The 110,791-nt window shown below is 65.7% G+C and carries 120 protein-coding genes, 4 tRNA genes and 2 pseudogenes (2 of these 126 cut by a window edge); 74 read left to right on the top strand and 52 right to left on the bottom strand.

Features of this window, described 5'->3' with window-relative positions:
* Both G6N42_RS18395 and G6N42_RS18390 read left to right on the top strand, forming a co-directional pair.
* On the top strand, nt 1–723 hold the 3' portion of the coding sequence (locus G6N42_RS18395) for an SDR family NAD(P)-dependent oxidoreductase (protein ID WP_163731076.1). Its footprint begins 243 nt before the window's first position; only the last 723 of its 966 coding nucleotides appear in the window; its start codon lies off the left edge, out of view; its stop codon occupies nt 721–723.
* A gap of 19 nt (nt 724–742) precedes the next feature.
* Nucleotides 743–2,170 (top strand): APC family permease, encoded by a 1,428-nt coding sequence (locus G6N42_RS18390; protein ID WP_163731073.1) that lies wholly within the window; start codon nt 743–745, stop codon nt 2,168–2,170.
* Here the strand turns inward: G6N42_RS18390 and G6N42_RS18385 are convergent.
* Complete coding sequence (locus G6N42_RS18385; RefSeq protein WP_163731070.1) at nt 2,167–3,021, bottom strand: DUF429 domain-containing protein; 855 nt, start codon at nt 3,019–3,021, stop codon at nt 2,167–2,169. The genes G6N42_RS18390 and G6N42_RS18385 overlap by 4 nt on opposite strands.
* Nucleotides 3,022–3,061: 40 nt before the next feature.
* Here G6N42_RS18385 and purB point away from each other — a divergent pair, with 40 nt between their 5' ends.
* From purB to G6N42_RS18370, 3 genes are read left to right on the top strand one after another with little or no spacing between them, the layout of a single operon-like run.
* On the top strand, nt 3,062–4,480 hold the full coding sequence (gene purB, locus G6N42_RS18380) for an adenylosuccinate lyase (RefSeq protein WP_163731068.1): 1,419 nt from the start codon (nt 3,062–3,064) through the stop codon (nt 4,478–4,480).
* 5 nt (nt 4,481–4,485) lie between these two features.
* The gene (locus G6N42_RS18375) at nt 4,486–5,721 is read left to right on the top strand and encodes a cytochrome P450 (protein ID WP_410506652.1); all 1,236 of its coding nucleotides are present in this window, start codon (nt 4,486–4,488) and stop codon (nt 5,719–5,721) included.
* A complete protein-coding gene (locus G6N42_RS18370) occupies nt 5,718–6,644 on the top strand; it encodes a tellurite resistance/C4-dicarboxylate transporter family protein (protein ID WP_163731063.1) in 927 nt (308 codons plus the stop codon). The genes G6N42_RS18375 and G6N42_RS18370 overlap by 4 nt, the downstream gene beginning before the upstream one ends.
* Here G6N42_RS18370 and G6N42_RS18365 read toward each other — a convergent pair.
* Together G6N42_RS18365 and G6N42_RS18360 are read right to left on the bottom strand one after the other, a co-directional pair.
* Nucleotides 6,568–7,431, bottom strand: coding sequence for a DUF559 domain-containing protein (locus G6N42_RS18365; protein WP_163731061.1), 864 nt, complete (start codon nt 7,429–7,431; stop codon nt 6,568–6,570). The two genes, G6N42_RS18370 and G6N42_RS18365, sit on opposite strands and share 77 nt — an antisense overlap.
* A 95-nt stretch (nt 7,432–7,526) precedes the next feature.
* On the bottom strand, nt 7,527–8,147 hold the full coding sequence (locus G6N42_RS18360; protein WP_163731058.1) for a hypothetical protein: 621 nt from the start codon (nt 8,145–8,147) through the stop codon (nt 7,527–7,529).
* A 30-nt stretch (nt 8,148–8,177) separates the two neighbouring features.
* Between G6N42_RS18360 and G6N42_RS18355 the strand changes: the two genes are divergently transcribed.
* The 6 genes from G6N42_RS18355 (at nt 8,178) to G6N42_RS18330 (ending at nt 14,748) form a co-directional block, all read left to right on the top strand.
* A complete protein-coding gene (locus G6N42_RS18355; RefSeq protein WP_163731055.1) occupies nt 8,178–9,065 on the top strand; it encodes a phosphoribosylaminoimidazolesuccinocarboxamide synthase in 888 nt (295 codons plus the stop codon).
* Nucleotides 9,062–11,197 (top strand): S9 family peptidase, encoded by a 2,136-nt coding sequence (locus G6N42_RS18350; protein WP_163731052.1) that lies wholly within the window; start codon nt 9,062–9,064, stop codon nt 11,195–11,197. The genes G6N42_RS18355 and G6N42_RS18350 overlap by 4 nt, the downstream gene beginning before the upstream one ends.
* 37 nt (nt 11,198–11,234) lie before the next feature.
* Nucleotides 11,235–11,801, top strand: a complete 567-nt coding sequence (locus G6N42_RS18345; protein ID WP_163731049.1) for a TetR/AcrR family transcriptional regulator — start codon at nt 11,235–11,237, stop codon at nt 11,799–11,801.
* 10 nt (nt 11,802–11,811) lie between these two features.
* On the top strand, nt 11,812–12,303 hold the full coding sequence (locus G6N42_RS18340) for a glutathione peroxidase (protein ID WP_163731046.1): 492 nt from the start codon (nt 11,812–11,814) through the stop codon (nt 12,301–12,303).
* A gap of 73 nt (nt 12,304–12,376) precedes the next feature.
* A complete protein-coding gene (locus G6N42_RS18335; RefSeq protein WP_163731043.1) occupies nt 12,377–13,081 on the top strand; it encodes a DUF2334 domain-containing protein in 705 nt (234 codons plus the stop codon).
* Nucleotides 13,082–13,104: 23 nt separating this feature from the next.
* Nucleotides 13,105–14,748: an FAD-binding dehydrogenase gene (locus tag G6N42_RS18330; RefSeq protein WP_163731040.1), complete on the top strand. Its 1,644-nt coding sequence runs from the start codon at nt 13,105–13,107 to the stop codon at nt 14,746–14,748.
* On the opposite strand, the gene G6N42_RS18325 is transcribed toward G6N42_RS18330, so the two are convergent.
* Nucleotides 14,745–15,347 (bottom strand): hypothetical protein, encoded by a 603-nt coding sequence (locus tag G6N42_RS18325; RefSeq protein ID WP_174262106.1) that lies wholly within the window; start codon nt 15,345–15,347, stop codon nt 14,745–14,747. The genes G6N42_RS18330 and G6N42_RS18325 overlap by 4 nt on opposite strands.
* Entirely contained in the window at nt 15,344–15,997 is a 654-nt protein-coding gene (locus G6N42_RS18320) for an MBL fold metallo-hydrolase (protein WP_163731037.1), read from the bottom strand. The genes G6N42_RS18325 and G6N42_RS18320 overlap by 4 nt, the downstream gene beginning before the upstream one ends.
* Nucleotides 15,998–16,041: 44 nt before the next feature.
* Here G6N42_RS18320 and G6N42_RS18315 point away from each other — a divergent pair, with 44 nt between their 5' ends.
* Genes G6N42_RS18315 through G6N42_RS18290 form a run of 6 tightly spaced genes read left to right on the top strand, consistent with a single transcriptional unit; the run spans nt 16,042 to nt 20,082 of the window.
* Complete coding sequence (locus tag G6N42_RS18315; RefSeq protein ID WP_163731034.1) at nt 16,042–16,704, top strand: ATPase; 663 nt, start codon at nt 16,042–16,044, stop codon at nt 16,702–16,704.
* Between the two features lie 36 nt (nt 16,705–16,740).
* Entirely contained in the window at nt 16,741–16,992 is a 252-nt protein-coding gene (gene purS, locus G6N42_RS18310; protein WP_163731030.1) for a phosphoribosylformylglycinamidine synthase subunit PurS, read from the top strand.
* Nucleotides 16,989–17,663 carry a phosphoribosylformylglycinamidine synthase subunit PurQ gene (gene purQ / locus G6N42_RS18305; protein WP_083127443.1) on the top strand — a complete coding sequence of 225 codons (675 nt, stop codon included), beginning with the start codon at nt 16,989–16,991 and terminating at the stop codon, nt 17,661–17,663. Before purS ends, purQ begins: the two co-directional genes overlap by 4 nt.
* 56 nt (nt 17,664–17,719) lie before the next feature.
* Nucleotides 17,720–18,004, top strand: a complete 285-nt coding sequence (locus G6N42_RS18300) for a type VII secretion target (RefSeq protein WP_163731027.1) — start codon at nt 17,720–17,722, stop codon at nt 18,002–18,004.
* Between the two features lie 3 nt (nt 18,005–18,007).
* Entirely contained in the window at nt 18,008–19,354 is a 1,347-nt protein-coding gene (locus G6N42_RS18295; RefSeq protein WP_163731025.1) for a hypothetical protein, read from the top strand.
* Nucleotides 19,354–20,082 carry a hypothetical protein gene (locus tag G6N42_RS18290; protein WP_163731022.1) on the top strand — a complete coding sequence of 243 codons (729 nt, stop codon included), beginning with the start codon at nt 19,354–19,356 and terminating at the stop codon, nt 20,080–20,082. Before G6N42_RS18295 ends, G6N42_RS18290 begins: the two co-directional genes overlap by 1 nt.
* Here G6N42_RS18290 and G6N42_RS18285 read toward each other — a convergent pair whose 3' ends face one another.
* Together G6N42_RS18285 and G6N42_RS18280 are read right to left on the bottom strand one after the other, a co-directional pair.
* On the bottom strand, nt 20,083–20,880 hold the full coding sequence (locus tag G6N42_RS18285) for a family 1 encapsulin nanocompartment shell protein (RefSeq protein WP_163731017.1): 798 nt from the start codon (nt 20,878–20,880) through the stop codon (nt 20,083–20,085).
* Nucleotides 20,880–21,902 carry a Dyp-type peroxidase gene (locus tag G6N42_RS18280; RefSeq protein ID WP_163731014.1) on the bottom strand — a complete coding sequence of 341 codons (1,023 nt, stop codon included), beginning with the start codon at nt 21,900–21,902 and terminating at the stop codon, nt 20,880–20,882. The genes G6N42_RS18285 and G6N42_RS18280 overlap by 1 nt, the downstream gene beginning before the upstream one ends.
* A 53-nt stretch (nt 21,903–21,955) precedes the next feature.
* On the opposite strand from G6N42_RS18280, the gene G6N42_RS18275 reads away from it, so the two are divergent.
* Nucleotides 21,956–23,212 (top strand): M18 family aminopeptidase, encoded by a 1,257-nt coding sequence (locus G6N42_RS18275; RefSeq protein WP_163731011.1) that lies wholly within the window; start codon nt 21,956–21,958, stop codon nt 23,210–23,212.
* Nucleotides 23,213–23,324: 112 nt separating this feature from the next.
* Here G6N42_RS18275 and G6N42_RS18270 read toward each other — a convergent pair whose 3' ends face one another.
* Complete coding sequence (locus G6N42_RS18270; protein ID WP_163731008.1) at nt 23,325–23,714, bottom strand: nuclear transport factor 2 family protein; 390 nt, start codon at nt 23,712–23,714, stop codon at nt 23,325–23,327.
* 86 nt (nt 23,715–23,800) lie between these two features.
* Here G6N42_RS18270 and G6N42_RS18265 point away from each other — a divergent pair, with 86 nt between their 5' ends.
* Genes G6N42_RS18265 through G6N42_RS18240 form a run of 6 tightly spaced genes read left to right on the top strand, consistent with a single transcriptional unit; the run spans nt 23,801 to nt 30,195 of the window.
* A complete protein-coding gene (locus tag G6N42_RS18265; protein WP_163731005.1) occupies nt 23,801–24,148 on the top strand; it encodes a VOC family protein in 348 nt (115 codons plus the stop codon).
* Nucleotides 24,149–24,208: 60 nt separating this feature from the next.
* A complete protein-coding gene (purL, locus tag G6N42_RS18260; protein ID WP_174262274.1) occupies nt 24,209–26,515 on the top strand; it encodes a phosphoribosylformylglycinamidine synthase subunit PurL in 2,307 nt (768 codons plus the stop codon).
* Nucleotides 26,512–28,236, top strand: coding sequence for an alpha/beta hydrolase (locus G6N42_RS18255; RefSeq protein WP_174262105.1), 1,725 nt, complete (start codon nt 26,512–26,514; stop codon nt 28,234–28,236). The genes purL and G6N42_RS18255 overlap by 4 nt, the downstream gene beginning before the upstream one ends.
* Nucleotides 28,236–28,874, top strand: a complete 639-nt coding sequence (locus G6N42_RS18250) for an Rv0804 family intramembrane glutamic endopeptidase (RefSeq protein WP_163730999.1) — start codon at nt 28,236–28,238, stop codon at nt 28,872–28,874. The genes G6N42_RS18255 and G6N42_RS18250 overlap by 1 nt, the downstream gene beginning before the upstream one ends.
* A gap of 9 nt (nt 28,875–28,883) precedes the next feature.
* The gene (locus G6N42_RS18245) at nt 28,884–29,381 is read left to right on the top strand and encodes a hypothetical protein (protein WP_163730996.1); all 498 of its coding nucleotides are present in this window, start codon (nt 28,884–28,886) and stop codon (nt 29,379–29,381) included.
* A 28-nt stretch (nt 29,382–29,409) separates the two neighbouring features.
* Entirely contained in the window at nt 29,410–30,195 is a 786-nt protein-coding gene (locus tag G6N42_RS18240; RefSeq protein WP_163730993.1) for an SDR family NAD(P)-dependent oxidoreductase, read from the top strand.
* 4 nt (nt 30,196–30,199) lie between these two features.
* Here G6N42_RS18240 and G6N42_RS18235 read toward each other — a convergent pair whose 3' ends face one another.
* Nucleotides 30,200–30,622 carry a PPOX class F420-dependent oxidoreductase gene (locus G6N42_RS18235; protein ID WP_163730988.1) on the bottom strand — a complete coding sequence of 141 codons (423 nt, stop codon included), beginning with the start codon at nt 30,620–30,622 and terminating at the stop codon, nt 30,200–30,202.
* Nucleotides 30,623–30,663: 41 nt separating this feature from the next.
* A complete protein-coding gene (locus G6N42_RS18230; RefSeq protein WP_163730985.1) occupies nt 30,664–31,869 on the bottom strand; it encodes an MCE family protein in 1,206 nt (401 codons plus the stop codon).
* Nucleotides 31,870–31,885: 16 nt separating this feature from the next.
* Here G6N42_RS18230 and G6N42_RS18225 point away from each other — a divergent pair, with 16 nt between their 5' ends.
* Both G6N42_RS18225 and purF read left to right on the top strand, forming a co-directional pair.
* Nucleotides 31,886–32,278: a sterol carrier family protein gene (locus tag G6N42_RS18225; protein ID WP_163730982.1), complete on the top strand. Its 393-nt coding sequence runs from the start codon at nt 31,886–31,888 to the stop codon at nt 32,276–32,278.
* 218 nt (nt 32,279–32,496) lie between these two features.
* Nucleotides 32,497–34,029 carry an amidophosphoribosyltransferase gene (purF, locus tag G6N42_RS18220; RefSeq protein WP_163730979.1) on the top strand — a complete coding sequence of 511 codons (1,533 nt, stop codon included), beginning with the start codon at nt 32,497–32,499 and terminating at the stop codon, nt 34,027–34,029.
* 102 nt (nt 34,030–34,131) lie between these two features.
* Here the strand turns inward: purF and G6N42_RS18215 are convergent, their stop codons facing one another.
* Both G6N42_RS18215 and G6N42_RS18210 read right to left on the bottom strand, forming a co-directional pair.
* Nucleotides 34,132–35,079 carry an NAD(P)H-binding protein gene (locus G6N42_RS18215; protein ID WP_434059589.1) on the bottom strand — a complete coding sequence of 316 codons (948 nt, stop codon included), beginning with the start codon at nt 35,077–35,079 and terminating at the stop codon, nt 34,132–34,134.
* A gap of 62 nt (nt 35,080–35,141) precedes the next feature.
* Entirely contained in the window at nt 35,142–35,576 is a 435-nt protein-coding gene (locus tag G6N42_RS18210) for a cupin domain-containing protein (RefSeq protein ID WP_163730973.1), read from the bottom strand.
* Nucleotides 35,577–35,685: 109 nt separating this feature from the next.
* Between G6N42_RS18210 and purM the strand changes: the two genes are divergently transcribed.
* Nucleotides 35,686–36,756 carry a phosphoribosylformylglycinamidine cyclo-ligase gene (gene purM, locus G6N42_RS18205; protein ID WP_083129022.1) on the top strand — a complete coding sequence of 357 codons (1,071 nt, stop codon included), beginning with the start codon at nt 35,686–35,688 and terminating at the stop codon, nt 36,754–36,756.
* A gap of 3 nt (nt 36,757–36,759) precedes the next feature.
* Here purM and G6N42_RS18200 read toward each other — a convergent pair whose 3' ends face one another.
* Complete coding sequence (locus G6N42_RS18200; protein WP_083129021.1) at nt 36,760–36,936, bottom strand: DUF3073 domain-containing protein; 177 nt, start codon at nt 36,934–36,936, stop codon at nt 36,760–36,762.
* Nucleotides 36,937–37,098: 162 nt separating this feature from the next.
* Entirely contained in the window at nt 37,099–38,172 is a 1,074-nt protein-coding gene (gene ygfZ / locus G6N42_RS18195) for a CAF17-like 4Fe-4S cluster assembly/insertion protein YgfZ (RefSeq protein ID WP_163730969.1), read from the bottom strand.
* Between the two features lie 32 nt (nt 38,173–38,204).
* On the opposite strand from ygfZ, the gene G6N42_RS18190 reads away from it, so the two are divergent.
* Together G6N42_RS18190 and G6N42_RS18185 are read left to right on the top strand one after the other, a co-directional pair.
* Nucleotides 38,205–39,122, top strand: coding sequence for an aminodeoxychorismate lyase (locus G6N42_RS18190; RefSeq protein ID WP_163730966.1), 918 nt, complete (start codon nt 38,205–38,207; stop codon nt 39,120–39,122).
* 292 nt (nt 39,123–39,414) lie between these two features.
* Nucleotides 39,415–40,266, top strand: coding sequence for an ABC transporter substrate-binding protein (locus G6N42_RS18185; RefSeq protein WP_232076185.1), 852 nt, complete (start codon nt 39,415–39,417; stop codon nt 40,264–40,266).
* On the opposite strand, the gene G6N42_RS18180 is transcribed toward G6N42_RS18185, so the two are convergent.
* From G6N42_RS18180 to lmeA, 8 genes are all read right to left on the bottom strand, one after another.
* Nucleotides 40,263–40,523: a hypothetical protein gene (locus tag G6N42_RS18180; protein WP_163730964.1), complete on the bottom strand. Its 261-nt coding sequence runs from the start codon at nt 40,521–40,523 to the stop codon at nt 40,263–40,265. The two genes, G6N42_RS18185 and G6N42_RS18180, sit on opposite strands and share 4 nt — an antisense overlap.
* Nucleotides 40,523–41,152, bottom strand: coding sequence for a heme-binding beta-barrel domain-containing protein (locus tag G6N42_RS18175; RefSeq protein WP_163730962.1), 630 nt, complete (start codon nt 41,150–41,152; stop codon nt 40,523–40,525). Before G6N42_RS18175 ends, G6N42_RS18180 begins: the two co-directional genes overlap by 1 nt.
* A gap of 173 nt (nt 41,153–41,325) precedes the next feature.
* On the bottom strand, nt 41,326–41,628 hold the full coding sequence (locus G6N42_RS18170; RefSeq protein WP_163730960.1) for a DUF1416 domain-containing protein: 303 nt from the start codon (nt 41,626–41,628) through the stop codon (nt 41,326–41,328).
* 1 nt (nt 41,629) lies between these two features.
* Nucleotides 41,630–42,463 carry a sulfurtransferase gene (locus tag G6N42_RS18165; RefSeq protein ID WP_163730957.1) on the bottom strand — a complete coding sequence of 278 codons (834 nt, stop codon included), beginning with the start codon at nt 42,461–42,463 and terminating at the stop codon, nt 41,630–41,632.
* 36 nt (nt 42,464–42,499) lie between these two features.
* A complete protein-coding gene (locus tag G6N42_RS18160) occupies nt 42,500–42,991 on the bottom strand; it encodes a DUF4395 domain-containing protein (protein ID WP_163730955.1) in 492 nt (163 codons plus the stop codon).
* Nucleotides 42,992–43,086: 95 nt separating this feature from the next.
* Nucleotides 43,087–43,203, bottom strand: coding sequence for an Ms5788A family Cys-rich leader peptide (locus G6N42_RS31600; protein WP_350310128.1), 117 nt, complete (start codon nt 43,201–43,203; stop codon nt 43,087–43,089).
* Between the two features lie 5 nt (nt 43,204–43,208).
* Nucleotides 43,209–43,631, bottom strand: coding sequence for a thioredoxin family protein (locus G6N42_RS18155; protein ID WP_163730952.1), 423 nt, complete (start codon nt 43,629–43,631; stop codon nt 43,209–43,211).
* Nucleotides 43,628–44,443, bottom strand: coding sequence for a mannan chain length control protein LmeA (gene lmeA, locus G6N42_RS18150; protein ID WP_232076184.1), 816 nt, complete (start codon nt 44,441–44,443; stop codon nt 43,628–43,630). The genes G6N42_RS18155 and lmeA overlap by 4 nt, the downstream gene beginning before the upstream one ends.
* A 160-nt stretch (nt 44,444–44,603) precedes the next feature.
* Between lmeA and G6N42_RS18145 the strand changes: the two genes are divergently transcribed.
* Complete coding sequence (locus tag G6N42_RS18145) at nt 44,604–45,371, top strand: winged helix-turn-helix transcriptional regulator (protein WP_163730948.1); 768 nt, start codon at nt 44,604–44,606, stop codon at nt 45,369–45,371.
* Nucleotides 45,368–46,273 carry a mycothiol synthase gene (gene mshD, locus G6N42_RS18140; protein ID WP_174262104.1) on the top strand — a complete coding sequence of 302 codons (906 nt, stop codon included), beginning with the start codon at nt 45,368–45,370 and terminating at the stop codon, nt 46,271–46,273. The genes G6N42_RS18145 and mshD overlap by 4 nt, the downstream gene beginning before the upstream one ends.
* On the opposite strand, the gene G6N42_RS18135 is transcribed toward mshD, so the two are convergent.
* Entirely contained in the window at nt 46,270–47,568 is a 1,299-nt protein-coding gene (locus G6N42_RS18135) for an FAD-dependent oxidoreductase (protein WP_163730945.1), read from the bottom strand. The genes mshD and G6N42_RS18135 overlap by 4 nt on opposite strands.
* Nucleotides 47,569–47,708: 140 nt before the next feature.
* Between G6N42_RS18135 and G6N42_RS18130 the strand changes: the two genes are divergently transcribed.
* Complete coding sequence (locus tag G6N42_RS18130; RefSeq protein ID WP_163730943.1) at nt 47,709–48,170, top strand: ArsI/CadI family heavy metal resistance metalloenzyme; 462 nt, start codon at nt 47,709–47,711, stop codon at nt 48,168–48,170.
* 18 nt (nt 48,171–48,188) lie between these two features.
* Here the strand turns inward: G6N42_RS18130 and G6N42_RS18125 are convergent, their stop codons facing one another.
* Both G6N42_RS18125 and G6N42_RS18120 read right to left on the bottom strand, forming a co-directional pair.
* Nucleotides 48,189–48,797: a sigma-70 family RNA polymerase sigma factor gene (locus G6N42_RS18125; protein ID WP_163730940.1), complete on the bottom strand. Its 609-nt coding sequence runs from the start codon at nt 48,795–48,797 to the stop codon at nt 48,189–48,191.
* A gap of 91 nt (nt 48,798–48,888) precedes the next feature.
* Entirely contained in the window at nt 48,889–49,248 is a 360-nt protein-coding gene (locus G6N42_RS18120) for an Rv2640c family ArsR-like transcriptional regulator (RefSeq protein ID WP_163730937.1), read from the bottom strand.
* A 95-nt stretch (nt 49,249–49,343) separates the two neighbouring features.
* Here G6N42_RS18120 and G6N42_RS18115 point away from each other — a divergent pair, with 95 nt between their 5' ends.
* The 4 genes and pseudogenes from G6N42_RS18115 (at nt 49,344) to G6N42_RS18100 (ending at nt 52,389) form a co-directional block, all read left to right on the top strand.
* Nucleotides 49,344–49,820: an ArsI/CadI family heavy metal resistance metalloenzyme gene (locus G6N42_RS18115; protein ID WP_163730932.1), complete on the top strand. Its 477-nt coding sequence runs from the start codon at nt 49,344–49,346 to the stop codon at nt 49,818–49,820.
* A 49-nt stretch (nt 49,821–49,869) separates the two neighbouring features.
* A complete protein-coding gene (locus tag G6N42_RS18110; RefSeq protein ID WP_163730929.1) occupies nt 49,870–50,238 on the top strand; it encodes an ArsR/SmtB family transcription factor in 369 nt (122 codons plus the stop codon).
* Nucleotides 50,235–51,332, top strand: a pseudogene (arsB, locus tag G6N42_RS18105) (ACR3 family arsenite efflux transporter); the annotation flags it as partial. The gene G6N42_RS18110 and the pseudogene arsB, both read left to right, overlap by 4 nt.
* Nucleotides 51,333–51,603: 271 nt before the next feature.
* Nucleotides 51,604–52,389: a bestrophin-like domain gene (locus G6N42_RS18100; RefSeq protein ID WP_163730925.1), complete on the top strand. Its 786-nt coding sequence runs from the start codon at nt 51,604–51,606 to the stop codon at nt 52,387–52,389.
* Between the two features lie 44 nt (nt 52,390–52,433).
* On the opposite strand, the gene G6N42_RS18095 is transcribed toward G6N42_RS18100, so the two are convergent.
* Both G6N42_RS18095 and G6N42_RS18090 read right to left on the bottom strand, forming a co-directional pair.
* The gene (locus tag G6N42_RS18095; protein WP_163730922.1) at nt 52,434–53,129 is read right to left on the bottom strand and encodes an arsenate reductase ArsC; all 696 of its coding nucleotides are present in this window, start codon (nt 53,127–53,129) and stop codon (nt 52,434–52,436) included.
* Between the two features lie 13 nt (nt 53,130–53,142).
* The gene (locus G6N42_RS18090; RefSeq protein WP_163730919.1) at nt 53,143–53,820 is read right to left on the bottom strand and encodes an arsenate reductase/protein-tyrosine-phosphatase family protein; all 678 of its coding nucleotides are present in this window, start codon (nt 53,818–53,820) and stop codon (nt 53,143–53,145) included.
* Nucleotides 53,821–54,046: 226 nt separating this feature from the next.
* Between G6N42_RS18090 and pstS the strand changes: the two genes are divergently transcribed.
* Genes pstS through pstB form a run of 4 tightly spaced genes read left to right on the top strand, consistent with a single transcriptional unit; the run spans nt 54,047 to nt 57,920 of the window.
* Nucleotides 54,047–55,177, top strand: coding sequence for a phosphate ABC transporter substrate-binding protein PstS (pstS, locus tag G6N42_RS18085; protein ID WP_163730915.1), 1,131 nt, complete (start codon nt 54,047–54,049; stop codon nt 55,175–55,177).
* Nucleotides 55,178–55,190: 13 nt separating this feature from the next.
* The gene (pstC, locus tag G6N42_RS18080) at nt 55,191–56,237 is read left to right on the top strand and encodes a phosphate ABC transporter permease subunit PstC (protein WP_163730911.1); all 1,047 of its coding nucleotides are present in this window, start codon (nt 55,191–55,193) and stop codon (nt 56,235–56,237) included.
* On the top strand, nt 56,234–57,136 hold the full coding sequence (pstA, locus tag G6N42_RS18075) for a phosphate ABC transporter permease PstA (RefSeq protein WP_163730907.1): 903 nt from the start codon (nt 56,234–56,236) through the stop codon (nt 57,134–57,136). The genes pstC and pstA overlap by 4 nt, the downstream gene beginning before the upstream one ends.
* A gap of 7 nt (nt 57,137–57,143) precedes the next feature.
* A complete protein-coding gene (pstB, locus tag G6N42_RS18070; RefSeq protein WP_163730904.1) occupies nt 57,144–57,920 on the top strand; it encodes a phosphate ABC transporter ATP-binding protein PstB in 777 nt (258 codons plus the stop codon).
* A 20-nt stretch (nt 57,921–57,940) separates the two neighbouring features.
* On the opposite strand, the gene phoU is transcribed toward pstB, so the two are convergent.
* The 4 genes from phoU to G6N42_RS18050 form a co-directional block, all read right to left on the bottom strand.
* The gene (gene phoU / locus G6N42_RS18065) at nt 57,941–58,606 is read right to left on the bottom strand and encodes a phosphate signaling complex protein PhoU (RefSeq protein WP_163730901.1); all 666 of its coding nucleotides are present in this window, start codon (nt 58,604–58,606) and stop codon (nt 57,941–57,943) included.
* Between the two features lie 102 nt (nt 58,607–58,708).
* On the bottom strand, nt 58,709–60,832 hold the full coding sequence (locus G6N42_RS18060) for an LCP family protein (RefSeq protein ID WP_163730899.1): 2,124 nt from the start codon (nt 60,830–60,832) through the stop codon (nt 58,709–58,711).
* A gap of 206 nt (nt 60,833–61,038) precedes the next feature.
* Complete coding sequence (dusB, locus tag G6N42_RS18055) at nt 61,039–62,124, bottom strand: tRNA dihydrouridine synthase DusB (RefSeq protein ID WP_232076617.1); 1,086 nt, start codon at nt 62,122–62,124, stop codon at nt 61,039–61,041.
* A 65-nt stretch (nt 62,125–62,189) separates the two neighbouring features.
* On the bottom strand, nt 62,190–63,203 hold the full coding sequence (locus G6N42_RS18050; protein ID WP_163730897.1) for an acyl-ACP desaturase: 1,014 nt from the start codon (nt 63,201–63,203) through the stop codon (nt 62,190–62,192).
* A gap of 192 nt (nt 63,204–63,395) precedes the next feature.
* Here G6N42_RS18050 and G6N42_RS18045 point away from each other — a divergent pair, with 192 nt between their 5' ends.
* Together G6N42_RS18045 and G6N42_RS18040 are read left to right on the top strand one after the other, a co-directional pair.
* On the top strand, nt 63,396–63,827 hold the full coding sequence (locus G6N42_RS18045) for a hypothetical protein (RefSeq protein WP_163737739.1): 432 nt from the start codon (nt 63,396–63,398) through the stop codon (nt 63,825–63,827).
* Between the two features lie 88 nt (nt 63,828–63,915).
* Nucleotides 63,916–64,341 carry a hypothetical protein gene (locus tag G6N42_RS18040; protein WP_232076183.1) on the top strand — a complete coding sequence of 142 codons (426 nt, stop codon included), beginning with the start codon at nt 63,916–63,918 and terminating at the stop codon, nt 64,339–64,341.
* A gap of 3 nt (nt 64,342–64,344) precedes the next feature.
* Here the strand turns inward: G6N42_RS18040 and G6N42_RS18035 are convergent, their stop codons facing one another.
* Nucleotides 64,345–64,929, bottom strand: coding sequence for a TetR/AcrR family transcriptional regulator (locus G6N42_RS18035; RefSeq protein WP_163730895.1), 585 nt, complete (start codon nt 64,927–64,929; stop codon nt 64,345–64,347).
* Nucleotides 64,930–65,004: 75 nt separating this feature from the next.
* Between G6N42_RS18035 and G6N42_RS18030 the strand changes: the two genes are divergently transcribed.
* Nucleotides 65,005–66,012, top strand: a complete 1,008-nt coding sequence (locus G6N42_RS18030) for an oxygenase MpaB family protein (RefSeq protein ID WP_163730893.1) — start codon at nt 65,005–65,007, stop codon at nt 66,010–66,012.
* Between the two features lie 9 nt (nt 66,013–66,021).
* Here the strand turns inward: G6N42_RS18030 and G6N42_RS18025 are convergent, their stop codons facing one another.
* Nucleotides 66,022–66,327 (bottom strand): DUF2510 domain-containing protein, encoded by a 306-nt coding sequence (locus tag G6N42_RS18025; protein ID WP_232076182.1) that lies wholly within the window; start codon nt 66,325–66,327, stop codon nt 66,022–66,024.
* A 278-nt stretch (nt 66,328–66,605) separates the two neighbouring features.
* Here G6N42_RS18025 and G6N42_RS18020 point away from each other — a divergent pair, with 278 nt between their 5' ends.
* On the top strand, nt 66,606–68,585 hold the full coding sequence (locus G6N42_RS18020; protein WP_163730889.1) for a serine/threonine-protein kinase: 1,980 nt from the start codon (nt 66,606–66,608) through the stop codon (nt 68,583–68,585).
* 31 nt (nt 68,586–68,616) lie between these two features.
* Here the strand turns inward: G6N42_RS18020 and G6N42_RS18015 are convergent.
* Nucleotides 68,617–68,692, bottom strand: a tRNA-Lys gene (locus tag G6N42_RS18015).
* 121 nt (nt 68,693–68,813) lie between these two features.
* Between G6N42_RS18015 and G6N42_RS18010 the strand changes: the two genes are divergently transcribed.
* The 7 genes from G6N42_RS18010 (at nt 68,814) to G6N42_RS17980 (ending at nt 72,797) form a co-directional block, all read left to right on the top strand.
* A tRNA-Glu gene (locus G6N42_RS18010) sits at nt 68,814–68,886 on the top strand.
* A gap of 43 nt (nt 68,887–68,929) precedes the next feature.
* Nucleotides 68,930–69,006: transfer RNA gene (locus G6N42_RS18005), tRNA-Asp, on the top strand.
* A 44-nt stretch (nt 69,007–69,050) separates the two neighbouring features.
* Nucleotides 69,051–69,124: transfer RNA gene (locus G6N42_RS18000), tRNA-Phe, on the top strand.
* A gap of 138 nt (nt 69,125–69,262) precedes the next feature.
* Nucleotides 69,263–69,595, top strand: a complete 333-nt coding sequence (locus G6N42_RS17995) for a DUF4333 domain-containing protein (RefSeq protein ID WP_174262102.1) — start codon at nt 69,263–69,265, stop codon at nt 69,593–69,595.
* Between the two features lie 63 nt (nt 69,596–69,658).
* Nucleotides 69,659–71,017: a cytochrome P450 gene (locus G6N42_RS17990; RefSeq protein WP_163730887.1), complete on the top strand. Its 1,359-nt coding sequence runs from the start codon at nt 69,659–69,661 to the stop codon at nt 71,015–71,017.
* The gene (locus G6N42_RS17985; protein ID WP_163730885.1) at nt 71,014–71,955 is read left to right on the top strand and encodes an alpha/beta fold hydrolase; all 942 of its coding nucleotides are present in this window, start codon (nt 71,014–71,016) and stop codon (nt 71,953–71,955) included. The genes G6N42_RS17990 and G6N42_RS17985 overlap by 4 nt, the downstream gene beginning before the upstream one ends.
* Complete coding sequence (locus G6N42_RS17980; protein WP_163730883.1) at nt 71,952–72,797, top strand: SDR family NAD(P)-dependent oxidoreductase; 846 nt, start codon at nt 71,952–71,954, stop codon at nt 72,795–72,797. The genes G6N42_RS17985 and G6N42_RS17980 overlap by 4 nt, the downstream gene beginning before the upstream one ends.
* Here the strand turns inward: G6N42_RS17980 and G6N42_RS17975 are convergent.
* Genes G6N42_RS17975 through G6N42_RS17960 form a run of 4 tightly spaced genes read right to left on the bottom strand, consistent with a single transcriptional unit; the run spans nt 72,794 to nt 75,555 of the window.
* Entirely contained in the window at nt 72,794–73,798 is a 1,005-nt protein-coding gene (locus G6N42_RS17975; protein ID WP_163737730.1) for a zinc-binding dehydrogenase, read from the bottom strand. The genes G6N42_RS17980 and G6N42_RS17975 overlap by 4 nt on opposite strands.
* Nucleotides 73,799–73,800: 2 nt before the next feature.
* Complete coding sequence (locus tag G6N42_RS17970; RefSeq protein WP_163730881.1) at nt 73,801–74,586, bottom strand: MBL fold metallo-hydrolase; 786 nt, start codon at nt 74,584–74,586, stop codon at nt 73,801–73,803.
* Nucleotides 74,583–75,032, bottom strand: coding sequence for an ester cyclase (locus G6N42_RS17965; RefSeq protein WP_163730880.1), 450 nt, complete (start codon nt 75,030–75,032; stop codon nt 74,583–74,585). Before G6N42_RS17965 ends, G6N42_RS17970 begins: the two co-directional genes overlap by 4 nt.
* A 28-nt stretch (nt 75,033–75,060) precedes the next feature.
* Nucleotides 75,061–75,555, bottom strand: a complete 495-nt coding sequence (locus G6N42_RS17960) for a DUF2834 domain-containing protein (RefSeq protein WP_163730878.1) — start codon at nt 75,553–75,555, stop codon at nt 75,061–75,063.
* Between the two features lie 70 nt (nt 75,556–75,625).
* On the opposite strand from G6N42_RS17960, the gene G6N42_RS17955 reads away from it, so the two are divergent.
* Nucleotides 75,626–76,219 carry a TetR/AcrR family transcriptional regulator gene (locus G6N42_RS17955; protein ID WP_163730876.1) on the top strand — a complete coding sequence of 198 codons (594 nt, stop codon included), beginning with the start codon at nt 75,626–75,628 and terminating at the stop codon, nt 76,217–76,219.
* A gap of 49 nt (nt 76,220–76,268) precedes the next feature.
* Complete coding sequence (locus G6N42_RS17950) at nt 76,269–77,831, top strand: phytoene desaturase family protein (protein WP_163730874.1); 1,563 nt, start codon at nt 76,269–76,271, stop codon at nt 77,829–77,831.
* 15 nt (nt 77,832–77,846) lie between these two features.
* Here the strand turns inward: G6N42_RS17950 and G6N42_RS17945 are convergent, their stop codons facing one another.
* A complete protein-coding gene (locus G6N42_RS17945) occupies nt 77,847–79,253 on the bottom strand; it encodes an HNH endonuclease signature motif containing protein (protein WP_163730872.1) in 1,407 nt (468 codons plus the stop codon).
* A gap of 140 nt (nt 79,254–79,393) precedes the next feature.
* On the opposite strand from G6N42_RS17945, the gene G6N42_RS17940 reads away from it, so the two are divergent.
* Nucleotides 79,394–80,374 carry an NAD-dependent epimerase/dehydratase family protein gene (locus tag G6N42_RS17940; RefSeq protein WP_163730870.1) on the top strand — a complete coding sequence of 327 codons (981 nt, stop codon included), beginning with the start codon at nt 79,394–79,396 and terminating at the stop codon, nt 80,372–80,374.
* 1 nt (nt 80,375) lies between these two features.
* On the opposite strand, the gene G6N42_RS30970 is transcribed toward G6N42_RS17940, so the two are convergent.
* From G6N42_RS30970 to G6N42_RS17930, 3 genes are read right to left on the bottom strand one after another with little or no spacing between them, the layout of a single operon-like run.
* Nucleotides 80,376–80,546, bottom strand: coding sequence for a hypothetical protein (locus G6N42_RS30970; protein ID WP_174262101.1), 171 nt, complete (start codon nt 80,544–80,546; stop codon nt 80,376–80,378).
* A 20-nt stretch (nt 80,547–80,566) separates the two neighbouring features.
* Nucleotides 80,567–80,920 (bottom strand): UBP-type zinc finger domain-containing protein, encoded by a 354-nt coding sequence (locus G6N42_RS17935; RefSeq protein WP_163730868.1) that lies wholly within the window; start codon nt 80,918–80,920, stop codon nt 80,567–80,569.
* Between the two features lie 24 nt (nt 80,921–80,944).
* The gene (locus G6N42_RS17930; protein ID WP_163730867.1) at nt 80,945–81,388 is read right to left on the bottom strand and encodes a nuclear transport factor 2 family protein; all 444 of its coding nucleotides are present in this window, start codon (nt 81,386–81,388) and stop codon (nt 80,945–80,947) included.
* Nucleotides 81,389–81,419: 31 nt separating this feature from the next.
* Here G6N42_RS17930 and G6N42_RS17925 point away from each other — a divergent pair, with 31 nt between their 5' ends.
* From G6N42_RS17925 to G6N42_RS17890, 8 genes are all read left to right on the top strand, one after another.
* The gene (locus G6N42_RS17925) at nt 81,420–81,863 is read left to right on the top strand and encodes an SRPBCC family protein (RefSeq protein WP_163730865.1); all 444 of its coding nucleotides are present in this window, start codon (nt 81,420–81,422) and stop codon (nt 81,861–81,863) included.
* A gap of 36 nt (nt 81,864–81,899) precedes the next feature.
* The gene (locus G6N42_RS17920; RefSeq protein ID WP_163730863.1) at nt 81,900–82,343 is read left to right on the top strand and encodes an SRPBCC family protein; all 444 of its coding nucleotides are present in this window, start codon (nt 81,900–81,902) and stop codon (nt 82,341–82,343) included.
* Between the two features lie 38 nt (nt 82,344–82,381).
* Nucleotides 82,382–82,828 (top strand): SRPBCC family protein, encoded by a 447-nt coding sequence (locus G6N42_RS17915; protein WP_163730861.1) that lies wholly within the window; start codon nt 82,382–82,384, stop codon nt 82,826–82,828.
* Between the two features lie 118 nt (nt 82,829–82,946).
* Nucleotides 82,947–84,026 (top strand): CaiB/BaiF CoA transferase family protein, encoded by a 1,080-nt coding sequence (locus G6N42_RS17910; protein WP_163730859.1) that lies wholly within the window; start codon nt 82,947–82,949, stop codon nt 84,024–84,026.
* A gap of 58 nt (nt 84,027–84,084) precedes the next feature.
* Nucleotides 84,085–84,519, top strand: coding sequence for an SRPBCC family protein (locus tag G6N42_RS17905; protein WP_163730857.1), 435 nt, complete (start codon nt 84,085–84,087; stop codon nt 84,517–84,519).
* Between the two features lie 54 nt (nt 84,520–84,573).
* The gene (locus G6N42_RS17900) at nt 84,574–85,293 is read left to right on the top strand and encodes a GntR family transcriptional regulator (RefSeq protein WP_163730855.1); all 720 of its coding nucleotides are present in this window, start codon (nt 84,574–84,576) and stop codon (nt 85,291–85,293) included.
* Between the two features lie 53 nt (nt 85,294–85,346).
* Entirely contained in the window at nt 85,347–86,900 is a 1,554-nt protein-coding gene (locus G6N42_RS17895; protein WP_163730853.1) for an NCS1 family nucleobase:cation symporter-1, read from the top strand.
* Nucleotides 86,897–87,613 carry an aspartate/glutamate racemase family protein gene (locus G6N42_RS17890; protein ID WP_163730852.1) on the top strand — a complete coding sequence of 239 codons (717 nt, stop codon included), beginning with the start codon at nt 86,897–86,899 and terminating at the stop codon, nt 87,611–87,613. Before G6N42_RS17895 ends, G6N42_RS17890 begins: the two co-directional genes overlap by 4 nt.
* Here the strand turns inward: G6N42_RS17890 and puuE are convergent.
* The 4 genes and pseudogenes from puuE to G6N42_RS17870 all read right to left on the bottom strand — a co-directional run bounded on the left by puuE (nt 87,595) and on the right by G6N42_RS17870 (nt 91,912).
* Nucleotides 87,595–88,482: an allantoinase PuuE gene (puuE, locus tag G6N42_RS17885; protein ID WP_163737727.1), complete on the bottom strand. Its 888-nt coding sequence runs from the start codon at nt 88,480–88,482 to the stop codon at nt 87,595–87,597. The genes G6N42_RS17890 and puuE overlap by 19 nt on opposite strands.
* A 17-nt stretch (nt 88,483–88,499) precedes the next feature.
* Nucleotides 88,500–89,462 carry an allantoicase gene (gene alc / locus G6N42_RS17880; RefSeq protein ID WP_163730850.1) on the bottom strand — a complete coding sequence of 321 codons (963 nt, stop codon included), beginning with the start codon at nt 89,460–89,462 and terminating at the stop codon, nt 88,500–88,502.
* Nucleotides 89,459–90,696, bottom strand: a pseudogene (locus tag G6N42_RS17875) (DUF6986 family protein). The gene alc and the pseudogene G6N42_RS17875 overlap by 4 nt, the downstream one beginning before the upstream one ends.
* On the bottom strand, nt 90,689–91,912 hold the full coding sequence (locus G6N42_RS17870) for a pyridoxal phosphate-dependent aminotransferase (protein WP_163730848.1): 1,224 nt from the start codon (nt 91,910–91,912) through the stop codon (nt 90,689–90,691). The pseudogene G6N42_RS17875 and the gene G6N42_RS17870 overlap by 8 nt, the downstream one beginning before the upstream one ends.
* A 54-nt stretch (nt 91,913–91,966) precedes the next feature.
* On the opposite strand from G6N42_RS17870, the gene G6N42_RS17865 reads away from it, so the two are divergent.
* The 5 genes from G6N42_RS17865 to G6N42_RS17845 all read left to right on the top strand — a co-directional run bounded on the left by G6N42_RS17865 (nt 91,967) and on the right by G6N42_RS17845 (nt 100,060).
* Nucleotides 91,967–93,073, top strand: a complete 1,107-nt coding sequence (locus tag G6N42_RS17865; protein ID WP_163730846.1) for an alkene reductase — start codon at nt 91,967–91,969, stop codon at nt 93,071–93,073.
* A gap of 208 nt (nt 93,074–93,281) precedes the next feature.
* Nucleotides 93,282–94,493, top strand: a complete 1,212-nt coding sequence (locus G6N42_RS17860; protein ID WP_163730844.1) for an acetyl-CoA C-acetyltransferase — start codon at nt 93,282–93,284, stop codon at nt 94,491–94,493.
* A gap of 10 nt (nt 94,494–94,503) precedes the next feature.
* Complete coding sequence (locus tag G6N42_RS17855) at nt 94,504–96,651, top strand: 3-hydroxyacyl-CoA dehydrogenase NAD-binding domain-containing protein (RefSeq protein WP_163730842.1); 2,148 nt, start codon at nt 94,504–94,506, stop codon at nt 96,649–96,651.
* 82 nt (nt 96,652–96,733) lie between these two features.
* Nucleotides 96,734–98,569 (top strand): S9 family peptidase, encoded by a 1,836-nt coding sequence (locus tag G6N42_RS17850; RefSeq protein WP_163730840.1) that lies wholly within the window; start codon nt 96,734–96,736, stop codon nt 98,567–98,569.
* 9 nt (nt 98,570–98,578) lie between these two features.
* Complete coding sequence (locus G6N42_RS17845; RefSeq protein ID WP_163730838.1) at nt 98,579–100,060, top strand: class I adenylate-forming enzyme family protein; 1,482 nt, start codon at nt 98,579–98,581, stop codon at nt 100,058–100,060.
* On the opposite strand, the gene G6N42_RS17840 is transcribed toward G6N42_RS17845, so the two are convergent.
* Nucleotides 100,057–100,482, bottom strand: coding sequence for a pyridoxamine 5'-phosphate oxidase family protein (locus G6N42_RS17840; RefSeq protein ID WP_163730836.1), 426 nt, complete (start codon nt 100,480–100,482; stop codon nt 100,057–100,059). The genes G6N42_RS17845 and G6N42_RS17840 overlap by 4 nt on opposite strands.
* A 45-nt stretch (nt 100,483–100,527) precedes the next feature.
* On the bottom strand, nt 100,528–100,761 hold the full coding sequence (locus G6N42_RS17835; RefSeq protein ID WP_163724412.1) for a hypothetical protein: 234 nt from the start codon (nt 100,759–100,761) through the stop codon (nt 100,528–100,530).
* 169 nt (nt 100,762–100,930) lie between these two features.
* Here G6N42_RS17835 and G6N42_RS17830 point away from each other — a divergent pair, with 169 nt between their 5' ends.
* A complete protein-coding gene (locus G6N42_RS17830; RefSeq protein ID WP_163730834.1) occupies nt 100,931–102,334 on the top strand; it encodes an amidase in 1,404 nt (467 codons plus the stop codon).
* An 11-nt stretch (nt 102,335–102,345) separates the two neighbouring features.
* Nucleotides 102,346–103,362: an LLM class F420-dependent oxidoreductase gene (locus tag G6N42_RS17825; protein WP_163730832.1), complete on the top strand. Its 1,017-nt coding sequence runs from the start codon at nt 102,346–102,348 to the stop codon at nt 103,360–103,362.
* 3 nt (nt 103,363–103,365) lie between these two features.
* Here the strand turns inward: G6N42_RS17825 and G6N42_RS17820 are convergent, their stop codons facing one another.
* Nucleotides 103,366–103,974, bottom strand: coding sequence for a hypothetical protein (locus tag G6N42_RS17820; protein ID WP_163730830.1), 609 nt, complete (start codon nt 103,972–103,974; stop codon nt 103,366–103,368).
* Nucleotides 103,975–104,268: 294 nt separating this feature from the next.
* On the opposite strand from G6N42_RS17820, the gene G6N42_RS17815 reads away from it, so the two are divergent.
* Complete coding sequence (locus tag G6N42_RS17815; RefSeq protein WP_163730828.1) at nt 104,269–104,613, top strand: cupin domain-containing protein; 345 nt, start codon at nt 104,269–104,271, stop codon at nt 104,611–104,613.
* On the opposite strand, the gene G6N42_RS17810 is transcribed toward G6N42_RS17815, so the two are convergent.
* Nucleotides 104,610–106,259, bottom strand: a complete 1,650-nt coding sequence (locus G6N42_RS17810; protein ID WP_163730825.1) for a DNA repair helicase XPB — start codon at nt 106,257–106,259, stop codon at nt 104,610–104,612. The genes G6N42_RS17815 and G6N42_RS17810 overlap by 4 nt on opposite strands.
* A 103-nt stretch (nt 106,260–106,362) precedes the next feature.
* On the bottom strand, nt 106,363–108,606 hold the full coding sequence (locus G6N42_RS17805; RefSeq protein ID WP_163730823.1) for a helicase-associated domain-containing protein: 2,244 nt from the start codon (nt 108,604–108,606) through the stop codon (nt 106,363–106,365).
* Nucleotides 108,607–108,663: 57 nt separating this feature from the next.
* On the opposite strand from G6N42_RS17805, the gene G6N42_RS17800 reads away from it, so the two are divergent.
* From G6N42_RS17800 to G6N42_RS17785, 4 genes are read left to right on the top strand one after another with little or no spacing between them, the layout of a single operon-like run.
* Nucleotides 108,664–108,867 carry a hypothetical protein gene (locus G6N42_RS17800; protein WP_174262100.1) on the top strand — a complete coding sequence of 68 codons (204 nt, stop codon included), beginning with the start codon at nt 108,664–108,666 and terminating at the stop codon, nt 108,865–108,867.
* On the top strand, nt 108,867–109,373 hold the full coding sequence (moaC, locus tag G6N42_RS17795) for a cyclic pyranopterin monophosphate synthase MoaC (protein WP_163730820.1): 507 nt from the start codon (nt 108,867–108,869) through the stop codon (nt 109,371–109,373). Before G6N42_RS17800 ends, moaC begins: the two co-directional genes overlap by 1 nt.
* Nucleotides 109,370–109,861 (top strand): MogA/MoaB family molybdenum cofactor biosynthesis protein, encoded by a 492-nt coding sequence (locus tag G6N42_RS17790; protein ID WP_163730818.1) that lies wholly within the window; start codon nt 109,370–109,372, stop codon nt 109,859–109,861. The genes moaC and G6N42_RS17790 overlap by 4 nt, the downstream gene beginning before the upstream one ends.
* Complete coding sequence (locus G6N42_RS17785; protein ID WP_163730816.1) at nt 109,858–110,283, top strand: molybdenum cofactor biosynthesis protein MoaE; 426 nt, start codon at nt 109,858–109,860, stop codon at nt 110,281–110,283. The genes G6N42_RS17790 and G6N42_RS17785 overlap by 4 nt, the downstream gene beginning before the upstream one ends.
* An 8-nt stretch (nt 110,284–110,291) precedes the next feature.
* Here the strand turns inward: G6N42_RS17785 and G6N42_RS17780 are convergent, their stop codons facing one another.
* Nucleotides 110,292–110,791, bottom strand: partial view of a transglycosylase family protein gene (locus tag G6N42_RS17780; RefSeq protein ID WP_163730814.1) — the 3' portion only. Its footprint extends 985 nt past the window's final position; the window shows 500 of its 1,485 coding nt (coding positions 986–1,485); its start codon lies off the right edge, out of view; it ends in the stop codon at nt 110,292–110,294.

The following is a 110,791-nucleotide window of genomic DNA, read 5'->3' as shown; positions in this document are numbered from 1 at the left end:
TCGGCGGGTGCGATCCGGCGCGCGGTGTCCGGTGCGATGGTGGTCGAAGAAGTCTGCGATGTCTCCGATCTGGACGCCGTGCGGGCATGGTGCGAAGACCTTTCCGGTCGCATCGAAGAACTCCACGGGTTGGTTCACAACGCCGGTGCGATGCCGAAGGAGCGCATCGAGACGCCTCAGGGTCACGAAACCCAATTGGCTTGCCACGTCCTGGGGCCGCACCTCATGACCGAGCAACTGTTGCCGTTGCTGCGGGATGCCCATGGCGCGTCGGTCGTTTTCATGTCCTCGGGAGGTATGTACACCTCGCCGCTTTCGGTCGACGACATGGAATCGAAATCCGGTGATTACAACGGTGTTCGGGTGTACGCGCGAACCAAGCGGATGCAGGTGACGCTCGCCGAGGCGTGGGCGCACAGGCTCTCGGGTTCTGACATTCGGGTCGAGAGCATGCACCCAGGTTGGGTCGAGACCCCCGGCGTCGCCGGAGCATTACCGGTGTTTCGAGTGGTGACACGCCCACTGCTGCGCGATACTTCAGACGGTGCAGACACTGCGGTGTGGCTGGTCGCCACCCGACCCGAATCTGAACCGGGTCATTTCTGGCACGACAGGGCCCAGCGGCCAACGACGTTCGGCTGGCAGCGCACCGAGGATCCCGAACTGGTTACGCGATTCCTCGACGCGGTTTCATCGATGACCGGAACAATGCAGTTCACCTAGGACTGGCAGGAGGCGCATCGTGACAAAGCCGGAAACTGCGGAGGGGCAGCCGGAACTGAAACGGGTGATGGGCCCGGGACTACTTTTGTTGTTCGTCGTCGGCGACATCCTCGGCACCGGCGTCTATGCGCTCACCGGGCAGGTGGCCGGCGAGGTCGGCGGTGCGGCGTGGCTGCCGTTCCTGCTCGCCTTTGTGATCGCGACCATCACCGCGTTCTCATATCTGGAGCTGGTGACCAAGTATCCGCAGGCGGCGGGCGCAGCGCTCTACGCGCACAAGGCATTCGGCATCCACTTCTTCACCTTCATCGTCGCCTTCGTCGTGATGTGCTCGGGCATCACCTCGGCATCCACCGCGTCGCAGGCATTCGCGTCCAACCTGATCAAGGGCTTCGGACTGGACTGGGGCAAGGTCGGAATCGCGACCATTGCCTTGCTGTTCATGGCCGGGCTGGCCGCGGTCAACCTCCGCGGTGTCAGCGAAAGTGTCAAGCTCAATGTCGGTTTGACGATCATCGAGATCACCGGCTTGCTGTTGGTCATCGTGGTCGGGCTGTGGGCATTTACCCAGGGCGGCGACAACCTCGACTTCTCCCGCATCATCCTGTTCGAAAATGAGGATGAGCGAAGCACTTTCGTCGCCGTCACCGCAGCGACCTCGTTGGCCTTCTTCGCGATGGTCGGATTCGAGGACTCGGTCAACATGGCCGAGGAGACCAAGGATCCGGTGCGGATCTTCCCCAAAGTTCTGCTGAGCGGCCTGACCATCGCGGGCATCGTCTACGTGCTGGTGTCGATCATCGCGGTGGCGCTGGTGCCGATCGGCGAACTCACGGCGAGCAAGACACCGCTGGTCGACGTGGTCGAGGCCGCGGCGCCGGGCTTGCCGATAGGCACGTTCTTTCCATTCATCACGATGTTCGCCGTGTCGAACACCGCGTTGATCAACATGCTGATGGCCAGCAGGCTGATCTACGGTATGGCGCGCCAACATGTCCTGCCCCCCGTCCTGGGGTCGGTGCACAAGACCCGACGCACCCCGTGGGTGGCCATTCTGTTCACCACGACGATCGCGTTCGGATTGATCTTCTACGTGTCCGCGTTCGCCAGTGATTCGGCGATTTCAGTGCTGGGTGGCACGACTTCCCTTCTGCTGCTTGCGGTGTTCGCAATGGTCAACGTCGCGGTGCTGGTACTGCGTCGCGACGTCAAGCAGGCCGGCGGCCACTTCAAGACTCCGACGGCGTTGCCGGTGATCGGCTTCATCGCCTCGCTCTATCTCGTGACACCGCTGTCCGGCCGTCCGGGAACCCAGTACCTGCTCGCCGGGATCCTGCTGGTGATCGGCATCGTGCTGTTCGGAATCACTCTGCTGATCAACAAGCAACTCGGGATCAAGCAGAAGGGCATCACCGATCCCACGCAGCTTGCCGAGCTGCCGGACTAGCCTCCGAGCTGTCGGCGGATCGCGGTGAGCTCACGCTGAGCCCGCTCGATCATCTGTTGCACCTGCTCGAGCCGCGTGACGATATCGTCCGAACCCGGTTGTGCTGCGGCCTGATTCGGCTTCCTGACACGGTCGCCAGGCAGCGTCGGGGTGACGATGTAGCCGCTTTCGGCGTCGCCGTAGATGGTGACGTCTTCGGGTCTGTCGTACCAGTAAAAGCACACGTAGGCGCAGATGACCGCGTCGACGGGATCCTCGTCGCGGTCCAGCTGTGACGGCCGGGTGGCCGCCTCGACTCGCTTACGCAGTGCAACCCACGCGACGTTGCGATTGACGCGCAACCTCGGAGTGGCCGCGTCGAGACCCTCGATATGGGTCATCAACGTCAGCAGCGCAGCCTTGCGCTCGTCGAACGGTCCACGCTTGTACTTGAGGGTCTTGGTGAGATTGAACAGGACGATCGACGCGGGATGCGGGAAGACCTCGATCGCCCGCCTGGTCGCATCCGACGAGGGGTCCAGGTCGAGACCGAGCGCTTCGGCGATCCGCGCGCCACGGGGATGCTTGAACTCGGGCTTGTCGGTGAAGGCCGGGCGCGCGCCGGCCTCGAAGCGCTGGAAATCGCGGTTGTAGGCGGCCTCGGCGGGACGGTGTCCCGTCGCGTTCTTGACGATCAGGGGAGCGTCGATACCCACCAGGCACGCGTCGCCGGTATAGGGCGCGATCGCGGCGATGATGCTGTTGTCGTCCCCGGCGGCCCCGACGTGCAGCAGCCTGCCGTCGGCGTCGATGGCGGCAACACCGGTCTGGTTCTTCTCACCCCATGCGAGATCGAGCCCAACGAAGTACATACGGCAAGACTGCCTTACCGGGGCCGTAAGCTGTGTGTTTGTGTCGATCCCGAATGTGCTGGCCAATCGATACGCCAGCGATGAGATGGTGGCCATCTGGTCGCCGGAGGCCAAGGTCGTGGCCGAGCGGCGACTGTGGCTGGCGGTGCTGAAAGCGCAGGCCGAGTTGGGCGTCGATGTCCCCGCGGGCGTGGTCGAGGACTACGAGCGGGTGCTCGAGAACGTCGACCTCGCGTCGATCGCGGCGCGCGAGCGGGTCACCCGCCACGACGTCAAGGCGCGCATCGAGGAGTTCAACGCGCTGGCGGGCCACGAGCACGTGCACAAGGGCATGACGTCTCGCGACCTGACGGAGAACGTCGAGCAGCTGCAGATCCGTCGCTCCCTGGAACTGGTGTTCTCGCACGGTGTCGCGGTGGTGGCTCGGCTCGCCGAGCGTGCCGTCGTCTATCGCGACTTGGTGATGGCGGGACGTTCGCACAACGTCGCCGCGCAGGCGACGACGTTGGGCAAGCGGTTCGCGTCGGCCGCCGAGGAGCTTCTGGTCGCGTTGACCCGGATACGTGAACTCATCGACCGGTATCCGCTGCGCGGCATCAAGGGTCCGATGGGCACCGCACAGGACATGCTCGACCTGCTCTCCGGCGACACGTCGAGACTGGCCGATCTGGAGCGGCGCGTCGCCGAATTCCTCGGCTTCACAGACATTTTCACCAGCGTCGGCCAGGTCTACCCACGATCGTTGGACCATGATGTCGTGTCGGCTCTCGTGCAGGCCGGTGCGGGACCGTCGTCGATGGCGCACACGATCAGGCTGATGGCGGGCCACGAACTGGTGACGGAGGGTTTCGCGCCCGGCCAGGTCGGCTCGTCGGCGATGCCGCACAAGATGAATACGCGCTCGTGCGAACGTGTCAACGGGCTGCAGGTGGTGCTGCGCGGTTACGCGTCGATGGCAGCCGAGCTCGCGGGCGCGCAGTGGAACGAGGGCGACGTCTTCTGCTCGGTGGTGCGGCGGGTGGCGTTGCCCGACGCGTTCTTCGCGATCGACGGGCAGACGGAGACCTTTCTGACCGTGCTCGACGAGTTCGGCGCCTATCCGGCGGTGATTCAGCGCGAGCTCGACCGGTATCTGCCGTTCCTGGCGACGACGCGGATCCTGATCGCAGCGGTGCGCGCAGGCGTCGGCCGGGAGACGGCGCACGAGGTGATCAAGGAACATGCCGTCGCGGTGGCGCTGGCGATGCGGGAGAAGGGCCAGGAGCCCGACCTGCTGGACCGGCTGGCCGCAGACCCGCGACTGCCGTTGGACCGGATGTCGCTCGACGCAGCACTGGCGGACAAGCAGGCGTTCACGGGTGCGGCGGGCGATCAGGTCGACCGCGTCGTCGAGGCGGTGGGCGAGTTGGTCAGCCGGTATCCGGAGGCGGCCAAATACACGTCGGGCGCCATCCTGTGACCTCAGTGGCGGGTGCGCTGGCCGAGATCGACTTCACCGACCTCGACAATTTCGCCAACGGGTTTCCGCACGATCTGTTTGCGGTGCACCGTCGCGAGGCGCCCGTCTACTGGCACGAGCCGACCGCCAACACCCCCGACAACGAAGGTTTCTGGTCCGTCGCGACCTACGCGGAAACCCTTGCGGTGTTCCGGGATCCGGTGACGTACTCGTCGGTGACCGGCGGTACGCGGCCGTTCGGCGGCACGCTGCTGCAGGATTTGGCGGTCGCGGGGCAGGTCCTCAACATGATGGACGACCCGCGGCATTCGCACATCCGCCGGCTGGTCAGCTCAGGTCTGACACCGCGGATGATCGCCCGCGTCGAAGACGATCTGCGCACCCGCACCCGCCGGCTGCTCGACGAGATCGAGCCGTGCAGTGCCTTTGATTTCCTGGTCGACGTGGCAGCCGAGCTGCCGATGCAGATGATCTGCATACTGCTGGGAGTGCCTGAATCTGAACGGCATTGGCTTTTCGAGGCGATCGAGCCGCAGTTCGATTTCGGCAGGGCCAGGAGAGCTGAATTGGGCCAGCTGGGGCAGTTGACCGCGGAGGAAGCCGGTTCGCGGATGTACACCTACGGCCAGGAGTTGATCGCGGCGAAGCGGTCCGCGCCGACCGACGACATGCTGTCGGTGGTCGCAAACGCGACGGTGGAGGACGAGAGCCTTTCGGACATGGAGCTGTACCTGTTCTTTAGCCTGCTGTTCAGCGCCGGTGCGGAGACCACGCGCAATGCCGTCGCGGGCGGGTTGTTGGCGTTGATCGAGCATCCAGACCAATTCCAGGCACTGCGTTCAGATTTGGCGCATTTGCCGACCGCGGTCGAGGAGATGGTGCGCTGGACGTCGCCGTCGCCGTCGAAGAGGCGGACCGCGACGTGCGATACGAAACTGGCGGGCTGTCAGATCAAGGCCGGCGAGAAGGTGCAGATCTGGGAGGGCTCGGCGAATCGCGATCCGCTGGTGTTCGCGAATGCCGATACTTTCGACATCACCCGCAAACCCAACCCGCACTTGGGATTCGGCCAGGGAGTGCACTACTGCCTTGGTGCCAACCTGGCGCGGCTCGAGCTGCGCGTGCTCTATGAGGAGCTGCTGACGCGGTTCGGGTCGGTGCGGCTGGTCAAGTCCGTCGAGTGGACGCGCAGCAACCGGCACACGGGCGTCCGCCACATGGTGGTCGAACTGCGGCCGTGAGACCCGACGTATTCGCGGCGGTCATGGCGACCGGCATCGTGTCGATCGCGGCCGCGGATCACGGCCTCGGTGTCATCAGTGAGATCCTGATCGTCCTTGCCGCAGTTGGGCTGCCGGTGTTGATGTTTCTTGTGGCCAAGGCCTGGCGCGAGTTCGATGTGCGCGATCCCAATGTCACGCTGGCGCTGTTCACCTATATCGCGGCGTGCGCGGTGGTGGGTGCGCGGCTGGCCGATCATCGCATCGTGCTGTGGGTGTTGGTCGGCCTGGCGTTGCAGGGCTGGTTGTCGTTGGCGCCGTTGGCCGCTCGCTCGATGTGGCGGCACCGGTGGACGGGGCTGCGCGATCGTGCCCGCGGCGGATGGGAGCTCGCTGCGGTCGCGACGTCCGGGTTGGCGATCGTCTTCGCCGAACTCGACGTCGTCTTCTGGGCGTTCATCTTCTGGGTGCTCGGCATCTGTCTGTATCTGGCGATGACCGGGCTGGTGCTGTGGCGGGTGCGTCACGATGCGTCGTCGCCGGAGCTGGTTCAACCTGATGTATGGATTTTGATGGGCGGCATAGCGATTGCGACGCTGGCCGGTGATCATCTGCATCACGCGCTGATTCCCGGGCCGATCGCCGACGGCGTGCGCGCGGTGACGATCGCGACGTGGATCGTGGCGACGGTGTGGATTCCGGTGCTCGGCTACGTGGCGGTTCGGCGATCGGTGGGGCTTGGCTGGCCCGCGGTCTTCCCGCTCGGAATGTACTCGTCGGCGACCTATGCGATGTTCGTGGAAACCGGCTGGCAATGGTTTGTCACGATCTCGCTGACGTTCTTCTGGATCGCGTTCGCGGCGTGGCTCATCGTGGCTGTCGGAGAGCTGCGACGATTTCGGCGATCACGCGCTGCGGGTGCTCCGTCAGATCCAGCCAGGTGAACCGCAGAACCTGCCAGCCACTGAGCGCGATGGCGTTCTGACGCGCGCGGTCGCGCTGGAAGGTCCTCTGGTCGCTGTGGAATGCCCAGCCGTCGACCTCGACCGCCACCCTCTCATTCGGGAAAGCGATGTCGACCAAGTAGCCACAGACGGGAAAGTTGGCTTTCCACCCGGATACCTTGGCGGCTCGCAGCAGTCGCACCAGGAGTCGTTCGGCTTCCGAGCGCGCACCGTCGGATGCTGCCTGGAGTAAGCGGCGAGCCGAAGGCGATCCATGCCGACCCTTGTTGCGAAGGTGCGCACGCCACAGCTGAGTGAGCTCGAAGTCGCCCTGCAATGCTCTGTCCATCAACTCGGTGCCTCCGCCTCTGCGGACTGCGGCTTCAATGACGGTCAGTGCCGGTTCGGTGACACGAAGCCCCCGTCGCTCAACGACGTCTTTCGATGAAAGGTCGCGCCGTCGCGAACGCACTCCGTGTCGCCGTCGATGGTTGCTCACTCTCGGCACGGTGACTTCAACAATGTCGGGAGCGAACTTCGTTAGGCCGTGCCACCACGCCGCAGTCAATCCGCTACCCGTCGCGGACCTACCGAGTCCCCAAACCGCTGCCCTGATACGCGCCGAATCGGTGAAGGGTCTGTCATCGACGAAGTAGACGCCCGGGAAACAGCGGCGCCAATGCCCCGAGCGTTCGCAGCGGTTGACAGCGTGCCGGCTGAGTCCACACGCCTTCGCTTGTGCGAGGGTGATTACACCGTCATGTCGACGGAGAAAGTCATCGAGCACCTCGTATTGACGTCAGCCAGCGCGTTGACGGTTCCCTCCCTGCGATTTGTGCACGATCGCGAGCGGTGCGCGCTCCAAATCGTGCACAAATCGCGTCATTGGCGGACGCGTCGGACGCCGGCCGCCCGCAATTCCAACGCCGCGAGGCCGCGGATCGCCACCGGGTCGTAGCTGCGCCACGCTCCGACGGGGTCGTCGTCGACCGCCAGCAGCTTGTTCAACGGCCGGTTCGCCAATGCCCGCATCGCGAGCAACTGTTCACCCGCAGGCGTTCGTGCCAACGTGATTGCGATCCACTTGCGACGGAAGAACCGGATACGCAGGAACAGCCAGGGCAGCGCGACGAAGAGAATCGGCGGCGCGGCCACTGCCAGCGCCAGCACCCACGCCAGCCACGACGCCGTCGAGTCCAGGCTCTGCCCGGCACCGGCGATGTCGAGCGCCGCCTCGGCCGCCGCCCGCAAGGGTTTGGCCAGCGACTCCCCGACGAGCGGAAAGTCGTCGGTGTTGTCACCGGCTGAGTTGAGGTTGTCGGCGACGCCGTTGGCGCCCTCCTGCACTTGACGGCCCACTTCGGCGATCGTGGACACGGCGGCATGGACAGCCATGCCGACCAGCACCCAGATCACCGCCCAGGTGATCACGATGATGTCGCTGATCAGCTGGGCCAGCAGGCGCGACGGCGTGGTGGCATAGGGAAGAAACCGCGAACTCATGAACCAGATGCTGCCCGATAGGCTGGCCCGATGCGCCCCGCTCTGTCCGACTACCAGCATCTGGCCAGCGGCAAAGTTCGCGAGTTGTATCGAATCGACGACGAGCACCTGCTGTTTGTCGCCACCGACCGGATCTCGGCCTTCGATTACATCCTCGACAGCGCGATTCCCGACAAGGGCCGGATTTTGACCGCCATGAGCGTGTTCTTCTTCGACCTCGTCGAGGCGCCCAACCATCTGGCGGGCCCACCAGACGACGAACGCATTCCCGAAGAGGTCCTGGGCCGCGCGCTGGTGGTCACCGAACTCGAGATGATGCCCGTCGAAGCGGTGGCCCGCGGCTACCTGACCGGCTCCGGGCTGATCGACTACCAGAAGACCGGCTCGGTGTGCGGTATCCCGCTGCCGTCGGGTCTGGTCGAGGCGAGCCGGTTCACCGAGCCGTTGTTCACCCCGGCGACCAAGGCCGAACTCGGTGCGCACGACGAGAACATCTCCTTCAACGACGTCATCGATCTGGTCGGAGCGGTGCGGGCCAATCAGCTACGCGAGCGCACATTGCAGACCTACATCCAGGGCGCCGACCATGCGCTGACCAAGGGCATCATCGTCGCCGACACCAAGTTCGAGTTCGGCGTCGACGCCGACGGCAACCTGCGGCTGGCCGACGAGATCTTCACGCCGGATTCCAGCAGGTACTGGCGCGCCGACGAGTATCAGGAAGGCGTCGTGCAGAACAGCTTCGACAAGCAGTTCGTCCGCAACTGGCTGATCGGCCCGGAGTCCGGGTGGGACCGTCACGGAGACGAACCACCGCCGCCGCTGCCCGCAGAAATCGTCGACGCGACCCGTGCGCGTTATATCGAAGCCTACGAACGCATCTCGGGCCTCAAGTTCGATGACTGGATCGGTGCATGAAGCCCCCAATTGCAAAGCGCGTCGATGCTCGGCGTGAGCATCACGGCGACGTCTTCATCGACCCCTACGAGTGGATGCGCGACAAATCCAATCCCGAGGTGACCGAGTACCTCGAGGCGGAGAACGAGTTCACCGACAACGCCACTGAGGGCCTCGCGGACCTGCGGCAGAAGATCTTCGACGAGATCAAGGCCCGCACCAAGGAGACCGACCTCTCGGTGCCCACTCGACGCGGCGACTGGTGGTACTACGGCCGCAGCTTCGAGGGTAAGCAGTACAACGTGCATTGCCGTTGCCCGATAGGCGATTTCAACGACTGGACGCCGCCGGAGCTGGACGAGCAGACCGAGATCCCCGGCGAGCAGATCCTCATCGACGAGAACGTGGAGGCCGAAGGCCACGACTTCTTCGCGCTGGGTGCGGCGGGGGTCAGCATCGACGGAAACGTCCTTGCCTTCTCGGTCGACACCAAGGGCGATGAGCGATACACGTTGCGGTTCAAGGACTTGCGAACCGGTGCGATGTACGACGACGAGATCGCCGGCATAAGTGCGGGCGTGACGTGGGCCGCGGACAACCGCACCGTCTACTACACGACGGTCGACGATGCGTGGCGGCCCGACACCGTGTGGCGGCACCGTATCGGATCCGGCCTACCTGCCGAGCGGGTGTATCACGAGCCCGACGAGAAGTTCTGGCTCGCAGTGGGGCGTACGCGCAGTGACAAGTACATCCTCATCGCCGCGGGTAGCGCTGTCACGACCGAGGTTCGATACGGCGACGCTGTCGACCCGCAGGCGGAGTTCACGCAGGTGTGGCCGCGCCGCGAGCTGGTCGAGTACTCGGTGGAACACGCCATCGTCGGCGGTGAGGATCGATTCCTGATCCTGCACAACGACGGTGCGGAGAACTTCACGCTCGTCGAGGCGCCGGTGTCGGACCCGATGACGTTCCGCACGCTGATCGAGCACCGCGACGACGTTCGCCTCGACTCGGTCGACGCGTTCGAGGGACACCTGGTCGTCGGCTACCGAAGCGAGGCATTGCCGAAGATCCAGCTCTGGCCCATCTACGCCAACGGCACCTACGGCCATCCCGAGGAACTCACCTTCGAATCGGAACTGATGTCGGCGGGGCTGGGAGGAAACCCCAACTGGAGCTCACCCAAGCTGCGGATCGGCGCCACCTCGTTCGTCATCCCGGTGCGGATCTACGACGTCGACCTGGCCTCGGGGGAGCGCACGCTGCTGCGCGAGCAACCGGTGCTCGGCGACTATCGCTCCGAGGACTACGTCGAGCGTCGCGACTGGGCGGTGGCTGCCGACGGGGCGCGGGTTCCCATCTCGATCGTCCACCGCATCGGCTTGCAATACCCGGCACCGACGCTGCTGTATGGCTACGGGGCCTACGAGTCGTGTGAGGATCCACGATTCTCCATCGCCCGCCTTTCACTGCTCGACCGCGGCATGGTGTTCGCCGTCGCCCACGTCCGAGGCGGCGGCGAGCTCGGGCGTCCCTGGTACGAGCACGGAAAGCTGCTCGAGAAGAAGAACACGTTCACCGATTTCGTCACCGTCGCACAGCATCTCGTCGGCACCGACATCACCCGGGCCGAGACCATCGTCGCGTACGGCGGCAGCGCAGGCGGGTTGCTGGTCGGGGCCGTCGCCAACATGGCTCCCGATCTGTTCGCGGGTGTCCTCGCCCTGGTGCCATTCGTCGATCCCCTGACAACCATCCTGGATCCGACCCTGCCGCTGACCGTCACCGAATGGGACGAGTGGGGTAATCCGTTGCAGGACAGCGATGTATACGACTACATGAAGTCGTACTCGCCGTACGAGAACATCGAGGCCAAGCGCTATCCGCGTATCCTCGCCATGACGTCGTTGAACGACACCCGAGTGTTGTACGTCGAACCTGCGAAATGGGTGGCCGCGCTACGGCACACCCAACCCGACGGTGCACCCGAGGTGCTGCTCAAGACCGAGATGAACGCCGGCCACGGCGGCATCAGCGGCCGCTACGAGCGGTGGAAGGAAACGGCGTTCCAGTACGCATGGCTGCTCGACGCCGCCAAGGCCAACCATGTCGGCGGCGCATACGAAGAAGAACTGCTCGACCGTTCCTAGATCTAGGCATTGTCAAGATCGGCGGTATGATCACGGGATGACCAGGGATTCCTACCATCACGGCGACCTGAAGGCCGTGATCCTCGCGGAGGCGGCCAAACTGGTCGCCGAGCGGGGGGCCGATGGGATCTCGCTTCGCGAGTTGGCTCGTGCCGCCGGGGTCTCGCACGCCGCCCCGGCGCATCACTTCACCGACCGTCGCGGGCTGTTCACCGCGCTGGCAGCCGAAGGTTGGCGCAAGCTGGCGACCGCTCTCGACGGTGCCCGCCCCGAGTTCATCGACGCCGCAAGGGCATACGTGCGTTTCGCACTGGAGAATCCCGGACACTACGCGGTGATGTTCGACCGCTCGCTCGTCGATCCCGACAACCAGGAGCTGATCGCGGCGCAGGACGCGGCGGGTGCCGAACTCGTCCGTGGCGTCGGCACTCTCGACGATGCGCGGGCCGAAAACGACCCGCGAGCGGCGCAACTGGCGGCATGGTCTCTGGTGCACGGATTCTCGCTGCTGTGGTTGAACGGCAACATCTCCGACATCGACGACGGTGTCGATCCGATGTCGACGGTGCACCGAGTCGCGGGGATGCTTTTCAAGAACAGGTAGCGTGCCAGGCATGACATCGCTCACCGACATCCCCTTGACCACGCTCGACGGCCAACCGACCACGCTCGGCCAACTCGCCGACGGCGCCGTACTCGTGGTCAACGTCGCCTCGAAATGTGGACTCACGCCGCAGTACACGGCGCTGGAGAGGCTGGCCAAGGACTACCGCGACCGCGGGCTCACCGTGATCGGCGTGCCGTGCAACCAGTTCATGGGTCAGGAACCGGGTTCGGCCGAGGAGATCGCGGAGTTCTGCTCCAGCACCTACGGGGTGACGTTCCCGCTGCTGGAGAAGACCGACGTCAACGGCGACGGCCGCCATCCGCTGTACGCCGAGCTGACCAAGGCGGCCGACGACGCAGGTGAAGCGGGCGACATCCAGTGGAACTTCGAGAAGTTCCTGCTCGCACCGGGTGGCACCGTGGTCAAGCGGATACGGCCACGCACCGAACCGGACGCTCCCGAGGTCATCGCGGCCATCGAAGAAGTGCTGCCCCGGTAGTTCGCACCGGATGGACAACTGCGCGCAGGGTGTCAGAAACCGTTGCGACACCTGAAGTTGCCACACTGGGCGCGTGGCTGGACAACTGATCGTCTCGATTTCCGGGATCAGCGACCGCACGATGCCCGAGGTCGAGGACTTCTGCGGTCAGCTCGACGCGCGCGCAGTGCCGGTGTCGTTTCTGGTGGCACCGCGAATCAAGGGCGGATACCGGCTCGATGAAGACACGCCCACCGTGCAGTGGCTCAGCGGACGGCGCGATGCGGGCGATGCGATCGTGCTGCACGGTTTCGACGAAGCGAGTACCAAGAAACGGCGCGGCGAGTTCGCGACCCTGCCCGCACACGAGGCGAACCTGCGACTGATGGCCGCTGACCGCGTGATGGAACACGTGGGGCTCCGCACGCGACTGTTCGTCGCCCCAGGCTGGACCGTGTCGCCTGGCACGGTGACAGCGCTGCCTCGCAACGGCTTTCGTATGCTTGCTGCACTCAACGAGATCACCGACCTGGTGCGTGATACGACGGTGCGCGCCCGGGTGCTCGGCATCGGCGAGGGTTTTCTCACCGAGGCGTGGTGGTGCCGCACGTTGGTGCTCGCCGCCGAACGCACGGCACGGCGCGACGGCGTCGTTCGGGTCGCCGTAGCGGCCCGTCATCTGCGTCGGCCAGGACCGCGGCAGGCGATGCTCGACGCCGTCGACCTCTCCCTCATGCACCGGTGCACGCCGGGCGTCTATCAGTGGACGCCGTACAGCGCATTGACAGACGCCGCATAGTCCGCGGCCGCTAACGTGGCGGCATGGCAGACGCTGATGTCATTGTCGTAGGAGCTGGTCTCGCCGGCCTGGTCGCCGCGTGTGAGCTCGTCGAACGTGGCCGCCGGGTCCTGATCGTCGATCAGGAGAACGCCAACAACGTGGGTGGTCAGGCGTACTGGTCGTTCGGCGGGCTGTTCTTCGTCGACAGCCCCGAACAGCGCAGGCTCGGTATCCGCGACAGCTTCGAGTTGGCGCTGCAGGACTGGCTCGGCGCGGCGGGATTCGACCGGCCCGAGGACCACTGGCCGCGCCAGTGGGCGCACGCCTACGTCGACTTCGCGGCCGGCGAAAAGCGCGGCTGGTTGCGCGAGCGTGGGCTGAAGACATTCCCTGTGGTCGGGTGGGCCGAGCGTGGTGGCTACGACGCTCGCGGACACGGGAATTCGGTACCGAGGTTCCACATCACCTGGGGCACCGGCCCGGCGATCGTGGACGTGTTCGCGCGTCGCCTGCGCAACAACGTGAAAGTGACCTTCGCGCATCGCCGTCGAGTCGACGAGCTTGTTGTCGAGGACGGCGCCGTGGTCGGGGTCCGCGGCGCGGTGCTGGAGCCGTCCGACGCGGCCCGTGGTGAGGCGTCGTCCCGAAACTCGGTCGGCGACTTCGAATTGCGGGCGCAGGCGGTGATCGTCGCCAGCGGCGGGATCGGCGGCAACCACGACCTCGTCCGCCAGAACTGGCCTACGCGCATGGGCCGCGTACCCGAACAATTGTTGAGTGGTGTGCCCGCGCACGTCGACGGCCGGATGATCGGCATCAGCGAGACGGCAGGCGCGCGAGTGATCAACAGCGACAGGATGTGGCACTACACCGAGGGCATCACGAACTACGACCCGATCTGGCCGTTGCACGGTATCCGCATCATTCCCGGCCCGTCGTCGCTGTGGCTGGACGCCACCGGCAAGCGTCTGCCGCCGCCGTTGTTCCCCGGCTTCGACACCCTCGGCACGCTGGAGTACATCGCCCGAACCGGTCACGACTACACGTGGTGGGTGCTGAACGCCCGCATCATCGAGAAGGAGTTCGGTCTGTCGGGGCAGGAACAGAATCCCGATCTGACCGGGCGCAGTGTGCGTAAGGTGCTCAGCCGCGTGCGGCCGGGTGCGCCGCCGCCCGTGCAGGCGTTCGTCGACAAGGGTGTCGACTTTGTGACGGCGAATTCGTTGCGGGAGTTAGTTTCCAAGATGAACGCGGTGCCCGACGTCGAGCCGCTCGACTACGGCGTCGTGGAGGAGGAGGTAACCGCCCGCGATCGCGAGACCGTCAACAAGTTCACCAAGGACAGCCAGATCACCGCGATCCACGGTGCGCGCGCATTCATCTCCGACAAAATCAGCCGCGTCGTCGCACCGCATCCTCTCACTGACCCCAAAGCGGGTCCGCTGATCGCGGTCAAACTACATATTTTGACGCGAAAGTCGTTGGGCGGGTTGGAAACCGACCTCGATTCCAGGGTACTCAAGGCCGACGGTTCAGTGTTCAGTGGGCTGTATGCCGCCGGTGAGGCCGCCGGGTTCGGGGGCGGTGGCGTGCACGGTTACCGCTCGCTGGAGGGCACCTTCCTCGGCGGCTGTGTGTTCTCCGGCCGAGCAGCGGGTCGGGCGGCGGCGAGGGACGTCGGCTAGGGCAGGTCGATGGTGGTGGTCACCGCCACGAACTGCGGTGTCGACGGTGCGGACGAGAAGCCGAATCGCACCGGCGGGTGCAGCGCCGTGAGCCCGCCGACGTCGTCTGCTTCGAAGGTGCCGTCGACGGCTGTGATGAGCCTTGTGCGTCGGACCCCGTAGTACTCGCGACGCCCATTGCCCGCGCTGCCCGCGGTGCGAACGCCCGGTACCAGCATCGTCGCGAGCGGATTGATGAGGCGCAGCCAGGCCGGCGTTCTCATCAGTCTCGGTGGTACCACCCGAAGCAACCAGTCGAACGGCGCGGGACCTCCGAGGATGCCGGACACCGCGAGCCCGGGCGCGGTGACGCTGAAATCCTCGGCGGTGTGCCGGACATCAACCTCCCCGATTTCTATCCGGTCGAAAGTGTAGGTCTGCGAGACGAATTCGGCGATGACGGATGTCGGTGCGAGTAAGGTGCGTTCACCGTCCGCCGATTCGACCATGACGTCGGCAAAGCGGCCGAACGGCGACTTCTCCCACGCCCCGACGACCATCCGGACACCCGCTTCGGTACCGAATCCCGCGATGTGGCCGGTGAATCGCAGCCTGGTCAAAACTCCGTGCCGTTCTCCTCTGCGAGTACTTGGAAGTCGGTGTCGGTCATCTCCTCGAGTCGGCCGTAGAAGATGCCCCTGGCGCTGGGGTCGACGATGCCCTGATGGATCGGGACCGCATGCGTGGGAGCGACCGCGCGCAGGTAGTCCACCGCCTCGGAGATCTTCATCCATGGTGCGGCGGCCGGTGTCGCGAGCACGTCGACCGGCTCGCCGGGAACGTGCAACGCATCGCCGGGATGCATCAGTCGCGCCGAATGGGTGCCATCGCCAACGAGATACGAAATATTGTCTATCACTGGGATTTCCGGATGAATGACCGCATGGCGCCCGCCCGTGCCGCGGACGGTGAGGTGTCCGATGCTCAATTCGTCGCCGACGTTCACCGCCTGCCATGAACCGCCGAGCTGCGCGGCGGTCTGTGGATCGGCGTACAGCGCGGCCTGCGGATTGGCGTCGAGGAGAGCGGGCAGCCGCGATGTGTCGGCGTGATCGGGATGCTGATGGGTGATCAGAATGGCCGACAGGCCGGTGATGCCCTCGAATCCGTGGGAGAACGTACCCGGATCGAACAGAATCGTAGTGTCGTTCGCCGAATCGTCACGAAAGTTGGCGAGTAAGCACGAATGGCCGAAATGCGTCAATTGCATTCCTATATTGTGCGCGCAGGCATTCTCCAGGGGGTAGCGCAGACGTGCGATTGTTGTGGGCGTTGGCTGTCGCGACGTGCGGGTTGACCATCGCCCCGGCGACCGCCTCCGCAGTGCCCGGCATCTGCCCGCCGATCTGCGACTCCATTCCCGATTCGGCGTGGATCGCGCCCACCGCCGTACCGCTCGACGAGATCTATCACTGGCCCGCCCTGGCCGGACTCGCCGTCAGAGCGCCCGCACCTAGGTTCACCTTCGAAGAAATGTGCGCGTCGCCTCCGCTGACCGGCGATGCCAGGGACTATGCGGTGGCCGCGCGGGCGACGGTGACGAATCCGCCCGGCCAGTGGCAGCTACGGGTGCAGGTCATTCACTGGCGTGGCCCCACCGCGCAGTTCGGGCCGACGGCCACGCAGACCCTGGATCTGGCCAGAGCGCGGCTGCGGGACTGCCAGGTCACCGCCCCGCTCGCTTCCCCGTCGATCACGACGAGCGATCCGTTTCGGCTGGCCGCGGTGATCAGTGTCCCCGGTCAACGGGTGGTGCACCAGTACCTGTTCGCCCACGCGTCCAGCAGCACCGTCGTCGAATTGGCCATGTGGTCGACGCTGCCGCCGCTCGTGCCCTGGTCAGCCGCGCCGGACGCGCAGGTGTTCGACGCGATGGCGGCCCCGCTGTGCGATGCGTACATCGGATCGTGCCGGTGAGGCGGCCCGGCAGAACCCGCAGGTAGAGTGGTCGCCGTGGCAAGGGTGGTAGTGCATGTGATGCCGAAGGCCGAGATCCTCGACCCCCAGGGGCAGGCGATCGTCGGCGCGCTGGGTCGTCTCGGCTTCGGCGCGGTCTCAGATGTGCGGCAAGGCAAGCGGTTTGAGCTTGAAGTCGATGACAGCATCGACGACGACACGCTCGCCGAGATCGCCGAGTCGCTGTTGGCCAACACCGTCATCGAGGACTGGAGCGTGAGCCGGGAACCGGCGGGGGACGGGGCGTGACGGCCCGAGTGGGCGTGATCACCTTCCCCGGCACGCTCGACGACGTCGACGCGGCACGGGCGGTCCGGCTCGCCGGTGCGGAGTCCGTGAGTCTCTGGCACGCCGACGCCGACCTCAAGAAGGTGGACGCCGTGGTGGTGCCCGGAGGCTTCTCCTACGGCGACTATCTGCGGACCGGTGCGATCGCGAAGTTCGCGCCCGTGATGGGTGAGGTCGTCCGCGCCGCGGCGCAGGGTCTCCCGGTATTGGGTATTTGCAACGGATTTCAGATCTTGTGCGAGGCCGGGTTGCTTCCCGGTGCGCTGACCCGCAACGCCGGTCTGCATTTCGTGTGCCGCGACCTCTGGCTCGAGGTGGCATCGAATACGACGGCGTGGACGTCGCGGTACGAGCTGGGTGCCGACCTGCTGGTGCCGCTGAAGTCGGGGGAGGGCCGATACGTTGCCAGCGAGGACGTGCTCGACAAGCTCGAGGGCGAGGGTCGGGTCGTCTTCCGCTACCGCGAGAACCCGAATGGTTCGATGCGCAACATCGCCGGGATCGCGTCGGCCAACGGCCGGGTCGTCGGTCTGATGCCGCACCCTGAACACGCCACCGAGGCGCTGACCGGCCCGTCCGACGACGGTCTCGGCCTGTTCTACTCCGCTCTGGACCAGGTGTTGGCCGCGTAGCGGCCTGCTGAAACTGGTGCGCTGACGGTCCGGTGACCGGTGTTACCTTCAAGAACGTGTTAGTCGATCCTGAAGTATTGCGCGCGTTTGCTGCGCAGGTGAATACGGAGTCTGGCGCCATATTGACCACCGACGTCGGACACAAGGCGACGACGGCTGCCGACGGGCTTGGAGGGTCCTCCACGCAATGCGCCATGCGCCTCGTGGGTGAGCACGTCGCGCAGCAGGCCAACGACATCGCGACGAACATCACGAAGATGGGTGCGGCGGTTCGTGGCGCCGGCGACTTGTACGAGGTGGAAGACAGCGCCCTCGCTGGCGCGTTCGACGGGCTGTTCTGACCCGTGCTCCCGTCACGATCGCAGCTGCAGAGCTGGAATCCCGACGCGGCTGAGCATGGCTCATCGGCACTCAGCGACGCGGGCCTCGCGGTGTACAGCGCGGTGCGCAACCTGGACGACGGCTGCGACCGCATGTCCGAGGTCCGCGCATGGGTCGGGCCCGCGCATGCCGCCGCGGCGGCGATGTTTCACCGTGCAACGGATGCCAGTTCGACGTTCAGCCATTACACCGAAGGCGTTGCGGCCGCGCTGTCGAAGGGCGCGGTCGCAATCAGCGCCGCTCGTACCGCGCTGCTGAATCACGCCGACGAAGTCGATCGTGGCGAACTCTGTGTCAACGACATGTGGGTGGTGCTCATCAAACCGGCCCGCGTGTCGGCGGAGAAGGCGGCCAGCCTGCAGGCTGCGGCCAAGACCGAGCAGGCCGAGATCAATCGATTGCTGAATGCCGTCGGCGCCGCCGACCACTCCACTGCGGCCCAGGTGCATTCCGCTGCAGAGAATTTCGGATTCTCGGTGCCAAGTCCCGATGATCTTGGCAGCCTGTTCCCCGGCACAGGTACGGTCCCTCCCAGTGACCGAGTTCCCAACCCGACGGATCTCAACGGCCTGATGCAGCAGGATCTCTTCCGCGACAACGACACCGTGCAGACCGTTCGGGAGAGCAAGGAGTGGGTCACTGACGACGGTCAGGTGCGTAGGACGCTGCTGATGATGGACGGCGGCAGGCATGAAATCCACGAGTGGAACGAAGCGCTGCCGTGCGTCGAGGACACCTACTACGACAAGAACGGACACGAGGTGTCGAGCACGTTCTCGCAAGACAAGACGAACTATGACGGAACAATGTTCACGTCCATCAGATTCGCCAACGGCACTGAGATCACGATGACGCGGACCGCGGACGGCAAGTGCACCGGCGGTGTGACGACGGCCGATGGCCGCCACGGCGTCCTGCCCGACGAGTTCTTCGCCCACCCGGCGCTGACGACCGTCGGCGGAGCATTCACCGGTCTCGAGCTGCAGGCCGAACGCGGAATTCCGATGCTCTCACCGCAATCCGTGGAGAACCTGGGCAAGGTCGGCAAGTACGGCGGCCCGACGCTCGGGGTGGCGATGGCGCTGTATGACACGGTGACAGCAAAGACGTTCGAAGACGCCTGCGTCGCTGCGATTTCGGGTGGTGCCGGAGTTGCGGGCGGAATGGCGACCGGGGCGCTGGCGGCGGGACTGGTGAGCGGGACCGCCGGCCCGCAGTTTGCACCCTGGGCTGCTGCCGGCGGCGACATAGTCGGCGGATGGACGTTCGGTTATCTCGGCGGCGTCATCGGCAATATCGTGTGCCGCTGATGAAGCTTTCGACCGCAATCCTGGGTGGGCTGTTCTTCGGTGGTTTCGGCGTCTTCAGCGCAGCGTGGACCGTGCTTTTCGTTCTCCGCGGCGAGGTACTCAATGCATTTGTGACGCTGGGAGTCTCGGCGTTCTGCTTCGGCTTGATAATTCCGATGTTCGCGGTTGTTCCCGGAAACGTGGCACCACGGGTCGACGTCGATGACGCAGGAACCACCTTCCGGCCCGACCGCGCAGTTGACCTCCCCATTCAGATCGGGTTCGGACTCGCCGTTATCGCCAGTGCGATTTACACGATTTTCGCGCCCGCCGGGATGGTGACCATTCCGGTACCGGCGGCCATGCGGTACTCGCTTCCGTTCACCTCTGGCGTGCTGTTGTTGATCGCAGCGCCGCACGTGTGGCGAAACCTGCGGCGCGGCTGCACGAAGTATCTGCGTCTGACACCCGCAGGATTCGTTCTGGAGGAGGGCTGGCGGTCCGAGTCCGGCGACTGGCTTCAGGTGAAGGACGTGACAGATCAGATTCCTGGCGGAAAGAAGTCCACGTCGGGTCCCATAGTGTTCGTGATGTCCGACGACAGCACGCCGACGATTGCGGCCGGTGGGATGACGCCGGACGGCACGGCATTGCGAGAACTGATCCGGTTCTATTGGGAGCATCCAGAATCGCGCGATGAACTCACCGACGGCCGAGCGGTCGAGCGTCTCGCGCGGAGCCTGGCCTAGCTACTTCGTCAGCGCCACAGACGCTTCTGCGGTGTAGCAGAGGAATGTCAGCGTCTCCTGCAGATACAGCTCGACGGATTCCGCGTTGTGCGACAGGTAGCCGATGCACACGTCGGTCCCCAGCTGCAGGTCGAAATCGCCACCGCGCGTCGACAATACAAACGCGCCATCGATGGCGGGCGCCCAGATGATCTCGCCGTCCACCAGCCGGTTGAGGTGCTCGCGAATCGGATAGCCGTGCTCGGTCGTCTCGCTGACCTCGGTGTAGACGTCGGCCGATAGCAGCACCGAATACGGCCCGTCGACGCCGGCCAGCCGCAGCTCGGTCAGCGCCTGGGAAATGACGTCCGGGATCTCGCGGACGTCGCTCGGCAGCGCCAGCGCAGGATTGTTGCTGCAGGCCCTGATTCCCTCGATGGACGCTGCCCCGTAACCCTCGAAGATCGCCCGGTCCTCGACGAAGGCCAGTCTCTTCGCAGCCTCCTTGACCGGATCCCAATCCGAGTCCTGCGAGCCACGCTCGACATCGTCGATCGCGTTGCGGCTCAACGTGAACGGCACCCGCAGGCGCACCAGCGGCTTGCTCTCCCGCAGGTGCGCCACCACTCCCTCGCCCGGCGGGGACACATCGCGGAGGTGGCCGGTGCTGACCGCCGCCGTCACCGGGCCTCCCGGCTCGCTGACATCGACGACGCGCCGTCCGGCGACATGCCGTTTGAACGTTCGCGTCGCCTCCAGCTCGATTTCGTCCCAGGCGGCGTCGGTGACCGGAGCGAGTTCGCGATACAGGTTGTTCATCAACGGGTTCCTTTCAGGCTTCCGATGCCCAACGAGCCGTCCCTGACGGGCACGCCGGCAGCGGCGGGCACGTCTTGTGATGCCTCCGAAGCCGGAAGCGGAGGAGGGTCATTGAGAAAATCGACGATCGGCGTGAAGAACTTCCCACCGGTGATGGCGGTGGAAAACTCCAGGATGTGATCGGTGTTGCCCGGCGGATCACCGAGGAACATGTTGGAAAGCATCTGCTCGGTCACCGCGGCCGTTCGCGAGTAACCGATGAAGTACGTACCGTACTGGTCTTTTCCGATCTCACCGAACGGCATGTTGTGACGCACGATCTTCAGTTCGGTGCCGTCCTCGCCCTCGATGACATTCAGTGCAATGTGCGAGTTCGAGGGCTTGACGTCGTCGGCCATCTCGATGTCCTCGAGCTTGCTGCGTCCGATCACCAGTTCCTGCTCGGTGACCGACAACGAATCCCACGACGACATGTCGTGTACGTACTTCTGCACGTGCACATAGCAGCCGCCGGCGAAATCGGGATCCTCGTCGCCGATCTCGGTGGCGGACACCGCAAGTGGACCCTCGGGGTTCTCGGTGCCGTCGACGAACCCAAGTAGATCGCGGTTGTCGAAGAAGCGGAATCCGTGCGTCTCGTCGACGACGGCGACAGCGCCCAACGCCTTGACGATCCGGCCCGCCAACTCGAAACACATGTCCATCGACATGGCCTTGATGTGCAACAGCAGGTCCCCTGGCGTTGACGGCGCGTGATGACGTGGGCCGGACAACTCGATGAAGGGGGTCAACTCCGCGGGCCGCGGCCCCGAGAAGAGCCGGTCCCAAGCGTGCGAGCCGATCGACGTCACCACCGACAGGTGCTTGTCGGGGTCGCGGAAACCGACCGCACGCACCAGCCCGGCGATATCTGCGAGCCCGTCGTGCACGGCCGCCTCGCCGCCGTCGTCGATGGTCAACACCAGGAAGATGGCCGCAGGTGTGAGTGGCGCCGTGACCGGCTGCGGCAGTGGTGCGGGCACCTTAGGAACCCTAATTCAAGATCGGCGGCGATGATCGGAGAAGATGAACAACCATGTCGGCAAGTCCGCAGGGCCTGTGTGAGTTCATCGACGCTTCGCCGTCGCCGTTCCATGTCTGCGAGACGGCGGCCGACCGATTGCGCGCCGCCGGCTTCGCCGAGCTGGACGAAGGCGATGCCTGGCAAGCCGAGGGCCGGTTCTTCACACTGCGGGCGGGTTCGTTGGTCGCCTGGAAGGCCGAGAACGGCCCGTCGGCGCCGTTCCGGATCGTCGGCGGCCACACCGACAGCCCGAATCTGCGCGTCAAACAGCATCCCGACCGCTTCGTCTCGGGCTGGCAGGTCGTCGCGCTGCAGCCGTACGGCGGGGCGTGGCTCAACTCTTGGCTGGACCGTGACCTCGGCATCAGCGGACGGCTGTCCGTCCGCGCCGGCGACGCGATCGAGCATCACCTGATCCGCATCGACGAGCCCATCTTGCGCGTACCGCAGCTGGCCATCCATCTCGCCGAGGACCGCAAATCGGTGTCGCTGGACCCACAACGTCACGTCAACGCCGTGTGGGGCGTCGGCAGTGGGACCCGGTCCTTCCTCGGCTACGTCGCCGACCGCGCCGGCGTCGCCGTGTCCGACGTCCTTGGCGCGGACCTGATGACCCACGACCTCACCCCGTCGACCCTCGCCGGTGCCGGAAACGAACTTCTCAGCGCGCCGCGGCTGGACAACCAGGCGACCTGCTACGCCGGTCTCGAGGGCTTCCTCGCGGCCGAGCCGCGCGGCCACGTGCCCGTGCTGGCGCTGTTCGATCACGAAGAGGTCGGCTCGCAGTCCGACCACGGTGCCCAATCCGAGCTGCTGCTCACCGTGTTGGAACGCATCACGCTGGCCGCCGGTGGTGGTCGCGAGGAATTCCTGCGCCGGATGCCGGACTCCGTGGTGGCGTCGGGCGACATGGCCCATGCCACGCACCCGAACTACCCCGAACGTCACGAACCCGGCCACCTCATCGAGGTCAACGCGGGACCCGTCCTCAAGGTGCAGCCGAACCTGCGCTACGCGACCGACGGGCGGACCGCGGCGGCGTTCGCACTCGCGTGCGCTCAGGCCGATGTGCCGTTGCAGCGCTACGAACATCGAGCCGATCTGCCGTGCGGTTCCACGATCGGACCGATGACGTCGGCGCGCACCGGCATCCCGACAGTCGACGTGGGTGCCGCGCAGTTGGCCATGCATTCGGCACGTGAAGTGATGGGCGCCCACGACGTCGCGGCGTACGCCGCTGCGCTGCAAGCGTTTTTGTCGCCGGGCTGACCATTCGCGTCATGTCATAGCGGGTGGGCCGATCGCAATGTCACCCTGACGGCCGCTCCGAGCATATATATCCATGCCGGCGCCGTCAGGCTGACGTTGCCATCTTCGGAACCTACTCAGCCGCCACCAGGTCGTAGCGGATGACGTTCTCCACGACCACGCCGTCGCGGGCGCGGACCCTGTCCAGCCCGCGGATCGCGATCGGACCCTCGGGCCCGGTGCCCTTGCCGACGTAGTGCAGGTACACCAGCTGCTCGCCGGGGGCGCCGCCGTCGACGGTCGCGCTGTCCAGCAGCTCCAGCCGCAGGTCGGGTACGGCGGTGATGAGCTCGACGATCTTCGAGGTGTAGGCCTCGCGACCGTGCACCGGCTTCGGCTCCCCCTGCCAGTAGCCGACGATGTCGTCGGCCAGGATGTCGCCGATGCGCGATTCGTCGGGTGCCGCCCAGAACGCGGCCCACATCTCGGAACTGAACTTCGGTTGGGTTTGGGTCTCGGTCATGGACCAAGCGTGCGGCCGAACGCGGCGCCGCTCAATTACGCCAGACGTAAGCGCCCTTGTCGCCCGGCTGCTCTAGGGTCAGCCCCATGGCACTCAAGGTGGAGATGATCACGTTCGACTGCGCCGACCCTGACGCCCTCGCCGACTGGTGGGCGCGCGCCGCGGGAGGCGACGTAAATGCCGTTGCACCAGGTGAATTCGTCATGGTCACCCACGAAGGCCGGCCGGCTCTGGGCTTTCAGCGCGTGCCCGATCCGACACCGGGCAAGAACAAGGTCCACCTGGACTTCCACGCCGCCGACAAGGAGGCCGAGGTGGCGCGGCTGATCGGCCTGGGCGCGCGCGAGACGGCGCGGAACAGCTTCGGGCCGGAGTTCGATTGGGTCGTGATGGCCGACCCCGAAGGCAACGCCTTCTGCGTCGCGGGCGGCTGACGGCGTTTCCGCCGGCTCGCAAACTAGACTGGCCGGGTGACGTCGGAGCTAACCCACGGCTTGAATCTTGTAGACACCGTCGACCACGCCACCGCCACACCCGACCAGCCCCAGCCGCACCGCGAGCTGGGCCTCAAGGACGACGAGTACCAGCGGATCCGCGAGATCCTCGGCCGTCGGCCCACTGACGCTGAGCTGGCGATGTACTCGGTGATGTGGAGCGAACACTGCTCCTACAAGTCGTCGAAGGTGCACCTGCGCTATTTCGGTGAGACGACCACCGAGGCGATGCGTGCCGGATTGCTCGCCGGCATCGGCGAGAACGCCGGCGTCGTGGACATCGGCGACGGGTGGGCGGCCACATTCAAGGTGGAGTCCCACAACCACCCGTCCTACATCGAGCCCTATCAGGGCGCGGCCACCGGGGTCGGCGGTATCGTGCGCGACATCATGGCCATGGGCGCGCGCCCGGTGGCGGTGATGGACCAGCTGCGATTCGGCGCGGCCGACGCGATGGACACCCGCCGCGTCGTCGATGGGGTCGTGCGCGGCATCGGCGGGTACGGCAACTCGCTGGGCCTGCCGAACATCGGCGGTGAGACCGTGTTCGACGCCTCCTACGCGGGCAACCCGTTGGTGAACGCCCTGTGCGTGGGGGTGCTCCGGAAGGAGGACCTGCATCTGGCGTTCGCCTCGGGGACCGGCAACAAGATCATCCTGTTCGGTGCGCGCACCGGGCTCGACGGCATCGGCGGCGTGTCCGTGCTGGCGTCGGACACGTTCGGCGGCGACGAGAGCGGCGCGGCGGGGCGCAAGAAGCTGCCCTCGGTGCAGGTGGGCGATCCATTCATGGAAAAGGTCCTCATCGAGTGTTGCCTCGAGTTGTACGCCGCCGATCTAGTGGTCGGCATCCAGGACTTAGGTGGCGCCGGATTGTCCTGTGCCACATCGGAACTCGCATCAGCCGGTGACGGCGGTATGCGGATCGAACTGGACACCGTTCCGCTGCGCGCGGCGAACATGACACCCGCGGAGATCCTGTCGAGCGAGTCCCAGGAGCGGATGTGCGCGGTTGTCACACCCGAAAACGTCGACGCGTTCATGGCGGTCTGCCGCAAGTGGGACGTGCTGGCGACCGTCATCGGTGAAGTCACCGACGGGGACCGCCTCGAAATCACCTGGCACGGCGAAACCGTGGTCGACGTCCCGCCGCGCACGGTCGCCCACGAGGGACCTGTCTACGAGCGCCCCGTCGAGCGTCCCGGCACCCAGGACGCGCTGAACGCCGACACCTCTGCGAAACTGCCACGGCCGACCACCGGCGACGAGCTGCGCGCGACGCTCTTCGCGATGCTTGGCAGTCCGCATCTGTGCAGCCGGGCCTACATCACCGAGCAGTACGACCGCTACGTTCGCGGCAACACCGTCCTCGCCGAGAACGCCGACGGCGGAGTGCTGCGCGTCGACGAGGCATCCGGCCGCGGCATCGCGATCTCGACCGACGCGTCGGGCCGTTACACCGCGCTCGACCCGTACACCGGCGCGCAACTCGCGCTGGCCGAGGCGTACCGCAACGTCGCGGTCACCGGCGCCACACCGGTGGCGGTCACCAACTGCCTCAACTTCGGCTCCCCGGAGGATCCGGGAGTCATGTGGCAGTTCAGCCAGGCAGTCCGCGGACTCGCCGATGGCGCTGCGAAGCTGGGCATTCCGGTCACCGGCGGCAACGTCAGCTTCTACAACCAGACCGGGACCACGGCAATCCTGCCGACCCCGGTTGTCGGTGTGCTCGGCGTCATCGACGACGTGAAGCGTCGCATCCCGACCGGACTAGGCACCGAACCCGGCGAAACCCTGATCCTGCTCGGCGACACCCGCGACGAGTTCGACGGCTCGATCTGGGCGCAGGTCACCGGCGACCACCTGGGCGGGCTGCCGCCGAAGGTCGACCTGGACCGAGAGATGCTGCTGGCCGACGTGTTGGCCGCGGCATCGCGTGACGGGCTGGTGTCGGCAGCGCACGATCTGTCCGAGGGCGGGCTCATCCAGGCCGTCGTCGAGGCCGCGCTGACCGGCGAAACCGGTTGCCGCATCGTCGTTCCCGAGGACTTTCAGGAAGGCACAGGTCCCTTCACATTCCTCTTCTCAGAGTCGACGGGCCGGGTGCTGGTGGCCGTGCCGCGGACCGAGGAGAGCCGGTTCGTGGCCATGTGTGAGGCGCGCGGACTACCGGCCACCCGCATCGGTGTCGTGGACCCCGGACCCCGCGCGGGAGAGGCCGCTGTCGAGGTGCAGGGCCTGTTCACCGCCAGTCTGGAGGACCTGCGAAGCACGTCGGAGGGCGTGCTTCCCGGGTTGTTCGGGTGATTGCGCAGACCCGCGAACGACACCCCTTCTATGTCTGGGCATGGCGCCTGGTCCGGCTCGACTTCGTGGGAATCGCTTTTGGTGCACTGTTTTTCTGTCTGTCCCTGACGCCCTCGCTGTTGCCGAGAGACTGGCTGTTCCAGGGTCTCATCGGCGGGCTGAATGCGGCCATCGGCTACGGCATCGGCGTATTCGGCTGGAGGTTGTTCCGCCGCTTCGTGATTCGCCGACGCAAGGGTTGGCCGCCGCCCAAGCGGGTGCAGTACGTGTTCAAGACCGCGACGGTGGTGCTGGCGATCGCGACGAGTGTACTGATGCTGATCCCGGCCGCCCAGTGGCAGCGCCAGGTGTCGGCGGTGGTGGGTATCGAAGGGCCGACGACGCTCGGATACCTGCGGACACTGATCATCGCGGTGCTTGCAGGCGGTGCGTGCGTGGGCGCGACCCGGGTGCTGATCGACGTGATCAAATCGATGGCGCGGTTCTTCATCCGGCGCTGGCGACTCAACGACGAGGTGGCCTTGTTCATCGGTACCGCGATCGTCGTCGTGCTGACGATCACGCTGATCAACGGTGTCCTCGTGCGTGGGTTTCTCACCGCGTCGAACCAGGTGTTCCAGCCGCAGAACTTCACCACGCGGCCCGGGATTGTTCAGCCGCTGGAACCCGAAAAGTCGGGCAGCCCAGACTCTTTCGCGCCATGGGACACCCTCGGGTATCAGGGCCGCAACTTCGTCGCGACCGGACCCGACGCCGCCGAGCTGACCGAACTCAACGGTCGGCCCGCCAAGGAGCCCATCCGCGCCTACGTCGGCCTGCAGACCGCCGACACCGACGAACAGCGAATGGCGGTGTTGCTCAGCGAACTGGAGCGCACCGGAGCGTTCGAGCGCAAGCTGCTGGTGATCATCCCGACCACCGGCACCGGGTGGATCAACCCGGTCGCCGCACGGTCGTTGGAAATGATGTACAACGGCGACACTGCGCTGGTCGGCTCGCAGTATTCGTATCTGCCGAGCTGGATCTCGTTCCTGGGCGACCAGCAGAAGTCCATGGAATCCGGCCGCATGATGATCGGCGCCATTCACGAACGCTGGGCGAAGCTGCCACCGGACCGGAGGCCGAAGCTTGTGCTCTACGGCGAAAGCCTCGGCTCGATGGCCGGCCAGGGCGCGTTCGCGTGGTTACCCGACATCGCCGAAATGGGCTTCTCGTCGGTGCTGTGGGTCGGCCCGCCGAACGCGAGTCCGCTGTGGAGCGCGATCACCGAGCGCCGCGATCCGGGTACCCCGGAGGTCCGGCCGCGCTACGACAACGGCCGGACAGTACGGTTCTCCGAGGCCACCGATGCCCAACAGATCGCCACTGAAGGGGAAAAACCCTGGGAGGGAACGCGTGTGCTGTTCATGCAGCACCCGTCGGATCCAGTCGTGTGGTGGTCGGAGGATCTCCTTTTCAGCAGGCCCGACTGGCTGCGGGAACCCCCGGGCCGTGACCGCACGGCGTCGATGCGGTGGTATCCGATCATCACGTTCTGGCAGGTCGCCGTCGACATGACCAACGCCGGATCGGTCCCGGCCGGGCACGGGCACAACTACGGCGACTTTGTGCTCGACGGCTGGGCTGCCGTCGCGCCGCCGGACGGCTGGACACGAGAGGACACCCAGCGGATTCGCATCGCACTCCAGAAGACCGAAGCCGAAGACGGTCCCGAATACTAGTGCGCACCAGGCAACGTTCGGCGGTAGAAGCGCTGGGCCTGGCGGCCCTCCTCGTGGGGTGGAGCCTGGTGGCGCCGCGGTTGCCGTCGCGCTGGCACCCCGCCGCGCACGCCCTCGTCGGCGCCGCACTGGTCGCCCTGACGCGCGCGCCCGTCGGCTTCCGGCATCCGGGCTCGGGTCTGCGGTTCGGCCTCGGCGCTGCCGCCCCTGTCGTGCTCGGTGTCGCGGCGGCGACGGCGTTGCCGCGGGTGCGGCAGGAGATGGCCGACCGGGACCTGCCCGACGGTGCGCTCCGTTGGCTCCTGCTCGGTATCCCGTTGGGCACGGTGTGGTCGGAGGAGGCTGCCTTCCGCGGTGCGCTGGGCACCGTCGCCGCGCAGGCGTTCGGGACCACCGGCGGCCGGTTCCTGCAGGCCGCGACCTTCGGGTTCTCGCACATCGCCGATGCCCGCAGGACCGGAGAGCCCGTCGTTCCCACCGTGCTGGTCACCGGACTGGCCGGCTGGGTGTTCGGCTGGCTGTACGAGCGCTCGGGCAGCCTGATCGGCCCGATGCTGGCGCATCTGGCGATCAACGAGTCTGGTGCGGTCGCGGCACTGACAGTGCAAAACAGCCGTGCACGTGGGATTTCTCTGTGATAGTGACCTATGGCCATCACCCGGGCCGCAGTTGTCGCCGCAGTCGGCATCGTCGCCGGCTCAGCGTTCGCGGTCTGCTCATCGCCGGTCGCCGCGGCGACTCCGTTGACCGACGGCCTGTACCGGCTGAGCTTCGCGGGCACCGAACCGAGTGACTTCGACTATCCGGAGCCACGCGGTCCGTACACCTGGCTGTTGGCAATTCGCTCAGCCTGTCCGCCCGCCGGCTGCGTCGCGACGGCGACCAATGTCGGCGGCGTATCGACAACCTACGTCTTCCGCGAAAGCGGTGGCCGGTACATCTCCAGCCAGACACAAGGTTTCGCGTGCGAGGGCAAGAAGACCGCAGGCACTTCGACGATGTCGTTCTCCGCGTCGGGGACTTCGCTGACCGGTGAGCTGGTCGAGTCGGCATCGCCGTGTCAGCCGATCTCGCGGTCGTTCACCGCGGTCCGCGAGGGTGACCTGCCGTCAGGCGTGACCGTGGCGGACCCCAATTCCGCCTGACCCGAATCGAATTGCGTATCGTCTGCCCATGACAGACAGATCCGCATCCCGCACCTTCGTCGTCACCGGCGCCGCGTCAGGCATCGGCCTGGCCACCGCTCGGCGGCTGCTGGCCGAGGGCGGCACCGTCGTCGGCACCGACCTGGCCGCCCCCACCGAGGAGCTGGGCGCCCGTTTCACCTTCGTCGCAGCCGACGTCGCCGACGAAGCGGCGGTCGCCGAGGTGTTCGCCGCGGTTCCCGGCCGCGTCGACGGCGTGGTCCACTCCGGAGGTGTTGCGGGCGGAGGACCGGTACACCTGCTCCCCAAAGAGGAGTGGGAGCGGGTGATCTCGATCAACCTCACCGGCACGTTCCTGGTCGCAAAGGCCGCACTGGCCAAGATGATCGAGCAGCCGAGGGTCGACGGTGAGCGTGGTTCGATCGTGACGCTCGCCAGCGTCGAGGGCCTCGAAGGCACTGCCGGTGGTAGTGCCTACAACGCGTCCAAGGGCGGCGTCGTCCTTCTGACGAAGAACATCGCACTGGACTACGGCCCCAGCGGCATCCGCGCCAACGCCATCTGCCCCGGCTTCATCGACACCCCGATGCTCAACGCCGTGATGGGTCTCGAGGGCATGGAGGGCCCGTTGCAGTCGATCACCAACGAGCACGCACTGCAGCGCAGGGGCCGACCCGATGAGATCGCCGCGATGGCGGCCTTTTTGGTGTCAATCGATGCCTCGTTCGTCACCGGGCAGGCGATCGCGGTCGACGGCGGTTACACCGCGGGCCGCGATCACGGCGTCGTCAAGATGTTCGGCTTTCCCGACTGAGCCGCTACACGTCCCGGATATCCGCGGTCAGTTGGTGCGGCTCGGTGTCCTGATCGTCGATGCCGAAACTGATTATCCGCGTTGGGGTGACGCGGATGATCGCCGTATCCAGATGGTCGCCCGCCGCACCCTGCGAGGGGGCGATCACGGCCTGTTCGGCGGTGCCGCGAATCTCGAGGCAACGCACCCGCCACGGCTCGCGTGACGCGATGTCGTCGACGACGAACGCAACCCGGTCGTTGTGCGCGATGTTGCGATACTTTTGGCTCTTGGACATCTGATAACCGGCGATGTCGATCGTCCCGAGCTGCTCGTTGAAGGTGAATCCGACCGGACTGTTCTGCGGTGTCCCATCGCGCTGGATGGTGGCCAACCGACCCAGGTCGGCCCGCCGAAGATATTCGATCTCATGTGATTTGAACGTCATGCCTGCGAACGTAAAACCTCAACAATTGTTGATGTCAACGCTCACGGATTGATGGTCAGCTCGCCGACCTGCCTGCCCCACACGTAGTCGATCAGGATCGGCTGCCCGAGTTCTGCGTGATTGTAGGGTGCGATGCTGGCGCCGGTGTGCATCACCAGATACGGCGCGGGCCACAACTCACGGGAGATCTTCTGCCAGCAGCCCGGACGACCCTCCGGGCCGCCCCTGGCGTTCACCCGCGGCAGGTTGTCGGGGTAGATGTACGGGTTGCCCGCACCGGCGAACGTCCCCGACGACGTCGAAAGCGAGTAGCCGTTCCCGCCGAGAGTCTCGGCGACCTTCTCCTCGATCTCGGCGAAGTTCCGCAGCGTGCACAACAGCTGGGGGCTGTAGTAGTCGAACAGTTTGGACGTGGGGATCAGATCCGCGGCGCCGCGCACGAAGTACGGTCCGCCGCGATTCAGACTGTCGGCAGCCGGGTCGGCGAAGCCCAGCGCGGCCATCAACGCCGCGTCGATGTCATCCCACTGCGCGTTGAACGTGCGCGCGGTGGTGACCGCGTTCTGCAGGCCGTCCCACAGATCCGGTGACGCATCGGCGTACACGTCGACCAGACCCGCCACCAACCTGGTGTCCTCGCGGATCTGCGGCATTCGCGCATTGAGGTCGTCGAGGATGGTGTTGCCGTTCGACAGCGACTCGCCGAACCGGTCACCCAGGCCCGTCACCGCCTCGGCCGTGGCGGTCAGTGTCTGGTTCAGCTTGACCGGGTCGACCTGCTCGGCAAGTGACAGCACCGTCTCGAACAGGGTGTTGAACTCGGTGCTCACCGAGGACACCTCGATCACGTCTCTGCTCGAAACACGTTCTGCAGAAGGATCTTCCGGTGATCTGAACGACACGTACTTGTTGCCGAACACGGTGGTGGCCTGCACGTCGGCGATCACATTCGACGGAATGAGCTCGATGTATTCGGGGTCGACGTCGAGGGACAGTTGCGCTTTCGCGGTGCCATCCACCTCGACGGTGCCGATGCGCGCGACGCGACCGATCTCCACGCCGTTATAGGTCACCTTCGCGCCGGGTTCGACGACCAGGCCAGAGCGCGACGAGACCAACGTGAGTGGTGTGGACGGGATGAAGTCGCCCCGGAACTGCATGTAGAGCAGGCTCGCCGCGACCGCGGCGATCACCACCAAGACCGCGCCCGCCGTCCGGTAGGGCGGATTGTGGCGGTCGACAAACACTTTGAGAATCTAAAGTATGTCCACCTCTCGTAGGGCCGATCCGGCAATGACGCGTGCTGCGGTTTCGGCCGTCGCCGCGTGGCTGCGCGACGATGGCGAACCCACTCCTACGCGCGCCGAACTCGCCGAGGCGGTGCGATTGACGGCTCGCACGCTCGCCGCACTCGCGCCGGGGAACAGCGTCGAGGTCCGTGTCCCGCCATTTGTTGCGGTGCAATGTATTTCAGGGCCGGCGCACAGGCGAGGGAATCCGCCCAACGTGGTGGAGACCGACCCGCGAACGTGGCTGTTGCTCGCGACGGGCCTCCTGGACGTGGCGGACGCCACCGCGGGCGGGTTGTTGACGTCGTCCGGGGCGCGCGCCGGCGAGGTCGCCGGGTGGCTGCCGTTGGTCCGCCTCGACGGTTAGCTTCGCCACACGTCCGCCTGAGCCGATGCTCAGGCCCGCGCCGCCGTCGCACGTCCGTGACCAGGTGGTTCGCCGAATGTGGGTGATAGGCGAGGAATTTCTGGACCCGCAGAAGTCGTTCTTTTTTGTGCGCGACATCGTCGGTGTCTTCCGTGATTGACCGGTGATGACCGTAGACTGAACTCGTCTACCCACACCGCCCTGGGAGCAGCCATATCGTGACCGGCCCGCAGACCGATCAAGAACCCCGCGAGGAATGTGGCGTATTCGGCGTCTGGGCGCCGGGTGAAGAAGTCGCCAAACTCACCTACTACGGCCTCTACGCGCTGCAGCACCGCGGCCAGGAGGCCGCAGGCATCGCCGTCGCCGACGGCTCCCAGGTGCTGGTATTCAAGGATTTGGGCCTGGTCAGCCAGGTCTTCGACGAGCAGACGCTGGCGGCCATGGAAGGCCATGTCGCCGTCGGGCACTGCCGATACTCGACCAGCGGATCCACCACTTGGGAGAATGCCCAGCCGGTGTTCCGCAACACCGCAGCCGGCACGGGCGTCGCGCTCGGCCACAACGGCAACCTGGTCAATGCCGCCGACCTGGCCACCCGGGCCCGCGAGGCGGGTCTACTCGGCACCCGCGGCGCCCCGGCGGCCACCACCGACTCCGACATTCTCGGCGCACTGCTGGCCCACGGCGCCGCCGACGCGACGCTGGAACAGGCCGCCCTCGAACTGCTGCCCACCGTGCGCGGCGCGTTCTGTCTCACCTTCATGGACGAGAACACCCTCTATGCGGCCCGCGACCCCTACGGCGTGCGGCCGCTTTCGTTGGGGCGGCTGGACCGCGGCTGGGTCGTGGCCTCCGAGACGGCGGCGCTCGACATCGTCGGCGCCTCGTTCGTCCGCGACATCGAGCCCGGCGAGTTGCTGGCCATCGACGCCGACGGCGTGCGCTCGACGCGCTTCGCCAACCCCGAGCCAAAGGGTTGTGTCTTCGAGTACGTGTACCTGGCCCGACCAGACAGCAACATCGCGGGCCGCTCGGTGCACGCCGCCCGCGTCGATATCGGCCGCCGGCTGGCCCGTGAGATGCCCGTCGAAGCCGACCTGGTGATCGGCGTGCCGGAATCGGGCACCCCGGCGGCCGTCGGTTACGCGCAGGAGTCCGGCATTCCGTACGGACAGGGCCTGATGAAGAACGCTTACGTCGGGCGCACGTTCATCCAGCCGTCGCAGACCATCCGCCAGCTCGGTATCCGCCTCAAGCTCAATCCGCTCAAGGAAGTGATCCGCGGTAAGCGGCTGATCGTCGTCGACGACTCCATCGTCCGCGGCAACACGCAGCGGGCGTTGATCCGCATGTTGCGTGAGGCCGGCGCCGTCGAGGTACACGTGCGCATCGCATCGCCGCCCGTGAAGTGGCCATGCTTCTACGGCATCGACTTCGCGACGCCTGCCGAGCTGATCGCCAACGCCGCGAGCACCGAAGGTGATGCCGACGAACTGCTCGAGGGTGTCCGCCATGCCATCGGCGCCGACACACTGGGCTACATCTCGCAGCGCGGCATGATCGCGGCCACCGAACAACCTGCGTCGCGGCTGTGCTCGGCGTGCTTCGACGGCAACTACCCGATCGAGTTGCCGGGCGAAACGGCGTTGGGCAAGAACGTCATCGAGCACATGCTGGCGACCGCGGCCCGCAGCGGAGTGCCGCTGCAGGCCGACAACGACAACGTCTCGGCGCTCAGGCGTCCTTGACGGCTCGGCCGTCGTGGCGTCCTTGAACGGCTCGGCCGTCGTGGCGTCCTTGAACGGCTCGGCCGTCGTGGCGTCCTTGACGGCTCGGCCGTCGTGCCGACCCTAACTGGGTACAGGCCTACGGCCGACGTGTGCCCAGTGCGGATCGCTCGGCAGCGGGCCATTTGTCAACGCTTTGACGACCGCGTCCCGGTAGGCGGTGAGACCGCCGCGTGGCGGTCCGATGACGGCGTCGATGTCGTGTTCACTCATGACGGCGTCGACCTCCAGCGATTCGATCAACGGCCGCGCGAGACCCGGCGGCATGGGCGTGACCAGACCGATCCACAGACTCGCGATCGTCGGAGTCAGGAACGGAATCGCGATGATGATCCGCGGCCGCAGACCGGCCACTTGCGCGTACACCTGCATGGCGTCGCCGTATTCGAGCGCGTCGGGGCCGCCGACATCCCAGGTGCGTGACTCGGGCAGATCGGCTGTGGCCGCCTCGGCGAGGTAGTAGAGGACGTCGTCGATCGCGATCGGCTGGATCTTGTTGTGCACCCACTTGGGCGTAGTCATCGCCGGCAGGCGGTGGATGAGATGGCGCATCATCTCGAACGACGCCGAGCCCGAACCGACGACGATCCCGGCCTGTAGCACGACCGTCTCGATGCCGGAGTCCAGCAGGATCTCACCGACAGCGACCCGTGACCGAAGGTGCGGTGACAACTCCGCGCCCGAGGGGTGCAGCCCGCCCAGGTACACAAACCGCTGTACGCCTGCCTGCTTCGCTGCGGCGACGACATTGCGGGCCGACTCGGCCTCCGCAGCCACGAAATCCTTCGATGTGCCCATCGAGTGGACCAGGTAGTAGACGACGTCGACGCCTTCGAACGCGTCGCGCAGCGAGTCGGCGTCGCCGAGGTCGCCGCGTGCGACCGCGATCCTGTCCCGCCACGGCCGGTCCGCCAGCTTGTCGGGCTGGCGGGCCAGCGCACGCACGCCGTACCCGCGGTCGAGCAGTTCGGGCACCAACCGGCCACCGATGTAGCCGGTCGCACCTGTCACCAAGCAATGGGGCTTTTCAGCGGACACCTACGCCGGATCTCCGTTCTTGGCCTCGGGCAAACCTAAATTGGGCAGCCGGGCGGCGGTGGGACATCGACTGACAGCGGCGTGCCCGCCGGCTGGATGTAATCCACCCACAGCACCACGGGAACGGGGCCCAGGTTGCGGCCGTTGTGGGCATGGTCCGGACCGGAGCCTTCGGTCACCGGAGCGCCGGCCGGATCGACCACGTCCTTGCAGTCCGCCATGGTCCGCGTCAGAGTGCCTTCCTTGACGATGCCGAATACCCGACCGTCGTGATAGTGCCAGCCGGTACTGCCGCCGGGCTGGATGGTGATCCGGCGGGTGATGTAGTCGACGCCGTCGACCGTCGACTGATTGATGACCACCGAATCGACGTTGACCGCAGGCGTTGCGACGGCGGCGGGGGCCACCAGGGCTGCGGCGGCCGTCAGAACCACGGGCAGAGCCGGCGTACACCAGCGAACAAGTTTCATGGTCGGTCACATTCTCATACTCGGCGGCCCGTCCGTGAGCGATCGGAGTGAATGCCGATCCGGGAGGACAATCAACCTCGCGCAGTCATCACCGGTAGCCTTGTGCGCGATGACCGAACGCGCCGAACCTGCCGGCATCTCCTACGCGTCGGCCGGGGTCGACATCGAAGCCGGTGACCGCGCCGTCGAACTTCTGAAACCGCTGGCCAAAAAGGCCACCAGACCTGAGGTGCGGGGCGGTCTCGGCGGCTTCGCGGGGCTCTTTGCGCTGCGCAGCTATCGGGAGCCCTTGCTGGCGTCATCCACCGACGGTGTCGGTACCAAGCTTGCGGTCGCCCAGGCGATGGACAAGCACGACACCGTCGGCATCGACCTCGTCGCGATGGTCGTCGACGATCTCGTCGTATGCGGCGCCGAACCGCTGTTCCTGCAGGACTACATCGCCGTCGGACGCACTGTTCCGGAACGGATCTCCGAGCTGGTCTCGGGCATCGCCAACGGCTGCGTGATGGCCGGTTGTGCCCTGCTGGGTGGGGAGACCGCCGAACATCCTGGCCTCATGGCGCCCGACCACTATGACATCTCGGCCACCGGTGTCGGCGTCGTGGAGGCCGACGACGTGCTGGGACCAGACCGGGTCAAGCCCGGCGACGTGCTCATTGGGATGTCCTCGACCGGCCTGCACTCCAACGGTTACTCACTGGCTAGAAAGGTCCTGCTGGAGATCGATCGGATGAACCTCGCCGGACACGTCGAGGAGTTCGGGCGCACGCTCGGCGAGGAACTACTCGAGCCGACTCGGATCTACGCCAAGGACTGCCTCGCGCTGATCGCCGAAACACAGGTCCGCACCTTCTGCCACGTGACCGGTGGCGGGCTGGCCGGCAACCTCGAGCGGGTCGTCCCGCCCGGGCTCACGGCCGAAATCGACCGTGGCACATGGACTCCCGCGCCTGTGTTCACAATGATCGCGCAGCGTGGCCGGGTTGAGCGGGTCGAGATGGAAAAGACGTTCAACCTCGGCGTCGGGATGGTCGCCGTCGTCGCGCCGGAGGACACCGATCGCGCGCTGGCTGTGCTGACGGCCCGGCATCTGAAGTGCTGGACGTTGGGCACCGTCACCAAGGGCGGTAAGGACAGCCCACGAGCCAAGCTCGTGGGCCAGCACCCGCGCTTCTAGGGCTTAACGACGCCAGTCATCATCGTCGGCCACGTCATCGTCGGCCAACCTGTCGGTGCCGTTGAGATCGTCGGCGCCCGCCAGTTCGCGCTGGAGGCGGTCGAAATCGGTCTGCGGTGAGCTGTATTTGAGCTCACGAGCAACCTTGGTCTGCTTTGCCTTTGCCCGGCCGCGGCCCATTGGGGGTACCCCCTCGCGCAATAACGGAGCGGCCCAAATTTCAGGCGGCTCCGATCTGAGTGTGTTTTATCGTCCTGTCGACACTTTACCGTGCCGCGGTGCGGTGCGCTGGCAGGCCCGTCCGGAGGGACCCGAGCCCGCGAACCAGCGAAATATCGACACTCATCGCGGGCCGCCTCGCAGCTGTTCGACCGCGAGGCGTCCGGCGCCTGTCGCATCGGGTGGCGGCATCGAATCGGCGTCGATCACGGCGGCCACCGGCGATTCCCCGCCGATGGTCAACTCGGTCTCAGCCAACAGGCCCCGCTTGACCAATGCCAGGGCGATCGGCCCCTCGTCGACGTGATCGACCACGGTGCCGAGCCGGCCGACGGTCCGACCGCCGGCCAACACGGGATCCCCGGTCGCCGGCCTCTCGCCGGAGCCGTCGAGATGCACGAGCACCAGCATGCGTGGCGGTTTGCCCAGGTTGTGGACGCGAGCGACGGTCTCCTGGCCGCGGTAGCAGCCCTTGTCCAGGTGAACCGCCGAGCCGATCCAGCCGACCTCGTGCGGAATCGTGCGCTCGTCGGTGTCGACTCCCAGCCGTGGCCGCAACGCGGCGACGCGGTGCGCCTCATAGGCCCAGACACCCGCCGCGCGCACTCCGGCCGCAGCGAGCCGATCGTGCCATGCCGCGACCTGATCGCGGGGGACCACCAGATCCAGCTCCACATCCGGACCGCCCATCCTGCGCAGGAAACCACCCTCGGGAAGGGCCACCGCGGTCCTTTCGGCCGGTAGCGAAACCACGCCGAGGACGTCGAGCACCGGCGGATCCACCAGGCGCGGGCCGAGCAGCGAAAGTACCGCCAGATCAGCGGGTTCGACGACCACGTCGGCCCAGAACACCATTTTGCGCAGATAGGCGGTCAGGGGTTCGCCACGCCACGATTCGGTGTCGAGGTAGGTGACCCCATCGAGCTCGGTCTGGATCCAGTGATCTTCGACACGACCCTGGCCGTCGAGACTCAGATTCTCGGTCACGGTGCCATCGGCGAGGTCGGCGACGTGCTGCGTGGAGATGTTGTGCAGCCACGAGCTGCGCTCAGCGCCGGTCACGGTGATCACAGCTCGTTGTGAACGATCCACCAGGACCGCTGCATCGGCGGCCGACCGTTGTTCGCCGAGGGGATCGCCGTGATGCCAGACGGCTCCGGCGTCGGGCCCGGTGTCGGGGGCTGGCACAGCTGACATGCCTCAACCTTACGGCGCTACGCTTCTTGCCCATGGCGAGCCAACCTGCGGTCGTGGTCACGCTCGACGGTGAATTGCACGACCCGGCCGCCCCACTGCTGTACGCCGACGACCTGGCAGCCGTTCGGGGCGACGGCATCTTCGAGACGCTGTTGATCCGCGACGGCAGGCCCTGTCTGCTCGAAGCCCACCTGGCCCGGCTCACGCAGTCGGCGGAGCTGATGGACCTTCCCGCACCGGAGTTGCCGCGTTGGCGTGCGGCCGTCGAAGTGGCGGTACAGCGGTGGCTCGCCGACGGTGAGGGCGAGGGCGTACTGCGGCTCGTGTACAGCCGTGGGCGCGAAAGCGGTTCACCGCCAGTTGGAGCCGCCGGGTCGGCGACATCCGGTACGGCGTTTGCGACCATCGGTGCGCTGCCCGCCCGGGTGGCCGCCGCGCGCAGCGGCGGGGTCGCGGCGGTGACCTTGGCGCGTGGGCTCTCCGCCGAGGCCACCACCGGGATGCCGTGGCTGCTGGCGGGCGCCAAGACGCTGTCCTATGCGATCAACATGGCCGCGCTGCGGCACGCCGAACGCCTCGGCGCAGGAGACGTCATCTTCGTAGGCGCCGACGGCCTGATCCTGGAGGGTCCGCGGTCGACGGTGGTGGTCGCCACCGAATCAGAAGATGGGGCCGGCGACACCGCTTTCTTGACCCCGCCGCCGTGGTATCCGATCCTGCGTGGAACCACGCAGGAGGCCTTGTTCGAGGTGGCGCGCAACAAGGGGTATACGTGCGACTACCAGGCGCTTACGCCCGCTGATTTGTTTGCGGCACAAGGTGTTTGGTTGGTATCGAGCATCACGCTTGCCGCACGGGTGCACACCCTGGACGGTAAGGCGCTGCCACCGTCGCCGCTCGCTGGTGACATGGCGGAACTCGTCGACGCCGCGATCATCAGCGATCGCTGAGCGCTGAACCGGCCAAAATCTGTTGTCGCCTTCCCGGTCCGCGGGTACCGTCGGCCGTACACAGGGAAGGAGGTGGTCCGAGAAATTGAATGACATATGGACATGTGAGGTGGCTGCGAGCTAGCAGCGCGAGGGGACTTGTCCGCCTTGGCGCGCTGGCGAATTCCCCGCAGTCACCCGGCCCCCGAGCCTCTTGGTTTTGTCCAACCAGAACACATGGCTCGGGGGCCGCCCCATGTCTGGGGGACCTCAACGGTGGCGTCGCCTCCCTGCGTGCGCGATGATGCCGCACATGGGCAATAGGTGGTGGCTCCCAGCCCTGCTGGCCGTGGCCACGTCGGCCGCCGCCACTGCCTGCGCCCCCGTCGTCGAGCAGCCCGACTCGTCGGGCACTCAGAACTGCCGCAAGGACTCGCTGTCGACGCTTTACCCGGGCATCTTCACCGTCGGCACCGATCAGCCCGCCTATCCGCCGTGGTACATGGGTGACGACCCGACCAACGGGGAGGGATTCGAAAGTGCACTCGCCTTCGCGGTAGCGGGAAACCTCGGCTACACCCCCGACGAGGTGCGCTGGGTCCGGGTACCGTTCAACGGAGCTCTGGAGCCCGGCCCGAAAACGTTCGACGCCAACCTTTCTCAGTTCTCGATCACCGATCAGCGCCGGGCGTCCGTCGACTTCTCATCGCCCTATTTCGACGTCACCCAGGTGGTGGTGACGACGGACACCTCACCGGCCGCGCAGGCGCGAAGCATCGGTGACCTCAAGAAGACCCAGCTCGGCGTGCAGGTCGGCACGACCAGTCACACCGCGGCCATCGCGATAGCGGGCGATGTCCCGGTCGAGGTGTACAACACCAACGCCGACGCCAAGGTGGCGCTCAGCAACGGCGAGATCGACGCTTTGGTTGCCGACCTGCCGACCGCGTACACCGTCGCGGGTGAACTGCGCGGCGGCAGGATCGTCGGACAGCTTCCCGCGGACGCGGAGGACGTGGAGCAGTTCGGGATCGTGCTCGACAAGGACAGTCCGCTGACGCGCTGCGTGTCGTCGGCCGTCGATGGACTGCGTTCGGACGGCACGCTGACGCGGTTGGAGCAGCAGTGGTTGTCCGGCGCTGGGAGTATGCCCGTCCTGCGTTAGCTGGCCGGTCCAGGGGCCAGCGACGAACAGGTCTGCATGGCGTCGTTCCACGCGTCGGGATCCACGCCAGGCGGCGGGCCGGCCATGGGGCCCGGAGCCGCGGGCACCCCGTGTTCACGGAGGCATTGCGCCAGCGAGCCGTGACCGGTCGGCGCCACCGACTCTTCGGTGGTGGACTGCTCGGCGGGAGAACTCGACGAGCACCCCGCCAGAATTCCTGCCGCGGCGAGGCCGGCGGCCAAAAAGGACACGCGCATCAGCCGACGTACCTCGACAGCCGTGCGGACAGATGGGGCACCAGGCCGCCGTCGGCGTCGACGCGCTCCTCGACGTAGGCCAGATCGCCGCCCTCGACGATGCCGTAGAGCCGCTTGGCACCGCCGACGAGCATCCCGGACTTGGTGCGCGCGAGCGCGTCGGTGGCCAACTCCCACGACGACTGATTCAGCGGCCGACCGTAGAACAACTCGACGTAGCCGGCCGAATGCGCCAGCAGCAGCTCGATGGCATCACTTTCGGAGGGATCGGCAGGGTCATTGATGAACCGCCAGAATCCGGACTCGCGCAGCGACGCGCTCTCGAACTCGCCGTCCTCGGTGATGCGCCACGATCTGGCCTCCCAGATCAAGTAGTCGCCACCGTCGTGTGAGACCACGATCTGCTGACCGAACCGGTAATCGCCGTCAGGCCCGCGACCCTCGCCTTCGCCGCGCCACACCCCGACGAGCGGCAGCAGCGCAAGCAGCGCGTCGTTGAGGTTGGCGCCTTCGCGAAGATTGGCGGTGTCGGCCGGCGCAGGCAGATCGGCGAGGGCGGGGATATTCCGGGCTGCGGTCGTTTTCGCGCGCTCGGCCGCGGCCGCTACAGCGTCGTCGCCTGAGGTCACGACTCGTCTGTGATGAGGCGGTAGAGCGTGTAAAGCGCGAACCAGGTGATGACCACCACGGCGGCGATCAGCAGGATCTCGAAGAACAGCACCACGGCAGAAAGTCTAACCGCAACACTGCCGACGACCCTCGTCGGTCGCAGTGGAATCGATCACGGAACCGGCAAACCGGCTCAGGCGACCTTGACGTCCACCTCGTGGATACCCGCGCCCGACGGTGCGATGCTGGCATCGCCGTTGCCGGCGGGAGACAGCGCACGCAGCGTCCACGTGCCCGGTGCCGCGAAGAACCGGAAATCGCCGGTGGCCGACGCGACGACCTCCGCCGTGAACTCGTCAGAGCTGTCCAGCAGCCGGACGAATGCGCCGCCGACGGCCTGGCCCGCGTCGTCGACGACGCGTCCGGTGATCACGGTTTCCCGTTCCAGGTCGACGCTGGAGGGCAACGTCAGACCTTGCTTCGGTGCAGAGCACATATCAACTTCCCAACTCGATCGGGGCTCCCACGAGAGAGCCGTATTCCGTCCAACTTCCGTCGTAGTTCTTGACGTTCTGGTGTCCCAACAACTCCTGCAGCACGAACCAGGTGTGCGAGGAACGCTCACCGATCCGGCAGTAGGCGATGGTCTCCTTCTGGCCATCGAGTCCCGCCTCGGCGTACAGCTTGGCCAGGTCCTCGTCGGACTTGAAGGTCCCGTCCTCGTTGGCCGCCTTGCTCCAGGGAACATTGATGGCGCCGGGGATATGCCCGGGCCGCTGACTCTGCTCCTGCGGCAGGTGGGCGGGGGCGAGGATCTTGCCGGAGAACTCATCGGGGGAGCGGACGTCGACCAGGTTCTTCTCGCCGATCGCGGCGATGACCTCGTCCCGGAACGCGCGGATGGCGTTGTTCGGCGACTTGGCCTCGTATGAAGTAGCCGCGCGGGCGGGGACCTCTGTCACCAGCGGGCGCCCGTCGAGCTCCCACTTCTTGCGTCCGCCGTCGAGCAGCTTGACGTTCTCGTGGCCGTACAGCTTGAAATACCAGTACGCGTAAGCGGCGAACCAGTTGTTGTTCCCGCCGTACAGGATCACGGTGTCGTCGTTGCTGATGCCCTTGTCGGACAACAACTTCGAGAACTGCTGCTGGTCGACGAAGTCACGCTTCACCTGGTCCTGCAGCTCGGTCTTCCAATCGAGTCGCACAGCGCCGGCGATGTGGCCGCCCTCGTAGGCTGAGGTGTCCTCATCGACCTCGACGAAGACGGTGTTAGGCGCGTCGAGATTGCTCTCGGCCCAGTCAGTCGTGACCAGGACGTCGGAGCGTGCCATGTAGGAAATCCTTTCGGTTGCTTGCTATTTGAAGTGTTATGCGGGGTTCGGGCGGGGTGGTGGGAACTTGCCAGGGCGGAAACGAGCGACGAGCGGAAACATCTGGCAGCCGAGGCAGATGCCGAAGGCCGCATTGAGAAAGGCCGCCACGAGCGCGAAGCCGGTGGCGATCAGGCCGAGCAGCGGGACACCAGCCGCGAACCCGACGACACCGACGGCCGCGAACGCCAAACCCACGAGTTGGGCGAACTTCAGCGGAGGTACCGGCTCCTTCTCGGTGACCGGTCCGAGGCGCGGAGCGACCAGCGACCGAAAGATCAGCCCGTACGGATGCTGCTGCGGTCCGCGCTGTGCGCCGATTGCGAACACGATTGCCTGCACACCGAGGATCGCTGCCGCAGCGACGGCGCTGAGGGCAGACGCCAGCAGCGCCGCGATGAGGACGCCGGTGGTGACCCACGCGGCGAAGCGCGGCCCTCGCACGTCCACCTGATCAGGTGGGGCGATGGTGTTCGTGCTGGTCGACATGGATGTGCTCCTGTTGCATGGATGGCTGGCTGGAATGGGAGGGCAGGCCACATGGGGCTACTCCCGAGTGCGGCGCGAGGGGACGGCGCGGCTACTCAGCAGCTACAACAACAACAGCAACAACCCGCGACGCGGCACAGATCGACTGCGCGGCGCTTGGTGAGCATCGGCTCGAGGCGGGCGGACACGAGCGACAGCTTACCCAATGACATGGTGATCAAGCCAACAGTGGTTCGAGCGCCGAGCGCAGGTCAGCCGGCTTGGGGACACCGTGGGTGCGAAAGCGCGGGCGCCCGGCGGCGTCGAAGATGATCGTGGTGGGCAGCGACAACACCGAAAGCCGCCTGGCCGCTTCCGGATTGGCATCCATGTCGATCTCCACATGGGCGACCCCGGGCAGCTCTGCGCACACCTGGTCGACGACCTGTCGCACGCCCGCGCAGGGTCCGCACCACTCGGCACTGAAGTGCAGCACCGTCGGTCCAGTTTCGGACAATCCCAGGTCACTGGTGTCCACGTTGGCGGCGTCCTCGCTCGCTTTGAGGAGCCCGGCGCGCAGGGTGATGAGCTTGCCGACCACGTAGGCCAGCCCGAGCGCGCCGACGAGCACCACGGTCACCAGAACCCAGGAAGAACTCATGACTGATTGAACCCGCTCAGTGGCACGGTTACTCCCTCGGCGATGCCTTCGATGATGAGGTCGGAGCCGCGGGCGCCCTCGGCGGTCGGCGTGAGGCCGAAAGGCAGCTTCTGACCGGGCAGGCTGGTGGAGAACGCGGCCAGCACCTCGTCCTTCTTGTCGTCGGGAACGGCCTGATCGGCGGTGCCCGCACCGGTCAACACGTCGGTGGCGGTCAGGACCAAGGTGGTTTGGTCCGGCCCGACGATCGACAGGTCCACGGCGATGCTGACCCTCTCGTCGAAGCCGGCGGACGTCGGGGTTCCGGTGAAGACCACCCCGCGATTGCTGGATATTCCGGATTCGGTGGTGCCGCCGGTGGAGTCGTTGCTTTCCCGCGTCGGTGCCTCGACCAGCAGGTCCGGAATGCCCATGAACCGCCCGACGTGCGTCGAATCGATGATGATGCGGCTCTCTGCCTTGCCCACCCTCAGCTTGGCCTCCGGGCTGACCAGCCACGAAGAGTCCAGGAGGTCGATCGAATGCAGCGTTGCCTCCAGCGACGCCTTCCCGACCACGGGGTGGCCGACGCCGGCGGCCCGAATCTCCACTTCGTCGTAGTGGCGGTTGGCCGCCTGCGGGATGAATGGAAAACCGAGGATGGCGACCGACGGGTCCCAGGCCAGGTCAGCGGCGCTTCGCACACTTCTGGACAGGCGATACTCGGCGTAGATCGCCGCGCCGAAGTCGGCTCCGAGGGCGCCGACCACCACCGCGGTCGTCGTCGCCAAAACACCGATCAGCAGCTTTCGCACCCGCACATTCTTGCCCACGCGTGCCCGCTGGACCGCGTTGAGTCAGCTCACCAGGAGGTGTCGCGCTATCGTTAGATGACCATCGACCGAGTAACGGCTGTATGTCAGGCATGAATCTGGGAAGTCACCGACCGACATTGTTGTCCAGGCGAGGTCCCCACGGCTGTTGGAGGGCCAGTTGGATCTACTGCTACTGACCGTTGACCCCAATCCTGAGTCCGTGCTGCCTTCGTTGGCGCTGCTCGCGCACAACGTACGTACCGCGCCGACAGAGGTTTCCTCATTGTTGGAAGCCGGCAACGCGGATGTGGCGATCGTCGACGCGCGTACCGATCTGGCCGCCGCGCGTGGGCTGTGCCGCCTGTTGGGCACGACCGGTACGTCGGTGCCTGTGGTGGCCGTCGTCAACGAGGGCGGCCTGGTGGCAGTCAACGTCGAATGGGGTCTGGACGAGATTCTCCTGCCGAGCACCGGACCCGCCGAGATCGATGCGCGGTTGCGCCTGCTGGTCGGGCGCCGCGGCGGCACGGCCAATCAGGAGAACGTCGGCAAGATCAGTTTGGGCGAGCTCGTCATCGACGAGGGCACCTACACCGCGCGGCTGCGCGGCCGGCCGCTGGACCTCACCTACAAGGAATTCGAACTCCTGAAGTATCTGGCACAGCATGCGGGCCGGGTGTTCACCCGTGCACAGTTGCTCCAGGAGGTGTGGGGTTATGACTTCTTCGGCGGCACCCGCACGGTCGACGTTCACGTGCGGCGCCTGCGGGCCAAGCTCGGTACCGAATACGAGTCGCTGATCGGCACTGTGCGCAACGTCGGCTACAAGGCGGTTCGGCCCGCGCGGGGCCGGACCCCGACGCCGGCTGCGTCCGACGAAAGCGGCGACCTCGACGATTACGACGCGGTGCCCGAGGCGCTCGCCGACCCGCTGCACAGTCAGTGACCGGTCGGGTCATCGACTGGCGCACCGGCCTGTCCGCAGACGATCAGCGTCGCATTTACGAGCTCATCGACGCGGCCACCAGGGCCGACGGAGTCGCGCCGGTCGGCGATCAGGTGTTGCGTGAACTGAGCCACGACCGCACCCGGCACCTGTTGGCTGTCGACGGCGCAGACATGGTCGGGTATCTCAATCTGACACCTGCCGACGAACAGGCATCGGCGATGGCCGAACTGGTCGTGCACCCGTCGGCCCGGCGTCGCGGCCTGGGGTCGGAAATGGCGCAGCAGGGGTTGAGTGAGGGCGGTGACGGCGCCCAGATCTGGGCGCACGGCAACCTCGAGGCCGCGCGCGCCACCGCGGCGTCGCTCGGCCTGTCCGTCGTCCGGGAGCTGCTGCAGATGCGTCGGCCACTGACCGACCTGCCTGCGACGACCATTCCCGACGGCGTGCGTATCGCCACTTATTCAGGGCCCGCCGACAATGCGGAACTGTTGCGCGTCAACAACTCCGCGTTCGCCTGGCATCCCGAACAGGGGGGCTGGACCGACGCCGATATCGACGAGCGCCGCGGCGAAACGTGGTTCGACCCGAGCGGGCTCTTCCTGGCGCTCGACGAGACGAGCGGAAAGCTGTTGGGCTTCCATTGGACGAAAGTCCACAATGCCGATCTCGGCGAGGTGTACGTCGTCGGCGTCGACCCGGCGGCGCAGGGTCGGGGACTCGGTGCCGCGCTGACGCTCATCGGGCTGCACCACCTCGCCGGCCGGTTGTCAGACAGCTCGGAAGGCGCGGTCATGCTTTATGTCGAAGCCGATAACTCGGCGGCCGTAAAGACCTACGAGCGACTGGGTTTCGAGGTCTCCCACGTCGACGCGGTTTATGCCGTGGGCGGGTCGTCTTAGCCGCACCCACTCGTTGTCAGCTTGTGGTCGGCTCCCACCGCCTCGGTTTGGGTCTTGAGGCCGCAGGCCGATCCGCCCTGCGGAAGGACCAGCTCGACACGCGAGGCGGCTTCGTGGTCGCCGGCGAGTTCGGCCACGACGGAGCGGGCCTGCTCGTATCCGGTCGCCAACAGCAGGTTGGGCGCGCGTCCGTAGCTCTTGGCGCCGATCGCATAGAACCCGTGCTCGGGATGCGCGAGTTCCGCAGCGCCGTGCGGAGGCACCGAACCGCACGAGTGAACGTTGGGATCGATCAACGGCGCCAATGCGCGCGTGCTCTCGACCCACGGATCGAGGTCCAGGCGCACCTCGCGCAGGAAGCTGAAATCGGGTCGTAGTCCGGTCGCCGCGACGATCTCGTCGAACGGCCCGACCGCGCGCCCCTCCGGAGAAACCAGCATGATGCCCAACTCGTCGACATGGATTCGTTCGGTACGGAATCCCGTTTCGAGCTGGACCCGTCCTGAGGAAACCAACTGGTGCGCGTCGGCACCGAGCTTGCCCCGTTCGGGTAGCCGGGCGTCGACCTCGTTCCCGTAGACCCGCTGATCCTCGCCTCTGCGCACGATCCAGGTGATCGTGGTGTCGGGCGCCCGCTCGGCCAGAAGCGACAACTCCCGGATCACGTGTTTGGCCGAATGGCCGCTTCCGACGACAGCAATTCGCCGCTCCGCATAACGATTCCGGTCGGCCCCGAGGACGTCCGGAATGCCGTAGCTGATCCACTGGGCTGAATCCTCTTCGCCGATCGCCGGTATACCCTCGGCGCCAACCGGATTCGGGGTCAGCCAGGTGCCGGTAGCGTCGATGACGGCACGCACCGGTGTCCGCGTCATGCCTGCCGGTCCGCTGGTGGTCACGATGAACGGCCGTTCCTCGCGCTCGTCGTCCCGCAGCTTGTCGACACCCTGCCGGGTGACGCCGACGACCCGATGGCGGAGCCGGACATTCGGCGCGATCGCGTCCAGCTGTGCCAACGGCGTCAGGTACTCATCGACGATGTCTGCCCCGGTCGGAAAGGCGGCCGGATCCGGGGAATTCCACCCGTGCGCCTTGAGAAGTCGTTGTGCCGCGCGATCCAGGTCGGTTCGCCACGGCGAGAACAGGCGCACGTGACCCCAGCGACGGATGCTCGCGCCGACGGAGTCACCCGCTTCGAAGACGACGAAGGGGAGTCCTCGCTCGGTCAGATGAGCGGCTGCTGCCAGCCCAACCGGACCCGCTCCGAGGACAGCTACTGGGAGTTGTGTCGACATGATGTTTCTCCTTATGTGGTGGACGTTCACGGGTACTGACGCTTGTTCACCCAAAAGGACGCACGACGGCACTTCGGTGCGTCCCGTTGAGCTTGGCGTCGTCATTACAGGTGTCAATCACCGACTCTGAAGGAGTGACCATGTCCACCAGTCGAATCCAACTCGCGCTCAACGTCGACGATGTCTCTGCCGCGATCGAATTCTACGAGAAGATGTTCGGCGTGCCCGCGCACAAGGTCCGCGACGGTTATGCCAACTTCGCTATCGAGAACCCGCCGTTGAAGCTGGTGCTCATCGAAAAGCCGGGAGCCACAGAGCATCTGAATCATCTCGGAGTCGAAGCGGCCAGCGCCGATGACGTCGCCACGGCGATGGAACGCTTCGAGGCAGCCGGCTTGGACACCACCGTCGCGGAACAGGACGTCTGCTGTCACGCCACACAGGACAAGGTGTTCGTCACCGCGCCTGACGTGCCACTCGGGTGGTGGGAGTTCTACAGCATCAGCGACGACAACCCGGCCAACCCGGATGGTGAGTCGAACTCCGTGTGCGCAAAGAACTGCGCAGCCCAGGACAACACGGAAAGCACCTGCTGCGCATAGCCGTCAGCCGGGCTGCGGTCAGTCCTTCGCGCAACCGCAGCCCGGTGCCGGCTCGTAATCGATTGGCACGCCGCGGCCGTCGAGGGTGAGCGCACAGCACTGCCCCAACAGCTCGGCGAGTCGCCGGCGGCCGCGCTGTACTCGGGACTTCATTCCGGACAGCGAGACCCCCGCCTGCTGCGCGGCAGCGGCTTGGGTCATCCCGGCCAGATCCACCATCTCCAACGCCTCACGTTGGTCCGCCGACAGTCCCTTGAGCAGCGGCCGTAGGCACGCAGAAAGCTCACGCACCGCGGTGGGTTCGTCCTGATCCGTGAATGGCTCGATCAGGTGGTCCCGAAATGTCGGTGTGAGCTGTTCTCGACTGCGGCCGGCCCGGCGGTACTCGTCGATGACCGCGTTTCGCGCAATGCGAAACACCCAATTCGGCAGCAGCTCTCGATCGTCGAGTGAGGCCACGTTCTGGTGGATGCGCAGCAGGATCTCGGCGACGAGGTCGTCGGCTCGGTCGGGGTCCGCAATACGTCGTCGCACGAACCTTCGCAGCTGCGGCAACATCTCGCGCCACATTTGTTCGGTCGGCTGCAGCGCAGCCGCAGAGTCGGTCTCCATCATCTCGGCGCTCATGACCGCCGTCCTTCCGGCACCCGAACGGGCGCCCCGCAGTATTGACGACGGTAACCCCGAAAGGACGCAACTGGCACCGGATTGCTCCCGGCTAGCTGCAGCAACTCGGGTCGAGGACAGCGCACAGCGCGACCAGCGAGTCGCGCCGCGCACGGTGATAAACGTTCATGCCCCGACGATCCGACTCGACCAGTCCCGCTTTGCGTAGTTGTGTCAGGTGATGGCTCACCGTCGATTCGGTCAGCAGCACCGCATCTGCCAGATCCCCGCTGTTCAGTTCGCCGGTCGGCGCGCTCAGCAACAACGCCATCAACTTCACTCGCGCGGGGTCGGCGAGGGCCTTGAGCCGTAGGGCTACTTCGAGCGCTGCGGCGTCGTCGACGGGACCCGCGGCGACCGGGGCGCAACACACGGGGGCGGACATGTCGATCACGGGCAAGGCCTTGGGCATGAGTCCATCTTGCCAGCAGTGTTGACATATATCAAAAAGGTGGGCATGCTGGCGATGTCCGGTAGTTTGATATATGTCGTACTCCAGGAGGTACCATGTCCCGAGCTCAGCTCGCCCTCAACGTCGACGACCTCGACGAAGCGGTGACGTTCTACTCGAAGCTGTTCAACGCCCAACCGGCCAAGCGCAAGCCCGGCTACGCCAATTTCGCGATCGCCGAGCCTCCCCTCAAGCTCGTCCTCATCGAGAACCCGGGGCACGGCGGCACCCTCAACCACCTGGGCGTCGAGGTCGAGACCAGTGACCGGGTGCATGAAGAAATCGCCCGCCTGTCCGGTGAGGGGCTGTTCACCGACGAAGAAATCGGCACCACCTGTTGCTTCGCGACGCAGGACAAGGTCTGGGTGTCCGGCCCGGGCGGTGAGCGATGGGAGGTCTACACCGTGCTCGCAGACTCCGAGACTTTCGGAAGCAGTCCGCGCGCCACGGAAGCGGCAGACGAGTGTTCGTGCGGTACTGCCGAGGAACACGCAGAAGAAGAACCAGCCAAGGCCAGTACTGCCTGCTGCTAGCGGTGGGCGTCGGTTTGCCTACTGATTCGATATCAGTCAATATCGATATATGTCGAATCAGGAAGCGTCTTCGGAGGCCTGCTGTGTGCTCGAGCCGTTGGTACGGGAACCCCTGACAACGGCTCAAGCGACGGAAATGGCGTTGAAGTTCAAGGCGTTGTCCGACCCGGTGCGGCTGCGCTTGCTGAGCTCTGTGGCAAGCCACGCCGGCGGCGAGGCGTGCGTGTGCGACATCTCGCCCGGACTCAAGGTGTCGCAGCCGACGATCTCGCACCACCTCAAGGTGCTGCGAGATGCGGGGTTGCTGACGTCCGAACGGCGGGCTTCCTGGGTGTATTACACGGTCGTGCCCGAGGTCCTCGGGTCGTTGTCGTCATTGTTGAGTGTCAGTGCCGACGCGGCGGTGGTGCGGGCATGACCGACAAAGTTCAACAGCGTCACGCAACGGCGCCGCCCGTCGTGGCGAAGTTGTCGACGCTGGACCGGTTCCTCCCCGTCTGGATCGGAATCGCGATGATCGCCGGCCTGCTGCTCGGCCGCTGGATTCCGGGACTCAACACGGCCTTGGACAAGGTTCAGATCGACGGCATCTCGCTGCCGATCGCGCTCGGTCTGCTGATCATGATGTACCCGGTGCTGGCCAAGGTCCGCTACGACAGACTCGACGCTGTCACCGGCGACCGCAGACTGCTGATCAGCTCGCTACTTCTCAACTGGGTGTTCGGTCCGGCACTGATGTTCGCGCTGGCGTGGCTCCTACTGCCGGACTTGCCCGAGTACCGCACCGGTTTGATCATCGTCGGCCTGGCTCGCTGTATCGCGATGGTGATCATTTGGAATGACCTTGCGTGCGGGGACCGCGAAGCGGCCGCGGTGCTCGTCGCTCTCAACTCGATATTCCAGGTACTGATGTTCGCAGTGCTGGGGTGGTTCTATCTGTCGGTGTTGCCGGGATGGCTGGGGTTGGAGCAGACCACCATCTCGACGTCGCCGTGGCAGATCGCCAAGTCTGTCCTGATCTTTCTGGGCATACCGCTACTGGCCGGGTACCTATCCCGGCGTCTCGGGGAGAAGGTCAAGGGCCGCGAATGGTACGAATCCAAGTTCCTGCCCGCGGTCGGACCGTGGGCTCTCTACGGACTGCTGTTCACCATCGTCATTCTCTTTGCGCTACAAGGAGATCAGATCACCAACCGCCCCCTCGACGTAGCGCGGATCGCCCTGCCCCTGCTCGCTTACTTCGCCATCATGTGGGGAGGCGGCTACCTGTTGGGCGCGCTGCTGCACCTCGGATACGAACGAACCACTACGCTGGCGTTCACCGCCGCGGGAAACAATTTCGAGTTGGCTATCGCCGTGGCCATCGCCACCTACGGCGCGACCTCGGGTCAGGCACTGGCCGGGGTGGTCGGGCCGCTGATCGAAGTGCCTGTGCTGGTCGCACTCGTTTACGTATCTCTTGCGCTGCGAAAGCGTGTCGGCGGCAACCACTCTGCGGCTGCGGAACCATCGACGGCTGCCAGCACCGAAGCGTAAGTGCGTTGAGTAATCCGTAGCGTCTCTCGTCGAGCTGGGAGTCGATATCAGCAGTGAAGGGTCTGATTTTGGCGCGTCCCATCCGCCTCGTGCCGCCAGCAGAGCCCGTCGCTCCGGCGTGTCATTCCCGTTCGCGCACCCAATATCGCAACGACTCCTACAGTCAAGACGTTCGCCAGCTAGAGAACTCTAGAGCGAGCGGGTAACCGCGCCCGCCCGAATTGCCTGGCGGTCGCAGGAGAGCCGAATGATTAGTCAATGGCTGGTGGCCAACCTTTCGTCGTGGGTGTTGTTGCTGGGAATCATTGTCGTCGTCGCGGGTGGAGCGATCCTCATTCAAGTATTTGTGCGCCGTCGTTTCCCCGGCCTCAAAGGTGAAGAGCACAACGATGTCATCAAGTTTGCTTTCGGGGTGGTCGGATTCGTGTTCGCGTTCTTCCTCGGCTTCGTCGTATCCGCCATGTGGGGACAGATCGGCGACGCGGACGGAAGAGCGCGTACCGAGGGGGCAGCGGGGGTGCAGCTTGCCAGAACTGTCACAGTGTTCGACCAGCCTGATGAAGATCGGATTCGAAAGGCGCTGCTCGAATACCAGCAGGCAGCGCTAGTCGAGTGGCGCGAAATCGCCCAGGGCGGCGCATACCCTGACGCGGACGAGGCTTTTACGCGACTGTATGCGGCCTATGAAGAAGTTCAAGCACGCACCGACGCGCAAAAGACAATACTTTCAACCTCTTTCGGCAATCTCGACAGCGTCGGGCAGGCACGTACACAGCGCTTGGCGCAAGCGCAAACTGATAATGGGCCGCCCTGGTCGCTGTGGGCGGTCATCTGGCTGACCAGCGGCCTGCTCCTGGCCTGCGCAATCATTTACGATGTCAAGAAACCCGCCACCCACTACACGATGGTTGCGATTCTGGGCATTTTGGTGGCTGTGAACCTGTTCCTCGTCGCGGAACTCTCACACCCATTCATCGGTGAAATCGGAACGTCCTCGGAACCACTGCAACAGGTCATCCGACAGTTGTCGTGAGGTCGCATCCCCGCGAGGATGCGCCGGCAGGGTAGCGCAGAGGGTCACGCACGAGCCGGCACCTCGAGTTCCGTCAGCAGCGCTCGGACCCGACGCTCGATCTCGTCACGGATGGGACGTACGGCGGCGACGTCTTGTCCGTGTGGATCTTCGAGGATCCATTCCTCATAGCGGCGGCCCGGAAATATCGGGCAGGCGTCGCCACAGCCCATCGTGATGATGACGTCCGCGGCCCTCACGATTTCATCCGTCCACGGCTTGGGGTATTCGCCCGAGATGTCGATGTCGCGCTCGGCCATGGCTTCGACGGCTGCCGGGTTGACCAACTCGCCTGGCTCGGAGCCCCCGGACCACGCGACCGCCCGATCGCCGGCGAGGTGAGTGAAGAATCCCAAAGCCATCTGCGACCGGCCGGCGTTGTGGGTGCACAGGAACAGGACGGTCGGCTTTCCGTCGCCCGATTTGCCCTCTGCCCGCGCGAGCGCGCGGAGTCGTTGCCGCGCAAAGCGTTCGGCCAACAACGGAAGGAAACGGGGCACCGTCGCCCGGCCGGCAAATTGGTCATAGGACGAGTGCAGGAACCTTTCGATGGTTTCCACCCCGAACACGCCGTCGAATTCCCTCTGGAGTTGGCCGGCCGCCGTCTTCATCGCCAGACGCTGGTCGATGGAGAGATCGCTACGGAGATGGTGCTCAGTGATCTCAGTGAGCTCAGTGATCTCAGTGATGTTGTCGGTCATGGCTTCTCCTGAACTAGGCGGGCTGAACATCGGGGACCAAGCGGTCGATTCGGGCGGTGAGTTCCCGTACCGCACCATCGAATGCGGACGCGGCCGCGGTGCGGGTCGGATCGCTGATCGACCAGTGGATGCGGGGTAGTTCAGCGGGAAGCTCCTCATGCGCGTTGTCGCACACCGCGATCACCAGGTCGTCGATGGCCAGGACGTCACCTAGATAGCGCGGCTTGACCGCGCGCATCGACAAGTTGAAGCGTTTTGCGGCGGCAACTGCGCCGCGATGCACTTGGGGCGCGGGATTAGTGCCGGCTGAGGTAGCGGGTAATTCGCTGCGCCGGTTCCAGATTGCGGCGGCAAGCTGGCTGCGGGCGGAGTTGTGGGTGCAGACGAACACGATGCGACGAGCACGATGGTGGGCTGATGGCAGCAGACCGTCGAGCGCCGCATGGTTGAGCCTGAGGTACGTCCGTCGCCCGTCGGCTTCTGACCGGGTCTGTCGTACGACCCCCGCGTTCTTGAGTACGGCGAGGTGATGCGCGAGCAGGTTGGAGGGCACTGACAACATCGCACGCAGTTCTGACGGGGACGCATCGGCATTCAGCAGGTGGTCGACGATCGTCAGTCTGGCGGGATCGGATAGTGCGGCGAAAACCGCCGTACGTTGAGTTAAGCCGGAAGTTGCATCAACAGACATTGACTCAATATCTACTGAGATGAATATCGTATGTCAACTCGTCCAGTGGAAATGTCGCCTCGAGCCCCTTGCCGGTTCATCTTCCGTTCACTATCCGTAGGCAAGTGATTAACGACGTGCGCTTAGGTTCTCAGCCGAGCAGCAACCGGTCTGCTTGACGCGACGTGTGTCACGGCGGGGGCCAGTCGGCCCGTGCCAGCGTCTACCTGTTTCACAAAGGAGCTTCGTGAAGGCCAATCGAACTGGTGCCGCGCTGAGCCTGCTGGCCGCCGGAACCTTGCTGCTGTCGGCGTGCGGTAGCGACGACAACACGTCTTCGGGATCGGGATCTGACAGTGGGTCGACACCGGCCGGTGACTGCGGCGGCAAGGAATCGCTCAAGGCCAGTGGCTCGTCGGCGCAGGCCAATGCGATGACGCGCTTCATCAATGCTTACGAGAAGGACTGCCCCGGCTTCACGCTGAACTACACCTCGAGCGGCTCGGGCGCCGGTGTCTCGGAGTTCATCGGTGGACAAACCGACTTCGGTGGTTCCGACTCGCCGCTCAGTGCCGAAAAGGGCGAGGTAGAGAAGGCCAAGGAGCGGTGCGGCGGCAGCGACGCGTGGAATCTGCCCGCCGTCTTCGGGCCCATCGCCGTCACCTACAACGTCGCCGGCGTCGACAACCTCGTTCTCGACGGACCCACTCTGGGCAAGATCTTCAACGGCACGGTCAAGACGTGGGATGCCCCCGAGATCAAAGCCTTGAACGAGGGCGCCAGCCTCCCGGCTGAGCCGATCAACGTGATCTTCCGCAGTGACGAGTCCGGTACGACGGACAACTTCCAGAAGTACCTGGACGCGGCATCGGACGGGGCGTGGGGCAAGGGTGCGGGCAAGTCCTTCGCCGGCGGCGTCGGCGAGGGAGCCAAGGGCAACGAGGGCACGTCCGCAGCGATCGCGAGCACCCCGGGTTCCATCACCTACAACGAATGGTCGTTCGCCAAGGCGCAGAACCTGTCGATCGCCAGGATCATCACCTCCGCAGGGCCGGAGCCGGTTGAGCTGAGCACCGAGTCGGCGGGTAAGGCGATCGACGGCGTCAAGTTCAAGGGCGAAGGCAACGACCTCGTGCTCGACACCGCGTCGTTCTACATGCCGACCGAGCCCGGTTCGTACCCGATCATGCTCGCGGCCTACGAGATCGTGTGCTCGAAGTACCCCGATGCCGAGGTTGCCACGGCGGTGAAGGCGTTCCTGCACTCGGCTCTGGGGAACGGCCAGACCGGTCTCGAGGAGAACGGCTACATCCCCGTTCCCGAAGCCTTCAAGGAGCGGCTGACCACGGCCGTTGACGCCATCAACGCGAATACCTAGTCAACTCCGATCCATGGCTGTGACACCAGATTCGACCGCTGTGGGTTCGTCAAACACGACGAGCCCACAGCGGGTTGGGCATACTCCAGAGAAGCCAACCAAGGATCGGAAGGGATCGGCTTTGAAGCAGGGCGAGGGACGTTGGGGCGACACCGTCTTCAAGTCCGTCGCGGTCGCCGCCGGCGCAACCATCATCGGCGCGATCGCACTGATGGCGCTGTTCCTGATCGTCAAGGCGATCCCGTCGCTGCAAGCCAACCAGGCGAACTTCCTGACCAGCACGGAGTTCCTCACCAGCGACTCTTCCAACCTGCGCTTCGGCATCCGCGACCTGTTCATGGTGACGGTGCTCAGCTCGGTGTTCGCCCTGATCATCGCCGTGCCCATCGCGATCGGCATTGCCGCGTTCTTGACGAACTATGCCCCGAAGCGGTTGGCGCGACCGTTCGGAATGCTGGTCGATCTGTTGGCGGCGGTGCCGTCGATCGTCTTCGGTCTGTGGGGCATTTTCGTGCTGGCCCCGTGGCTCACCCCGGTGGCGACTTTCCTCAACGAGAATCTCGGCTGGTTCTTCCTGTTCTCACAGGGCAACGTGTCACTGGCTGGCGGCGGAACGATTTTCACCGCGGGAATAGTTCTTGCCGTGATGATTCTCCCGATCATCACCTCGGTCACCCGCGAAGTCTTTGCGCTCACCCCACGGGGCCACGTCGAGGCCGCACAGGCCCTCGGTGCGACCAAGTGGGAAGTCATCCGGATGACGGTCTTTCCCTACGGCCGCAGCGGCATGATCGCGGCGTCGATGTTGGGCTTGGGCCGGGCGCTCGGTGAGACGATTGCCATCCTGATCATCCTGCGGACGGCAGCTCAGGCGGGCCACTGGTCGCTGTTCGACGGTGGCTACACGTTCGCGTCCAAGATCGCCTCGGCAGCAGCGGAGTTCAGCGCGCCACTGCCCACGGGGGCTTACATCGCCGCAGGCTTCGTGCTCTTCGCGCTGACCTTCATCGTCAACGCACTGGCCCGGGCCGCGGCCGGCGGAAGGGTTAGCGGAGGATGACGGCAACACTGGACCAGCCGGTGAAGGCCCCGACCTTCCACCCGGTGAGTACTGGTCGCAAGTTCAAGAATCGCCTCGCGACAACGCTTTTCACCGCATCGTTCGTGGTCGCGATGATCCCGTTGATCTGGTTGATCTACACGGTGCTGGCCAAGGGCATCGCTGCGATCACTTCGTCGACGTGGTGGAGCCACTCTCTTGCCGGCGTGCTCCCCGAGGAGATGGCCGGCGGTGTTTATCACGCTATCTACGGCACCGTGATTCAGGCCGCGATCGCCGCGGTGCTCTCCGTGCCGTTGGGCATCATGGCGGCGGTTTACCTGGTCGAATACGGCCGGGGCTGGTTCGCCAAGGTGACCACGTTCATGGTCGACATCCTCGCTGGTGTGCCATCGATCGTGGCCGCGCTCTTCATCTTCGCGCTGTGGATCGCGACCCTGGGATTCGAGCAGAGCGCGTTCGCGGTCTCGCTGGCATTGGTGTTGCTGATGCTTCCCGTCGTCGTGCGCAACACCGAGGAGATGCTCAAACTCGTCCCCGACGAGCTGCGAGAAGCGTCGTACGCGTTGGGCATTCCGAAATGGAAGACGATTGCACGCATCGTTGTGCCCACCGCGTTGCCCGGGATGATCAGCGGCATTCTGTTGGCCCTTGCCAGGGTCATGGGGGAGACGGCTCCGGTGCTGGTGCTCGTCGGCTACAGCCGGTCGATCAACATGGATCCCCTCGAGGGCAACATGGCGTCGCTGCCACTGCTGATCTACACCGAGCTGGTGAACCCGGAAGCGGCAGGCGCGCTTCGGGTCTGGGGTGCCGCGCTGACCCTCATCCTGATCATCGCGGCGCTGTACCTCGGTGCTGCATTCGTCAACCGATACCTGACGCGGAACAGAGTTTAGGAGCCTCATGGCCAAGCGGCTGGATCTCAAAGACCTCAACATCTACTACGGTTCGTTCCACGCCGTCGCCGACGTGGGATTGTCCGTCACACCGCGTAGTGTCACCGCCTTCATCGGCCCGTCGGGCTGCGGAAAATCGACGGTGCTGCGCACTCTCAACCGCATGCACGAGGTCCTGCCCGGTGCCCGGGTCGAAGGCTCGGTGCTGCTGGACGGTGAGGACATCTACGCTCCGGGCATCGATCCCGTCAGCGTCCGCAAGACCATCGGCATGGTGTTCCAGCGTCCGAATCCGTTCCCCACCATGTCGATTCGCGACAATGTGGTGGCCGGTCTGAAGCTTCAGGGTGTGCGCAACAAGAAGACGCTCGAGGAGGTCGCCGAGCGCTCGCTCAAGGGTGCCAACCTCTGGAACGAGGTCAAGGACCGGCTGGACAAGCCGGGCGGCGGTCTGTCTGGCGGTCAGCAGCAGCGACTGTGCATCGCGCGCGCAATCGCAGTGCAGCCGGACGTGCTGCTCATGGACGAGCCATGCTCAGCGCTGGATCCGATTTCGACGCTGGCGATCGAGGATCTGATCTCAGAGCTCAAGCAGGACTACACAATCGTCATCGTGACGCACAACATGCAACAGGCCGCCCGCGTCAGTGACCAGACGGCATTCTTCAATCTCGAGGCCACCGGCAAGCCGGGTCGTCTCATCGAGATCGACGTGACCGAGAAGATCTTCTCCAATCCGACGCAGAAGGCGACCGAGGACTATATCTCCGGCCGCTTCGGTTAAGCGCTTTGAGGCGAACGGCCTCAGCGTGACGCCAGCTGGTCTTCTTCTGGGAGGTTGCCGGTGGCCTGGAAGATGACCCGGCGGGCGATCTCGACCGCGTGATCGGCGAAGCGCTCGTAAAACCGGGACAGCAGCGTCACATCGACCGCGGCGGTGACGCCGTATTTCCACTCGCGGTCCATCAGCACGGTGAAAAGGTGGCGATGCAGATCATCCATCGCATCGTCTTCTTCGCTGATCCGCGCTGCCTTCTCCGGATCGCGCGTAACGAGCACCTCCTGAGCGCTATTACCCAATTCGACTGCCACTCGGCCCATTTCGGCGAAGTAGCCGTTGACCTCTTCGGGCAGCGCATGCTGGGGGTGGCGGCGGCGGGCTATCTTGGCGACGTGCAGCGCCAGGGCGCCCATTCGATCGACGTCGGCGACGATCTGGATCGCCGTGACAATAGAGCGCAGATCGCCTGCCACCGGCGCCTGCAGCGCCAGCAGCACGAACGCGGCCTCCTCGGCGCGCGTGCTCATCGCGACGATTTGCTCATGGTCGCTGATCACCTGCTCGGCCATAACGAGATCGGCCTGCAACAGGGCTTGGGTTGCACGCTCCATCGCCGCGCCGGCCAGCCCGCACATGTCGCCGAGCTGCGCAGATAGCTGATCCAACTGGTCATGGTACGCGGTTCGCATACGTCCACCCTACGGTCTGAGCAGCCGGAACGTCACGGCGTGCAGGGTGAACGCCAGGTGAATGGCGCATGCCAAAAAGCCGACGAGGCTACGCGGACAGGACTATTCGCAGGTCGTGTCGGCGGCGTTGGTGACGGTCAGATCCTCGGGCAGCTTGGTCGGTGTGCTTCCGGTGCCGCGCACGACCTGGACCTGCACCGGAGATCCGCTCGAGGGCGGCGAAGCCACCGAGTAGAAGTCGTTGCCGAGCACCACCTGAACGACATCGCCGAGGTTGGTCGCGCGCTCGATGGTCGAGTTGGGGAACGACGCGGCAACGGTTGCCGCCGCTTGCTCGTTGCCCGGGGAGAAGAACACCGTTGTGGTGTCCAGCGGACCGGGGTAATCGTCGGGCGTGATGACGTTGAAGCCATGCGTTTGGAGTTCGCCGGCAGCGGTCGCACCCAGCCCGTCTTCGCCCGTCGAATTCGACACCTGCACCGTGATGTCGGTCGGGTCGGTCGTGATCGTGTCGACGAGCTCGGTCGGTGCCGCGGCGTCCTGAGTGGGTATCTCGGTCTGGCTTTCGGGAGTGCCGGGCACCGGGGTGTTGTCGGCGTTCTTCTCCTCGGGCAGCGGATCGTCGTTGATGATCGCGTCGAAAATGGCCCGGTTGTCGTCTTCACGAAGATGCTCGTTGCCGTACTCGTCCATGTACCCCGTCGTCGGCACGGTCAGGAACGTGATCCGGCCCGCGGCAATGCCCTGAACCGATTGGCCCAGCGTGACCAGGTCTTTGGTGTCCATGTTGTCGACATAGCTGTCGTTGATGAACATGTTGACGACGTTGTTGAGCTTGGACAGCGAGAAGAACACTTCCTTGGAGATCATCGAGCGCAACAGCGAGGACAGGAAGAGCTGCTGACGCTTGATGCGGCCGTAGTCGCCGTTGGTTTCCGTCGTGATCTGGCGTGCGCGCACGTACTGAAGTGCGGTGTGGCCGTCCACCGTTTGGCGGCCGGCATTGGCCAGCACGGTCCCCAGCTCGTAGTCCTCGAGCGGGGTGGTGCTGCACACCTCGACACCGCCGAGAGCGTCGACCATCTTCGAGAAGCCCGCGAAATCCACTGCCATGAAACGGTTTACGTATAGGCCAGACAACTTCTGAATGACCTTCACCAGGCACTTCGGTCCACCGACGGCGTACGCGGAATTCAGCTTGTACTCGGTGTAGACCTTGTCGGCCCCGTACATGGGCGACTCGGGGTCGGTGATCGGGCCGTATTCCCCGGTTTTGGGATCCCACGGCTCGCACTGCATGGGCTCGATGGCGAGGTCTCGCGGAAACGACACCGCCACAACACGTTCACGGTTTGCGGGGATGTTCACCAGCATCACCGTGTCCGACCTCGCGCCTGCGGCCTCGTCGGTGGTGCCTGCACCCATGTCGACGTTCTCGCCCATGCGGCTGTCCACGCCGACGATCAAGAAGTTCTCGTCACCGAACTGTGCGTTCGGATCGAGGATGTCGCGAGAATCGGGATCGAGCGCGGAGATCCGGTTGAGCATGTTGTTCTTCGCCGACTGCCACTGCCACGCCCCACCGGTGAGGGCAAGAGCGAGCACGGCGATCAGGGCGGTGACCACGCGCCCGACGATCATCGACCTGCGGCGGCCCCGAGACGGCCGATGCTCATCGGTTTGGCGGCGGCCAGAACCGATATGAGACGGCGGAACGCGGCCGTGCCGATGGGTGGATGTCAGATCCGGCAGGTCGATCCCGATGGCCGGGATGATCTCGGTGTCGTAGTAGTCCTCGGCCTCAGGAACTTCGGCGGCGACCTCGTGAGGGTCGATGTCGGATCCGAGGGGCCGCTCGTGCCGACCGTACGCAGGCACTGGATCGATGATCTCGGTAGGCGGCGACGGCGGCGGTTCGGCCGGCGGAGGCGTGCTGCGGTCGGGCCGGTGTCGCTTCAGCTCCGCTGGGACGGCCTCATCGCCGTTGAGCTTGGCGATGAGGTCGGCGACCGTCACCCCGTCGGTGTGGTTACCGGGGGAGGACGGCGATGGCTCCTCGGTTGGCGCATCGGCATCGTCGGACACGTGTGCGCGCTCCCACGGCGCGGCGCCTGGCATCGGCTGAGATCTTCGGGTATGCCATTGATAGGTGTCGGACTGGTCGTCCGGCGACGACGAGGCACCCCGGCCATGACGGCCAGGAGTGGCGTTGTCGCCGTCACTCATCCTTCTACCGGCCTCCGACTCATAAACCGCCGCGCGCGACGTTGGGCTCCGATGTACCCGGTGCTTCCTACAGGTCACAGCACCCAGCAACACTCCAGTGGCCCCGACGTTGGAGCCGAATTACGAACGAGACTCATATCGTACTGAGACATCCTGAGAGATGTGATGTCAGAGTCGTCTCAGGTGGGAGACGACTCTGAGACGGACTAACCTCCTGAATGCATGACCTCGGCGCCCGCCGGGACGGTGCAGTCGTCGGGGTCTGTTAGCCAGCCCTCGGGTAGTGACACCGCGGCAGGTGAGCCCTGCCGGCCCCGCGGCCCCATTGCCGCGGCGGGGAACTCGATGTTCTGGTCGAGGTTCTGGAGCAGGCTCCGCAGTTCCTCCAGCGATTTGACCAGCGCCAACGCGCGCCGCAGGTCCGCACCGGCGGGGAAGCCATGGAGGTACCAGGCGACGTGCTTGCGAATGTCGCGCATGCCCTTGTCCTCGCCGAAATGCGCGGCGAGCAGTTCGCCGTGGCGCAGGATTATCGCCGCGACCTGGCCCAGTGTCGGCGGGGCGGCGGCGGGCGTGCCGGTGAATGCGGCCGACAATTCGGCGAACAACCAGGGACGACCAAGGCACCCCCGACCGATGACGACGCCGTCGCAGCCGGTCGCCTCCATCATCGCCAGCGCGTCGGCGGCTTCGAAGATGTCGCCGTTGCCGAGCACAGGAACCGTCGTGACGTGCTGTTTCAGCGCGGCGATCTGTTCCCAGTCCGCCTCGCCGGAGTATCGCTGTGCCGCCGTGCGCGCATGAAGCGCGACGGCGGCGGCGCCCTCCTCGGCGGCGATCCGGCCGGCGTCGAGGTGGGTGTGATGAGAGTCATCGATTCCGATCCGGAATTTCACCGTCACCGGGATGTCAGTGCCTTCGGTAGCGCGCACCGCGGCGGCCACGATCTGCCCGAACAGCCTGCGCTTGTACGGCAGCGCCGCCCCGCCACCGCGTCGAGTGACTTTGGGCACCGGGCAGCCGAAGTTCATGTCGATGTGATCGGCCAGGCCCTCGTCGACGATCATCCTCGCGGCCAGATAGGTGTTGTGTGGGTCAACCGAGTACAGCTGAAGCGATCGCGGCGTCTCGTCGTCGGCGAAGGTGACCATGTGCATGGTCGACGGATGGCGCTCGACGAGCGCCCGCGCCGTCACCATCTCGCATACATAGAGCCCGCTGACGGTGCCGGCCCTGGCCAGTTCCAGTTCGCGGCACAGCGTGCGGAAAGCGACGTTGGTGACGCCCGCCATCGGTGCCAGCACGACCGGACTTCGTAGTGCGATGGGACCGATCTGCAGCGCCGGGCGAGCGTCTGTTAGGACGCTGATGACCCCACCAGAAGGTTCTTGGCGGCCTTCTTCTCGGCGACCTTCGCGATGCGTTCGAGCCTGCGCTGCTTGGCGATCTCGAACTTCACGCAGGTGTCTTCGAGCTCCTGGACGTGGGCGGCCAGCTCGTCCCGCAGACGGGCCGACTCGCCGGAGAAGTCCTCGCGTTCGAAGATGCGCCATTTCTTGAGTACCGGCATCACCACATCGTCGAGGTGGATGCGGGGGTCGTAGACCCCGCCGGAGGCGATGACGACGGCCTTGCGGCGGAAGTCCGGGATTGTGTATCCGGGCATCTTGAAATTGGTCAGCACCTTGTGCAAGGAGCGCATGGCCTGGTCGGGGGCGATGTCGAAACCCGCAGCGGACACATCCCGGTAGAAGATCATGTGCAGGTTCTCGTCGGCCGAAACCCGTTGCAGCAGTTGGTCCGCAACAGTCTCGTTACACGCCTTGCCGGTGTTGCGGTGCGAGACGCGGGTGGCCAACTCCTGGAACGTCACGTAGATGACGGAGTCGAACAGGGAGTCGGCGAACAACTCAGCGTCACCCTCCAGCTGCTGGTTCTGGCCGGGGGAGAAGCCACGGGTCACCTGCTCGATGCGTAGCTGCTCGAGCTCGACGGGGTCGATCGCGCGGGTGACGACGAGGTAGTCGCGTAGCGCGATACCGTGCCGGTTCTCCTCGGCGGTCCACCGGTTCACCCAGAAGCCCCACGGCCCGTCCATGCTGAAGTTCATCGCGATTTCGCGGTGATAGGACGGCAGGTTGTCCTCGGTCAACAGGTTGGTGAGCATCGCGATCTGGGCGACCTCGGACAGCTTCGACTCTTCGGGGTCCCAGTCCTTGCCGCCGAGTGCGTAATAGTTCTTGCCGTCCGACCACGGGATGTAGTCGTGTGGATTCCAGTCCTTGCGCATGGTCAGGTGCCGGTTGACGTTCTTCTCGACCACTGGCTCGAGTTCGGTGAGCAGCTGTAGGTCGGTCAGGTCTTTCGACATGGCCCCTCCCAAGTTATCTGTACCTGTTGGTTGCACTCAATATATCTGTGCCCCGCGGTGACATTCAAGTCTCCACGCCAGGTGTCACATAAGCCACACGGGACCCACGTGTTCTGGCTAATATTTCGCCGGGCAAATAATTGCGGCCCGTACGCCAGGCGCAGACGACTCGGAGGACGGGCTCAGGTGAACATGCTCAAGATCGGTGTCGGTGCGATGGCCGCGGCGGTGGTGGCCGGCAGCGGTATCTGGCTGGGGTCCGGCACTGCGAACGCCGCCCCGGAGGTGGTCAACCGCACCTACAACGACGCCAAGCGGATGATCCAGCAGGCAGGCGGCACCGCTGTCATCGCGACACGGACAGGTGCGGGTCTGGAAGACGGAAAATGCCTTGTGATGAACGCCTGGGACGCGGGTTATCAGCGCATCGTCCGCGGCGGTATGCGGGCTAACAACGAGGTGCTGCTCGCCCTCAACTGCAACGGCGTTCTGGCAGGTCCAGGCTCGTCGGGCAACTCCTTGGCGAGTCCGGTCGGTCGCGAGGCAAAGCTGGAGGCCGAGCAGGAAGCCGCGAAGCGCGCAGCGCAGCAGCGGCAGGCCCAAGCGGCTGCCTCCGACGGCTAGCCTCCTCCGGTAGCGGCCCCGACCGGGAGGCCATAAGCTACGGTCATCAACCGTTTTGAGGTTCATTGACTGTGGAGGTCGGGCGCACGTGAAGAAGCTCATCGTTCTAGGGACCGGCTCGGCGTTTGCCGTCGCGGCAGCCTCGTCGCTGTTCCTTGGGGCAGGCATCGCATCAGCTGCCCCTGATGTTGTGGGCGACAAGTACTCGGATGCGCAAGAGGCGATCCAGGAGAGTGGCGGTTCCGCGGTCGTCGCCTCGCGTTTCGGCGACAAGCTCGACGAGGGCGATTGCATCGTCACGAACGCATGGGATGCGTCGTTCCTGCGCATCGACGCATCCGACGAATCTCAGGTCAATGTCGCGCTGAACTGCAGCGGCGCCTACGCCTCTGCGACCAATCCCGGCACTTCTGTGCAGAATCCGCTCGGCCGCGAGGCCAAGTCGGAGGCCGAGAAGGAAGCCGCGGAGCAGGAAGAGCAGGAACTCGCAGGTCCTGAGATTCCCGACAACTAGGGGTCAGTAGCTCGATACGCGGCTCATCAGCATCTCCACGCAGTAGTCGATGAACTGCTCGCGTGAGGCTGCGAGTCTGCCGTTCAAGTAGGCGGTGAACAACGCCGTCAAAGCACCGATCAGGCCAGTGGCGACCATAGCTGCCTGGACGGGATCCCCGATGCGCGTCAGCTTGTGCTGCACGAGTTCGATAAAGCTCGGCATCCATTCGGCGCCCGAGCGCGTCAGTACCGGTTCCTTTTCGGGCGCCAGCAGCAGAACCCGGCCGCGCGCTGGGTCGTCGACCATGAGCGCGACGAACTGCTCGACCGCATCGCGCGGGGTTTTCGCCGTGGTCAGCGTGGACATGGCCCGCGCGCAGACGTCGTCGTAGACCGCGCGGACGAACTCGTCCCGGTCGGCGAAGCTCTCGTAGAAGTAGCGTTCGGTCAGCCCGGCCGACTGGCACACCCCGCGCACCGTCAGGGCCGGCCCCTGCGCGCCACCGAGACGGGCGACGCCTGCTGCGATCAGCTCGTCGCGGCGCAATGCCTGCCGGTCCTCCAAGGGCACACCGGACCACCGGCCCCGTCGTTGACCCGACGCCACATCCCTCCTAGACTTCCATTCTGACAACGCGTGTAGTCAGAATAGGTCATTCTGACCGGATGGGAAGCTAACCCAGTGACTCAAGATACGTCCGCGAGATGCCCCGTGAACAGTGACGAGGCTCCTGTGGCAGTCGGGTGCCCGGTGTCGTCAGGGGGATACGACGCTCCGCCGCAGCCGCTGGGGCCCGACTCGCTGACGTGGAAGTACTTCGGTCGGTGGACCGGAATGCTGCAGGGTCCCTGGGCCGGTTCGATGCAGAACATGCATCCACAGCTGGGCGCCGCAGTCCAAGAGCACTCGATCTTCTTCATGGAACGCATGCCGCGGCTGTTCCGGTCGGTGTATCCGATCGGCGGCGTCGTGTTCGACGGTGACCGCGCGCCCCAGACCGGGGCACAGGTCCGCGACTATCACATCGGGATCAAGGGCGTCGACGATCAAGGTCGTCGCTACAGCGCGCTGAACCCCGACGTTTTCTATTGGGCACACGCGACGTTCTTCAAGTCGACGCTGCTGGCGGCGGAGTGGCTCGGCGGCGGGCTCACGGAGGCGCAGAAACGGCAGCTGTTCGACGAGCACATCGTGTGGTACCGCATGTACGGCATGAGCATGCGGCCGGTTCCGAAGTCGTGGGAGGAATTCCAGGAGTACTGGGATCACATGTGCCACAACGTGTTGGAGAACAACTGGGCAGCACGCGAGGTGCTCGATCTGTCATCGATGCCAAAGCACCCCTCGCTGGACTGGATGCCCGACTGGATGTGGAAGCTGAACATCGCGGGGATGCAGCGGTTCTTCAATTTCACGACCGTCGGCCTGTTCGATCCGGCGGTGCGCGACCTGATGGGCTACACCTGGACGCCCCGCCAGGAGCGGCTACACAAGCTGTTCGGCAAGGTGGTGTATCACGTCGTCAAGTTGCTGCCGAAGCGCGTGATGATGCACCCGCGCAAGCGATCTGCGTGGGATCGTGCCAGCGGCCGGCTGCCCGCGGACTCACCGTTGGTCGAGACGCCGGCGCGCAATCTTCCGCCGGTGGAGTACCGCGACAACCCGCATTACTACTCGCCGAAGGTCTGAGGCCTGCCGTCAGACGGTGTGATCCGTCCATGCCACGCCGTCGAAATACCTTATTTTGCATCGGTTTTGCGGATCCGGAAACCACCCCGCTTGCACTGGTGGGTACCTGCCGAACACGCCGCGTTGATCGCCGCGCAGGCTCAACCGGTGTTCGTAGTCGGCGCGGGCACGTAGGCCGGCATCGCGGACGGCGAGCGTTCTCCTGCGGTGATGGACGAACAAAAACAACGCGAGGATCGCCGTGACGGCGAGCGCTTCGTACCAGCCGTTGGCGAGCCACCAGAATGTCACCAGCGCGGCGACGCCGGTGGCCACCGGGTGCCGCCGCCAAAATGGACGTCGGGCCTGGTTGTAGAGCACATTGTGAGATTACGCCTTGCTGGGCCGCGTCGAACACTCTCGACCGAGAGGATCGGCTTCGTTCAGCACGACGCGAGATGCGCCAATCAGACGCGCAGAGCACGGCTTTCGTGTCCACGATGCGGCGGTTGGAGCGGCGGTGCGACGCTGCGATGGGCATATCCTGAACCCGGAATTCCCAGGCCACCGGTGCCACAGCGTTAAGATGCAGATGACCTGGAACGAGGGTGTCAATGACCGATCCGACGGCCCGCCGGCAAGCCGAGTTCGCTCCAACTCAAATGTCGGCCGACACGGTGGACGAAACACGAAACGGCACCGGAACACTCGGCTCGTCGTTCGACCTCTCCGGGCCATCCCAGATCGCGCGGATCGAGGTCGGCCAGCGGCTCGACGACTTCGACCTGCTCGTCGAACTCGGCAGCGGCGCATTCGCGCGAGTCTTTCTCGCTCGTCAACGGTCTATGCAACGGCTGGTGGCGGTGAAGATCTCCGCAAACCGCGGGGAGGAAGGACAGACCCTCGCCCAGCTTGATCACGATTACATCGTCCGGGTCTTCGACCAGCGGATACTCCGCGACCGCGACTGGCGGCTGCTGTACATGCAATACGTGCCCGCCGGGACGCTGCTCGACCTCGGTCGACTGATTTTCGGTGACGATCGGCGACCCGAATCCGGTCAGGCGCTGCTCGACGCGGTCGACGTCGCACTGGAGTCCCGCGGCGAGAGCCGGCCCACCGAATCAACCGCTCGCGCTGAGCTCGCGACCCTTTCCTGGCCTGAGACCGTCGCGTGGCTGGGGAAGCGACTGGCCGAAGCATTGCACTATGCGAATTCGCGGGGCGTCCTGCACCGCGACATCAAGCCGGCCAACGTATTGCTTGCACCCGATGGCACCCCCAAACTCGCCGATTTCAACATCAGCTTCGCCCGAAACCTGTCCGGGGCAAGCCCGTTCACCTACTTCGGTGGCTCACTGTCCTACATGTCTCCCGAGCAGCTCATGGCTACCCGGCCCGGACACGTCCACGACGCGGCGAACCTCGATACCCGCAGTGACATCTACTCACTCGCGGTCATGCTGTGGGAACTGCTGACGGGCAGGAAACCGTTCGATGACTCTGCGGCGCAAGCTGCTCGCGCGGAATCGGCTGAATTGGTCGGCGACACCACCGCGCTCGATCTGATGCTGTCCACCCGCGCGGAAGGGATCACGTCGGCGGCACTCGCGGCGCTACCGAGTGACTGCCCTACCGCGCTACGTCGAGTTCTGCTGAAGGCACTGAGCGCAGACCGTGACCAACGCTGGACCTCGGGGGCTGAACTCGCCGAGCAACTGCAACTGTGCCTCGATCCGCAAGCGCGTGACCTGGTGGACCCGCCTGAACGAAGCTGGCGGCTGCGTCTGCGGCCGTATTTTCTGCCGATTGCCGTGCCGGCCGTCGTGATTCCCAATGCGTTGGCCGCCGCATACACCATCCACCACAATCAGCTGCTCATCGTCAGCAAGCTTTCCGAGCAGGGCCAAGACCGGTTCATGCTGCTCACAACGCTGCTCAACCTACTCGTCTGGCCGCTCGGAATTGTGCTGGCGGTCTATTCGATCCGGTACGTGATCTTCGTCCCGCGGCGCCTGCGGCGTGGCCCGGCGCCGCCTGCGGACGCATTGGCCCGGGCGCGCCACGACTGCCTGGTCGCCAGTGAGCGGGTGGTGTTCGTCGTCATCGGTCTGTGGGTGCTGTCTGGGGTGACGTTTGCGCTCACGCTGCAGTTCGTGGCGGGTGGAATGCCCGGTCGATCCGCGATCCATTTCGTGGGGTCGCATGCGGTGGGCGGCGCGATGGCGATCGCGTATCCGTTTTTCCTGCTGACCTTCTACATCGTCCGCAGCATCTATCCGGAGCTGATAGCACAGGGACAGACCGATGCGCGCGATGCCGAACAGCTACGGGCGCTCAGCCGTCGACTGTCGCGCTATCTGGCGATCGCGGCTTCGGTGCCATTGCTCGCCATCATGGCAGTGAGCTTCCTGACCGCCCCCGAGATCGCCGAGATCATCGTCCCGATCAGGGTCGTGTGTCTCGGCGGTATTGCCGCATTCATTTTCGCGTATTGGTTGTCACGCATGATCGAGTCCGACATTCAAGCGCTCGAGCGGGTGATTCGCCAGGCACGCATTTCTGAACGCGGCGTGCCGTCGCAGACCGGGTGACGCGCACCGCGCCAATACTTCTGTGCCCCTGTGGTGCCCCCACCAGGGCTCGAACCTGGGACCTGCGGATTAAAAGTCCGTAGCTCTACCAACTGAGCTATAGGGGCGCGAGGCATCAGGATACTGGGTGCCGTCGGGGACCGCGTTTGAGGATTGGGGTGTCCGTACCCTAAGCTAGCGAGGCTCCCAGCGTCACAGCGTTGTGAGTACCCCGGAGAGATTCGGCTGGCCCCCTTCGTCTAGCGGCCTAGGACGCCGCCCTTTCAAGGCGGTAGCGCGGGTTCGAATCCCGTAGGGGGTACGCGCGGCACCGTACGATTGGAAGCCGCAAGCGTAGAAAGCAAGGCCCTGTGGCGCAGTTGGTTAGCGCGCCGCCCTGTCACGGCGGAGGTCGCGGGTTCGAGTCCCGTCAGGGTCGCCACTATTGGCGAGGCACTTCGGTTATCGACACGGCCGATGCCTTCCGGCCAGGTAGCTCAGTTGGTACGAGCGTCCGCCTGAAAAGCGGAAGGTCGCCGGTTCGATCCCGGCCCTGGCCACTCTAGAGGCACTCTGCCTCGGTGCCCCCGTCGTCGACGTTGTTCGGTCGGGTTTCCGCAGCCGTCAAGAATTCGTCAAGGCGTCCGCCGCATGCTGTCGTGGACGGCCGCCAGGGCCGCATGCGAAAGGAACGATCCATGAACTCTGCCGCACGATTGGCGACGAACCTGTTGGTGTCCGGCGGCCTCAGCCTGGCCGGCATCGGACTGGTCGTGGGAACCGCGCAGGCCGAGCCTGCGCCGGTGACCGTGATACCTGAGGGAGCGGCGCAGACGGTTGTCGACGTCGTCGCCGAGAACACCGGCTTCCGCCCGACCGATGTGACCTGCCCGGCGGGAGTGGAGGCGAAGGTGGGACAGCAGTTCGAGTGCCGGTTCACCGGTCCGGAAGGCCCGTATACCGCCTACCTGCAGATCATGACGGTCGACGGCCAATACGTCGAGTACTCGATCGCGACCCGCCGGAACTAGTTGCGTCTTTCTGGCGAAGCGCATATCTTCCGTTGGTACGATCGTGTACCACGGAGGGATCACATGGCTGAGCCGACCACCGACCCGGTGCGCTTGCCGCCGGCGCCGCGCATACCCAAGCTGCTGCAGGGCGTGGGATTCCTCGCCGCCCGGGACAAGGCCGTCGCCGCGGTGTCCAGGCGGCACGGCCCGACATTCACGCTCAACCTGCCGATTTTCGGTCCGACCGTCGTCGTCGGCGATCCGGCCCTGATCAAGGAGTTGTTCACGGCCAAACCGGACCTGATCGCACGAGCCGGGGTGCTCGGCGAGATGTTCGGGCCGGGCTCGACGTTCAGTCTCGCGGGCGCCGAGCACCGGGAACGTCGCAAGCTGCTGGTTCCGCCGTTCCACGGCAAGCGGATGGCCGGCTACGAGGCGATCGTCGAAGAAGAGGTCATGCGTGAAATCGCGTCCTGGCCCGAAGGTCAGGAATTCGAGACCATGCCGTCGATGATGCGCATCACCCTCAACGCCATTCTGCGCACCGTGTTCGGCGCCGAGGGGACGGCCCTGGACGAACTGCGCGATTGTCTGCCGCAGATGGTGTTGTACGCCTCTCGGTTGGCCGTCATGCCGCCGGTGGTGCGCCGAGACTTCGGACCGCACAGCCCCGGGCGGAAACTCGCCGAGAACCGCAGGCGCTACGACGAGATCATCGCCCGCCTCATCGCCGACATCCGCAACGACCCGGCGTTCGAGCAGCGCACCGACGTCCTTTCGCTCATGCTGCAGGCGCGGTACGACGACGGATCACTTATAGCCGACGACCATGTGGCCGACGAACTGCTCACGCTGCTGGCCGCCGGGCACGAGACCACCGCCACCACCTTGGCGTGGACGGTCGAGCGGCTGCGCAGGCACCCGCGCCTCTTGTCGCGCCTGGCCGCCGAGGTCGACGCGGGCGGGTCTGAACTCGTCCAGGCCACCATCTGGGAGGTCCAGCGGACCCGGCCCGTCATCAACGGCACAGCGCGAATCACGAAAACGCGGATCCGGCTCGGCGATTGGGTCATTCCCGAACGTCACGTCGTGATGGCCAGCATCACCCTGGCGCACGCGGCTGCGAGCAGTTTCCCCGACGCGGAGGTGTTCGATCCCGACCGGTTTGTCGGCAATCCACCGGACAATTACGCGTGGATTCCCTACGGCGGCGGCGTCCGCCGCTGCATCGGGGCCGCGTTCGCCAACATGGAGATGGTCGTCACGCTGCGAACGCTGATGCGCGAGTTCGAGTTCGGCACCACCTACGCCGCGGGTGAGCGCAGACATTCCCGTGGCGTGGCCACCGCGCCCGGTCGCGGCGGCCGAGCGGTCGTATATCGGCGTCGTGCCGCGGCTCCGCAGACCAGTCCTTCCAGCGCGGCGAGGATATCGGCGTGACGGCGAACGAGACCGTCGTGGACGTCGGCCGTGGCATCGAACTCTGCTATGACCACGCCGGCGACCCCGCCGATCCACCCATCATGCTGGTCGCCGGCCTGGGGCAGCAATTACATTCCTGGCCCGACGAATTCGTCGCAAAACTCGTGGGACTCGGCTATCACGTGATCCGGTTCGACAACCGCGACGCGGGCCGTTCCACCCACATGACCTATCGTCCGCCGAATCCGGTGGCCATGTTGCGGGGCGGTGATCCTAGGCATCAGTACCACCTGGGTGACATGGCGCGCGACACCGTCGGCCTGATGGATGCGCTCGGACATCGAGACGTGCACCTGGTGGGCGTGTCGATGGGCGGCATGATCGCGCAGACCGTCGCCGCGCATCATCCGGGCCGGGTGCGCACACTCACCTCGATCATGTCGACGACGGGGGCGCGTCGGCTGGGACGGCCCGCACTGTCCACGTGGCGACGGATGCTGACGTCGAAGCCGCCGCGTACAAGGGAAGAGGAAATGGATCGGGCCGCGAACATCTTCGCCCACATCGGATCCCACGGCTTTCCCTTCGATGAGGAGGCGGTGCGCACCCGTGCCGGCATCGCCTTCGACCGCGATCCCAGCCCGGCGGGCATCGCTCGGCAGCTGGCGGGCATCTTCGCCTCTGGCGACCGCACCGCCGAGCTCGCCCACATCGACGTACCGACCCTGGTCATCCACGGCGACCGAGACCGGATGGTTCATCCGACCGGCGGGGCTGCGACGGCCCGAGCGATACCGGGCGCTCGCCTCGAGACGATCGTCGGCCTCGGCCACGACCTGCCCGTCGGGGCATGGGACCGAATCATCGACCTGATCACCGACCACTTCACCGGGGCAGAATTCGCGGCGCGCCGCGGCGCAGCTCTGACCCGCACCGACCGTGAGGAGAGCGCATGAGCAAGAGGCGTAGGACGATAAGTGGCCGCACCGCGGTCATCACCGGTGCGGCATCGGGTATCGGTCGTGCTCTGGCGCAACGGTTGTCGGCGCACAGCTGCCCGGTCGCCATCGCCGACGTCGATGAGGCCGGGCTGAAGGAAACCGAGGCGTCGTTGCCTGGCCCAGCCCTACTGCGGGTTCTCGATGTCAGCGATGCGCAGGCGCAGCGCGACTTCGCCGCAGAGGTACGTGACTGGGCGCCCCAGCCACTCGGCGCGGTGTTCAACAATGCCGGCGTTGCCGTCGGATCGAGCGTGCTCGACGCCGTCCCAGAGGACGACGAATGGTTGTGGAGCATCAACTTCGGAGGCGTCGTCAACGGCACGAGGGCGTTTCTGCCCATCCTCGTCGAACAGGACGAGGGCGTGGTCGTCAACACGTCGAGCGTCTTCGGTCTGGTCGGCATGCCGACCCAGAGTGCTTACTGCGCAGCCAAGTTCGCCGTCCGCGGCTTCACCGACGCCCTTCGCCAAGAGCTGCGCGGCACCGGCGTCACTGCCATCAACGTGCACCCGGGCGGGATCAACACCAACATCGTGCGCAACGGTCGGATGCGCAAGGATCCCGAGGGCCGAGGCCGCACCCAGGAGCAGATGGCCAAGGAGTTCGCGAACATCACCATGACGCAGCCCGACAAGGCCGCCGAGATCATCCACCGCGGTGTGGAGTCCGGCAAGGCGCGGATACTCGTCGGACCCGACGCCTACATGTTCGACGCCTTGGCGCGAATGGCGCCGACGCACTATTACGACGTGCTCGGCCGGCTGCAGAGTGTCCTTCGAAGGCGCGCGTCGAGCTAGGGGACCAGCACGACCTTGCCGATGTTCTCACGCGCGGCGAGGATGCGGTGCGCCTCGCGCGCGTTGTCGAACGGCACGGCGGCGTGCAGGATCGGCGTGACGACGCCGTCGGCCAATGCCTTTGCCAGGGGCCCGATCCACGGTTCGAGTGTGCCGCGGTCATCCCAGAGCGCCAGCATGTTGAGGCCGATGACGGCCTTGGAGTCCGAAAGCTGTTTGGTCAGGTTGAACCCGCGCAGCATTGGCAACAGTTGCGGCAATACTGTACGCAGAGAACGCTTCTCGCCCTGCTGCAACGCCGAGATGCCGTACGCGATCAATTTGCCACCGGGCCGGAGCAGGTTGTAGGAGCGGCGCAGCGATGCACCGCCGATCGCGTCGAGCACCATGTCGTAGGGCGGCAGATCCTTCCACCACCCGTCGCGTCGGTAGTCGATTGTGCGATCGACGCCCATGTCGCGGAGCACCTGATGCTTCCCGGGTGACGCGGTGCCATGGATTTCGACACCCGTGGGTTTGGCGAGCTGGATGGCCGCGGTGCCGACGCCACCGGCGGCCGCATGGATGAGGACGCGTTCACCGGCCTTCGGCGAGCCGTATCCGTGCAGCGCGGCCCACGCAGTCGCGTAGTTGACCGGGACGGCGGCACCCTGCTCGAAGGTCAGGCGGTCTGGAAGCGGAACCGTATCGGCGGCCTTGACGTTCACGATTTCGGCGTATCCACCGAAACGCGTCCCGGCCAAAACTCTTTCGCCCACACGTGACTCGTCGACACCCGCACCGGCCGCGTCGATCGTCCCCGACACTTCGTAGCCGACCACGGATGGCGGTTTGGGTGCTTCGGGGTAGAGGCCGACGCGCGCGAGATGGTCGGCGAAGTTGACGCCCGCCGCCCGCACCGCGATGCGCACCTGGCCGGGGCCGGGCGGGGGAGGATCGGGCCGCTGCTCGACCTTGAGCACTGAGGGATCACCGTGCTTGGTGATGACGACGGCGCGCATGGTCACGCCGTCGCCTTCGCGTGTTCGTACAGATCGGCGTCGTGGGCACAGACGATCAGCAGGTCGGGCTCCTGACGCTGGTAGAGCTCGGTGAGTCGAGCGTGGTTGTCCAGCACCTTCTTTCGGTCGAATGCGAGAAGAGGTTCGATGATCCGGATCGGGCGGGGGACCTCGGAGATGCCGTCCAGGGTGCCCTGGTGGTAGAAGGCGTCGCCGCCGTGCAGCACCCAGCGGTTCCCGGCGTCAACGGCGATACATGCATGTCCCCGGGTGTGGCCGGGCAACGAGATCAGCACGATTCCCGGTGCGATCTCGTTGAGTTCCTTGGCGGCGGCGAATCCCCGCCATCTCTCCCCGGAGGGGTCGTGCTCGACGATCTTGGGGCCGTGTGCCCATTGAACGGCGCGAAAGCGCATCTTCTCCTGAAACGTCGGATCCTTTACCGCTCCTTTGATTTCGGCGCTGGTGGCGTGGACTTGGGCATCGGGGAAGTCGGAGATGCCGCCGATGTGATCCATGTCGAAGTGCGTGACGACGATGTGGCGGACGTCGGCGCGGGTGAACCCGAGGCGCTCCACCTGGCGCAGCGCGGTTTCGCCGGGGTCGAACACCGGCTTGAACAGGCGGCGGGTGGGCCCGACCCGCGCGTGGTCGTCGCAGTCGCGCGTCCCGTATCCGGTGTCGACGAGCACCAGGCCGTTGTCGGTCTCGACGAGCAGGACGTGGCAGACGATCCTTGATACGAGATACGGGTTCATCGTCCCGCAGTTGAGATGGTGGACCTTCACAGTTCTCCCGCCATCGCGAGCAGTTCGCCGCGCCCGATCTGCGTGACGAGGCTGGCCGAGTCGAAGTAGATGCGTTCGTTGACGACGCGGTCGCCCTCGAAGTAGAACACCGCGATGATCGGCACCCGGAACGCCTTGCCGGTCGGCGGCAGGCCGTAGAACTCGCCGAGATTGGTTCCCAGCAAGTCGAATTCGACGATCACGGCATCATCGGCGACGTGGCATACGACGTTGTCGTGCCGCTGGTCGGGGAACGCGGTTCTGGTGGTCAGGTAGTACCCCATGACTTCGTCGTCGCCGTCGAAGACCTGGCCGGTGGCCATGATCTCGTAGTGGGGGTGGCCGTTAAACGTGGCCAGGGTGCGGTCGAACTCCTTGGTCACCTCGGTGTCCATGTGCTCCCGGATCACCTCGAGGCGGCGCTCGCGCAGATCGTCTGTGATCATGCCTTGACTGTAGGCCGCCGCTCGGCTGTCAGACCGCGGATTGCAGGGGCGCTCCGAGCTGCTGGTGCCGGTGCTGGCGTTCGACGACGGCGAGGTAGGCCGCCCACGCAAACGCGGAGCTGGCGAACAGGATGAATCCGCAGAAGAGCCACGCGTGTTTGATGCCGCGCCGACGGCCGTCGACGATGGACCACAGCGGGAAGAGCAGCAGGCTCATGATCGTGTAGTCCTGACTGGCCGAGCTCGCGGCGGGGTTGGCGTACCCCAGCGTGATGAACTCCCACCAACTGCCGGGCCCCCAGATGAAGTTGTGCATACCTCCCGGCGGCGCGTACTCGGCGACGTACTGGTTGTTGAAGTAGTAGCCGAGCACGACCGATGCGATACCCGCGACGTAATAGAAGAGCTCCAGCCCGGTCACCTGAGGGCCGGACGAGTAGCGCGCGAAGATCGCCGGATTCGTCTTGACGATGAAAGCCATCGTCGCGAACCCGAGCACGAGGTGGACGATCAGCGAAACCATAAAGGCGGAGTCTCACCAAGCTGTGAAGTTTTGTCAATAGTGACAGAACTTGGTGCGGTAGTTTCTCCCCATGGTCCGACCCGCCCAGACGGCACGAAGTGAGCGCACGCGCGAGGCGTTGCGGCAGGCCGCGGTGGTGCGGTTTCTCGCCCAGGGGGTCGAAGACACCTCGGCCGAGCAGATCGCGGCCGATGCCGGAGTTTCGCTGCGGACGTTCTATCGGCACTTCGCGTCCAAACACGATCTGCTGTTCGCCGACTACGCCGGCCTGCAGTGGTTCAGGACGGCGCTGGCGCAGCGCAATCCCGACGAGTCGATCATCGATTCGGTGCATGCCGCGATGATGGCGCGTCCATACGACGACTGGGCCGTCGCGCAGACGGCCGCCCTGCGCGCACAGGAGATCGAACCCGACCGGATCGTGCGGCATATCCGGCAGGTCGAGGCAGATTTCGCCGAGGCGATCGTGCATCGCCTGACCGAGGAGAACCCGCCCGCACCGGGTACGGATGAGGGAATGCGCGTGGCGATCACCGCGCGGTGCATCGCGGCGGCGGTCTTCGGTGCGATGGAGGTCTGGATGCTCGGCCAGGAGCGCTCACTGCCCGAGTTGTCGCGGCTGACCCGGGAGGCGCTGGACACGCTCGCTAAGGGGATCAGCTGAAAGTTTTGTCATTATTGACAAAACGTATGGCGCGTGTCAGCCTCAGCGCATGGCTGACTTTGATGCGATCGTCGTCGGCGCGGGCCACAACGGGTTGACCGCTGCCGCACTTCTCCAGAAGGCGGGCCTACGCACGCTCTGCCTCGACTTCAAGCTGTATGCCGGCGGTATGGCCTCCACCGTCGAGCTGTTCGACGGCTACCGATTCGAGATCGCAGGGTCGGTGCAGATTCCGACCTCGGCCGTGGTCAGCCGCGAACTCGGACTCGACGAGTTGCCGACCGTCGACCTCGACGTGATGTCGGTGTCACTGCGTGGCGTCGGCGACGAACCGCTGGTCTATTACACCGACCCGATGAAGCTGATGACGCACATCAACGAGGTGCACGGCGCGGAAGCCGTCAACGGGATGGCCGGTCTGATGGCGTGGTGTCAGGCGCCGACGCGCGCGCTGGGCCGTTTCGAAGCCGGCCAGCCGCCCAAGACACTCGACGAGATGTATGCCTGCGCGACAAACGAATTCGAGCGGCAGACCATCACCGATCTGCTCTTCGGCTCGGTTACCGATGTGATCGACCGCTACCTGCCCGACCGGGAGAAGCACGGCGCGCTGCGCGGCATGCTCTCGTTGCTCGCGTGCAACACCACCTATCGCGGCCCCGCGACGCCGGGTACCGCGGCGGCGCTGGCCTACGGTTTCGCCGTTCCGGACGAGAACGCGCTCCTGGTGAAGAAACTCCAGGGTGGCATCGGCGCCTTGACGTCGCACCTGTGCGACGTGTTCACCTCGGCCGGCGGCGAATTGCGGTTGCGCAGCAAGGTCGAGGAGATCCAGGTCGCCGACAGCCGGGTGAGCGGTGTCCGGTTGGAGGACGGCACCGTCATCACCGCGCCCATCGTGATCTCCGGTATCGCACCGGATCTCACCATCAACGGCATGATCGACCCCGCCGCGCTACCCGCCGATGTTCGGGAACGTTTCTCCGGCCAGGATCATCGCGGCAGCTATCTGCAGATGCACTTCGCGCTCGACGGCATACCGGAGTTCGCGGCACCCTACGAACTGCTCAACGATCCGGCGATGCAGTCGAATATCGGAATCTTCTCCACCCCCGAGGAATTGCAGCGGCAGTGGGAGGACTGCAGACACGGCATCGTGCCCGCCGACCCGTCCATCGCATTGCAGATACCGTCGGTGAACGACCCGGGTCTCGCGCCCGAGGGCAAGCACGCGGCGTCGGCCTTCTCGCTGTGGTTCCCCATCGAGGAGTCGGATTCGAGCTACGGGGAGATGAAGGCCGAGATGGGACAGCGGGTGATCGACAAGATCACCAGGCTGGCGCCGAATTTCGAGAGCCTGATTCTCAAACACACCACCTTCACTCCCAAGCACATGGGCACGATGTTCGGGGCGCCGGGTGGCGACTACTGCCACGGGCTGATCCACCCTGACCAGATCGGGCCCAACCGGCCAGGCCCGAAAGGCTATGTCGATCAACCCATTCCGATCGACGGCCTCTACCTGGCCAGTGCCGGATGCCACGGTGGCCCCGGCATCACGTTCGTGCCCGGCTACAACGCGGCCACGCAGGCGCTCGTCGACGTGAAGTAGACCTCGGACGCCGGCCTACGGTCCGCGTTCGTTGTTGCAGTCGTCTTTGTCTGGTGGTTTCAGGAGTAGTTCGGGGCGGTGGTAGTAGTTGATGCGGGTTTGGCCGGTGTCGAGGCCTGGTGGTGGGTGCCATTCGGCGTCGCCGTGGTCGTTGATGGTGGTGGTCCAGCCGTTGTTCTTGTCGACGAGGCGGTTGTCGGGTCCACAGGCCAGGGTCATCTCGTTGATGTTGGTGTTGCCGCCGTCGGCCCAATCCTGCAGGGCGTGATGCACCTGGGCGCCGTAGGCCGGCACCGCGCAGCACGGTTTGGTGCAGCCCCCGTCCCGGGCGATCAGCATGATCCGCTGCGCGGGGGAGGCGGTGCGTCGCGCGCGGAACAGGTCCAAGGCTTGTCCGGTGGATTTGTCGAACACCGCCAGCCAGTGGTGGGCGTGGGCGGCCAGGCGGATCACATCTGTGATCGGCATGAGGGTGCCGCCGCCGGTGGTGCCCACCCCGGCGCGGGACTCGAGGTCTTGCAGGGTGGTGCGGATGATGATCGAGGTCGGTAGCCCGTTGTGCTGACCCAATTCGCCGGATTCCAACGCGTTGCGGCCCAGGGCGAGCAGGGCGTCGTGTTGGCGTTGGGCCAGGGTGCGGTGATCGGTGTCGATCTGTTCCTGTGAGGGGGTGCCGCTGATGCACGGGGTGTCGTCGTCGGGGTTGCACATGCCCGGTGCGCCCCATTTGGCGAAGATGGGTTCGAGCACTGCCCACGCTTCCGGCGTCAGGTCGCCGTTGATGGAGACCATGCCGTCACGGCCCTGCGGGCCACAAATGAGACCGCGCTTGCGCTGTCGTTCGGTGTCCTCGGGTGCGGGGCCGTCCTGATCCAAGAGGAACAGCATCGTGGTGGCGGCCCTGCCCAGCTCGTAGGGCCCCACACCGACCGCGATACGCACCAAGTCTTGTTCGATCTCCTCACGCGTGGCGGCATCCACGAACCCGGGGATTCGTCCCATGGCGTCGCGGATCTTGTCCACATGTTCGCCGGTGATCTGGCCGGCGGCTTGGGCGGCGGCGGTCGCGGGCAGCACCGGCGCCAACGGTTGGCCGGTCAACGCGCGTCGCGGCCCGAGTACTTCGGCTTCGGCCAGGCGGCGGTTGGCCTCGGTCGCTGAGATCCGCCACCGGATCCGCAGTACGTCTTTCCAGTTCTTGGCGCCCAACTCCTTAGGCGTCGTTTCGGTCTGTAGTCGGGCCAGCGCACGGTGCCACTGCGCGGGCAGTTGGCAGGTCAGCGTCTCCAGCTGATCGAGGACGTCGAGCAGTTCGCGGTGGGTGAGCATGTCCAGGTCGCAGGCGGCCAGCGACTTGTGGGCGGACCGCAGCGCGGCCATCGCCACCTGAACCGGAGTCGCCAACATGACTCGAACATACATTCGACCACCGACAAACCGACGCTCGGAAGTGGCTTAGGGGACAGACCAAATCTCAAGAGGCGCAGGCCAACTAAAGGGGGCGCCGATCAAGCCCGGGCGGCTTCTGTTTCGATCCTGCGTGGACGGGCATCCATGGCGGCATGGGTCTCACGGTCGCCGTCACCGGCCCGACGGGTGAAATAGGTATCTCGGCTGTCACCGCGCTGGACCGCGACCCAGTCGTCGAGCGGATCATCGGAATGGCGCGTCGTCCGTTCGACCCCGCGGGGCAGGGCTGGACCAAGACCGAGTACCGGCAGGGTGACATCACCGACCGCGAAGCGGTCGACGGCCTGGTGGCCGATGCCGACGTCGTCGTGCATCTGGCGTTCATCATCATGGGCACGCGTGAAGAGAGCGCCCGGGTGAACCTCGCAGGCACTCGCAATGTGTTCGAGGCGACGGTGGCCGCGCAGCGACCGCGCCGCCTGGTCTACACCTCCTCGGTGGCCGCGTACGGATATCACTCCGACAACCCCAATCCGATCACCGAGGATGTACCGCCGCGTGGTTCACCAGAGCACTACTACTCCCAACAGAAAGCGGCGTGCGAGAAGGCGCTCGAGGAAATCGCCGGTGGGTCCGACCTCGAGGTGTACGTGCTGCGACCTTGCATAGTCGCAGGGCCGAAGGCACCCGCGCTGGCCGAGTTCATGCCGTGGAACCAGCTGCCCGGACCCGTCAAGCGGATGGCGCAGATGCTGCCGCTACCGAAGCCGCCGATGCCCGACCCCGGCACGCCTATGCAGCTGGTACATCACGATGACGTCGCAGCCGCAATCGCGCTGGCCGTGACGACCACCGCCCCTCCCGGTGCCTACAACTTGGCAGGTGACGGCTTGGTTTCCATCTCGGCAGTGGCCGACGAACTCGGCGCCCGTCCGATCCGGGTGCCGAGGTTCGCCGCCACGGCGGCATCGGAAGTTATTGCCAGGCTCCCGTTCGTCCCGGCATCCCTGGAATGGCTGCACGCCGGGCGCACCGCGGTCGTCATGGATACGACCAAGGCGAAGACTCAGTTGGGCTGGGAGCCGAAATACACTGGCGCCGAGACACTGTCGGAGCTCGGGCGGTCGCTGTAGCTCACTGCGTGTGATCTCCGGTGTCGGCCGGACCGCTAGGAGTGGCGCCGCCTTCATCGGACCAGTCGGCAGCGTCCTCGTCACCCTTGGCCGGGTCGCTCTCGACGTCGTCGTCCGCACCGCTGGGGCCGGCGTCGGTCTCGGTGGTGTCGGGTTTGTCGGGTTTGGTCATGCCCGCTGGGGTACCCAAACTCAGTCGGGTCGACTCCGAAGCTGGGCCATCCAGTCCTTGGGCACCCTGCCGCGGGGGCCGGGCGCCGTTTCCTCCTCGGGACGGCACTCCGGTGGGGCGAGTTCGGGTCCGTCGTAATACGAATTGGCGTCGTAGTTCCAGAACCAGTCTTCTCCGGGTTCGAACGATCGAATGATGGGGTGGCCGGTGGATCGCCAGTGTGCCGTCGCGTGCCGCGCCAACGAGTCGTCGCAGCAACCGATGTGCCCGCATGCCGCGCAGCGCCGAAGGTGCACCCACCACCCACCGTGCTCATCGCACTCAATACATCCGGTGCCGCTGGGCGGGACTGTGGGATCGACGGCATCGCTCATAGTCGACGAGCCTACCGATTTCGGCTAGCCGGCCATGGTCGAGTTCGGGGCATGCCAGTCAGTCGAGACGAAACGGTGGCGGATCAGCCACTCATCATCGACCGGCACGAAGAGGTCCCGGTAGCGGCCGTAATGATCGAGGCCTATCTCGGTGAACACTGTGAAGTAACAAGCCACCCTCGCGTGCTGCTGTGTGATCTCGGTAAACCGGATGTTCGTCACGTTGTGACGAACGATGCGGCGCACTCCCGATTCCTGCGCCGCGGCATCCGGTGATGCGACTGCGCCACCGAGGAATTCGACGATGGCCGCGCGACCCTGAACCGGCGCGGCGCCACGCAGCTCGAGCTCCCCGTCCTCGCAGAAGGATTCGGCGAGCTCGGACAGCCGCATCGCGTCGCCTGACCAGTTGTAGCGGGCGAGGCTGTCGCGGATGCGTTCACGCGCCGAAAGCTCCCAAAGTTCCATGCGGTCAACCGTATCGGGCTAGGGTCGCGCCATGGCTACCAGCGATTCCCGCGAGGTCGTGATCGAGGCAAGTCCCGAGGAGATCCTCGACGTCATCGCCGACGTCGAATCGACACCAGATTGGTCGTCGCAGTATCAGAATGCGGAGATCCTGGAGTCATATGACGACGGCAGGCCGCGTCGGGTCAAGATGAAGGTGAAGTCGGCGGGCATCTCCGACGAACAGGTCGTCGAATACACCTGGACAGACAACAAGGCCAGCTGGACGCTGATCTCGGCGGGCCAGCTGAAGGCCCAGGACGCGTCGTACACATTGACCCCGGGCGGCGACAAGACCAAGGTCAAGTTCGACATCACCATCGACCTGTCGGTGCCGATGCCCGGATTCGTGCTCAAGCGGGTGATGAAAGGTGCGATGGAAACCGCCACCGACGGCCTTCGCAAGCAGGTGCTGAAGGTCAAAAAGAGCGGCTGACGGTTTCGTCAGAGCGCACCGGGGGATTAAGCCGGCATGAGTGTCACCGAAACACGCGACGTCATCATCGAGGCGACTCCCGCCGAGATCATGGACGTTCTGACTGATCTGGAGACGTTGACCGAATGGTCTCCGACCCATCAGAAGGTCGAGGTGCTCGAGCGCGACGCGGCGGGACGCCCGAGCAAGTCCAGGCAGGTCGTCAAGATCCTTGGCATAACCGACGAGCTGGTGCTGGACTACACCGTTTATGACGACGGTGTCGGCTCGGCTCTCGTCAGCTCCAAGCAGCAGCGAGCCCAGACGGGTCGCTACACGCTGACGCCGGACGGTGACTCGACGCGGGTGCGCTTCGAATTGATGGTCGACCCAACAGTTCCCGTACCCGGATTCGTCCTCAAGCGGATGATGAGAGGAGCGATGGAGTCGGCCACCGACGGCCTGCGTAAGCAGGTGCTGAAGGTCAAAAAGGGCGGCTGACAGGTTTCGCCAGAGCGCACCGGTGGAACTAAGCCAGCATGAGTGTCACCGAAACACGCGACGTCGTCATCGAGGCGACGCCCAGCGAGATCATGGACGTTCTGACTGATCTGGAGACGTTGACCGAATGGTCACCGACCCATCAGAAGGTCGAGGTGCTCGAGCGCGACGCGGAGGGACGCCCGAGCAAGTCCAGGCAGGTCGTCAAGATCGTCGGCATAACCGACGAGCAGGTGCTGGACTACACCGTTTATGACGACGGTGTGGGCTGGACTCTCGTCAGCTCCAAGCAGCAGCGCGCCCAGACCGGTCGTTACACGCTGACGCGCGACGGTGATTCGACGCGGGTGCGTTTCGAATTGATGGTCGACCCGACGGTCCCCCTGCCCGGCTTCCTGATCAAACGGGGAGCCAAGGGACTGATGGAGACTGCCACCAAGGGCCTTCGCGAGCAGGTGCTGAAGGTCAAGAACCGCACGGGTTAGGTCCGCACGTCCATCTCCTGGCGGTGCTGCGGCGTGGCGAACCACAGCGTATGACCTTCCGAACGCGGAAGTGCCAACATTGACATCTACGTCAGATGCCGCGAGTTACCTTGCTTCGGTGACGAACACAGGCCCCCTGGCGGGAGTGAGAGTAATCGAACTCGGCGGTATTGGGCCGGGACCGCACGCGGGCATGGTGCTGGCCGATCTGGGCGCCGACGTCGTTCGGGTGCGTCGGCCCGGCGGGCTGCAGATGCCTGCGGAGAACATCGACCTGATGCACCGTGGCAAGCGAACGGTCGATCTCGACGTCAAGAAGGAACCGCAGGTTCTGCTCGACCTCGCGGCCAAGGCCGACGTGCTGCTGGATTGCTTCCGCCCCGGCACCTGCGAACGTCTCGGTATCGGTCCTGACGACTGTGCTGCCGTGAACCCGCGACTGATCTTCGCGCGGATCACCGGCTGGGGCCAGGACGGTCCCCTGGCCATGACTGCCGGCCACGACATCAACTACCTGTCGCAAACCGGTGCGCTGTCGGCCATCGGGTATCGCGACCGGCCGCCCGTCGCGCCGCTGAATCTGGTGGCGGACTTCGGTGGTGGGTCGATGCTGGTGCTGCTGGGCATCGTCACCGCTCTCTACGAACGCGAGCGCTCGGGCCTTGGCCAGGTCATCGATGCGGCCATGGTCGACGGCGTCAGCATTCTGGCGCAGATGATGTGGACGATCAAAGCCGGAGGCACGCTGAAAGACACCCGCGAGTCCTTCATGCTCGACGGCGGTGCACCGTTCTACCGCACGTACGAAACCTCCGACGGCGGATACATGGCGGTCGGTTCGATCGAACCGCAGTTCTTCGCGCAGCTCCTCGTCGGCCTCGGGCTGTCTCCCGACGAGGTGCCCAACCAGTTCGACGTCGCCGCGTACCCAGAGATGCTCAAGACCTTCACCGACCGGTTCGCGAGTAAGACCCGGGATGAGTGGACGGCCGCTTTCGCGGGCACGGATGCATGCGTCACACCGGTGCTCACCTGGACAGAAGCGGCGCAGAACGAGCACCTGCTGGCGCGGTCGACGGTGATGACGGCGCACGGCGTCGAACAGGCGGCTCCGGCGCCGCGATTCTCCCGCACTCCGGCAGGTCCGGTCGGGACCCCGCCGCAGGCAGCCACGCCAGTCACCGAGATCGGCTGGTAGGCAGGTTAGCTGACAATTCCATTACATGAGGCACGCGAGGTGGCTATGATTTGCCACTATGACTGTCCGTGCGTCACGAGAGGTGGTCTTTGACGCCCCGCCTGAGGCAATTCTGGATGCGCTTGCCGACATCGAGGGTGTGCCGTCGTGGTCGCCGTTACACAAGCACATCGAGGTCCTGGACCGCCATCCGGACGGCAGACCCCACCACGTCAAGGCGACGTTCCGGATCATGGGGATCACCGACAAGGAGCTCCTCGAATACCACTGGGGCGACGACTGGGTGGTCTGGGACGCGAGTGAAACCGGTCAGCAGCGCGGTCAGCATGCGGAGTACAACCTCACCCCGGAGCTCGACGGCAGGACGCGGGTGCGGTTCGACATCATTCTTGATTTGGCGACGCCGGTTCCCCGCTTCCTCGTCCGGCGAGGCAAGCAAATGGTGCTCGATATCGCGACCGAGAGCCTGCGCAAGCGCGTGATGCAGGCGTAGGCCTGACCGCTCGATTGCAACATCGACGCAACACTCCGTGCCTACCGTTGCCTGATGCGTCGCCACTCGATATTGGTCGATCGGTTGACCGTCAAGAGCCCCGGTGCATCACAACAGAGCATTCTCGACGAGCTGCGTCGCGTCATCCTCGACGGCGCGGTTCTGCCCGGCACCCACATACCACTGGCCGAGGTTGCCGATCTGTTCGGCGTGAGCCAGATCCCGGTCCGTGAGGCGCTGAAGACACTGATCGGTGAGGGACTCGTCGCCCACCGCAGCAACTTCGGCTACTCGGTTGCGCAGCTGACTCCACAGGAGCTGCGCGAGATGTACATCGTGCGTGAGACTTTGGAGGCAGCAGCACTCGCGGCGTCGGTGGCCAACGCAACTGACATGGACCGCGCCGCCGTCGTCGCTGCCCACGACGTTCTACAACAGGCCATCCGTGACGACGATCCCGTCACCTACCACCGCCAGAGCCGCCAATTTCATCTCGCGCTGACCCGCCCGTCGCGCATGCACAGGCTGCTACACATGCTCGAATCAGCCTGGAACGTCACCGAACCCGTGCAATCGATGGTGCATGTCTCCCCGGATCAGCGCACGGCACTGCACGCAGATCATCTTCAGATGGTCGAATCGTTCCTCGCCGGCGACATCGAGCAATTGCTCGTGACCGCCGAGGCGCACGCACAGCGACTCAACGCGGTGATCGCGACGCTGCCGACCGACACCGGCCTGCTCGTGGCGCCGAATATATCTTCCGCGCAATAGCCAGGTAGTTCGTAGGAAATCCCTGTGCAATACGTCGTGGATAGCGTCCGCGCATGACCGACCTCGACACACCTCAGACCACGAAGGACCTGCCCCCAGGCGCGGTTGTCGGCGCGGGTGACCTCGTCGAAGCGTCCGGCCACCCGGTCGGCGGCGGCGTCATCAAGCCGGGCTACGACCCACGCCTGACCAACGAGGACCTCGCCCCGCTCGGCAAGCAGACGTGGACGTCATACAACATCTTCGCCTTCTGGATGTCCGACGTGCACAGCGTCGGCGGATACGTGACAGCGGGCAGCCTTTTCGCGCTCGGCCTCGCCAGTTGGCAAGTGCTGGTGGCGCTGCTCGTCGGCATCACGATCGTCTATTACTTCTGCAACCTGGTCGCCAAGCCCAGCCAAGCGGCCGGCGTGCCCTATCCGGTGATCTGCCGCACCGTGTTCGGCGTCCTGGGCGCGAACATCCCGGCGATCATCCGCGGGCTGATCGCCGTGGCGTGGTACGGAATTCAGACCTACCTGGCGTCGGCAGCGCTGGATATCGTGCTGCTCAAGCTGTTCCCCGGCCTCATGCCGTACGCGGAGGTCGAGAACTACGGCTTCGCCGGACTTTCCTTGCTTGGCTGGGGCAGCTTCCTGCTGTTGTGGGTGCTGCAGGCCTGCGTGTTCTGGCGTGGCATGGAGTCGATTCGCAAGTTCATCGACTTCTGCGGGCCGGCCGTGTACGTCGTGATGTTCATCCTGTGTGGCTACCTGATCGCCAAAGCCGGTTGGGGCGCCATCGATCTCAATCTGGGCGATGTCACCTATACCGGATGGTCCTCGCTTCCGGTGATGCTCGGTGCCATCGCACTGGTGGTGTCCTACTTCTCCGGACCGATGCTCAACTTCGGTGACTTCTCGCGGTACGGAAAGTCGTTCGCGGCGGTGAAGAAGGGCAACCTGCTGGGTCTGCCCGTCAACTTCCTGGTGTTCTCGGTGCTGGTGGTCGTCACCGCCTCGCTGACGCTGCCGGTGTTCGGTGAATTGATCACCGACCCGGTCGAGACAGTGGCGCGAATCGACTCGACTTTCGCCATCGTGCTCGGCGCGCTGACGTTCACGATCGCCACGATCGGCATCAACATCGTCGCCAACTTCATCAGCCCGGCTTTCGACTTCTCCAATGTCAGCCCGCAGCGAATCAGTTGGCGCGCGGGCGGCATGATCGCTGCCGTCGGATCGGTGCTCATCACCCCGTGGAACCTCTACGCCAATCCCGAGGTCATTCACTACACACTGGAAACTCTCGGCGCGTTCATCGGCCCACTGTTCGGCGTGCTGATCGCCGACTACTACCTGGTGCGCAAGCAGAAGGTGGTTGTCGACGACCTCTTCACCATGGATGAGGGCGGCAAGTACTGGTACACCAAGGGGTACAACAAGGTTGCGGTGATCGCCACCGCCATCGGCGCTGCACTAGCCGTGATTCCCGTTCTGCTGGGCGGGTCGGTGGTGGGTATGCACACCGCAGCGCAGTACAGCTGGTTCATCGGTTGCGGTGTGGCGTTCGTCGTCTACTACCTGATGGCGACCCGCGACGCACTGGTCGCAGAATCGGTGTCGTGACACGGATCTGGGTGATCAACCCGAACACCACCGCTTCGATGACAGCCACGATCGAACGATGTGCTCGTGCCGTCGTCGCACCGGACACCTCGGTCACCGGCGTCACCTCAGAGTGCGGGCCGTCGTCGATCGAGAGCCACTACGACGAGGCGATGAGTGTGCCGGGGCTGCTTCAACTCGTCGCGCGGGGTGAGCGAGAGGGCGTTGACGGCTACGTGATCACCTGCTTCGGTGATCCGGGTTTGGACGCTGCCCGCGAGTTGGCGCAGGGTCCGGTGATCGGTATCGCCGAGGCGGCCATGCATACCGCAAGTCACCTGGGCCGCGGCTTCAGCGTCGTGACCACGCTTGCCCGGACCATGGGACGCGCCGCTGACCTCGCGGAACACTATGGTATGCAACGGTTCTGCCGCGGCATCCATGCCTGTGAAATCCCGGTGCTCGATCTCGAGACCGATCCCGTCGCCCGCAAGGTCGTCACCGAGGCCTGCCATGATGCGATCGAGGCCGACGGCTCCGATGTCGTGGTGCTCGGATGCGCGGGAATGGCGGACATGTGTGCGCAGATCTCCGCCGAGCTCGGCGTGCCCGTGGTCGATGGTGTCAGTGCCGCGACACTGACCGTGCAGTCGCTGGTAGCCATGGGCCTGCGTACGTCGGAGCGCGGCGAGTTCGCCGCACCGCCGGCGAAGGACTACACGCTCGGGGGATGAGTGGCGCGCCAATGGTCGGCGACTTCGATCCGTCGCGCAATCCACACTCGATCGTGGGTTTGCACGTGATCGAGGAATCGTTGCAGCGACGCGGCGCGCGCGGGACGTCCGACGATGCGGCAGTGCAGACCTATCGACAGCATCTTCGGTTGGCCCGCAAGGCCTTCGGCGTAGAGGACGTCGAAGGCGTCCCGCAGATGTGCGAAGAACTCGTCACCGTTGGCGAAGCCCGCGGGCGATGCGAAGCGCATGTCGTTGGTGTCCAACGAATACGGTATGACGAGGTGATCGGTCTCGCGGACACGGACCCAGTAGGGCAGGTCGTCGGCGTACGAGTCGGAGTCGTAGACGAAGCCGCCGTGCTCCACGACCAGGTCGCGGGTGTGTGGCGAATCCCGGCCGGTGTACCAGCCGAGCGGACGGGCGCCGACGAGGTCGGTCAGGATGGCGACCGCTTCGGCCATGTGTGCTCGCTCGGTGTCCTCGTCGATCAGCTGGTAGGACTTCCAGCGCAGTCCGTGACAGGCGACCTCGTGGCCGAGTTCGGTGAACGCCGCGACGGCTTCGGGGTTGCGTTGCATGGCGCGGGCGACCGCGAAGATCGTCAGTGGCAGTCCCCGGTCCTCGAAAATCCTTAGGATCCTCCACAATCCGGCCCGCGAGCCGTACTCGTAGAGCGACTCCATGCTCATGTGCCGATTGCCGAAGGGCTCGGCCGGCGTGATCTCGGACAGAAATGTTTCCGAGGCCGGATCACTGTCGAGGACGCAGTTCTCGGCTCCCTCCTCGTAATTGAGGACGAACTGTACGGCGATGGCGGCGTCGCCCGGCCACTGCGGGTCGGGCGAGTGGGCTCCGTAACCGATCATGTCGCGCGGGTAGTCACTCACAGCAGATCCCCGAACATCCGCAGCCGGGCCAGGCCACCGTCGGGGAAGATGTCCAGTAGGGCCTCGGACACGGTCGTTTCGGTATCGATCGGAAAGCGGTGCCTGGTGTCGGGCAGCAAGTTGGTCCGGGGGAGCAGCTCCACCCATTCACCCTGTGGGTCAAGACCCTTCAGCGATGCTGCGGCGGGGCTGTTGTCGATGAAGTAGGACGTGTCGATCTCCACCAGTCGCACCCGGCCCGGCCCCGCCAACCGGATGTGCACCCAGTCGTTGGCGTCGTCACGTCGGCGCGCCGTCTCCCAGCCATCACCCATGACCTTGGCCAGCCCGGGGAAGATCAGGTTCTGCGGCGAGCTGTAGAACCGGTTCGAGCAGTCCAGCACCAACCCACCGTTCTCCAGTGCGGCCAGATCGACCGGCCCGCTGCCGAGGAACCGGCGGTCGGGCCTGCCCTCGCCGTGGACGCGCAACCGTGCCACACCGCCATCGGGATAGATGCGTAACCGTACGTGCGTCCAACGACGTTCGGAGGTCACCTCGAAAGGGTTGCGGCTGTCGCCGTAGACCTTGACGCGGTCGACGAGGCATTCCCAACCCGGCTCGGCGACAAGCTCTTCCGCGGTCGGATACCCCTCGACCTCCAGGGCGTCCAGCGCCGCCTCCGGCGGGAAATTGCCCTTGAACCAGGCGGTGTCGATGACCACGCCGCGGATCACCCCGGGTACGCCGAGCCGCACGATCGCCTCGTCGAAACCGGGTTCGCGGCGGCGTCGCGTCTCCCAGCCGTCGTAGATCTGGCCGCGGTGGCCGAACGTGGCCGGCTGATACTTCGCCGGCCCCGGCTTGATCAGGTTCTCCTTCTCGGCGAACGAGTCGTCGTTGGCCCACACGACGGCGCCGCCTGCCGTGCGCAGCGCAAGGTCGGGGAGCCACGTGAAATCCGGTGCGGAATCGGTCATGAGTGCTTGCGTTCCTTCAGGTTTCGCAGGACGGCGAGGTCGGCACCAGGTGCGGCGGCCAGTACGTCCTCGATGGCGAACGCGTCGGCCCCGAGCCCGCGCAACACGACGGTAGCCAGCGCCTCGGCTGTCGCCGGCTCGTCGACGATCGCGCCGCCGCGGCGGTCGAGGTAGGCCTGCAGGCGCGGCGCGGCCGCTGCCAGGGCCGCGCGGAAGAACGTGACAGTGGCCAGCCAGCGCGTCACCAGGTGCCCCGGGTGCATGTCCCAGCCCTGGTAGTAACCACGTTCGAGGGAACGGGTGACCAGGTGGTGATGGCGCCGGATCGCCGATCGGACCTCTTCGCCGGTGCCGGTGGGCGTTACCTGAGTGGACCCGTCGACGACGCGCACACCCGTCTGTGCCGCGGCGGCCATCATGACGGCCTTCGCATGATCGGCGACCGGATGGTCCAGCGCCTGCTGCTGCGGCGCGATACCGCATGCCGCGCTGTAATCGTAGGTGCCGTAATGCAATCCAAGGCAGCGCCCCTCGCTGAGGTGCAACGCCTTCGCGACGTGGCGGTGCCGTCGGCGCCGAGAATCGCCTGCGGACTCTCGATCTGCAACTCGAATCGCAACGTGCCGTCCGGCAGTCCGTGCGCCTGCTCGAGGGCCTCGCACAGCCACACGGCCGCGGTGGCCTGTTCGGCCGCTCGCAGCTTCGGCACCGTGAATACGAAGCCCGACGGGACGTCGCCTGCCGCGTCGAGAACCAACTCGAGGGTTCGGACGGCACGTGTGCGTTCCGCGGACGTCAATCCCTTGATGCGGATACCGCAGACATCGGTCTCCAGTGCCGCGAGGGTGTTACCGGCGCGTCGGGCGTCGCGGTCCTCGGTGTCGTCGGCACGACGTCCATAGCCGTCTTCGAAGTCCAGGCGCAGATCCTGGATGGGTGCGGACTCCAACCGGCGCCGCACGATGTCGACCGCGTCCGCTCCGCCGAGTTCGGTGACGAGGTCGCGGTGGTCGTCGAGCAGTTCGGTGGCGGCCGCACCCCACTCCTGCGGTGTCTCGGGTGTGGCGTCGGCGGCGCTGACGTACACGCTGTGCACGGGTTGGGCGGTGTCGCCGTCGCCGGGGTAGCCGGTCTGCAGATCCGCGTCCACCCCCGCCAGCAATTCGTCGATGCGGGCGCGGAGGGTCGAAGCTATCGGCCTGCCGGGTTCTGCCACCAATCCATCGTCACAGATGGAGCCCGTCACGTCTTATCGACGACAGTCGGCGGATCGCCTCGTCGAGTGTGTCGTCACGCTTGCAGAAGGCGAAGCGCACCAGATGGTTCCACTGCGCGAAGTGCGCACTCTGCGGATCGCAGAACGCCGCCATCGGGATGGCCGCCACACCCGTCTTCTCGGGCAGCTGTGCGCAGAACTCCGTGCTGTCGTGAAAGCCCAACGGGCGCGGGTCGGCGCACAGGAAGTACGTGCCGAAGCTGTCGTGCACCTCGAAGCCGAGGTCGGCAAGCGCCGAGCCCAGTTTGTCGCGCTTGGCCTGCAATGAATCCCGCAACGCTGTCACCCACGCATCTTCGGTGTTGAGCGCGTGGGCGACCGCGGGCTGAAACGGCGCGCCACCGACATACGTCAGGTATTGCTTGGCGGCGCGGACACCGGCGATGAGTTCGGCTGGGCCGCAGGCCCATCCGATCTTCCAGCCGGTGACGTTGAACATCTTCGCCGCGCTCGAGATGGTGATGGTGCGCTCGGCCATGCCGGGATAGTTGGCGAGCGGAACGTGCTTGTGACCAGGAAAATCGGAGTAGACGAGATGCTCGTAGACCTCGTCGGTGATGACCAGGAGGTCTTTGTCGACGGCGAGTTCGGCGATGCCCGCGAGCTCGGCGTCGCTGGCGACCATGCCGGTCGGGTTGTGTGGGGAGTTGACGATCAGCGCTCTGGTCTTCGGCGTGACGGCGCGGCGGAGACCGTCGACGTCGATGGCGAAACCACGACCGTTCTGAAGCATCGGTACCGCCCGCCGCTCGCACCCCGCCATCGCGAGCACGGGGGAGTACGAGTCGTAGAACGGCTCGATCAACAACACCTCTGAGCCGGGTTCCACGAGGCCGATCACCGAGGCGGCGATGGCTTCGGTGGCGCCGACCGTCACGAGCACCTCGGAGTCGGGGTCATAGTCGGTGCCGAAGTTGCGCTTGCGCTGCGCGGCGATCGCCTCGCGCAGCGGCGCGATGCCCAGGCCCGGCGGGTATTGGTTGACGCCCTCGGCGATCGCGTCCTCGGCGGCCCTGAGCATCTCCGGCGGGCCGTCCTCGTCGGGGAAGCCCTGGCCCAGGTTGACGGCGCCGATGCGTGCGGCCAGCGCCGACATCTCGGCGAAGATGGTCACCGCATAGGGCTGCAGCCGCTTCACCGGAGCCGCCCGGCCGGCGACATGAGGCTCGGTCATGGCTTTCGAGCGTAGGCCAGGAATGAAAGCGGGCTCGACAGCGCTTACTGCGGCGTGGCCTTCACACTCGATCCCGACGCTTCCCTGCTGAAACCGGTCCGAATCGGCGACACCGTCGCCCCCAACCGGATCTTCATGGCGCCACTGACCAGATCGCGCGCCCACGCCGATGGCACGCCGTCCGACCTGGCCACCGCGTACTACTCCCAGCGCGCGGCCGCGGGTCTCATCATCAGCGAGGCGACCGCGGTGTCGGAAGCGGCCAACGGCGCGTACGTGAATACGCCCGGCATGTACACCGATCGCCATCAGGAGCAGTGGGCGGAGATCGCCGCCGCCGTGCACGAGGCGGGCGGCCGGATGTTCGTTCAGCTCTGGCATGTCGGCCGAATGGGACACCCCGACATCAGCGGTGTCGAAACCGTCGCACCATCCGCGATCGCCGCCGACATGGCAGCGCACACGCCGACGGGCAAGAGCCCGCTTCCCGTGCCGCGCGCCCTGCGCACCGACGAGATCGCCGGCATCGTGGCCGATTTTCGGGCCGCTGCGCGTCGCGCCGTCGACGCAGGGATGGATGGCGTCGAGATTCATTCGGCCAACGGATATCTGCTGCACGAGTTCCTGTCCGATGTGACCAACCGTCGTGACGACGTCTACGGCGGAGAGCCGCGCAACCGCGCGCGGTTGACGGCCGAAGTGGTCGAAGCCGTCGCCGACGAAATCGGCGCCGGACGTGTCGGCCTACGCATTTCGCCAGGAGGCTCCGCGGGTGACATGCGTGAGGTGGACGAGGTGTCGGCCTACGAGGCGCTGCTGCAACGGATCGCGCCCCTGGGCATTGCCTACCTGCACGTGCTGATCGACCCGACGTCGCGCACCTTCGGTGTGTTGCGCGCGCTGTGGTCGGACCCGCTTGTGTTGAACACCGGCAGGGACACCGAAACCGACTTCTGCCAGCTGGAGAGTTTCGCGGAGTGGGGTGCGATCAGCGCGGCGACGGTCGGGCGCGCATTCCTCGCCAACCCCGACCTGATCGACCGCCTGCTGCTCGGTGCCGAACTGAACGAACCCGACGTCGCGACGTTCTACGCGCCGGGCCCCGTGGGCTACACCGACTACCCGACGTTGACAGAGTTGGAAGAGCCGCAGTCGGCCTGACCCGTCTCTGCCGAACGTGGGTTACCCACACGCAGATCCTGCGATTGCTGTGCGGGTAACCCACGTTCGCGCGGTAGTCAGCGGTAGTCATGCGGCTACTCAGGCCACCCAACCAGCCGGTTGGGTGGGGCTGTTAGGCTGGCGCGCAGAGGACGACCGCCCAGGTGGGCAGGTGTCCCAACAACCCATCTGAACAGGAAATATCTTCATGTCTGAAGAAGCCTTCATCTACGAGGCCATTCGCACGCCTCGCGGCAAGAACAAGAACGGCGCCCTCAATGAGGTCAAGCCCGTCAACCTGGTCGTCGGCCTCATCGACGAGCTACGCACCCGCTTTCCCGACCTGGACGAGAACCTCATCAGCGACCTCATCCTCGGCGTCGTATCACCCGTCGGCGATCAAGGCGGCGACATCGCCCGCACCGCAGCGCTGGTGGCCAAGCTGCCCGAGACCACCGGCGGATTCCAGCTCAACCGCTTCTGCGCGTCCGGCCTGGAGGCCGTGAACACCGCCGCGCAGAAGGTCCGCTCCGGCTGGGACGACCTGGTGCTGGCCGGCGGCGTCGAGTCGATGAGCCGCGTTCCGATGGGCTCCGACGGCGGCGCCTGGGCCACCGATCCGGAGACCAACTACCGCATCGGCTTCGTCCCGCAGGGCATCGGCGCCGACCTGATCGCGACCATCGAGGGCTTCTCCCGCGAGGACGTCGACCGCTACGCACTGCGCAGCCAGGAGAAGGCCGCCGCCGCATGGTCGGGCGGCTACTTCGCCAAGTCCGTCGTTCCGGTGAAGGACCAGAACGGTCTGGTCATCCTCGATCACGACGAGCACATGCGTGCCGACACCACCCTCGAAGGCCTGGGCAAGCTGAAGACCGCGTTCGACGGCATCGGCGCCATGGGCGGCTTCGACGATGTGGCGCTGCAGAAGTACCACAATGTCGAGCGGATCAACCACGTCCACACCGGCGGCAACAGTTCCGGCATCGTCGACGGCGCCGCCCTGGTGCTCGTCGGCTCAGAAGCTGCAGGCAAGTCGCAGGGCCTGACCCCGCGCGCCCGCATTGTCGCCACCGCCACCAGCGGTGCCGATCCCGTCATCATGCTGACCGGCCCGACGCCCGCCACCAAGAAGGTGCTGGACCGCGCGGGCCTGACGGTCGACGACATCGACCTGTTCGAGCTGAACGAGGCCTTCGCCTCGGTGGTGCTGAAGTTCCAGAAGGACCTGAACATCCCCGACGAGAAGCTGAACGTCAACGGTGGCGCCATCGCGATGGGTCACCCGCTGGGCGCCACCGGCGCCATGATCACCGGAACCATGGTCGACGAGCTCGAGCGCCGCAACGCGCGCCGTGCGCTCGTGACGCTGTGCATCGGCGGCGGCATGGGTGTCGCGACCATCATCGAGAGGGTGTAGGACCACCAAAATGAGCACTGTGAACACCATTCAGTGGGACAAGGATGCCGACGGCATCGTCACCCTGACATTGGACGACCCGACCGGTTCGGCCAACGTGATGAACGAGCACTACCGCGAGTCCATGCGCAATGCGGTGGAAAAGCTGGTGGCGGAGAAGGATTCGATCACCGGCGTCGTCATCACCAGCGCGAAGAAGACCTTTTTCGCCGGCGGCGACCTGAACTCGATCATCCAGGCACAACCCGAGAATGCCGGTGAGTTCTTCGACGAGGTCGAGGGCATCAAGCGCGACCTCCGTGCGCTGGAAACACTGGGCAAGCCCGTGGTCGCCGCCATCAACGGCGCGGCGCTCGGTGGCGGCCTGGAGATCACGCTCGCGTGCCACCGCCGGATCATCGCCGACGTGTCCGGCGCGGTCGTCGGGTTCCCCGAGGTGACGCTGGGTCTGCTGCCCGGTGCCGGAGGCGTTACCCGCAGCGTGCGGATGTTCGGCATCCAGAAGGCGTTCATGGAGGTGCTGAGCCAGGGGACGCGTTTCAAGCCGGGTAAGGCCAAGGAGGTGGGTCTGGTCGACGAGGTGCTGCCGACCGTCGACGACTTGGTTCCTGCCGCGAAGGCCTGGATCAAAGCCAATCCCGACAGCCACACCCAGCCGTGGGATGCCAAGGGCTACAAGATGCCCGGCGGCACCCCGTCCAGCCCAGCGCTGGCGGGCATCCTGCCGTCGTTCCCGGCGCTGCTGAAGAAGCAACTCAAGGGTGCGCCGATGCCTGCGCCGCGGGCCATCCTGGACGCGGCCGTCGAGGGCGCGCAGGTCGACTTCGAAACCGCGTGCCGCATCGAGAGCCGTTACTTCACGTCTCTGGCCACCGGACAGGTTGCCAAGAACATGATCCAGGCGTTCTTCTTCGACCTGCAGCACATCAACGGCGGTGGCTCACGGCCGGACGGCATCGCCCCCGTCAAGATCAACAAGATCGGTGTGCTCGGCGCGGGCATGATGGGCGCCGGCATCGCCTACGTCTCGGCGAAGGCGGGATTCGACGTCGTGCTCAAGGACGTCTCGACCGAGGCCGCGCAGAAGGGTAAGGGCTACTCCGAGAAGCTCGAAGCCAAGGCGCTGGAACGGGGCAAGACCACGCAGGAGAAGTCCGACGCGTTGCTGGCCCGCATCACCCCGACGGCCGACGCCGCCGACTTCAAGGGCGTCGACTTCGTCATCGAAGCGGTCTTCGAAAGCCAGGAGCTCAAGCACAAGGTGTTCCAGGAGATCGAGGACATCATCGAGCCCAATGCGTTGCTCGGCTCGAACACCTCCACGCTGCCGATCACCGGTCTGGCGACCGGTGTGAAGCGGCAGGAGGACTTCATCGGGATCCACTTCTTCTCACCGGTCGACAAGATGCCGTTGGTCGAGATCATCAAGGGCGAGAAGACCTCTGACGAGGCGCTGGCCCGCGTGTTCGACTACACGCTGGCCATCGGCAAGACGCCGATCGTGGTCAACGACAGCCGTGGCTTCTTCACCAGCCGCGTCATCGGCACCTTCGTGAACGAAGCGCTGGCGATGCTCGGTGAGGGCGTCGCGCCGGCAAGCATCGAGCAGGCGGGTTCGCAGGCCGGCTACCCGGCGCCGCCGCTGCAGCTCTCCGACGAGCTGAATCTCGAGCTGATGCACAAGATCGCGGTCGCTTCCCGCAAGGGTGTCGAGGACGAGGGCGGCACCTACACGCCGCACCCGGCCGAGGCCGTCGTCGAGAAGATGATCGAACTCGATCGTCCGTCACGGCTGAAGGGTGCCGGCTTCTACGAGTACGTCGACGGTAAGCGCACCGGTCTGTGGTCGGGATTGCGTGAGACGTTCAAGTCCGGCAGCACCGAGATCCCGCTGCAGGACATGATCGACCGGATGCTGTTCGCCGAGGCGCTGGAAACGCAGAAGTGCCTTGACGAAGGCGTTCTCACGTCGACCGCCGATGCCAACATCGGCTCGATCATGGGCATCGGCTTCCCGCCTTACACCGGTGGGTCGGCGCAGTTCATCGTCGGCTATGAGGGTCCGGGCGGCGTAGGCAAGGACGCGTTCGTCGCGCGCGCCAAGGAGCTGGCCGCCAAGTACGGCGACCGTTTCAACCCGCCGAAGTCGCTGCTCTAGCGTCAGCAGACGCGAAAACCCCCGAAAGTCGCAACTTTCGGGGGTTTTTGCGTCTGTTCACCGGATCGGTGACGATAGTCCGATGGCCGACGTGAAGCTCATTCCGCTCGAAGTGCTGCTTGGCAACCCAGAGCGGGCGGGAGCGCAGATCTCGCCGGACGGCGCGCGGTTGTCGTACATGGCGCCGTTGGACGGCGTGATGAACGTGTTCGTCGGCGACGCCGGAGCGGACAACGAACGACCGGTCACCCACGACACCGAACGCGGGATCCAGGGGTATTTCTGGTCGTACGACAACCGCCGCATCATGTACGTGCGGGACAAGGACGGCAGCGAGAACTTCCGCCTCTTCGACGTCGACCTGGAGACGGGCGTCGAGCGCGACCTTACTCCGTTCGACGAGGTGCAATGCCAGATCATTGCCCACCGCAAGGAATTTCCCGACGTCGTGCTCCTCGGCCTGAACAAGGACAACCCTCAGCTGCACGACATTTACCGCCTGGATCTGACGACGGGAGAGCTCGAGAAGATCGTCGAGAACCCCGGGTTTGTCGGTTGGGTGGTCGACCCCGACCTGAAGGTCCGCGGCGCCGTGCAGCCACTGCCTGACGGTGGCGCGGTGTTCCTGGTGCGTGACGACGAGGCGTCGGACTGGCGCCCGCTGTTGCAGGTGCCGCCGGAAGATGCGGAGACGTCGGGGCCGCTGGGCTTCACCAGGGACGGCCAGGCCATGTACGTCCAGACCTCCGTCGACGCCAACACCGGTCGTCTGGTGAAGATGGACGCAGCGACGGGTGCTTTCGACGTGATCGCCGAGGATGCGGATCACGACATCGCGGGCGCGATGTTGAACCCGGACACCCGCGAGGTCGAGGCCGTGCTGGTGTACCGGGATCGCCTGGAGTATCAGGTGTTCGACGACGCGGTCCGTGGTGACATCGAAGTGCTGCAACGGCTGAGCACCGGCGACCTGTCGATCACCGATCGAAGCGCCGATGACATGACGTGGCTGGTGACCTTCGACGACGACAGCGGCCCGGTGAAGTTCTACACGTGGGACCGTGACACGAAGACGGCGACGTTCCTGTTCGACCATCGACCGCAGCTCAACGACTACCCGCTGGTGCCGATGGAACCGTTCAGTTTCACCGCGCGCGACGGGCTGACGATCCACGGCTATCTGACCGTCCCGGCAGAGGTCGAGCGCTCCGGTCTACCTGCGGTACTCACCGTGCACGGCGGGCCGTGGGTCCGCGACGCGTGGGGGCTGGACCCCGAGGCGCAGTGGCTGGCGAACCGGGGCTACGTGTGCGTGCACGTGAACTTCCGCGGCTCCAGCGGCTACGGCAAGAACTTCCTCAACGCCGGAGACCGCGAATGGGGCGCCAAGATGCACGACGACCTGCTGGACGCTGTCGAACACCTTGTCGCACAAGGCATCGTCGACCGCGACCGCGTCGCGATCTACGGTGGTTCCTACGGCGGCTATGCCGCTCTGATCGGCGCGACGTTCACCCCCGACGTCTTCAGATGCGCGATCTCGATGGTCGGTCCGTCGAATCTGAACACCCTCATCGCGTCGATTCCCGAGTACTGGAAACCGCTGCTGTCGATGTTCCACAAACGGGTCGGCGACGACGAGGACTTCCTGTGGTCGCGCTCGCCGCTGTCCAAAGTCGACAACATCCGAATCCCCATCCTGATCGCGCAGGGTGAGAACGATCCGCGGGTGAAGCAGGCGGAGTCCGAACAGATCGTCGCCGCCATGAAAGAGCACGGCATCGACCACGAGTACGCCCTGTACGAGAACGAAGGCCACGGCCTCGTCAAACCCGAGAACCGCCTCGACTTCTATCACCGGGCTGACCGATTCCTGGCAAAACATCTCGGCGGTCGCGCCGAGGACTTGACTCGCTAGATTGACGGGGTGCCCGGGAGCTTCACCGAATCGTTCGCCAATGGCTTGGCGAGCTACGGCGACCGCCAGTGCATCCAGTTCGAGGGTCGGTGGTACACCGGTGACGAGGTCGCCGCATACGGTGCCGTGATCGCCGACGTCTTGCGCAGCGCTGGTGTCGGCGACGGCGCACCCGTCGGTCTCGTGGTCCGCAACCGGCTGCAGCACGCCGCCGCGATCATCGGCTTCCTCGCCATCGGCCGCCCAGTCTCGATGATCTACTCGTTCCAGTCGCCCGAGGCGATCGGCCGCGACATCGAGAAGCTGGAACTGTCGGCGATCATCGCGGATCGCGAGGACTGGACGCACGAGGTCATCGCGGCGTGCATGCGGGCAGGTTGTGCGGGCGTGGCCATCTCGCTGACCGACCCGACGGTGGCACTGGTCGAGGGCCTCGAGCGACGAGACCAGTCGCGAAAGCACGCCGACGTCGAACCCGGTGTGGCACTGCAGATCCTGACCAGCGGTACGACCGGCCCGCCCAAGCGGCAGGCGATCATGACGCCGGTGCTCGAGCGCACCGTGTTCAGTGTGACCAGCGGTGAGACCGCACCGTCGGATGCACCACCGGAACTGGCGTACTGGCAGTTCGGCGGAATCGGCGTCTGCCAGCTCGTCGCGGGTGTGTACAACGCCAGGCGGATCGTGATGCTGGAACGCTTCTCGGTCGAGGGATTCGTCGACGTGGTCAAGACGCACCGCATCACGCGTTCTGGTGTGCAGCCCGCGGTGGTGCGCATGCTGCTGGACTCCGAGGTCGCCAAGGAGGATCTGGCGTCGCTGGAGTGCCTGATCAGCGCCTCGGGGCCACTCGACCAACAGACCCGCGCCGAATTCGAGGAGCGCTTCGGCATCCCCATCCGGTTGGCTTACGGTGCAACGGAATTCGCCGGATCGCTGTGCGCCTGGACGCCGGACCTCGTCGACGAGTTCGCCGAATCCAAACGCGACAGCGTCGGCAGGGCGCTGCCTGACACCGAGGTGCGCGTCGTCGACGCCGATACCGGCGCGGAACTGCCCGCCGGTGAGCAGGGTCTGCTCGAAGCGAAGGTGGCGCCGATCAGTCCGGATTGGATCCGTACCACCGACATCGCGTCAATCGATATCGACGGCTTCGTCTACCTGCACGGTCGTGCCGACGGCGCGATCAACCGCGGCGGGTTCAAAATCATGCCGGAAACGGTTCGGCGCGTGTTGATCTCGCATCCCGCCGTGCGCGATGCGTGTGTGGTCGGCGTTCCTGACCCACGGCTGGGCCAGGTGCCGTTCGCGGCGATCGAGGTGGTCCAGGGGATGACGGCGCCATCCGACGATGAACTGAAAGACCTTGTCCGCCAGGAGCTGCCGGCGTACAACGTGCCGGTGGCCTTCACCGTCGTCGACGAGCTGCCGCGCAACCCCGCGCTGAAGGTCAGCCTCCCCGCGGTGGCCGCGCTCTACCCGAAGGGCTAGACCGCTCCCAGGTCGGATGACAGCCAGTGCTGCGGCTTCATGAAGATGGCGACGCCCTCGCCGTGCTCGCGGCGGGCGAATTCGAGGTAACCGTCGACCTTTTCCGGCGGCAGATAGCGCTTGACCATCTCGACGAGTTGTTCGTCAGTGGCCGGTTCGATGCGGCTGACGGGGCCGTCGACCGCGACGTAGCGCACCGTCGGCTCGAGGCGCTGGGCCATCAGAGTGAACTCGCCCTGCGTTTCGATCAGGCGATGCTTGCGCGAGCCGGCACCCGTGTGAATCCAGGGTTCGCCGCCGGGACTGTACTGGTACCAGATCGGCACCGTCAGCGGTCCGCGCTTGTCGCCGGCGCTCACCGAGAGCGCCCCGACGTGGGGCTCAGCCAGAAACTGTTCGCGTTCTTCCTTGGAGAGGGCCATGGCGCCAGGCTAGCGCCGCCCCCCGTCAAGTACGTCTGGCCTGCGTCAGCAGCCGATCCGCGAGAAGAACGCCACGGCGACGAGGCCGATGATGAACGCCACCTGCGGCTGTCCCATGGCCATGGTGCTGACGATGCCCGCGATCGCGGCAATGGCGATCACGACGAGCAGCAGGACATAGAACCATCGAACGTGGTGGTGGCTGTCTGCACGAACCGGGTGCGACTCCAACCCCGTCAGCGGGTCACGGACCACAACCGCCTCCTTTGTGACATGCATCACATCGATCTTAGCTTTGTGAGCCACACCATATAACACCGATCCGGCTTCCGCGATGCCGATGATCAGATGTCGCAGTTGCAGCCTGATAACGGCCCGACCACTGCGTATCTGGTGAACACTGCCACATGACCCCGGCGCAAAACGGGGAAGTACGAGACGAGCGAGCATGACGGATCTCTGTCAGTTGCCGGCCCACCAGCTGGTCGCGCTCATGGCGGCGGGCACGGTTTCGTGCCGTGACGTCGTACACGCGCATCTTGCGCGAATCGAGGCGGTCAACCCCGCGCTCAACGCGCTCGTGCAGGCCACCGATCCCCAGCAGTGTCTGACGGCCGCGGCCGAAGCCGACGATCGGGTCGCGCGCGGCGCCCCGCTCGGCCGGGCGCACGGACTGCCTGTTGTGGTCAAAGACGTCATGCACGTCGCGGGGCTTCAGTGTTCGGGCGGCAGTGCGGTGCTGCGCGCGACCGCAGACAGGGATGCGACCGCGGTCTCCAGGCTGCGCGGCGAAGGCGCCATCGTGCTCGGCCTGACGAACGTCCCCGAGATGGGCCGCGGCGGCGAATCCAACAACAACGTCTACGGCCGCACCAACAATCCGTTCGACCTGTCGCGCACACCTGGCGGTAGCAGCGGCGGGTCGGCGGCCCTGGTGTCCGCCGGCGGCGCCGCATTGAGCGTGGGGTCCGACGGCGGCGGCAGCATCCGACAGCCGTGTCACAACACCGGAATCGCCGGCCTCAAGCCGACCCACGGCCGAATCCCGCGCACCGGCAGTGTGTTCGGCGACGCGCTCGGCATCTTCGGCCCGTTCAACTGCTGCGGCCCGCTCGCCCGGACGGTGGCCGACCTTCAGTTGGGCCTGTCGATCATGAACGGTCCGGATCTGCGCGATCCGTACACGGTGCCCGCGCCGCTCGGCGATCCGGACGACGTCGACGTCTCCGCCCTTCGCGTCGCCACGTATCTCGACGACGGCATCTCGCCGCCCGGCGACGACGTCGCCGCCGTCGTCAGCGATGTGGTGCAGGCACTGACGGGAATGGTCGGTGTCGTCGAGCACAACAGCCCGCCCTGCCTGGTACGCACCATGGAGTTGCTGTGGGAGTCGGTGTTCCTCGGCGGCGATCGGGGCCGGGGGTTCGAAGCGGATCTGGCCGCCATCGGGGCCACCGATCCCTCCGAGGAACTCGCTGAGTTCCTCAAGCAGGCGCGGCTGGTCGAGTTCTCGCTGTCCGACGCGCGAAGCAGGCTGGCCGACATCGACACCTACCGCATCGAGATGCTGGAGTTCATGGCCGACTACGACGTGATCGTCGGACCCGTGATGCCGACCGCGGCCAAGCCCCACCATCACGGGCTCGTCGAGATTTCTGACTTCTCCCATCTGATGGCGCACAACCTGACTGGCTGGCCTGCGGCGGTGGTTCGCTGCGGCACCTCGAAGGAGGGTCTGCCCGTCGGTGTGCAGATCGCGGCGAGACCGTGGCAGGACGCGACGGCGCTCGCGGTCGCGGGTCGGCTGGAAGCGGTATTCGGAGGATGGCGGCCCCCGCCGTTGTTTGCATAGAGTTGCAAGCCATGCGCTTTGGACTCTTCATCCCGCAGGGCTGGCGACTCGATCTCGTTGACATCCCGACCGAGCAGCAGTGGCCGATCATGCGCGACCTGGCTGCGTACGCCGACCAGAGTTCGATTGCCGGCTCGGCCGGCGGCGCCCCGTGGGACTCGCTGTGGGTGTACGACCATTTCCACACCGTTCCCGTGCCGACGGACGAGGCGACCCATGAGGCGTGGTCGCTGATGTCGGCCTACGCCGCGAGCACATCCCGCATCAAGCTCGGCCAGATGTGTACGGCGATGGGCTACCGCAATCCGGTGTATCTGGCGAAGGTCGCCGCCACCGCCGACATCATCTCCGGCGGCCGGGTGCAGATGGGGATCGGCGGCGGCTGGTATCAGCACGAGTGGGAGGCCTACGGCTACGGGTTTCCGTCCGCCGGTACCCGGCTCGCCATGCTCGACGAGGGCGTCCAGATCATGCGCGACGCCTGGCGCGACGGGCGGGTCAGCCTCGCCGGCAAGCACTATCAGGTCGACGGCGCGATCGTCGCGCCCAAGCCGTTGCAGGACGGCGGGCCTCCGATGTGGATCGCCGGTGGCGGCGAGAAAGTGACGCTGCGCATCGCCGCGAAGTACGCCCAGTACACCAACTTCACGTCGGACCCCGACGGCTTCGTGCGCAAGTCGCAGATCCTGGCCGAACACTGCCGGGCCGTGGGCACCGATTATGAGGCGATCGTGCGGTCGTCCAATTTCAACGCCGTCATCGGCACCTCGGAAAGCGACGTCAAGGAGCGCTTGGCGCGGTTGCGCGCCCAGCAGGCCACCAAGGCGGACGAATCCGCCGTCGACGCCATGCTCGGCACTGTCAGCGCTCCTGAATCCGCCACCGGCACAACGGAACAAGCGATCGAGAAGCTCACGCGCATGCGGGAACTGGGCTGCGAATACGCGATCATGTACTTTCCCGAGGCCGCGTACGACCGCACCGGCATCGAACTGTTCGAGCGTGAGGTCATCCCCGCGCTGGCGTAACCGCTACGGCGTGACGGGAATGGGGCCGCCCGGTGGGAGTGTGTTCGGGTCGACCGGAGCGATCGTTCCCGGAGGCGGCGGCGCATCGAAGTAACCCGGCGGTGGCGGACCGGTGAGCGGGTGGTAGCCCTCGGGCAGCGGCGGTCCGCCCGCGTAGTTCTTCTCCGGAACGGGAGCACCGTTGGACGCCGGGTCGGTCAGCGACTGATATCCGGGTGGCAGCTGCGGCGCCGGACCGGCTCCGGGTGGCGGCGCCTGCGGTTTCACATCACCGGGCTGCATGGTGCCGTTGTAGTTCTGCGGATCCTGAGCCATGTGCCAGGCGTCGCGCAGGAAGCCCAACGGCCCCGACGTGTTGCCCTGCCCGTATTGCTGGTTGGCGACCTGGGGCACGGGCGGCGCACCGACCGGTGGCGGTGCGGGCGCGGCGACCGGTTCGGCTCCCGGAACCTCCATGACGGGCTGGCCCGGCGGTAGCGGTTGACCCGGGGGCGGCGGTGGTGCCGGCTGCGCGTTGGCCTGGGTCGAAGCGGCCAGCGCGCCCAAGCCGATCACGACGCCGGCGAACGCGATCTTCGCGATCTGCCGAAGTGAGGAGGTATGTCCGCTCATATGTGGCGTGTGTGCTTCCTGCTAGAGCCCGTGGGCTGCTGCCGACTCGTGACGAGGCTAACGCGTTTGCGCGGCCCGTGCGTAGTCCAGCCCGATGTCTGTGGAGTCGCTCCGCTCAGCCGAGGTGTTACGGCGCGAAGCGCCTGCAATTGCGCTTTCGGTGTTGCCGGTGCCGCCAATGACGAGAATGGTGTTACTGCGGCGGTCATGTCTCGAATCACCAGCCCGAGTCGAGACGATTCATGGCCAATGCGGTCCATGACATATCCGATCGTCTGAAAGGGCGCATTGACGATGGAGAAGATCTCGCTCACCGCACTCGCACGTGAGCATCTGGAAACCGCCCGCGCGGCGACCAGTGGCCGCAGTGCACACACGGTCTACGGCGGCCATGAACACTCGCTGCGCCAGACCCTGATGGCACTGAAGGCGGGCAGCAAGCTGGACGATCACGAGAGCCCCGGCGAGGCCACGCTTCAGGTGCTGCACGGCCGTGTGCGGGTGACCAACTCGTCGTCGGGATGGGACGGTTCAGCCGGTGACCACATCATCCTGCCAAGGGAACGACACGGCCTGAACGCGATCGAGGATTCGGTCGTCCTACTGACCGTCTCGAAACCCATCGGGCCGCATACTTAGATTGCGGGACCGAGTAGATCGTCGGCGTCCTTGATGATGTAGCCGTAACCCTGTTCGGCGAGGAACCGCTGACGGTGTGCGGCGTACTCGGCGTCCAGGCTGTCGCGGGACACCACCGAGTAGAAGATCGCGCCGCCGCCGTCGGCCTTGGGCCGCAGCAGCCGGCCCAGTCGCTGCGCCTCTTCCTGTCTCGACCCGAAGGTGCCCGAAACCTGTACGGCGACATTGGCTTCCGGCAGGTCGATGGAGAAGTTGGCGACCTTGGACACGACCAGCGTCGGGATCTCGCCGCGACGGAACTCATCGAACAGCGCTTCGCGCTCTGCGGTCTTGGTCGACCCCTGGATCACGGGGGCGTTCAGCTCCTGTCCGAGCTCGTCGAGCTGGTCGAGGTATGCGCCGATCACCAGGGTCTGGTCGCCCTTGTGCTTCTCCAGGATCGACTTCACCACCGCGATCTTGGAATGCACCGTCGAGCACAGCTTGTAGCGCTCGTCGGGTTCGGCGACGGCGTAGAGCATTCGCTCGTTGTCCGTCATCGTCACCCGCACCTCGATGCACTCGGCGGGCGCGATCCAACCCTGCGCCTCGATGTCCTTCCACGGTGCGTCATACCGCTTCGGCCCGATCAGCGAGAACACGTCGCCCTCGCGTCCGTCCTCGCGGATGAGCGTGGCCGTCAGGCCCAGCCGTCGCCGCGACTGCAAGTCCGCGGTCATCCGGAACACGGGCGCGGGCAGCAGGTGCACCTCGTCGTAGATGATCAGGCCCCAGTCGCGGCTGTCGAACAGTTCGAGGTGCTTGTACTCACCCTTGGTGCGGCGCGTGATCACCTGATAGGTGGCGATCGTGACCGGGCGGATCTCTTTCTTCTCGCCCGAGTACTCCCCGATCTCGTCCTCCGTCAACGACGTCCGGTTGATCAGCTCGCGCTTCCATTGCCTGCCGGCCACCGTGTTGGTCACCAGGATCAGCGTCGTCGCGCCAGCCTTCGCCATCGCCGCGGCGCCGACGAGGGTCTTACCCGCGCCGCACGGCAGCACCACGACGCCGGACCCACCCTCCCAGAACGAGTCGGTCGCCATCTCCTGATAGTCACGCAGGTGCCAGCCGTCCTGCGCGAGGCTGATCGGATGCTTCTCGCCGTCCACATATCCGGCGAGATCCTCTGCGGGCCAACCGATCTTGAGCAGCATCTGCTTGACGCGGCCGCGCTCGCTGTTGTGGACCTGGACGGTGTCGTCGTCGATGCGCGCGCCGAGCATCGGTGCGATTTTCTTATTGCGCAGCACTTCCTCCAGAACCGCGCGGTCGAGGCTCACCAACGTCAGACCGTGCACCGGAGACTTGACCAGCTGCAGGCGCCCGTAGCGCGCCATCGTGTCGACGATGTCGACCAGCAGCGGCTGCGGCACCGCGTAGCGGGAGAACGTCACGAGCGCGTCGACGACCTGTTCGGCGTCGTGGCCCGCGGCACGGGCGTTCCATAGCGCCAGCGGAGTGATGCGGTAGGTGTGGATGTGCTCGGGCGCACGCTCGAGCTCGGCGAACGGGGCGATGGCGGCTCGGGCCGCACCGGCCTGTTCGTGGTCGACTTCGAGCAGCACCGTTTTATCGGACTGCACGATCAGGGGGCCGTCAGTCATGCGCGATCCCGTCCCCCTGCCGAGGGCGGGGGTGCCCCCAGCACTTCTCGCTCGCTGGTCATCCCATCCATTATCCAGAAGGCGCGGACATGCCCCCGTTTCGCTACTGCTCGGCGGACACGACAGAGGTGACGCGGTGGATGGCGAACTCCCGTACGCGGCCGGACGCCGGGTCGTAGGCGGTCAGCTGCCCGCCGCGAACATTGATGGGTGCCACCACCCGTTGCGTGGCGACCCCGGCCGGGTCGACGTAGCCGATCACCACCGACATCTGGAGGTGGGCGGCCTCCTGGAGCTGGGTGATCGCCACAGTCGGGTCCAGCCGCATGCCGGTCGACGGTCCGGCCGCCACCCTGCGCAGGACCGCGACGATCGCGGCCAGCGTCTGACTGGTCGGGGCCGGCGTCCGATGGGACCGACGGCGCGATGGTGCGGGCACCCTGGCTCCCCGCTCGCGGAGGTCGACGATCGTGCCCGTCGAGTCCTCGGCCGCAGGGGCGAAGCCGGCCTCTCGAAGGGCGGCCAGCACCTCGGAGATCTGCGCTTGGGACACCGCTACGGTGGGCGCCAGCAGCCGCATCTCCAACTGTTCGGCCGCCGGTGCGGTGATCGCCTGGGCCAGCAACGCTGGGTCCTCGCATCGCACGAACGAAGCGGCCATGCCGACCCGCAGCTGTCCGTGCCGGCGGGCGACATCATCGATCAGGTACGTGAGTCCTTGTGGGACAGGGGTTTTAGAGTATCGGTCGAAGAAGGCGTGCAGGTCTGCCGCGGTGCGTCCGGTGTCGAGCGCGCGTCGGATCGACGACTCGCTGACTCGGTACACCATCGCTGCACCCGCCGACTCAACCCTCGCGACAGCACCCAACTGCTCGGCGAGGTCCCGTTCCAGTGGGCCCGGCACCACGACCGTCAGGTCGGCCTGCAGCAGGAAGTGGTCGATGGGCTGGGGCAGCACCTTGTCCATCGCCTTGACGACATTCTCCGGTGCGGCGTCCGATAGGAGGGCGCGCGCCGGGGTGCTGATCGCACCGCGGCCGACGACGCCGACCATGTGCGCCTCCACCAACAACGCACCCACCGGGCCCGGTTGCAGTCGATTGCCCCAGCGGGGCCGGCGCCAGATCATCGCGCGTGCCGCCTCGGTGGCGTCGACGCCGGCGCCGGGCGCGAGACCGGCGAGCGTCTCCAGGAGTAGCCGCCGGTCCAGCGGCGCGGCTGTCGAGAACAGCGAATCCGAAAGCGCCGCATAGGGTTTACCGTCAGGGCCCCGGCTCCCGACCAGGCTTGGCCTGCCCTGCAGTTCCAGCCATGTCGACGCCAGCAGATGCCATTTCTGCGCGGTCGGAGATTCGAGGAAGCGGTCAGTGGCCACAGTCGGCGCCCAGTAGGGGCCGGTGCCGTCCTGCGGTTCTGGTTCCGGCATGCCCGTCGCGATCAGCCCGGCCGCGGCGGTCACCTCGAGAATCACGCCGAGCCGGCTTTCGTCGATGCCGGTGACCTTCGTCATCCGTTTGACGTCGCGCACACCGAGCCCGCCACTGCGCAGCTCGGGAATAGGTGCAGCGCTGAGGGTTTCGAGCACAACCTCGACCTCGCGAAGCAAGTCGATCACGGCACCCGCGGCCACCGCGTCGACGTCGGCGATCGTCGTAGTCGACACCACGGGATCGGGTGCGGTCAGCCCGACAGGCCCGGGAAGTTCACCGCGCAGCGCCTGGCCGACGAGCCTGGGCAGGATCACCGTCTCGTCGTCCACCTGACGTAGCAGTCCATTCGCCAGCAGTCGCTGCACCGGGCGATCCGGCGGGGTGCCGGCGGCCGCGTCGCGGGTGCGTCCCACCGGCGAGCCCTCCAACAGCCGCTGCAACAGGTCGGACTGCGCCTCGTCGAGGCCGGCGAGGCGCTCGGCGAGCCCTCTCGGCTCGGTGTCTTCGACCGTGGCCTGACCGGGATACCAGGGCAGGCCCGTCGCTGCCTCGGAGGCGACCCGCACCGAATCGTGGCCCCACACCAGCGCGCGCTCGCGAAGGTCCTCGACGGCCCCCATCACGACCGACTCGGCACCCCCGTCACCGATCAGCTCCAGCAGCTTCGACAGCGGCACCGCCGTCGTATCGGCACGCAGGACCAGCAGCGCGTCGATCACCGCGAGATGAAGAAAGTCCAGGTCATCCGTCGCGGCCTTGACCGACTGGCGTGCCTGCGCCCGCGCCGCCAGCGCCGCGATGGTCCCCGGCGGGGGCTGTGTCAGATCGGGCCGCAACTCCAGCAGCCGGATCAGCCGCTCATCGCCGAGTTCGGCCAGCCAGGAGCCCAGAGGAATGCCCGGCGCGTTTTCGGTCATTGCTGACCAGCGTAAAGCAGCCCGCCGGTGTCGCCACTGCGCGCGTTGCCTGCCACAATGTCAGGCGTGGCTGACAACAAACGGCAGAAGAAGCAGTATGTCGACCCGGGCTGGCCCGCAACCGACGGCGACGACGATCACGCAGTCAGCGAGCTGGCTGCCGACCGCACCGGGGCGTTGTCGCCGTTCGGAGACCTGACGTTCCCGCTGCCGACCGACGACGTTCCATACGTGCACCCAGTCACGGTCGTCAACAAGTAGTGACCGAACCGGCAGGGGCCGCTTCGGCACCCTCCGCCCGCCCCGCGCTCTCGCACATCGATGAAGCAGGCGCGGCGCACATGGTCGACGTCACCGCCAAGGACGCCACCAAGCGCACCGCCGTCGCGGCCGGTGCTCTGCACACCACCCCCGAGGTCGTCGCGATGATCGCGTCGGGCGGGCTGCCCAAAGGCGACGCGTTGGCTACCGCGCGGGTCGCCGGCATTCTCGCGGCCAAGCGCACCAGCGATTTGATTCCGCTGTGCCACCAGCTGGCCCTGACGGGGGTCGACATCGACTTCGTGATCGACGGCGCTCAGGTGGCGATTGCCGCGACCGTGCGCAGCACCGACCGCACCGGCGTCGAGATGGAGGCGCTGACGGCGGTGAGCGTCGCCGCGCTCACGCTCTACGACATGATCAAGGCGGTCGACCCCGCAGCCCGCATCGACGACATCAGAGTGCTGCGCAAAGAAGGCGGCAAGACCGGCACGTGGGTGCGGTGACGGCTGCGGATACCCGGTCGGGGCGGGTCATCATCGCCTCCACCCGCGCCGCGGCGGGGGTGTACGAGGACAAGACCGGACCGGTCATCGTCGGCTGGCTCAATCAACGGGGCATCGGCGCCCCCGCACCGACCGTCGTCGCCGACGGTGGTGGAGTGAACCAGGCCCTGTCCGTCGCGGTCGGCGAAAAGGTCGACGTCGTCATCACGTCCGGCGGAACCGGGATATCGCCGACCGACGGCACCGCGGAGGCGACCGCCGCCATTGTCGACTACCAGATCCCCGGTCTCGCCGACGCGATACGTCGAGCAGGCGAAGACAAAGTGCCTACGTCTGTGCTCTCCCGCGGCGTCTGCGGCGTAAAGGGACGCACCCTGATCGTCAACCTTCCGGGTTCGACCGGTGGCGTCAAAGACGGTCTGGCGGTGCTGGACAAAGTGCTCGAGCACGCACTGGATCAGCTTGCGGGAGGGGACCATTCACGATGACCGTCGTCCTGCGCGCCGAAGTCAGCGACCACCCGATCGAGCTGGCCGAGTACGAAGCCCTTGTCGCTCATGAAGCCGCGGGCGCGGTGGTGGGTTTCGCCGGCGTTGTTCGCGACCACGACGGCGGCCGCGGGGTGATCCGGCTGGAGTATTCGGCGCACCCCACGGCGCAGCAGACCTTGGCCGACGTGGCCGCCGAGATCGCCGCAACCAGTCACGGGGTGCGGGCCATCGCGGTGAGCCACCGCATCGGCGTACTCGACATCGGCGACGCCGCACTCGTCGCGGCCGTGGCCGCAGACCATCGCGGTGCGGCGTTCGAAACCTGCCAGCGTTTGGTCGACACCGTCAAAGAACGGCTCCCGGTGTGGAAACACCAGTTCTTCTCGGACGGCTCCGAAGAGTGGGTCGGATCGGCCTGAGAGTGGACTCAGGCAGGCGGTAGCGGCGGCGGCGCACCGGGCGCCGGAGGTGCCGCCGGCGCGGGCAGTCCCGGTGCCGGAGCAGGGGGCGGCGGAGGCGCAAGCGCCGGATCCGGCGGGAGCTGGCCCGGCAGGTTGGGCACCTGACCGGTGGTGCGGTCCGGGGTTGTCAACGGACGCTGAGTCAGCGCCAGCAGCGCATCCTTGCCGGTGACGTCCTGGGTCTGGATCGCGTGCCAGATCTCCTTGAGGTAGGAGACGTTGGGGCTGTCGGTCGTGACGGCGCCGCGGTCGATCGTCGTCCCCGGATTCAGGTTCTCCGGGCTCGGCAGATGCGGAACCTCGGCGGGCACGGGGAGCTCACCGGACACGGCCTGGTTGGCCGCGTCCATGGCGGGCTGCGGAAGGTTGACCTGGGCCAGCGGATCGGGCGCGGGTGCCGCAACGGCGACGGGTGCACCGGGCGCGGGTGCCGGCGGGGCCGGCGGCGGAGGAACTGCCGGTGCGG

It is taken from the genome of Mycobacterium gallinarum (assembly GCF_010726765.1).
GTDB lineage: Bacteria > Actinomycetota > Actinomycetes > Mycobacteriales > Mycobacteriaceae > Mycobacterium > Mycobacterium gallinarum.
Note: the sequence above shows the minus strand (reverse complement) of the source record. Positions and strands in the feature narration are given on the sequence as shown.

Bases quoted from the DNA above. Each gene is read 5' to 3' on its own strand.
- G6N42_RS18050 (WP_163730897.1), bottom strand. From the start codon at position 63,203: ATGTCGAAAGACCTGACCGACCTACAGCTGCTCACCGAACTCGAGCCA.
- G6N42_RS18285 (WP_163731017.1), bottom strand. From the start codon at position 20,880: ATGAACAACCTGTATCGCGAACTCGCTCCGGTCACCGACGCCGCCTGG.
- G6N42_RS31600 (WP_350310128.1), bottom strand. From the start codon at position 43,203: ATGTCATTGGGTAAGCTGTCGCTCGTGTCCGCCCGCCTCGAGCCGATG.
- G6N42_RS17905 (WP_163730857.1), top strand. From the start codon at position 84,085: ATGACTGTCCGTGCGTCACGAGAGGTGGTCTTTGACGCCCCGCCTGAG.
- G6N42_RS17850 (WP_163730840.1), top strand. From the start codon at position 96,734: ATGGCCGACGTGAAGCTCATTCCGCTCGAAGTGCTGCTTGGCAACCCA.
- G6N42_RS17955 (WP_163730876.1), top strand. From the start codon at position 75,626: ATGGTCCGACCCGCCCAGACGGCACGAAGTGAGCGCACGCGCGAGGCG.
- G6N42_RS18235 (WP_163730988.1), bottom strand. From the start codon at position 30,622: ATGACGTTCAAATCACATGAGATCGAATATCTTCGGCGGGCCGACCTG.
- G6N42_RS17800 (WP_174262100.1), top strand. From the start codon at position 108,664: ATGTCAGGCGTGGCTGACAACAAACGGCAGAAGAAGCAGTATGTCGAC.
- G6N42_RS17810 (WP_163730825.1), bottom strand. From the start codon at position 106,259: ATGACTGACGGCCCCCTGATCGTGCAGTCCGATAAAACGGTGCTGCTC.
- G6N42_RS18155 (WP_163730952.1), bottom strand. From the start codon at position 43,631: ATGAGTTCTTCCTGGGTTCTGGTGACCGTGGTGCTCGTCGGCGCGCTC.
- G6N42_RS17995 (WP_174262102.1), top strand. From the start codon at position 69,263: ATGAACTCTGCCGCACGATTGGCGACGAACCTGTTGGTGTCCGGCGGC.
- G6N42_RS30970 (WP_174262101.1), bottom strand. From the start codon at position 80,546: ATGACCAAACCCGACAAACCCGACACCACCGAGACCGACGCCGGCCCC.
- pstA (WP_163730907.1), top strand. From the start codon at position 56,234: ATGACGGCAACACTGGACCAGCCGGTGAAGGCCCCGACCTTCCACCCG.
- G6N42_RS17965 (WP_163730880.1), bottom strand. From the start codon at position 75,032: ATGATCACAGACGATCTGCGCGAGCGCCGCCTCGAGGTGATCCGGGAG.
- G6N42_RS18090 (WP_163730919.1), bottom strand. From the start codon at position 53,820: ATGTCTGTTGATGCAACTTCCGGCTTAACTCAACGTACGGCGGTTTTC.
- G6N42_RS17915 (WP_163730861.1), top strand. From the start codon at position 82,382: ATGAGTGTCACCGAAACACGCGACGTCGTCATCGAGGCGACGCCCAGC.
- G6N42_RS18100 (WP_163730925.1), top strand. From the start codon at position 51,604: ATGATTAGTCAATGGCTGGTGGCCAACCTTTCGTCGTGGGTGTTGTTG.
- G6N42_RS17840 (WP_163730836.1), bottom strand. From the start codon at position 100,482: ATGGCCCTCTCCAAGGAAGAACGCGAACAGTTTCTGGCTGAGCCCCAC.
- G6N42_RS17935 (WP_163730868.1), bottom strand. From the start codon at position 80,920: ATGAGCGATGCCGTCGATCCCACAGTCCCGCCCAGCGGCACCGGATGT.
- G6N42_RS18265 (WP_163731005.1), top strand. From the start codon at position 23,801: ATGGCACTCAAGGTGGAGATGATCACGTTCGACTGCGCCGACCCTGAC.
- G6N42_RS17975 (WP_163737730.1), bottom strand. From the start codon at position 73,798: ATGCGCGCCGTCGTCATCACCAAGCACGGTGATCCCTCAGTGCTCAAG.
- G6N42_RS17835 (WP_163724412.1), bottom strand. From the start codon at position 100,761: ATGCATGTCACAAAGGAGGCGGTTGTGGTCCGTGACCCGCTGACGGGG.
- G6N42_RS17825 (WP_163730832.1), top strand. From the start codon at position 102,346: ATGCGCTTTGGACTCTTCATCCCGCAGGGCTGGCGACTCGATCTCGTT.
- G6N42_RS18130 (WP_163730943.1), top strand. From the start codon at position 47,709: ATGTCCACCAGTCGAATCCAACTCGCGCTCAACGTCGACGATGTCTCT.
- G6N42_RS18110 (WP_163730929.1), top strand. From the start codon at position 49,870: ATGTCGAATCAGGAAGCGTCTTCGGAGGCCTGCTGTGTGCTCGAGCCG.
- G6N42_RS18350 (WP_163731052.1), top strand. From the start codon at position 9,062: ATGAAGCCCCCAATTGCAAAGCGCGTCGATGCTCGGCGTGAGCATCAC.
- G6N42_RS18225 (WP_163730982.1), top strand. From the start codon at position 31,886: ATGTCCACCTCTCGTAGGGCCGATCCGGCAATGACGCGTGCTGCGGTT.
- pstB (WP_163730904.1), top strand. From the start codon at position 57,144: ATGGCCAAGCGGCTGGATCTCAAAGACCTCAACATCTACTACGGTTCG.
- G6N42_RS18120 (WP_163730937.1), bottom strand. From the start codon at position 49,248: ATGCCCAAGGCCTTGCCCGTGATCGACATGTCCGCCCCCGTGTGTTGC.
- alc (WP_163730850.1), bottom strand. From the start codon at position 89,462: ATGACCGATTCCGCACCGGATTTCACGTGGCTCCCCGACCTTGCGCTG.
- pstC (WP_163730911.1), top strand. From the start codon at position 55,191: ATGGCTGTGACACCAGATTCGACCGCTGTGGGTTCGTCAAACACGACG.
- G6N42_RS18060 (WP_163730899.1), bottom strand. From the start codon at position 60,832: ATGAGTGACGGCGACAACGCCACTCCTGGCCGTCATGGCCGGGGTGCC.
- G6N42_RS17855 (WP_163730842.1), top strand. From the start codon at position 94,504: ATGAGCACTGTGAACACCATTCAGTGGGACAAGGATGCCGACGGCATC.
- G6N42_RS17785 (WP_163730816.1), top strand. From the start codon at position 109,858: ATGACCGTCGTCCTGCGCGCCGAAGTCAGCGACCACCCGATCGAGCTG.
- G6N42_RS18270 (WP_163731008.1), bottom strand. From the start codon at position 23,714: ATGACCGAGACCCAAACCCAACCGAAGTTCAGTTCCGAGATGTGGGCC.
- G6N42_RS18385 (WP_163731070.1), bottom strand. From the start codon at position 3,021: ATGTACTTCGTTGGGCTCGATCTCGCATGGGGTGAGAAGAACCAGACC.
- G6N42_RS17860 (WP_163730844.1), top strand. From the start codon at position 93,282: ATGTCTGAAGAAGCCTTCATCTACGAGGCCATTCGCACGCCTCGCGGC.
- G6N42_RS17950 (WP_163730874.1), top strand. From the start codon at position 76,269: ATGGCTGACTTTGATGCGATCGTCGTCGGCGCGGGCCACAACGGGTTG.
- G6N42_RS17920 (WP_163730863.1), top strand. From the start codon at position 81,900: ATGAGTGTCACCGAAACACGCGACGTCATCATCGAGGCGACTCCCGCC.
- dusB (WP_232076617.1), bottom strand. From the start codon at position 62,124: ATGGCGGGCGTCACCAACGTCGCTTTCCGCACGCTGTGCCGCGAACTG.
- G6N42_RS18210 (WP_163730973.1), bottom strand. From the start codon at position 35,576: ATGAAACTTGTTCGCTGGTGTACGCCGGCTCTGCCCGTGGTTCTGACG.
- G6N42_RS18340 (WP_163731046.1), top strand. From the start codon at position 11,812: ATGACATCGCTCACCGACATCCCCTTGACCACGCTCGACGGCCAACCG.
- G6N42_RS18180 (WP_163730964.1), bottom strand. From the start codon at position 40,523: ATGCGCGTGTCCTTTTTGGCCGCCGGCCTCGCCGCGGCAGGAATTCTG.
- G6N42_RS18290 (WP_163731022.1), top strand. From the start codon at position 19,354: ATGAAGCTTTCGACCGCAATCCTGGGTGGGCTGTTCTTCGGTGGTTTC.
- G6N42_RS18360 (WP_163731058.1), bottom strand. From the start codon at position 8,147: ATGAGTTCGCGGTTTCTTCCCTATGCCACCACGCCGTCGCGCCTGCTG.
- G6N42_RS18095 (WP_163730922.1), bottom strand. From the start codon at position 53,129: ATGACCGACAACATCACTGAGATCACTGAGCTCACTGAGATCACTGAG.
- phoU (WP_163730901.1), bottom strand. From the start codon at position 58,606: ATGCGAACCGCGTACCATGACCAGTTGGATCAGCTATCTGCGCAGCTC.
- G6N42_RS18170 (WP_163730960.1), bottom strand. From the start codon at position 41,628: ATGTGCTCTGCACCGAAGCAAGGTCTGACGTTGCCCTCCAGCGTCGAC.
- G6N42_RS18275 (WP_163731011.1), top strand. From the start codon at position 21,956: ATGTCGGCAAGTCCGCAGGGCCTGTGTGAGTTCATCGACGCTTCGCCG.
- G6N42_RS17945 (WP_163730872.1), bottom strand. From the start codon at position 79,253: ATGTATGTTCGAGTCATGTTGGCGACTCCGGTTCAGGTGGCGATGGCC.
- G6N42_RS17805 (WP_163730823.1), bottom strand. From the start codon at position 108,606: ATGACCGAAAACGCGCCGGGCATTCCTCTGGGCTCCTGGCTGGCCGAA.
- G6N42_RS18190 (WP_163730966.1), top strand. From the start codon at position 38,205: ATGGCGAGCCAACCTGCGGTCGTGGTCACGCTCGACGGTGAATTGCAC.
- G6N42_RS18320 (WP_163731037.1), bottom strand. From the start codon at position 15,997: ATGCAATTGACGCATTTCGGCCATTCGTGCTTACTCGCCAACTTTCGT.
- G6N42_RS18020 (WP_163730889.1), top strand. From the start codon at position 66,606: ATGACCGATCCGACGGCCCGCCGGCAAGCCGAGTTCGCTCCAACTCAA.
- ygfZ (WP_163730969.1), bottom strand. From the start codon at position 38,172: ATGTCAGCTGTGCCAGCCCCCGACACCGGGCCCGACGCCGGAGCCGTC.
- G6N42_RS17980 (WP_163730883.1), top strand. From the start codon at position 71,952: ATGAGCAAGAGGCGTAGGACGATAAGTGGCCGCACCGCGGTCATCACC.
- puuE (WP_163737727.1), bottom strand. From the start codon at position 88,482: ATGATCGGTTACGGAGCCCACTCGCCCGACCCGCAGTGGCCGGGCGAC.
- G6N42_RS18115 (WP_163730932.1), top strand. From the start codon at position 49,344: ATGTCCCGAGCTCAGCTCGCCCTCAACGTCGACGACCTCGACGAAGCG.
- G6N42_RS17900 (WP_163730855.1), top strand. From the start codon at position 84,574: ATGCGTCGCCACTCGATATTGGTCGATCGGTTGACCGTCAAGAGCCCC.
- G6N42_RS18135 (WP_163730945.1), bottom strand. From the start codon at position 47,568: ATGTCGACACAACTCCCAGTAGCTGTCCTCGGAGCGGGTCCGGTTGGG.
- G6N42_RS17820 (WP_163730830.1), bottom strand. From the start codon at position 103,974: ATGAGCGGACATACCTCCTCACTTCGGCAGATCGCGAAGATCGCGTTC.
- G6N42_RS18185 (WP_232076185.1), top strand. From the start codon at position 39,415: ATGGGCAATAGGTGGTGGCTCCCAGCCCTGCTGGCCGTGGCCACGTCG.
- G6N42_RS17940 (WP_163730870.1), top strand. From the start codon at position 79,394: ATGGGTCTCACGGTCGCCGTCACCGGCCCGACGGGTGAAATAGGTATC.
- G6N42_RS17830 (WP_163730834.1), top strand. From the start codon at position 100,931: ATGACGGATCTCTGTCAGTTGCCGGCCCACCAGCTGGTCGCGCTCATG.
- G6N42_RS17895 (WP_163730853.1), top strand. From the start codon at position 85,347: ATGACCGACCTCGACACACCTCAGACCACGAAGGACCTGCCCCCAGGC.
- G6N42_RS17930 (WP_163730867.1), bottom strand. From the start codon at position 81,388: ATGGAACTTTGGGAGCTTTCGGCGCGTGAACGCATCCGCGACAGCCTC.
- G6N42_RS18125 (WP_163730940.1), bottom strand. From the start codon at position 48,797: ATGAGCGCCGAGATGATGGAGACCGACTCTGCGGCTGCGCTGCAGCCG.
- G6N42_RS18200 (WP_083129021.1), bottom strand. From the start codon at position 36,936: ATGGGCCGCGGCCGGGCAAAGGCAAAGCAGACCAAGGTTGCTCGTGAG.
- G6N42_RS17815 (WP_163730828.1), top strand. From the start codon at position 104,269: ATGGAGAAGATCTCGCTCACCGCACTCGCACGTGAGCATCTGGAAACC.
- G6N42_RS17925 (WP_163730865.1), top strand. From the start codon at position 81,420: ATGGCTACCAGCGATTCCCGCGAGGTCGTGATCGAGGCAAGTCCCGAG.
- G6N42_RS18345 (WP_163731049.1), top strand. From the start codon at position 11,235: ATGACCAGGGATTCCTACCATCACGGCGACCTGAAGGCCGTGATCCTC.
- G6N42_RS18160 (WP_163730955.1), bottom strand. From the start codon at position 42,991: ATGTCGACCAGCACGAACACCATCGCCCCACCTGATCAGGTGGACGTG.
- G6N42_RS18245 (WP_163730996.1), top strand. From the start codon at position 28,884: ATGGCCATCACCCGGGCCGCAGTTGTCGCCGCAGTCGGCATCGTCGCC.
- G6N42_RS18240 (WP_163730993.1), top strand. From the start codon at position 29,410: ATGACAGACAGATCCGCATCCCGCACCTTCGTCGTCACCGGCGCCGCG.
- G6N42_RS18165 (WP_163730957.1), bottom strand. From the start codon at position 42,463: ATGGCACGCTCCGACGTCCTGGTCACGACTGACTGGGCCGAGAGCAAT.
- G6N42_RS17960 (WP_163730878.1), bottom strand. From the start codon at position 75,555: ATGGTTTCGCTGATCGTCCACCTCGTGCTCGGGTTCGCGACGATGGCT.
- G6N42_RS18330 (WP_163731040.1), top strand. From the start codon at position 13,105: ATGGCAGACGCTGATGTCATTGTCGTAGGAGCTGGTCTCGCCGGCCTG.
- G6N42_RS18355 (WP_163731055.1), top strand. From the start codon at position 8,178: ATGCGCCCCGCTCTGTCCGACTACCAGCATCTGGCCAGCGGCAAAGTT.
- G6N42_RS18045 (WP_163737739.1), top strand. From the start codon at position 63,396: ATGCTCAAGATCGGTGTCGGTGCGATGGCCGCGGCGGTGGTGGCCGGC.
- purM (WP_083129022.1), top strand. From the start codon at position 35,686: ATGACCGAACGCGCCGAACCTGCCGGCATCTCCTACGCGTCGGCCGGG.
- G6N42_RS17870 (WP_163730848.1), bottom strand. From the start codon at position 91,912: ATGACCGAGCCTCATGTCGCCGGCCGGGCGGCTCCGGTGAAGCGGCTG.
- G6N42_RS17990 (WP_163730887.1), top strand. From the start codon at position 69,659: ATGGCTGAGCCGACCACCGACCCGGTGCGCTTGCCGCCGGCGCCGCGC.